The 115,343-nt window shown below is 37.7% G+C and carries 103 protein-coding genes (1 of these 103 running past the window's edge); 41 read left to right on the forward strand and 62 right to left on the reverse strand.

The annotated features are described in order from the left end of the window. The first annotated feature begins 274 nt into the window (after positions 1-274). Positions 275-1,180 carry a sugar phosphate isomerase/epimerase family protein gene (locus tag ACUNWD_RS14795; RefSeq protein ID WP_445588605.1) on the forward strand — a complete coding sequence of 302 codons (906 nt, stop codon included), beginning with the start codon at positions 275-277 and terminating at the stop codon, positions 1,178-1,180. A gap of 332 nt (positions 1,181-1,512) precedes the next feature. On the opposite strand, the gene ACUNWD_RS14800 is transcribed toward ACUNWD_RS14795, so the two are convergent. From ACUNWD_RS14800 to ACUNWD_RS14810, 3 genes are all read right to left on the reverse strand, one after another. Next, positions 1,513-1,731: a Nif11-like leader peptide family natural product precursor gene (locus ACUNWD_RS14800; protein WP_445588606.1), complete on the reverse strand. Its 219-nt coding sequence runs from the start codon at positions 1,729-1,731 to the stop codon at positions 1,513-1,515. Positions 1,732-2,174: 443 nt separating this feature from the next. Beyond that, a complete protein-coding gene (gene nifJ / locus ACUNWD_RS14805) occupies positions 2,175-5,723 on the reverse strand; it encodes a pyruvate:ferredoxin (flavodoxin) oxidoreductase (protein WP_445588607.1) in 3,549 nt (1,182 codons plus the stop codon). A 100-nt stretch (positions 5,724-5,823) separates the two neighbouring features. Continuing rightward, positions 5,824-7,002 carry an AAA family ATPase gene (locus ACUNWD_RS14810; protein WP_445588608.1) on the reverse strand — a complete coding sequence of 393 codons (1,179 nt, stop codon included), beginning with the start codon at positions 7,000-7,002 and terminating at the stop codon, positions 5,824-5,826. A gap of 257 nt (positions 7,003-7,259) precedes the next feature. Here ACUNWD_RS14810 and ACUNWD_RS14815 point away from each other — a divergent pair, with 257 nt between their 5' ends. From ACUNWD_RS14815 to ACUNWD_RS14825, 3 genes are all read left to right on the forward strand, one after another. Then, positions 7,260-9,248 carry a peptidase U32 family protein gene (locus tag ACUNWD_RS14815; RefSeq protein ID WP_445588609.1) on the forward strand — a complete coding sequence of 663 codons (1,989 nt, stop codon included), beginning with the start codon at positions 7,260-7,262 and terminating at the stop codon, positions 9,246-9,248. 107 nt (positions 9,249-9,355) lie between these two features. Beyond that, positions 9,356-10,648 carry an acetylxylan esterase gene (locus ACUNWD_RS14820; RefSeq protein WP_445588610.1) on the forward strand — a complete coding sequence of 431 codons (1,293 nt, stop codon included), beginning with the start codon at positions 9,356-9,358 and terminating at the stop codon, positions 10,646-10,648. Between the two features lie 5 nt (positions 10,649-10,653). Further along, the gene (locus ACUNWD_RS14825; RefSeq protein ID WP_445588611.1) at positions 10,654-11,586 is read left to right on the forward strand and encodes a DUF6807 family protein; all 933 of its coding nucleotides are present in this window, start codon (positions 10,654-10,656) and stop codon (positions 11,584-11,586) included. A 45-nt stretch (positions 11,587-11,631) separates the two neighbouring features. Here ACUNWD_RS14825 and ACUNWD_RS14830 read toward each other — a convergent pair whose 3' ends face one another. Continuing rightward, complete coding sequence (locus ACUNWD_RS14830) at positions 11,632-12,678, reverse strand: Gfo/Idh/MocA family oxidoreductase (protein ID WP_445588612.1); 1,047 nt, start codon at positions 12,676-12,678, stop codon at positions 11,632-11,634. Positions 12,679-12,880: 202 nt separating this feature from the next. Between ACUNWD_RS14830 and ACUNWD_RS14835 the strand changes: the two genes are divergently transcribed. After that, positions 12,881-13,597, forward strand: coding sequence for a cytidylate kinase-like family protein (locus tag ACUNWD_RS14835; protein ID WP_445588613.1), 717 nt, complete (start codon positions 12,881-12,883; stop codon positions 13,595-13,597). Positions 13,598-13,697: 100 nt separating this feature from the next. On the opposite strand, the gene rplI is transcribed toward ACUNWD_RS14835, so the two are convergent. From rplI to ACUNWD_RS14855, 4 genes are all read right to left on the reverse strand, one after another. After that, positions 13,698-14,144: a 50S ribosomal protein L9 gene (gene rplI / locus ACUNWD_RS14840; RefSeq protein ID WP_445588614.1), complete on the reverse strand. Its 447-nt coding sequence runs from the start codon at positions 14,142-14,144 to the stop codon at positions 13,698-13,700. Between the two features lie 16 nt (positions 14,145-14,160). Then, positions 14,161-14,430, reverse strand: a complete 270-nt coding sequence (gene rpsR, locus ACUNWD_RS14845) for a 30S ribosomal protein S18 (protein ID WP_445588615.1) — start codon at positions 14,428-14,430, stop codon at positions 14,161-14,163. Positions 14,431-14,433: 3 nt separating this feature from the next. Beyond that, positions 14,434-14,787, reverse strand: a complete 354-nt coding sequence (gene rpsF / locus ACUNWD_RS14850; RefSeq protein ID WP_445588616.1) for a 30S ribosomal protein S6 — start codon at positions 14,785-14,787, stop codon at positions 14,434-14,436. Positions 14,788-14,923: 136 nt separating this feature from the next. Next, positions 14,924-17,005: a PAS domain-containing sensor histidine kinase gene (locus ACUNWD_RS14855; protein ID WP_445588617.1), complete on the reverse strand. Its 2,082-nt coding sequence runs from the start codon at positions 17,003-17,005 to the stop codon at positions 14,924-14,926. 351 nt (positions 17,006-17,356) lie between these two features. On the opposite strand from ACUNWD_RS14855, the gene ACUNWD_RS14860 reads away from it, so the two are divergent. Together ACUNWD_RS14860 and ACUNWD_RS14865 are read left to right on the forward strand one after the other, a co-directional pair. Next, on the forward strand, positions 17,357-17,947 hold the full coding sequence (locus ACUNWD_RS14860) for a beta-phosphoglucomutase family hydrolase (RefSeq protein ID WP_445588618.1): 591 nt from the start codon (positions 17,357-17,359) through the stop codon (positions 17,945-17,947). Position 17,948: 1 nt separating this feature from the next. Beyond that, the gene (locus ACUNWD_RS14865) at positions 17,949-18,875 is read left to right on the forward strand and encodes an AEC family transporter (RefSeq protein WP_445588619.1); all 927 of its coding nucleotides are present in this window, start codon (positions 17,949-17,951) and stop codon (positions 18,873-18,875) included. Here the strand turns inward: ACUNWD_RS14865 and ACUNWD_RS14870 are convergent. Together ACUNWD_RS14870 and tsaD are read right to left on the reverse strand one after the other, a co-directional pair. Then, positions 18,852-19,829 carry a CobW family GTP-binding protein gene (locus tag ACUNWD_RS14870; protein ID WP_445588620.1) on the reverse strand — a complete coding sequence of 326 codons (978 nt, stop codon included), beginning with the start codon at positions 19,827-19,829 and terminating at the stop codon, positions 18,852-18,854. The two genes, ACUNWD_RS14865 and ACUNWD_RS14870, sit on opposite strands and share 24 nt — an antisense overlap. Before the next feature lie 64 nt (positions 19,830-19,893). Beyond that, complete coding sequence (gene tsaD, locus ACUNWD_RS14875; RefSeq protein WP_445588621.1) at positions 19,894-20,931, reverse strand: tRNA (adenosine(37)-N6)-threonylcarbamoyltransferase complex transferase subunit TsaD; 1,038 nt, start codon at positions 20,929-20,931, stop codon at positions 19,894-19,896. 202 nt (positions 20,932-21,133) lie between these two features. Here tsaD and ACUNWD_RS14880 point away from each other — a divergent pair, with 202 nt between their 5' ends. From ACUNWD_RS14880 to ACUNWD_RS14920, 9 genes are all read left to right on the forward strand, one after another. Beyond that, positions 21,134-25,411 carry a translocation/assembly module TamB domain-containing protein gene (locus ACUNWD_RS14880; RefSeq protein ID WP_445588622.1) on the forward strand — a complete coding sequence of 1,426 codons (4,278 nt, stop codon included), beginning with the start codon at positions 21,134-21,136 and terminating at the stop codon, positions 25,409-25,411. 112 nt (positions 25,412-25,523) lie between these two features. Next, positions 25,524-26,900: a sodium:proton antiporter NhaD gene (nhaD, locus tag ACUNWD_RS14885; protein WP_445588623.1), complete on the forward strand. Its 1,377-nt coding sequence runs from the start codon at positions 25,524-25,526 to the stop codon at positions 26,898-26,900. A gap of 89 nt (positions 26,901-26,989) precedes the next feature. After that, on the forward strand, positions 26,990-27,697 hold the full coding sequence (locus ACUNWD_RS14890) for a MotA/TolQ/ExbB proton channel family protein (protein WP_445588624.1): 708 nt from the start codon (positions 26,990-26,992) through the stop codon (positions 27,695-27,697). Positions 27,698-27,702: 5 nt separating this feature from the next. Beyond that, positions 27,703-28,107: an ExbD/TolR family protein gene (locus ACUNWD_RS14895; RefSeq protein ID WP_445588625.1), complete on the forward strand. Its 405-nt coding sequence runs from the start codon at positions 27,703-27,705 to the stop codon at positions 28,105-28,107. A 5-nt stretch (positions 28,108-28,112) separates the two neighbouring features. Continuing rightward, positions 28,113-29,105, forward strand: coding sequence for a TonB family protein (locus ACUNWD_RS14900; protein WP_445588626.1), 993 nt, complete (start codon positions 28,113-28,115; stop codon positions 29,103-29,105). A gap of 104 nt (positions 29,106-29,209) precedes the next feature. Further along, positions 29,210-30,412 carry an anaerobic sulfatase maturase gene (locus ACUNWD_RS14905; protein ID WP_445588627.1) on the forward strand — a complete coding sequence of 401 codons (1,203 nt, stop codon included), beginning with the start codon at positions 29,210-29,212 and terminating at the stop codon, positions 30,410-30,412. Between the two features lie 3 nt (positions 30,413-30,415). Next, positions 30,416-30,826: a secondary thiamine-phosphate synthase enzyme YjbQ gene (locus ACUNWD_RS14910; RefSeq protein WP_445588628.1), complete on the forward strand. Its 411-nt coding sequence runs from the start codon at positions 30,416-30,418 to the stop codon at positions 30,824-30,826. 156 nt (positions 30,827-30,982) lie between these two features. Next, positions 30,983-32,593, forward strand: coding sequence for a thiamine pyrophosphate-dependent enzyme (locus ACUNWD_RS14915; protein WP_445588629.1), 1,611 nt, complete (start codon positions 30,983-30,985; stop codon positions 32,591-32,593). Between the two features lie 11 nt (positions 32,594-32,604). Next, positions 32,605-33,186 carry an indolepyruvate oxidoreductase subunit beta gene (locus tag ACUNWD_RS14920; RefSeq protein WP_445588630.1) on the forward strand — a complete coding sequence of 194 codons (582 nt, stop codon included), beginning with the start codon at positions 32,605-32,607 and terminating at the stop codon, positions 33,184-33,186. Positions 33,187-34,054: 868 nt separating this feature from the next. On the opposite strand, the gene ACUNWD_RS14925 is transcribed toward ACUNWD_RS14920, so the two are convergent. The 14 genes from ACUNWD_RS14925 to ACUNWD_RS14990 form a co-directional block, all read right to left on the reverse strand. Then, positions 34,055-36,106, reverse strand: a complete 2,052-nt coding sequence (locus ACUNWD_RS14925; protein ID WP_445588631.1) for a glycoside hydrolase domain-containing protein — start codon at positions 36,104-36,106, stop codon at positions 34,055-34,057. A gap of 388 nt (positions 36,107-36,494) precedes the next feature. Further along, the gene (locus ACUNWD_RS14930; RefSeq protein ID WP_445588632.1) at positions 36,495-36,983 is read right to left on the reverse strand and encodes a hypothetical protein; all 489 of its coding nucleotides are present in this window, start codon (positions 36,981-36,983) and stop codon (positions 36,495-36,497) included. A gap of 36 nt (positions 36,984-37,019) precedes the next feature. Continuing rightward, positions 37,020-37,250: a 2TM domain-containing protein gene (locus ACUNWD_RS14935; protein WP_445588633.1), complete on the reverse strand. Its 231-nt coding sequence runs from the start codon at positions 37,248-37,250 to the stop codon at positions 37,020-37,022. Between the two features lie 23 nt (positions 37,251-37,273). Next, positions 37,274-37,990 (reverse strand): 4Fe-4S binding protein, encoded by a 717-nt coding sequence (locus ACUNWD_RS14940; RefSeq protein ID WP_445588634.1) that lies wholly within the window; start codon positions 37,988-37,990, stop codon positions 37,274-37,276. 11 nt (positions 37,991-38,001) lie between these two features. After that, positions 38,002-38,208 carry a hypothetical protein gene (locus ACUNWD_RS14945; RefSeq protein WP_445588635.1) on the reverse strand — a complete coding sequence of 69 codons (207 nt, stop codon included), beginning with the start codon at positions 38,206-38,208 and terminating at the stop codon, positions 38,002-38,004. Between the two features lie 18 nt (positions 38,209-38,226). Next, the gene (locus tag ACUNWD_RS14950; protein WP_445588636.1) at positions 38,227-39,084 is read right to left on the reverse strand and encodes an SDR family NAD(P)-dependent oxidoreductase; all 858 of its coding nucleotides are present in this window, start codon (positions 39,082-39,084) and stop codon (positions 38,227-38,229) included. Between the two features lie 95 nt (positions 39,085-39,179). Continuing rightward, positions 39,180-40,067: a nitroreductase family protein gene (locus ACUNWD_RS14955; RefSeq protein WP_445588637.1), complete on the reverse strand. Its 888-nt coding sequence runs from the start codon at positions 40,065-40,067 to the stop codon at positions 39,180-39,182. Positions 40,068-40,089: 22 nt separating this feature from the next. Next, positions 40,090-40,887: an MBL fold metallo-hydrolase gene (locus ACUNWD_RS14960; RefSeq protein ID WP_445588638.1), complete on the reverse strand. Its 798-nt coding sequence runs from the start codon at positions 40,885-40,887 to the stop codon at positions 40,090-40,092. Between the two features lie 137 nt (positions 40,888-41,024). Further along, positions 41,025-41,882 (reverse strand): SDR family oxidoreductase, encoded by an 858-nt coding sequence (locus tag ACUNWD_RS14965; protein WP_445588639.1) that lies wholly within the window; start codon positions 41,880-41,882, stop codon positions 41,025-41,027. Between the two features lie 12 nt (positions 41,883-41,894). Next, positions 41,895-42,602, reverse strand: coding sequence for an L-2-amino-thiazoline-4-carboxylic acid hydrolase (locus ACUNWD_RS14970; protein ID WP_445588640.1), 708 nt, complete (start codon positions 42,600-42,602; stop codon positions 41,895-41,897). Positions 42,603-42,718: 116 nt separating this feature from the next. Beyond that, positions 42,719-45,370, reverse strand: a complete 2,652-nt coding sequence (locus tag ACUNWD_RS14975) for a LuxR C-terminal-related transcriptional regulator (protein ID WP_445588641.1) — start codon at positions 45,368-45,370, stop codon at positions 42,719-42,721. Between the two features lie 161 nt (positions 45,371-45,531). After that, entirely contained in the window at positions 45,532-46,167 is a 636-nt protein-coding gene (locus ACUNWD_RS14980; protein WP_445588642.1) for a hypothetical protein, read from the reverse strand. A gap of 270 nt (positions 46,168-46,437) precedes the next feature. Then, positions 46,438-46,644, reverse strand: coding sequence for a hypothetical protein (locus ACUNWD_RS14985; protein WP_445588643.1), 207 nt, complete (start codon positions 46,642-46,644; stop codon positions 46,438-46,440). 161 nt (positions 46,645-46,805) lie between these two features. Beyond that, a complete protein-coding gene (locus tag ACUNWD_RS14990) occupies positions 46,806-47,879 on the reverse strand; it encodes a CNNM domain-containing protein (RefSeq protein ID WP_445588644.1) in 1,074 nt (357 codons plus the stop codon). 125 nt (positions 47,880-48,004) lie between these two features. Between ACUNWD_RS14990 and kdsA the strand changes: the two genes are divergently transcribed. After that, positions 48,005-48,811: a 3-deoxy-8-phosphooctulonate synthase gene (gene kdsA / locus ACUNWD_RS14995; RefSeq protein WP_445588645.1), complete on the forward strand. Its 807-nt coding sequence runs from the start codon at positions 48,005-48,007 to the stop codon at positions 48,809-48,811. A 21-nt stretch (positions 48,812-48,832) separates the two neighbouring features. After that, a complete protein-coding gene (locus ACUNWD_RS15000) occupies positions 48,833-49,246 on the forward strand; it encodes a Dabb family protein (RefSeq protein ID WP_445588646.1) in 414 nt (137 codons plus the stop codon). A 153-nt stretch (positions 49,247-49,399) separates the two neighbouring features. On the opposite strand, the gene ACUNWD_RS15005 is transcribed toward ACUNWD_RS15000, so the two are convergent. Next, complete coding sequence (locus ACUNWD_RS15005; RefSeq protein WP_445588647.1) at positions 49,400-50,632, reverse strand: nucleoside recognition domain-containing protein; 1,233 nt, start codon at positions 50,630-50,632, stop codon at positions 49,400-49,402. A gap of 3 nt (positions 50,633-50,635) precedes the next feature. Further along, positions 50,636-51,682 (reverse strand): DUF6807 domain-containing protein, encoded by a 1,047-nt coding sequence (locus ACUNWD_RS15010; RefSeq protein ID WP_445588648.1) that lies wholly within the window; start codon positions 51,680-51,682, stop codon positions 50,636-50,638. Between the two features lie 272 nt (positions 51,683-51,954). Here ACUNWD_RS15010 and ACUNWD_RS15015 point away from each other — a divergent pair, with 272 nt between their 5' ends. From ACUNWD_RS15015 to ACUNWD_RS15030, 4 genes are all read left to right on the forward strand, one after another. Next, the gene (locus tag ACUNWD_RS15015) at positions 51,955-52,416 is read left to right on the forward strand and encodes a hypothetical protein (RefSeq protein ID WP_445588649.1); all 462 of its coding nucleotides are present in this window, start codon (positions 51,955-51,957) and stop codon (positions 52,414-52,416) included. Positions 52,417-52,568: 152 nt separating this feature from the next. Next, positions 52,569-53,720, forward strand: a complete 1,152-nt coding sequence (locus ACUNWD_RS15020) for a COG1470 family protein (protein ID WP_445588650.1) — start codon at positions 52,569-52,571, stop codon at positions 53,718-53,720. 3 nt (positions 53,721-53,723) lie between these two features. Then, positions 53,724-54,689, forward strand: a complete 966-nt coding sequence (locus tag ACUNWD_RS15025) for an ABC transporter ATP-binding protein (RefSeq protein WP_445588651.1) — start codon at positions 53,724-53,726, stop codon at positions 54,687-54,689. Beyond that, complete coding sequence (locus ACUNWD_RS15030) at positions 54,689-55,660, forward strand: ABC transporter permease (protein WP_445588652.1); 972 nt, start codon at positions 54,689-54,691, stop codon at positions 55,658-55,660. The genes ACUNWD_RS15025 and ACUNWD_RS15030 overlap by 1 nt, the downstream gene beginning before the upstream one ends. A gap of 78 nt (positions 55,661-55,738) precedes the next feature. On the opposite strand, the gene ACUNWD_RS15035 is transcribed toward ACUNWD_RS15030, so the two are convergent. From ACUNWD_RS15035 to ACUNWD_RS15055, 5 genes are read right to left on the reverse strand one after another with little or no spacing between them, the layout of a single operon-like run. Further along, a complete protein-coding gene (locus tag ACUNWD_RS15035) occupies positions 55,739-57,019 on the reverse strand; it encodes a DUF4861 domain-containing protein (protein ID WP_445588653.1) in 1,281 nt (426 codons plus the stop codon). A gap of 1 nt (position 57,020) precedes the next feature. Next, positions 57,021-57,821, reverse strand: coding sequence for a gluconate 5-dehydrogenase (locus ACUNWD_RS15040; RefSeq protein WP_445588654.1), 801 nt, complete (start codon positions 57,819-57,821; stop codon positions 57,021-57,023). Between the two features lie 26 nt (positions 57,822-57,847). Next, positions 57,848-59,089 (reverse strand): DUF2264 domain-containing protein, encoded by a 1,242-nt coding sequence (locus tag ACUNWD_RS15045; RefSeq protein WP_445588655.1) that lies wholly within the window; start codon positions 59,087-59,089, stop codon positions 57,848-57,850. A gap of 16 nt (positions 59,090-59,105) precedes the next feature. Beyond that, positions 59,106-59,948, reverse strand: a complete 843-nt coding sequence (gene kduI, locus ACUNWD_RS15050) for a 5-dehydro-4-deoxy-D-glucuronate isomerase (protein WP_445588656.1) — start codon at positions 59,946-59,948, stop codon at positions 59,106-59,108. A gap of 1 nt (position 59,949) precedes the next feature. After that, complete coding sequence (locus ACUNWD_RS15055; protein ID WP_445588657.1) at positions 59,950-61,104, reverse strand: glycoside hydrolase family 88 protein; 1,155 nt, start codon at positions 61,102-61,104, stop codon at positions 59,950-59,952. A gap of 141 nt (positions 61,105-61,245) precedes the next feature. Between ACUNWD_RS15055 and ACUNWD_RS15060 the strand changes: the two genes are divergently transcribed. Beyond that, positions 61,246-62,271, forward strand: coding sequence for a LacI family DNA-binding transcriptional regulator (locus tag ACUNWD_RS15060; RefSeq protein ID WP_445588658.1), 1,026 nt, complete (start codon positions 61,246-61,248; stop codon positions 62,269-62,271). Here the strand turns inward: ACUNWD_RS15060 and ACUNWD_RS15065 are convergent. Next, positions 62,268-62,720, reverse strand: a complete 453-nt coding sequence (locus ACUNWD_RS15065; protein ID WP_445588659.1) for a YybH family protein — start codon at positions 62,718-62,720, stop codon at positions 62,268-62,270. The two genes, ACUNWD_RS15060 and ACUNWD_RS15065, sit on opposite strands and share 4 nt — an antisense overlap. A 321-nt stretch (positions 62,721-63,041) precedes the next feature. Here ACUNWD_RS15065 and ACUNWD_RS15070 point away from each other — a divergent pair, with 321 nt between their 5' ends. The 12 genes from ACUNWD_RS15070 to rsgA all read left to right on the forward strand — a co-directional run bounded on the left by ACUNWD_RS15070 (position 63,042) and on the right by rsgA (position 76,547). Next, positions 63,042-63,272 carry a DUF2061 domain-containing protein gene (locus ACUNWD_RS15070; RefSeq protein WP_445588660.1) on the forward strand — a complete coding sequence of 77 codons (231 nt, stop codon included), beginning with the start codon at positions 63,042-63,044 and terminating at the stop codon, positions 63,270-63,272. A 4-nt stretch (positions 63,273-63,276) separates the two neighbouring features. Then, on the forward strand, positions 63,277-63,729 hold the full coding sequence (locus tag ACUNWD_RS15075) for a precorrin-2 dehydrogenase/sirohydrochlorin ferrochelatase family protein (protein WP_445588661.1): 453 nt from the start codon (positions 63,277-63,279) through the stop codon (positions 63,727-63,729). 8 nt (positions 63,730-63,737) lie between these two features. Then, entirely contained in the window at positions 63,738-65,525 is a 1,788-nt protein-coding gene (locus tag ACUNWD_RS15080) for an assimilatory sulfite reductase (NADPH) flavoprotein subunit (RefSeq protein WP_445588662.1), read from the forward strand. A gap of 212 nt (positions 65,526-65,737) precedes the next feature. Further along, the gene (locus tag ACUNWD_RS15085; protein ID WP_445588663.1) at positions 65,738-67,435 is read left to right on the forward strand and encodes an NADPH-dependent assimilatory sulfite reductase hemoprotein subunit; all 1,698 of its coding nucleotides are present in this window, start codon (positions 65,738-65,740) and stop codon (positions 67,433-67,435) included. A 4-nt stretch (positions 67,436-67,439) separates the two neighbouring features. Beyond that, positions 67,440-68,183, forward strand: a complete 744-nt coding sequence (locus ACUNWD_RS15090) for a uroporphyrinogen-III synthase (RefSeq protein ID WP_445588664.1) — start codon at positions 67,440-67,442, stop codon at positions 68,181-68,183. A gap of 85 nt (positions 68,184-68,268) precedes the next feature. Next, positions 68,269-69,093 carry an NAD(P)H-binding protein gene (locus tag ACUNWD_RS15095; protein ID WP_445588665.1) on the forward strand — a complete coding sequence of 275 codons (825 nt, stop codon included), beginning with the start codon at positions 68,269-68,271 and terminating at the stop codon, positions 69,091-69,093. Positions 69,094-69,165: 72 nt separating this feature from the next. Continuing rightward, complete coding sequence (cobA, locus tag ACUNWD_RS15100; RefSeq protein ID WP_445588666.1) at positions 69,166-69,996, forward strand: uroporphyrinogen-III C-methyltransferase; 831 nt, start codon at positions 69,166-69,168, stop codon at positions 69,994-69,996. Between the two features lie 148 nt (positions 69,997-70,144). After that, positions 70,145-70,669, forward strand: coding sequence for a CHRD domain-containing protein (locus tag ACUNWD_RS15105; protein WP_445588667.1), 525 nt, complete (start codon positions 70,145-70,147; stop codon positions 70,667-70,669). 167 nt (positions 70,670-70,836) lie between these two features. Continuing rightward, on the forward strand, positions 70,837-73,608 hold the full coding sequence (locus ACUNWD_RS15110; RefSeq protein ID WP_445588668.1) for a phosphoenolpyruvate carboxylase: 2,772 nt from the start codon (positions 70,837-70,839) through the stop codon (positions 73,606-73,608). Between the two features lie 14 nt (positions 73,609-73,622). Further along, positions 73,623-74,315, forward strand: coding sequence for a hypothetical protein (locus ACUNWD_RS15115; protein WP_445588669.1), 693 nt, complete (start codon positions 73,623-73,625; stop codon positions 74,313-74,315). A 341-nt stretch (positions 74,316-74,656) separates the two neighbouring features. Then, positions 74,657-75,430, forward strand: a complete 774-nt coding sequence (locus tag ACUNWD_RS15120; RefSeq protein ID WP_445588670.1) for a class I SAM-dependent methyltransferase — start codon at positions 74,657-74,659, stop codon at positions 75,428-75,430. A gap of 61 nt (positions 75,431-75,491) precedes the next feature. After that, positions 75,492-76,547: a ribosome small subunit-dependent GTPase A gene (rsgA, locus tag ACUNWD_RS15125; RefSeq protein ID WP_445588671.1), complete on the forward strand. Its 1,056-nt coding sequence runs from the start codon at positions 75,492-75,494 to the stop codon at positions 76,545-76,547. Positions 76,548-76,725: 178 nt separating this feature from the next. Here rsgA and ACUNWD_RS15130 read toward each other — a convergent pair whose 3' ends face one another. The 15 genes from ACUNWD_RS15130 to ACUNWD_RS15200 all read right to left on the reverse strand — a co-directional run bounded on the left by ACUNWD_RS15130 (position 76,726) and on the right by ACUNWD_RS15200 (position 95,517). Next, positions 76,726-77,667, reverse strand: a complete 942-nt coding sequence (locus tag ACUNWD_RS15130; RefSeq protein WP_445588672.1) for a hypothetical protein — start codon at positions 77,665-77,667, stop codon at positions 76,726-76,728. 1 nt (position 77,668) lies between these two features. Beyond that, entirely contained in the window at positions 77,669-79,363 is a 1,695-nt protein-coding gene (locus tag ACUNWD_RS15135) for an AAA family ATPase (protein WP_445588673.1), read from the reverse strand. Between the two features lie 673 nt (positions 79,364-80,036). Next, positions 80,037-81,599, reverse strand: coding sequence for a M81 family metallopeptidase (locus ACUNWD_RS15140; protein WP_445588674.1), 1,563 nt, complete (start codon positions 81,597-81,599; stop codon positions 80,037-80,039). A gap of 23 nt (positions 81,600-81,622) precedes the next feature. Beyond that, on the reverse strand, positions 81,623-82,651 hold the full coding sequence (hemE, locus tag ACUNWD_RS15145; protein ID WP_445588675.1) for a uroporphyrinogen decarboxylase: 1,029 nt from the start codon (positions 82,649-82,651) through the stop codon (positions 81,623-81,625). Between the two features lie 102 nt (positions 82,652-82,753). Next, positions 82,754-84,043, reverse strand: a complete 1,290-nt coding sequence (hemL, locus tag ACUNWD_RS15150; RefSeq protein ID WP_445588676.1) for a glutamate-1-semialdehyde 2,1-aminomutase — start codon at positions 84,041-84,043, stop codon at positions 82,754-82,756. A gap of 68 nt (positions 84,044-84,111) precedes the next feature. Then, positions 84,112-85,104 (reverse strand): porphobilinogen synthase, encoded by a 993-nt coding sequence (gene hemB, locus ACUNWD_RS15155; protein WP_445588677.1) that lies wholly within the window; start codon positions 85,102-85,104, stop codon positions 84,112-84,114. A 9-nt stretch (positions 85,105-85,113) separates the two neighbouring features. Next, on the reverse strand, positions 85,114-85,860 hold the full coding sequence (locus ACUNWD_RS15160) for a uroporphyrinogen-III synthase (protein ID WP_445588678.1): 747 nt from the start codon (positions 85,858-85,860) through the stop codon (positions 85,114-85,116). A 5-nt stretch (positions 85,861-85,865) separates the two neighbouring features. Continuing rightward, entirely contained in the window at positions 85,866-86,795 is a 930-nt protein-coding gene (gene hemC / locus ACUNWD_RS15165; protein WP_445588679.1) for a hydroxymethylbilane synthase, read from the reverse strand. After that, complete coding sequence (hemA, locus tag ACUNWD_RS15170; RefSeq protein WP_445588680.1) at positions 86,788-88,038, reverse strand: glutamyl-tRNA reductase; 1,251 nt, start codon at positions 88,036-88,038, stop codon at positions 86,788-86,790. Before hemA ends, hemC begins: the two co-directional genes overlap by 8 nt. A gap of 45 nt (positions 88,039-88,083) precedes the next feature. Then, complete coding sequence (locus ACUNWD_RS15175) at positions 88,084-88,449, reverse strand: hypothetical protein (RefSeq protein ID WP_445588681.1); 366 nt, start codon at positions 88,447-88,449, stop codon at positions 88,084-88,086. Between the two features lie 214 nt (positions 88,450-88,663). Then, on the reverse strand, positions 88,664-89,869 hold the full coding sequence (locus tag ACUNWD_RS15180) for an outer membrane protein assembly factor BamB family protein (protein ID WP_445588682.1): 1,206 nt from the start codon (positions 89,867-89,869) through the stop codon (positions 88,664-88,666). A 107-nt stretch (positions 89,870-89,976) separates the two neighbouring features. Then, a complete protein-coding gene (locus ACUNWD_RS15185; RefSeq protein WP_445588683.1) occupies positions 89,977-91,473 on the reverse strand; it encodes an IMP dehydrogenase in 1,497 nt (498 codons plus the stop codon). A gap of 124 nt (positions 91,474-91,597) precedes the next feature. Then, complete coding sequence (locus tag ACUNWD_RS15190; RefSeq protein ID WP_445588684.1) at positions 91,598-93,652, reverse strand: PAS domain-containing sensor histidine kinase; 2,055 nt, start codon at positions 93,650-93,652, stop codon at positions 91,598-91,600. 164 nt (positions 93,653-93,816) lie between these two features. After that, positions 93,817-94,566: a shikimate dehydrogenase family protein gene (locus tag ACUNWD_RS15195; RefSeq protein WP_445588685.1), complete on the reverse strand. Its 750-nt coding sequence runs from the start codon at positions 94,564-94,566 to the stop codon at positions 93,817-93,819. Positions 94,567-94,581: 15 nt separating this feature from the next. Further along, positions 94,582-95,517, reverse strand: a complete 936-nt coding sequence (locus ACUNWD_RS15200; protein ID WP_445588686.1) for a DUF368 domain-containing protein — start codon at positions 95,515-95,517, stop codon at positions 94,582-94,584. Between the two features lie 86 nt (positions 95,518-95,603). On the opposite strand from ACUNWD_RS15200, the gene ACUNWD_RS15205 reads away from it, so the two are divergent. Beyond that, a complete protein-coding gene (locus ACUNWD_RS15205; protein ID WP_445588687.1) occupies positions 95,604-96,179 on the forward strand; it encodes a hypothetical protein in 576 nt (191 codons plus the stop codon). Between the two features lie 6 nt (positions 96,180-96,185). Here ACUNWD_RS15205 and ACUNWD_RS15210 read toward each other — a convergent pair whose 3' ends face one another. The 8 genes from ACUNWD_RS15210 to ACUNWD_RS15245 form a co-directional block, all read right to left on the reverse strand. Further along, positions 96,186-97,592 carry a thioredoxin-like domain-containing protein gene (locus ACUNWD_RS15210; RefSeq protein ID WP_445588688.1) on the reverse strand — a complete coding sequence of 469 codons (1,407 nt, stop codon included), beginning with the start codon at positions 97,590-97,592 and terminating at the stop codon, positions 96,186-96,188. Further along, positions 97,564-98,676: a glycosyltransferase gene (locus ACUNWD_RS15215; RefSeq protein ID WP_445588689.1), complete on the reverse strand. Its 1,113-nt coding sequence runs from the start codon at positions 98,674-98,676 to the stop codon at positions 97,564-97,566. Before ACUNWD_RS15215 ends, ACUNWD_RS15210 begins: the two co-directional genes overlap by 29 nt. Positions 98,677-98,794: 118 nt before the next feature. Beyond that, a complete protein-coding gene (locus tag ACUNWD_RS15220; RefSeq protein ID WP_445588690.1) occupies positions 98,795-99,532 on the reverse strand; it encodes a 3-keto-disaccharide hydrolase in 738 nt (245 codons plus the stop codon). 173 nt (positions 99,533-99,705) lie between these two features. Continuing rightward, positions 99,706-100,740, reverse strand: coding sequence for a hypothetical protein (locus tag ACUNWD_RS15225; RefSeq protein ID WP_445588691.1), 1,035 nt, complete (start codon positions 100,738-100,740; stop codon positions 99,706-99,708). After that, the gene (locus ACUNWD_RS15230) at positions 100,724-101,278 is read right to left on the reverse strand and encodes a hypothetical protein (RefSeq protein ID WP_445588692.1); all 555 of its coding nucleotides are present in this window, start codon (positions 101,276-101,278) and stop codon (positions 100,724-100,726) included. The genes ACUNWD_RS15225 and ACUNWD_RS15230 overlap by 17 nt, the downstream gene beginning before the upstream one ends. A 12-nt stretch (positions 101,279-101,290) precedes the next feature. Continuing rightward, positions 101,291-101,845 (reverse strand): RNA polymerase sigma factor, encoded by a 555-nt coding sequence (locus tag ACUNWD_RS15235; protein WP_445588693.1) that lies wholly within the window; start codon positions 101,843-101,845, stop codon positions 101,291-101,293. A 57-nt stretch (positions 101,846-101,902) separates the two neighbouring features. Continuing rightward, entirely contained in the window at positions 101,903-102,589 is a 687-nt protein-coding gene (locus tag ACUNWD_RS15240) for a tRNA/rRNA methyltransferase (RefSeq protein ID WP_445588694.1), read from the reverse strand. Positions 102,590-102,655: 66 nt separating this feature from the next. After that, the gene (locus ACUNWD_RS15245; RefSeq protein WP_445588695.1) at positions 102,656-103,345 is read right to left on the reverse strand and encodes a hypothetical protein; all 690 of its coding nucleotides are present in this window, start codon (positions 103,343-103,345) and stop codon (positions 102,656-102,658) included. Positions 103,346-103,416: 71 nt separating this feature from the next. On the opposite strand from ACUNWD_RS15245, the gene ACUNWD_RS15250 reads away from it, so the two are divergent. Beyond that, the gene (locus ACUNWD_RS15250) at positions 103,417-104,268 is read left to right on the forward strand and encodes a cation diffusion facilitator family transporter (RefSeq protein WP_445588696.1); all 852 of its coding nucleotides are present in this window, start codon (positions 103,417-103,419) and stop codon (positions 104,266-104,268) included. Between the two features lie 222 nt (positions 104,269-104,490). Further along, positions 104,491-106,131: a SulP family inorganic anion transporter gene (locus tag ACUNWD_RS15255; RefSeq protein WP_445588697.1), complete on the forward strand. Its 1,641-nt coding sequence runs from the start codon at positions 104,491-104,493 to the stop codon at positions 106,129-106,131. 7 nt (positions 106,132-106,138) lie between these two features. Here ACUNWD_RS15255 and ACUNWD_RS15260 read toward each other — a convergent pair whose 3' ends face one another. Beyond that, the gene (locus ACUNWD_RS15260; RefSeq protein ID WP_445588698.1) at positions 106,139-108,184 is read right to left on the reverse strand and encodes an HD family phosphohydrolase; all 2,046 of its coding nucleotides are present in this window, start codon (positions 108,182-108,184) and stop codon (positions 106,139-106,141) included. Positions 108,185-108,271: 87 nt separating this feature from the next. Here ACUNWD_RS15260 and ACUNWD_RS15265 point away from each other — a divergent pair, with 87 nt between their 5' ends. Further along, the gene (locus tag ACUNWD_RS15265) at positions 108,272-109,066 is read left to right on the forward strand and encodes a C40 family peptidase (protein WP_445588699.1); all 795 of its coding nucleotides are present in this window, start codon (positions 108,272-108,274) and stop codon (positions 109,064-109,066) included. Between the two features lie 9 nt (positions 109,067-109,075). Next, positions 109,076-109,504 carry an NUDIX domain-containing protein gene (locus ACUNWD_RS15270; protein ID WP_445588700.1) on the forward strand — a complete coding sequence of 143 codons (429 nt, stop codon included), beginning with the start codon at positions 109,076-109,078 and terminating at the stop codon, positions 109,502-109,504. Between the two features lie 60 nt (positions 109,505-109,564). On the opposite strand, the gene rplS is transcribed toward ACUNWD_RS15270, so the two are convergent. Both rplS and ACUNWD_RS15280 read right to left on the reverse strand, forming a co-directional pair. Next, positions 109,565-109,912 (reverse strand): 50S ribosomal protein L19, encoded by a 348-nt coding sequence (gene rplS / locus ACUNWD_RS15275; RefSeq protein ID WP_445588701.1) that lies wholly within the window; start codon positions 109,910-109,912, stop codon positions 109,565-109,567. A 110-nt stretch (positions 109,913-110,022) separates the two neighbouring features. Next, a complete protein-coding gene (locus ACUNWD_RS15280; RefSeq protein ID WP_445588702.1) occupies positions 110,023-111,705 on the reverse strand; it encodes a dipeptidase in 1,683 nt (560 codons plus the stop codon). 228 nt (positions 111,706-111,933) lie between these two features. Between ACUNWD_RS15280 and ACUNWD_RS15285 the strand changes: the two genes are divergently transcribed. Further along, a complete protein-coding gene (locus ACUNWD_RS15285) occupies positions 111,934-112,671 on the forward strand; it encodes a flavin reductase (protein ID WP_445588703.1) in 738 nt (245 codons plus the stop codon). Positions 112,672-112,720: 49 nt separating this feature from the next. Here the strand turns inward: ACUNWD_RS15285 and creD are convergent, their stop codons facing one another. The 4 genes from creD to ACUNWD_RS15305 all read right to left on the reverse strand — a co-directional run. Next, complete coding sequence (gene creD, locus ACUNWD_RS15290) at positions 112,721-114,046, reverse strand: cell envelope integrity protein CreD (RefSeq protein WP_445588704.1); 1,326 nt, start codon at positions 114,044-114,046, stop codon at positions 112,721-112,723. Between the two features lie 65 nt (positions 114,047-114,111). Further along, a complete protein-coding gene (locus tag ACUNWD_RS15295) occupies positions 114,112-114,408 on the reverse strand; it encodes a winged helix-turn-helix domain-containing protein (protein ID WP_445588705.1) in 297 nt (98 codons plus the stop codon). After that, positions 114,405-115,034 (reverse strand): hypothetical protein, encoded by a 630-nt coding sequence (locus ACUNWD_RS15300; protein ID WP_445588706.1) that lies wholly within the window; start codon positions 115,032-115,034, stop codon positions 114,405-114,407. Before ACUNWD_RS15300 ends, ACUNWD_RS15295 begins: the two co-directional genes overlap by 4 nt. A gap of 118 nt (positions 115,035-115,152) precedes the next feature. Beyond that, a protein-coding gene (locus ACUNWD_RS15305) for an acetylxylan esterase (protein WP_445588707.1) crosses the window boundary here: on the reverse strand, positions 115,153-115,343 show its end. Its footprint extends 982 nt past the window's final position; the window shows 191 of its 1,173 coding nt (coding positions 983-1,173); its start codon lies off the right edge, out of view — the gene reads right to left on this strand; the stop codon is at positions 115,153-115,155.

Here is a 115,343-nt window from a genome sequence, read left to right on the forward strand (position 1 = left end):
TTTTATGGTTATTAAATTAAGAAAACCATCTCTTAATTTTTATACCCATCTGTCCAAATTAGGCTGAAGACTTACAGGATATTCAAGGGCAGTGTTAAAGTTCTAAATGCTTTACTTCGTATCGGGTGTTTAATATCTTACATTTTAAATCAAAAAATGTATTTTTAAAAAGTCAGGAGTCCTCTTTTCTTTTCAAAAATTCAGAGTATTCTGTATTTTTAGACAATCAAAAATGGAAAAATCATCTAAATAATAACTAAAACTAATAAACAAAATGAAGAGTAGAAGAGATTTTTTGCGGGTATCTGCAGCTGGTTCTTTAGGTTTGCTGGCATGTGGTAACCTCGCTTCTTGCGTTACTAAAGCAGTTGATAAAAAAAGCTACGGAGTAGGAATTCAACTTTACACCATACGTGATGCAATGAGCGCGGATACCCCGGGATCATTGAAAAAAGTATCTGATTTGGGATATAAATACCTGGAGCTTGCTGGTTTTGCTGATGGTAAGTTTTACGGATATGCTCCTGCCGAGTTTAAAAAGCTAGTTGCTGATTTGGGAATGAAAGTGGTTAGTAGCCATACCCAGGTTGAAGCAGCTGGTATTTCGCTTGACAATGCCAAAGCAATGGCCGATGCACATGCGGAACTGGGGGTGGAATACTGTGTTCAGCCATGGGTAAACGATGAAGATCGTAATATTGAGACGTATAAAAAAATGATTGGTGAGTGGAATAAAGTTGGCGAAATTATGAAAGGGGTTGGCATTCAGTTTGCATACCACAACCACAACTTCGAATTTGCCAACCTGGATGGTATCGTTCCTTATTATGACCTTTATATGCCTGAAATGGATCCGGAATTGATTACCATGGAAATTGACCTTTATTGGGTGACAAAAGCAGGTCAGGATCCTGTTGAAATGTTTAAAAAATATCCGGGACGTTTCCAGTTGTTCCACCTGAAAGATATGTCGCAAAAAAGTGAGCCTTATTTTGAAGTTGAGAAAAGTGATATTTGCAGCGTAGGAGAGGGAGTGATTGATTTCAAACGTATTTTGGATGCGAAAGATATTGCAGGAATGAAATATCGTTTTGTTGAAGATGACAATCAGGGAAATGGAAAGCCATTCGAAGGAATTGGTAAAAGTATTGATAACCTGACTGCCGATATTTTGGTGTAAGGATCAATATTTCACTATATTGAAGAGGGCATAAGCTTCATTTGGAGTTTGTGCCTTTTTTTTTCTAAGCTTTCAATAAATTTCATTCCGATCGAGTTGCGAGATCGCTGGGTTGGATGGAATATTATAAACTGATCTATCATTTTACGGACAGAATTATGAGTTTAAAAACTGAGTCTATTAAGAGCAAGAATGAAGACTCGCGCCAATAATGTAGATAGCCAGAAGCATTCCTTCTGGCTATGTTCTTTTGCAAATGACTGCGGCAACAATAGTTTACGAGATAGAGTTTATTTTAAGCTGCGGCTTAAAATTTGCTTTACGCAAAGCGACTATACCCAAATTCCTTTTTTAGGAGGATTTCCGTAAGATTCAAATGAATCACCATTTTCGCGTAAAGCCTCTTTCAGGTCTTCTACTGTAAATTCGAAACCATCTTCTTTTGCTAATTCCACGAATTTCTCTTCTGAAAAGGTGTTGTCATACTTAACACGAAATTGTCTGTCGTCAGCACCTTTATCCAATAAATCGAAAACAGCTTGTTTTGACATCTTTCTTAAATTTAAAAGTTAGTGATAGTGCAAATATAGAAGAAAGATGAATTGACATTTAGTATTGTATGTTGAAAATGAAATGTCAAAATGTAAATTTAACACACAAATAAATGGATGGATGTCATTTTAATCGTTCTTTAATGATAATAATGTCAATGGTGAATGCTGGCAAAGGATGCATTTTTAACAAACTTGTAGAAATCGATATCTTTCTGGCTGATTGTCAAGTGCAATTCGTCGTTTTATATTGATAGCGACAAACCACATTCCAAGCTAGTTGGGATGTGAGTACTCATATTTACTCCTGTATTGTTAAGGTGCAGCTTTTAGGGCTAATTATCCACTATTCAGAAAACTGTATCAAAAAAAACCACCAACCGTCGAAAGACGGACAGTGGTTTTGATGATATAAAAAATTGGTTTTTTAGAGAATATCCAATTTATTCAGCTGGATTAAAATCCATCGCAGCATAACGCTTGTAAGAAGCGTGGCGCCATTTTGCATTCTCTTCAGCAGCAGCGAACAGTACAGATGCTTCTTCAGGGAACGATTTTTTCAATGCAGTGTAGCGTACTTCACCGTTAAGGAAGTCTTGGAATTTACTCCAGTCAGGATCTTTTGAATCCAATGTGAATGGGTTTTTACTTTCAGCTTCCAATGCTGGATTGTAACGATACAATGACCAGTAACCTGCTTCAACAGCTTTTTTCTCTTCAGCCTGAGATGCACCCATGCTTGCGCGCAATCCGTGGTTGATACAAGGAGAATAAGCAATGATCAAAGATGGTCCATCAAACTCTTCAGCTTCACGCAATGCTTTCAGGTATTGCCCTTGGTTAGCACCCATTGCAACTTGAGCAACGTAAACATATCCGTAAGACATAGCCATTACACCAAGGTCTTTTTTGCGGATTTTCTTACCAGAAGCAGCAAATTTAGCAACAGCACCAACTGGTGTAGCTTTTGAAGCCTGACCACCTGTATTTGAGTATACCTCAGTGTCCATTACCAAAACGTTTACATTTTCACCAGAAGCCAATACGTGATCCAAACCACCATAACCGATGTCATATGCCCATCCGTCACCACCAAAAATCCACACTGATTTTTTAACCAGGTATTTTTTCAATCCTAGGATGTCTTTTGCGTAAGCTCCATCTTTTCCGTCAAGAACTTCAAGAACTTTTGCTGAGGCTGCTTTAGAAGCTTCTGCATCGTTTTTACCATCGATCCATGCCTGGAATGCTTCTTTTTCATCAGCGCTAATTCCATTTGACATTTCAGCTTGCATGATTGATTCGATACGGTCGCGTTGTGCATTAACACCTTCAGCCATACCGAAACCATATTCAGCGTTGTCTTCGAAAAGTGAATTCGCCCATGCTGGACCATGTCCACTTTCTTTGTGCTTACAATATGGAGTTGCTGGAGCAGAACCACCATAGATTGAAGAACAACCTGTTGCGTTGGCTACCATCATGCGCTCACCGTACAATTGAGTAATCAGTTTCACATAAGGAGTTTCACCACAACCGGCACAAGCTCCTGAGAACTCGAATAATGGTTGAGCAAACTGTGAGTTTTTAACTGATTTATATTTGTCAACTACTTTTTCTTTATAAGAAACGTTTTTGTCCATGTAGTTCCAACGCTCTACTTCAGCTTCTTGGGTTCCAAGAGGCTTCATCTCAAGAGCTTTAGTTTTTGATGGACAAACATCGGCACAGTTACCACAACCAGTACAGTCAAGTGTAGAAACCTGGATGCGGAAGTTTAAGCCTGGGAATTGTTTCGTTGGAGTAGCAACACGTACTTCAGTTCCTTCAGGAGCACCAGCCATCTCTGTTTCATCTAACAGGAATGGACGAATAGCAGCGTGAGGACAAACGTAAGCACACTGGTTACACTGAATACAGTTGTCAGCTTGCCATTCCGGAACATTTACAGCGATACCACGCTTTTCAAAAGCAGAAGTACCTTGTTCGAAAGTACCATCTTCGTAACCTACAAATTTAGAAACAGGCAGGCTGTTACCTTTTTGTGCGTTGATGATATCAACAAATTCGCTGATGTATTCAGGACGATCAGTTGCAGCAACTTCTTCTTCCAGTTTAATTGTTTTCCATTCAGAAGGAACATCAACTTTTACTACGTTTTTACCACCGGCTTCAACTGCAGCAAAGTTCATGTTTACAATTTTCTCACCTTTAGCACCGTAAGATTTTACAATCGCTTTCTTCATTGCTTCAACAGCCTGATCGTAAGGAATTACACCAGTGATTTTGAAGAATGCTGATTGCATGATGGTATTGGTACGAGTTCCAAGACCAAGCTCTTCACCTAATTTTGTACCGTTGATGATGTAGAAATTGATTTCTTTTTCAGCCAATTCCTTTTTCATTGCATCTGGAAGGCGTTTTTTAGTTTCTTCTTCATCCCAAATTGAGTTCAATAGGAATGATCCACCTTTTTTGATTCCTTTCAATACGTCATACAAGTTGATGTATGCTGGAACGTGGCATGCAACAAAGTCAGGAGTTGTAATCAGGTAAGTAGAACGGATTTCGCTGTCACCAAAACGAAGGTGAGAACAAGTAAAACCTCCTGATTTTTTTGAATCATATTCAAAATATCCCTGGCAATATTTATCAGTAGTATCACCAATAATTTTGATGGAATTTTTATTTGCACCAACAGTACCGTCAGAACCTAAGCCGTAGAATTTAGCTTCGTAAGTTCCTTCAGGAGAAACTTTGATTTCTTCTTTTAAAGGAAGTGATTTGAAAGTCACATCATCTTCGATACCCAGTGTGAACCCATTTTTAGGCTCAGCCATTTCAAGGTTTTCATATACTGAAATAATTTGAGATGGAGTAGTGTCTTTTGAACCTAACCCGAAACGACCACCAACAATAACAGGGGCATTTTCTTTTTCGTAGAACAAGTCTTTTACGTCAAGATACAATGGCTCGCCATTTGCTCCAGGCTCTTTGCTGCGGTCAAGAACAGAAATTCTTTTAACAGACTTAGGCAATACATTCATGAAATATTTTGCACTGAATGGACGATACAAGTGAACTGACAACAAACCAACTTTTTTACCTTGAGCAGCTAAATAGTCGATAGTTTCTTTGATAGTTTCAGTTACTGATCCCATTGCGATGATGATGTTTTCAGCATCTTCAGCACCATAATATGTAAATGGGTGATATTCACGACCAGTCAATTTTGAAATTTCTTTCATGTAATCTTCAACGATATCAGGAACTGCATCGATGAATTTGTTAGCAGCTTCTTTTGCCTGAAAGAAAATATCAGGGTTTTGAGCAGTACCACGAGTTACTGGGCTTTCTGGGTTCAGTGCGCGGTCGCGGAAAGCTTGCAATGCTTCCTGATCAATAAGTGGTATGAATGCTTCCTGATCAAGAACTTCAATTTTTTGAACTTCGTGAGAAGTACGGAATCCATCGAAGAATGATAGGAAAGGAACGCGTGATTTAATGGTTGCAAGGTGAGAAACACCAGCAAGGTCCATTTCTTCCTGAACAGAACCTGCAGCCAACATAGCGAACCCTGTTTGACGAGTGGCATATACGTCAGAGTGATCACCAAAGATTGAAAGTGCGTGACCTGCAAGAGCACGTGCACTTACGTGGAATACAGTTGGTAAAAGCTCACCTGCAATTTTATACATGTTAGGAATCATCAACAAGAGACCTTGAGATGCTGTATAAGTTGACGTTAATGCACCTGATTGCAACGAACCGTGTACTGCACCTGCAGCACCAGCTTCACTTTGCATTTCAGCTAAACGTACTGGACGACCAAAAATGTTTTTCTTTCCTTTTGCGGCCCATTCATCCACATATTCTGCCATTGTTGAAGATGGCGTAATTGGATAAATACAGGCGACTTCACTAAACATGTAACTCATATACGCTGCTGCGTAATTACCGTCACATGTAACGAATTTTTTTTCTTTTGCCATTTTTATTCAAGTTAAATTTTAAAATTTATTTTATTATCTCTCAAATTCTAATTTTCTAATTTCCAGAAACTTCCAGCTCCAGACTACCGTCTTCCAGCTTTTAATACAAAAATCCAAACAGCCATAACGGAATTTTATTTCCTTCGCCTTCTTCAATCATATCGGCTGCTGCGTAAGTATCTTCGTTATCTGGTTCTGTATATTTTCCTCCCACAGTAAAGTGGTATTGTTCGTTTACTTTAAAATCTGCAATCTCTGAGCTTTTAATTTGATGTTGATAACCTACCTGGTTATAAAAAAAAGTACTTCTCAAATTGCGGTTATTTACGTTGTCCGGCTCAATTGCATACAAAATATTCGTGTTGTGTGCATAAACCAGATCCGGCTTTTTCTGTTGATCTTCATCACCATTTGAAAATAGCAGGTTGATTAAGCGGGCATTTTTCAGATAACGCAAATAGTTCATCACTGTTGCTCTGGATGTTTTCACATCGGTGCTAATCTTACTTACATTCGGAGTAAAAGGCACCTGACTATTCACAACTTGTAACAGCTTTCTAAGCTTTGGTAAATATTTCAGTTCAATTTGATTCAAATAAGTCACATCAATTTCCAATGCAAGGTTGATGTGCTTCAAAAGACTTTCGTTGTAGAACGGTTTATTATTTAAAAAGTAGGGGTAAAATCCGGATTGCAAGTATTCAGCAAAATAAGCTAGAGGTTTGACTTGGTCAGTAATCTCACGCGCAATTTGCTGATGATTCTCCAAAATCTCGGTTAACTTATATCTTCTGAATTCGAATTTTCCATGAAAGTTTAAATATTCTCTGAAAGAAAGCCCTTCCAGGTGATACACTTTCACGATTCCTTTTAACGAATCATTTCCTTCCAAAACCCTTAGTACGGGGGACGCTGAGAAAATAATCTTTAACTCTGGAAAATCTACATAGCATTCTTTAAGTTCTGATGACCAATGAGGATACTTGTGAATTTGGTCAAGTAGTAAGACTTTTCCTCCCTTTTTGTAAAACTCATCAGCAAAATTGTAGATCTTTCTTTTGGTGAAATAGAAGTTATTTAGGTTAACATACAGACAAGATTTGTCGTCTGCATAATTCGTTTTTACATAGTCAAGTAGAAAAGTCGTTTTTCCAACACCGCGGAATCCTTTTATACAAATCAGCCGTTGAGACCAATCTATCTCATGGAATAATTCACGGGCAATCGTTTCACGCGAATGCTCCAGTAATGTTTGATGTATTTGAATTAAATTATCCAAAGCTGAACGATTTTCTGCAAACAAAGGTAAGCAGGAAAATTATTTTTTTGCAATCTCTGGATAGCAATTTTAATTTGAAAGTGTAATTTATATTTGTTAAAAATAAGGATTGATAGCGAGTGTTTTAAGATGAAAATGTCTGTATTTACTTGTAATCCTTAGTTGACAGAGCATCTGGAAAAGGGCATCGTATTTTCTTTGATGTTTTTCGCCCGATCTCCCATCAGATTACTACTTTTGCAGCATTGAAATACGCTATGGGAAAGAAGAAACCAGAAATATTATTACCTGCCGGAAACACTGAATCATTCTTTGCAGCATTAAAGGGTGGAGCAGATGCCATTTATTTAGGCTTGCGTTCATTTAATGCCAGAGGCCGTGCAAGCAACTTCACTGAAAGTCAGTTATTAGCTGCAATAAAAGAAGTTAAAAAGAAGAATGCGAAGATTTACGTGACCTTAAATACGGTTATTAAAAATAACGAGCTTGAAGCTTTGCTTGACGTGTTGGCTTTTTTGGAAAAGGCACAAGTTGATGCAATTATCATTCAGGATTGGGGCGTTTACTGGTTGGCTAAAAATCAATTTCCCGGGCTTGTAGTTCATGCAAGTACACAAATGGGCAACCATAACTCTCTGGGAGTGAGCTTGTCTGAGCGACTTGGGATTTCCCGGGTGATTTTGGCAAGGGAACTCACGATGAAAGAGTTGGAGGGAATCGCAGGAAAAGCAAAGGTAGAACTGGAACTTTTTGTGCATGGAGCCTTGTGCTATTCTTTCAGCGGGTTGTGTTTCTTTAGTAGTTATATCGGTGGTCGCGGTGCGAACCGTGGTTTATGTGCGCAACCTTGTCGGCGGATTTATAAGGATGATCAGGACTGTAAGTTTCTGTTTAACCTGAAAGATAATCAGCAGCTTTCTAATGTTGATAGGCTAAAGGAGTTGGGCATTAGTTCCCTCAAAATTGAAGGACGCATGAAATCTGCTGACTATGTGTATCAGGTTGCAAAAGCTTATCGATTGGCAGTGGATCAGCCTAACAGGCAAAAGGAAGCTGAAGAAATGTTACGCCTGGATTTTGGGCGGGCAAAAATTTCCTACTTTCTTGGTAAAGATGTGAAAGAAGGGATTGCTGAAAATTCAAATACTGGGATTTCTATTGGTTTTGTAAAAGATGTGAAGAAAGGCCTGATTTCATTAAATTCGAACACAGAAATGCAAGACGGAGATCGAATACGAATCCGAAATGTAAAAAATGATAGTACCGTCAATCTTAAATTGAGAGATTTTCAAGTTGAGGGTGATTCAATAACCTTTCAGTTTGAAGGGAAAGAAAAGATAAATGTTGGCGATGAAATATTTTGGGTTGGTAGAAGAGGGGAGCATTTCCCTTCTAAATTTGATCAACTGCCAAAAATGAATGTAAAGCCTTTACCTTTCGGTCAGAAAAAGGCTATTCGTCAGAAGTTGATTATTAAGTCACGTCCTTCAAAACCAAGATTATTTGTACGAGTTGATGATCCCGACTGGCTGAGAAAACTTCGATTGGATGATGTCGATGGGCTGGTGCTTTCATTTACGCGTAAAGATTTGGAGAAATTTGATTTTAATGCCAGGTTTATTCAGCAAAATAAGCAAAAGATATATGTTGAACTTCCCAAATTTATTTCGGAAGAGCATATTGATGAATACCGAAAAATAATCCAGCGAATTGAACGAACAGGATATACGCGGTTCTTTGTAAGTCATCTTTCGCAAAAATTATTGCTGGGAAAAGATAGCCAGGTGAGCAGTAATGAGCACGTTTATGTATATAATGATGCCGCCGCTAAATTGTTACAACAACAGCAAATGAGGAACTTTTGCTATCCGATGGAGAATGATTTTGAGAATTTGAAAAGCATGCAAAATAAGCAAGGAATTGTTCTTTTACATGGATATCCGGAATTGTTTTATTCCCGTATGCCTGTTTCTGTGTCAGACGAGGAAAACCAATTTAAGGATGATCATGGAAAGACGTACCAAAAGACAAATAAAGACGGTATTACCATTGTTGTTCCTGATGCTCCGGTGAACTTGTTTCAATATAAAAAGCAAATTATGGCTTTGGGATTCAGCAATTTCATGATCGACCTGAGTCATGAGAAAACATCTAAAAACATTTTAAAGCGACTGTTAACCAAGTATCGATTTGGTGAGCAATATCAACCTTCAAGTACATTTAATTTCAAGAAGGGGCTTTTTTAAATTAGTTGCGAAAATTTTGGTTAGGAAAACAATGGCAAAGCTTGGATATGGTTTCGCATAATTGAGGCTTTTTGCTAATTTTACTTCACCTAACTAAATTTTTCACCATGAAAAAAAGTCTTCATTTCTACTTTTCAATTTTTACATTTCTTTTTATTCAACTTACATTAATTGCACAGCCTGCGAGAAAAGCAGTAAATATTAGAATTAGCCCGAATCATCAGGATTGGACATACCAGTTGGGAGAACCGGTAGTCTTTGAGGTTGATGTTTACCAGTTTGATACACCTATTCAGGAAGGTGAAATAAGCTATTCCTTTGGATTGGAAAATATGTTGCCCTCAGAAAAGGGGACTAAAAAAATTCATGGTGGCGGCGCAAAAATAAAAGCTCCGGGCCTAACTCAACCAGGATTTTTACGGTGCCACGTTGAAATTACAGTTGATGGCAAAACTTATAAGGAATATGCAACTGCTGGATTTTTACCGGAATACATAAAACCAACAACGACTCTGCCGGGAGATTTTTTAAACTTTTGGGAAGATGGAAAGGAAAAATTGGCCGAGATTCCCGTAAATCCTATCTTAACATTAATGCCCGATCGCTGTACCTCAAAGGCAAATGTTTATCATGTGTCTATCGATAATATTAATGGTAAAATATACGGCATTTTATGTACTCCTAAGAAATCTGGAAAGTATCCGGCGATTTTGCATGTTCCGGGAGCGGGTATTCGCCCATATTATGGTGATGTAAGTAACGCAGAAAAGGGGATTATAACTTTTCAAATAGGAATTCATGGCATCCAGGTTAATTTGAATCGTGTTGTTTATGAAAATCTTGGTGCGGGAGCTTTGAGTGGTTACTCGAAGTTCAATTTAGATGATAAAGATAATTGTTATTACAAACGAGTATATTTAGGATGCGTGCGTTCTGTTGATTTTATTTTTGGATTGGATGAATTTGATGGTGAAAATATCGCAGTAACCGGAGGTAGCCAGGGGGGAGCACTTTCCATTGTGACAGCCGGTTTAGATCACCGTATTAAATATTTGGCTGCAGACTATCCGGCTTTGTGTGATCTAACTGGTTATTTGCATGGTCGTACAGGAGGTTGGCCCCATTTGTTTAAAGATGGATTTACCAATAAACCGGAAAAGGTTGAGACTTCCAAGTACTTTGATGTCGTTAATTTTGCTCGATTCGTTGAAGCTACTGGTCATTATTCATGGGGATTTGATGACAATGTTTGTCCACCGACTTCGATGTATGCAGCCTACAATCTGATAAAGGCACCGAAGGAACTATTTATTTATCAGGACACGCAACACTGGACGTATCCGGAGCAGCGAAATCAAAAAAATGATTGGTTGCTCGAAAAATTACTACCTAACAATTAATAAAAATGAATCAAATCAAAAAATATACTTTTCTAGTTTCCATTCTATTGTCATTTGTAATTCGGTCGGCCGGACAGGTTGGAATGAAAAAGGACGATGGAGGATTTTGGTTTGTTGAGAAAGGAAGGAAAATCGCTTTTTATCGAAAGGAAAATGCGACGCCAAACCAAGCTCCGGCAAGGAACAATTATTTACATCCAGTATATTTGCCTGACGGAGCTAAAATCACGGAAGATGCTCCGGCGGACCACATCCATCATCGTGGAATTTTTTGGACTTGGCACCAGATTGTTATTGATGGAAAACCAATAGGAGATCCTTGGATGTTGGAAGATTTTGAACAGGAAGTCCAAAATGTGGAATTCAGAAGACTTCCAAATGGTAATGGAGAGTTTACTACCAGTGTGTATTGGAGTTCTCCTCAGTATCAAAGTGGAGAAACTCCTTATATGGAGGAACAAACAACGATGACTTTCTTTCCTCTGCAAAATCGTAAACAGGTAATTCTTTTTGAAATTAAATTGAAAGCATTGGCTGATAATTTGAAATTGGGTGGCTCTGACGATGAGAAAGGTTATGGCGGTTTTTCTGTCCGAATGAAACTACCAGATGACTTGGAATTTACCAGTAAGAATGGGGTGGTAGAGCCACAGACAAATGCAGTTGATGAAGGCCAGTATATTAACATGAATGGAGCAATAGGGAAGAACGGAAATAAGGGGGGCGTTTTTGTTTATGCCGATCCGAAAAATCAAGACGATACTCAAAAATGGATTCTGCGTAGAAAAGAAAGCATGCAAAATGCCGTGTTTCCTGGAAGAGAGCCTATTCAAATTTCATCTCAAAAACCAATCGTGCTTAAATATGCGCTGGTACTTTACAATGGTAGTATAAAGGAGGATAAAGTTGCCAGAAAAATCGCAAAGCTGTTTGAGTAATAGGATATTTAAAATGGAATGGGGCCGGCAATCAAGCCCCGTTTTTTATAATATGATGGTGCGTTTTTCCTGATCGCTTTTCAAGCATGCTTCAAGGATTATTAATCCATCACGACTTTCTTCCGGTTTTACCTGCAACTCTTCGTTGTTAACTAAAACATCATAAATGTTTTCATAATAAAGGTTGTAGTTTCCTGCTTTAGTTTCTATTGATCCCTTATAATGCAAGTTTCCAATCTCCGTATTGATTGTTCCCCATTTGCTTTCAGCTTCTGTTCCCCAACCGGATTCATTGGGTAAATGCCCCGCATTTAAAGCTTCTTCCTGCGGATCAATTCCCCATTTATGAAAGGAACCTAAGGTTCCGTGAATACTGTACCTTGGTCCAGGTTCGCGAACCAAGTACGACGATTTTAGAATGGCAGCAAAGCCTTTGTATTGCATTCTGATATCGTAATAATCTTTGACTTGTCCCTGATCTCGCAATGTGTCTAAATGGGCTGTTACTGATTGTGGCATTCCAAAAAGAACCAACCCCTGATCAATCATATGTGAACCTAGATTATACAAAACTCCATGCTTCTCACCTTTTTCTTCTTTCCAGGTGTTTGGCTTTATGAAGTTTCTGTAACGATCAAAATGAGATTCAAATTCGACTAGCTTGCCAAGCATCTTGTTTTCCACAATCTTTTGAACTGTCAGAAAATCGCCATCCCACCTTCTGTTTTGGTACACCGAAAGCATCAGTTTATTCTTTTTGGCGAGTTGAATAAGTTCGTTTGCCTGCTCAACAGTTTGTGTAAGAGGTTTTTCAATAACTACATGCTTTCCTTTTTCCAAAGCAAGCTTGCTCATTTCATAATGCAATTTATCCGGAGTATTGATAATAATGAGCTGTATGTCCGGATCGTTTAAAATTTCCTGGTATGTTCTAACAATTTTAGCGTCTGGAAATAATTGTTTTGAAAGGTTTTTACTTCTTTCAAGAATATATTTTACGTGAAAACTAGGATTTACTGCTAGAGATGGTCCATGGAAAACTCGACCAGACATTCCAAAAGAAGTGATTGCTGTCTGAATTATTGCTTTCATAATTAGTTTTTTACGAAGATAAAAAGATTTACATGTTCTGTAAGATTGTTTTAAAACATCAGTAAAATTAGGTATTGTAGAACATTTTTATCGATTTCGTTTCATTTGAGGTTGTAGATTTGTTTATGACTGATTTATGAATTATATGAATTTTTGTTCATTAAGAGAATTTGGTTAGAGTTTAACATCAAAAATTAGAACTGTGAAAAATTTATTGAAGAGCTACATTGAAGAAGCAGAAAAATCGAGAAAACGAAGTAAGTATCCAGGACCGGTTGTTATGATATCACGTGAATGTGGTTGTTCGGCCAAGAGGATTGCTACCAAGTTGTCGAAGATCCTTTCTGGATATAGTTATAACTCTGACACAAAAACGGATGTTGAGTGGAAATGGGTTAGTAAAGAAATCATCGAAGAAACAGCTCATGAGCTAGAGTTGAATCCGGAGCGTATTAAAAATGTATTCTTATCTGAAGTAAAGTCAAGTTTACATGATGTATCTACTGCATTTTCAACTGACAAGGTGTATGATGCAGATGATCAGGAGATAATAGATACCGTTAAGGAGGTGATCTATCGAATTGCAGAAGAAGGTTACTATATTATTGTAGGTCGTGCTTCTGGTGCAATAGCGAAAGATATTCCGCTTAAACTAAGTGTAAAACTGCAGGCACCTTTGGAGTGGCGTATCAATCGGATCATGCAAATAAGTGATATGTCGAAGGCTGATGCGCAGGAATACGTTTTGGAGATTGACAGGCAGCGCGATTTATTTGTTGAGCATGTTGCAGGGCGAAAACTAAATAATAATGATTACGATTTAATATTTAATTATTCAACGATGCAGGATGATTACATTGTTGATGCAATCGTTAATATCATGCGGAATAAGAAGATGATAACGCTGGAAGAAGATTAATAAATAACAGGACTTAAAAAGAAAAAGCCAGCAGTCATTTGACTGTTGGCTTTTATGTTTGAAAAAAACGTTTGATTCTTTGTGTGTAAAATCTGTGTGATTATTCTGTAACAACTTCAAATTCAAAATCAATCACCACTTCTTTGTGAAGTTTGATTTTTGCAGTGTATTTACCAACTTCTTTGATGCTGTCTTCTTTGATGCTGATTTGTTTGCGCTCAAGCTCAAATCCTTTTTTGTTAATTGCTTCAGCTAAAATGATTGTATTAACTGAACCAAAGATTTTTCCTGATGTACTGGTTTTTGCACCAATAACCACTTGCTTGTTTTGTAGCTTTTCAGCAATCTTAAGAGCTTCTTCTTTCAACTTCGCTTCTTTGTGAGCGCGTTGTTTGATATTTTCAGCCAAAACCTTTTTTGCAGACTCATTTGCAATTACAGCCATTTTTTGAGGGATAAGGTAGTTACGACCAAAACCATCTTTAACTGTAATAATATCGTCTTTGCTCCCCAGGTTTTGAATATCTTGTAATAAAATAATTTCCATTTTTCTTTCCTTTAAATTATTTCAACATATCTGTTAAGTAGGGCAGCAAAGCCAAATGACGGGCTCTTTTTACTGCTTTAGCCACTTTGCGTTGGTATTTCAAAGAAGTACCAGTGATACGACGTGGAAGAATACGACCTTGTTCGTTCAAGAATTTTTTCAAAAACTCAGGATCTTTGTAATCCACGTATTTAATCTTATTCTTTTTAAAGCGGCAATACTTTTTCTTTTTGATCTCAACTGACGGGGGAGTCAGGTACCTGATTTCACCTTGATTGTTAGCCATAGCTTATTTCTCCTTTTCAGTTTTAGCTTTAATATTATTCTTTCTCTTCTCACTGTACTCAGCGGCATATTTATCCATTTTGAAAGTTAAAAAACGGATAATACGTTCGTCGCGACGGTACTGGGTTTCTAAAGTTTGAATCAATTCAGGATCTGCCTTAAATTCAATCAAATGATAGAAACCAGTGCTTTTTTTCTGAATGGGATAAGCTAATTTGCGTAATCCCCAGTCTTCTTCATGGATGACTTCTCCGCCATTACTGACGATGATGTCCCTGAATTTACTTACCGCTTCCTTTATCTGACCTTCAGATAAAACGGGAGTTGAAATGAAAACGGTTTCATACTGGTTTTTCATAAAACATCTAATTTATTAAACATTAAAAATTTAAACCTAAAAATAGGTGGCGCAAAATTAGAAATTATTTACAATTATTCAAACACTTATTGCTTGATTCTCTTTCAGAAATCGAAAGCTTATTCAATAGAGCAATTTAGGAATGAGTAAGTGGTAACTTAAATTGGAAAGTTGAGCCTACTTTATTCTCAGATTCAATCCAGATTTCGCCCTCTAATAATTCTACTAAAGATTTGCATAGTGAAAGGCCAAGACCGGAACCTTCGTGACCACGAGCTAAGCTGGTATTTCCCTGGTAAAAACGATTAAACAAATGAGGGATCGTTTCTTTAGAGACGCCTGTTCCTGTATCTTTTACATGAAATGTAATGTAATTGGTATTAACATGAAAGCCGACTTCGATGTAACCCTTTTTTGTGAATTTAATTGCGTTATTAAGTAAGTTCGACAAGATTTGAATAACCTTGGATTGATCGGAATACACCGTTATTTCAGCATCTGGATAAGTCCTTTTTATCTTCAATTTCTTTTTGTCAGCATTGGCCTGGAAAAGATCGATCACTTCTTCAACAACTATTGAAGGTGAAAAGGGTTCAATTTCAACAGACATATTTCCCGACTCTATTTTGCTAATGTCTAGTATGTTGTTTATTAATTCGAGTAAACGGTTTCCACTTTTATTAATGATATCGGCATACCTTTTTACTGTTTTGGCTGGAATATTTTCATCACTCAGTAAATTAGCAAAACCTAACACACCGTTTAATGGTGTCCTGATTTCATGGCTCATATTCGCCATGAACGCAGATTTGAGACGATCACTTTCTTCCGCTTGCTCTTTGGCTTTTACCAATTCAATCTCCATTAATTTTCGTCTGGTAATGTCTCTGGTAACTGATAAAATGTGAGGTTTACTATTTAGTTGTATGATTGTTGCTGACATCAGAGCTGTTTTAAGGCTCCCATCTTTCATCTTAAAAGCAGCCTCCAGATTTTCAATTTTTCCATCTTTTTCAAGTGCTTTTACTAAGGTTTTCCTATCTTTTGGATCATTCCATATGTTTATTGCCGATGATTTCTTTCCAATAACTTCCTCTTTGGTGTATCCGGTCAGATCCATGAATCCTTGATTGACATCGACATAATAACCTTGCATGGTGTTAATATTGATAGAATCGGGACTTGTATAGAAAGCAGCTCTAAATTTTTCTTCACTTTCAATGATCGCCTTTTGCACCTTTAGAAGTTCGTATTCTGTTCTAAGTTGATCAGTAATGTCGAAAATAATCGAGTAAAGAAGCGTTTTATTCTCCAGTTTAATTGTTGTTGCATGCACATCCACATCGCGAATTTCACCAGATGCCAATTTGTGTTTGAATTGAAAGTGATTTCGTTTATTTGCTTTTACTTTCAGCATTTGATCATTCACGTCATCTTCACTCAATGTGTTTATATCCTGAATACGTTTGCTTTGCAATTGCTCTATAGTGTATCCGTAGAAACTAATTGCAGACTTATTTGCATCCAATATTTTTCCGGTTTCGCTATCAATTAGCAGCATCACTGAAACGTTCTCATCGAATAATGCTTTATACTTAATTTGGCTATCAGAGAGTGCTTTGTTTGTTTCGAATTCTTTTGTGATATCTTTAAAGGTGCAGTATGTTTGTCTGAAATCTCCTACAGGTGAGTAGCCAATACAACCTTCATAAAGTACATGAATAAAACTTCCATCTTTTTTCTTCATTCTAAAATGAACATCCTTAATATAACCTTGCTTCTTAAATCGGGGGAAGTTTAGTTTAAAGTGTTCTATGTAATCAGGATGCAAGAAATCGCCAAACCATTTTCCAATCACATCTTCTCTTTCATATCCAAGTAGATTTAACCATTGGGGATTAATATCAATAAAGCAACCATCGATATCCAGAGACTGATAGGCGAGAGGAGCATTTTCATAGAGTGCTTTGTATTTTTCAATACTGTCAGATAATTTTTCGCTGATTTCACGATTTCTCTTTGCGTAACTTTTTAGCAGAAAGAATAGAAGTAGAGTAGTAATTACTACATAGAAGACACCTTTAATTGACTGTATATATACTTCTGTATCATCATTTTGAGCAAGATTGGTGAGTATTTTATCCGAAAAGATTATCCAGCCGGCTCCAACAACCAGGTATATAAAACTAATTTTATATTCAAACTTAATCGGCTTCATAATAGCAAATTAAATTCTTTTTTCGCAAAACGGTGATAATGCATGCAGATTATTATTTCCATCAAACTATATACAGTATACAAGTTACATAAAGCTTTAGATACAAAAAAGTTCAAATGTTGTTCATTCTACAATATCTCAAATTCAATTTTATGCAATAGAACATGAGAATTGAAGAAGAAATTTTCACGAATGTAAAAATTGCAAATACATCCGATGTAATCAGATTGTCGATGTTAAAATAGTTGATTTTTAATTTTTGATTAACAATGGTTTGGCATTTTCACAATTGTAGTGAATATGAAGCAATAACTAAAAAAAATAATAATTTCGCAGTTCAATTTATAGAGAATGAAACTGGATAAACACCCACAGGCAGAAGCGTTAATTTTTGATTTAGATGGAACATTGTCGGACTCGTTACCGGTTCATATAGCCACCTGGCACAAGGTGTGTGAACATTACCAATGTAAATTTGATGAGTCTATTGTTCCTGAGCTGACAGGAATGCCAACCGTGAAATTTGCAGAACGAATTATAGCTGACAATAATTTAAAAGGTGCTGATCCTGAAGAGATGGCACGAATGAAACAGCAAACTTTTTGGAAAAGTGTTGATTTGCTGAAGCCTCATAATAAAGTTGTTGATCTTGTTTATCGATATCATGGTAAAATTCCAATGGCCGTCGGGACTGGCGCCAGTAGACGGAGTGCTGAGTTGCAACTCGAAACACTTGGGCTAACCAGGTATTTTGATGCAATAGTAACTGCTGATGATGTGACAGAACATAAACCCTTTCCACAAACATTTTTGAGATGTGCGGAATTAGTTAAAGTTACTCCAAATAAATGTCATGTTCTGGAAGATGGTGAAATGGGAATGCAGGCTGCTAGAGCTGCCGGAATGCACTTAACGGATGTAAGACCTTTCACAGAAAATTGATATGCAAAGTTACTGGCTATCCTTTTCAACCATAGCTCCTTTATTTCTGGTGATTCTGGGAGGAATCATATTTAGTCGCACCAAAGTTTTTCGAAAAGAATGGATAGCCGTTTTAAACGATTATGCCCTTTGGATCGGTTTCCCAGCATTGATATTGGTCGCCTTAATAAAACTTGACGTCCATTTGAGCTCATTCTCTCAACTGCTTATTTGGAATTCGGCCTATATTGTTTTTTGCATTTTGCTTGCTTTCCCTTTTAGCTGGTTGTTCAAATTGAATAATGAAAACTTGAGAACCTTAGTTCTTGCTTTCTCATTTGGGAATGTAGCTTACCTTGGAATTCCAGTATTGCTAAATTTCTACGGACAGTCAGTTTTAGCTGAATCTACCATGTTGTCAGCAGTCTACTTATTCTGGTTGTTTACATTAGCCATTGTATTGGTCGAAGTTTTGGGTAGCCGACAAGTGAAGTTTACTGGGGTAGTTTACAGTCTATTGAAAAATCCACTATTGTTGGCAGTTTTTGCTGGTGTTGCAATATCTCTTTCCGGAGTTAAAGTTCCGGAAATGGTTTTTAAAAGTTTAGATTTGTTTTCTTCTTCAGTTACTGCCGTGGTATTATTTTCGTTGGGATTGTTTTTAGGATCACATCCATTGGGCGATTTTAAAGAATGGCTTCCGGTTTTTGGTTTCTCGGTACTTATTTTATTGGTAATTCCTTATGGATATTTTCTAACGATTAAATTTACTGCCCCGACATTTGATCTTCGTTCGAGTGTATTGGATGCTGCCATGCCCATGGGGTTAACACCTTACGTATTAGCCGTGAAATATAAATTGAATGCTTCTTTTGCTTCTCGAGTGGTGGTCTTGAGTACTTTGTTGGCTGTATTTACAATTCCCCTATGGAGCATCGTCCTCGCTTAAATAGCTGTTCAATTCATATACAATTCTTTCAAAATCGATTTCTCTTCCTATAAATACGAGCCGGTTGGTTTTATCATTCGTTGGATCGATAAACGATCCTTCTGAATAAGAGACAGCGCCTCCGACTGATTGAACAATAGTTTTGTGCGAGAGACCATCCGCGTGCAAAATTCCTTTTACCCTGTAAATTTGAAGTTGGTTAATGGCTGCAAAATAATTAAACCAATATTGAAACCTCTTTAGGTTAATGGTGCCTGAAAATTCGTGGGTAAACGTGCTGTATTTCTTTGAATTAACTAGTCGGAATTGGAATGGTGTGGATAATTTTCTTTCCAATTCTGAATTTACCTGATCAGAAAATGTTTCCAGTTTAAAAGTTTCCAGTTTCCCAAAATCGCAAGTGCTAATGTTGGCTGTACTATTAAAAGAATTGAGGACCTTTTTAATGGATGGAAGCTCAGTGGATGAAATTTCTGAACATTTATTAATTATCAATTCATCACTGAGAATTACCTGCATTTGTTGCTCACCTGCATTCAACTGCTGTTCGTAATTGGCAGCATCAACCACACAAATGCTGCCGGCAAGTGTGAATCGTTTTTTTAATTCTTCGTCAGCATAAAATGGTTTGATTACATTGGATAGATCTGCAATTCCTGTTGTTTCAATGAGCAGGTAATCAATTTCTCCAGCTTTTTCAGCAAGTTCCAATAATGCAAGTGAAAATTCATTAGAGATGGAACAACAAATACAGCCATTGCTTAAATCAAAGATATTTTCACTGCGCATACCAATAATCAAATCCTGATCAATGGACTTTTCACCAAACTCATTTTCAACCAAAGCTAACTTAAGGTGCTGATGCGCCCGGATAATTTCATTAATGAAAGTAGTTTTTCCAGCGCCCAAAAAGCCGGTAATAATTATAACAGGTATTTTGGTTTTAACTTCCAAGTTCTGAATATTAGTATGCAAGTTAGGGAATTCAATCTGATGATTGTTCCGTTGATAACACTTTCTATTCGTTGATGTTCATTCGTGCAAAGGGAATGGCATCTTGACCGATAAATTCACCTTTTTGATATTTGTAATAGCCTGTTATTGCAATCATAGCGGCATTGTCCATTGTGAATGCAAACTTTGGAATGTACATGTTCCAACGGCGTTTGTTTGCTTCCTGGCGAAGGGCATTTTGCAATCCTGAATTGGCAGATACTCCTCCAGCCACCGTAATTTCTTTAATCCCCGTTTGTTTGGCTGCCTTAATAAGCTTTGCCATTAAAATATCAATGATCGTTTTTTGCAACGAAGCACACAAATCGGGCTGGTTTTCTTCGATGAAATTTTCATTTTCTTTTAATTGATCCCGAAGAAAATATAGGAAGCTGGTTTTGAGTCCGCTAAAGCTGTAGTCCAAATCTTTAATTCTTGGTTTGGAAAACTCAAAAGCATTTGGATTTCCTTCTTTTGCAAGCTTGTCAATAAGCGGCCCTCCCGGATAGGGCATTCCCAATACTTTTGCACACTTGTCAAATGCTTCACCGGCAGCATCGTCAATGGTTTGTCCAATTACTTCCATTTCCAGATGATCTTTCACCAAAATGATCTGAGAATTACCACCTGATACGAGCAAACACAAATGTGGAAATTTTGGAGCATTAAATTCAACACCGTCTTCTTTAATGAAATGCGCTAAAACATGTCCTTGAAGGTGATTGATGTCAATCATCGGAATACCCGATGATAGAGCAAAACCCTTCGCAAACGAGGTTCCTACAAGTAGCGATCCTAATAAACCAGGACCTCTGGTAAATGCTACAGCTGATATTTCTTCCCGTTTTATCCCCGCTTGCTTAATCGCTTGATCCACTACCGGAACAATATTTTGCTGGTGAGCACGCGATGCAAGCTCGGGAACAACTCCACCGTAAGCTTCGTGAACTTTTTGGCTGGCAATTATATTTGAAAGTAGGTAGCCATTTTTTATTACTGCTGCTGATGTATCATCACATGATGATTCAATACCTAGAATGATTATATCTGATGAATGTTCCATTTAAACTGATGGTACGTTTTTTGAGTTATTTTAACACATAGAACTAACGAATTCCGCCGAATTTAGTTTAATTTGTTTTTTTATTTAAAAGCGCAAAATTATTAAAAAATCTGTCAAAATAGCACTTTGGGTTTCCGGGACAATAATTACTGTCCTGTTAATTTTATACCTGGCATTTCAGTCAAGTGTGGTGCAAACTTTTATGGTTAGGCAATTAACCAACCGAATTTCAAAGAGGGTTGATACGCGCATTAGTATTAAGAGTGTTGATATCGGATTTTTCAACAAGGTTATTTTAAATGAGGTATTGGTTGAAGATCAGCATCAGGATACATTGGTGTATGTTGACCGTTTGGTCGCATCGATTGACAGCCTTCAGTTTAGAAAAAGGAAAGTAGTTCTTTCAGCATTGGAGTTGAAGGATACGAAACTATTTTTATCACTCGATGAAAAACATCTGCCTAATTATAAATTTCTATTGGATTCGTTGAGGACGCCGAAAAAAAACGAAAATGTTTGGGGCTTTTTCTGTCACGATTTCATTTTTAGCAATACCCAACTGGCTTATTCATATTATAAAATGAAGGAAGCACGGGTGATTGATTTGCGGGATATTCAGCTGGATGTTACTAATCTGGTCATGAACCGGGATTCAATAGCATTCAATGTTAACAAACTTAGTTTGGATGATAAAAAGTCTTTTAGCTTAAATGAATTGAGTACTCGATTTACTTCTTATAAGCATCTTATAAAGCTGCAAGATTTAAAGTTATTGACTCCGCGCTCGAAAATTGTGAGTGCTGATTTTTTATTGGATCAAACACCAATGCTGGATGGGAAAGATTTTTCATTCTCGGAATTGGATTTGAATGTCAAAGAATCATCGATACACTTTACTGACCTGGCTCAATTTGTTCCGTCTTTAAAAGGAATGGACTTGGAGATGAGTTTGTCGGGACACGTTTATGGTACCATTGCCGATTTGAAAGCTAAACAATTGGCTTTTGGGTTTGGGAAAAATACAAAGATGGTATGTGATTTTTATGTAAATGGATTGCCCAATATTGAGAAGTCATATATCATGCTGGATCTGAAAAATTCATCGACAGATTTTACAGACCTGATGAATGTTAGATTGCCGGAGTCGATGGGCGGTAATTTTTTGGATTTTCCGGATTTTCTGAAAGAAGCAGGGATAATTCAGTATAAAGGAAGTTTTACTGGGTTCACCTCCGATTTTGTTGCTTATGGAACCGTAAATTCAAACTTCGGAAGATTGACAACCGACCTTTCTTTTGTTCCTTCAAACGATGATTTATTAAGTGTTGAAGGTCACTTAAAAACGGTGAATTTTAAATTAGGGGAATTTGCCCGTCTTAAAAAGGTGGGGCCAATTACTTTCAACGGACAAATTGATGGAGATTATTCCAGTAAGGATAAAAAGTTTGCAGCTACAATCGATGGAGTCGTCGATAGTCTGGACTATAATAATTATAAATTCAAAAATCTGGTTCTCGATGGGAATATTCAGGATCAAAAGTTTGAAGGAGATTTAAAGATTGATGATCCAAACTTGATGGCTGTTTTTAATGGTAAACTGGATTTTAATCCGGAGATTCCGGTTTTTGATTTCGAGTTACTGTTGAAAAAGGCAGATCTGGTTGCACTACATTTAGATGAAACTCATGAGCAATCAAAACTTGCTGTTGATTTAAAAGCAAAATTTAGTGGGAATAGTATCGATAATTTAAACGGTAGCATATGGTTTGACGAAGGAAGTTATGAGAATGAGAATAATCAATTTAATTTGAACAGTTTAAGCCTGGAGACTTCGCGGGATAGTCTGTCTCATTTGCAGATACTTTCTGATTTCGTTGACTTGAAAATTGATGGAGATTATTCGTTTCGAACGATTCATCAAAGTTTAAAAAATATGATACACAAATACCTGCCTTCTTCCGGAATAAAGTTTCAGGAAATTGCAGGGCAAAATGCGTTTGACTTTTCTCTTTCTATAAAAGACGTTGAACCAATTACTAATACTTTTTCACCGGAGTTATATGTTTCGCCTGCGACTGCTGAAGGACGTTTTGATGAGAAAGGAGCTGGATTAGAGGTGAAAGCCACTTTCCCCAGAGTTGAGTACCGTAACTTAACTTTTAATGACTACAACTTAACAATTCGTTCTGGTGAAAATATTGAAGTGATTAGCAGGCTTGGTGAGCTGGAAATGGGAGGAACCCAAAAAATATACAATCTGAGTCTTTTAGCCGAGGCATTTGATAATGAGTTAAAATCAAGATTGATCTGGAATAATTATCATCAGGTTACTTATAGTGGCGAACTCGAAACCATCACCAAATTTCAACATCAAAAAGGGCAAAGGCCTCATGTTGAGCTAAGTGTATTACCAAGTAAGATTTATGTCGCAGATACTCTGTGGCTGGTGCATCCTGCAAAGGTCACAATTGATACTACAACAATCCATGTTGCTGATTTTCAGATCTCGCACGATGATCAAACATTTGTATTGGAAGGTGCCATTTCTAAAGATAAATCAGATCGTTTGAATGTGGCTATAAATAATTTTGACTTGGGAGTCGTTAACCAGATATCAGATAAGGATATCAGATTAAAAGGGACGATGAATGGTACTACGAGTGTGTTTGATATATATGAAAAGGCCTTGTTTTTATCTGATCTGAAAATTGATGGATTTACGTTTAGGGATCAGGAAGTAGGAGATATTAGTGTTGTTAGTAAATGGGATCGGGTGTCGGAAGCAATACAAAGCGAACTCGTCGTGAATGATCACGATCGCAAATCACTAAACGCCTTTGGAACCTATAAACCGAAAACAGACAGCGTCGAATTTTATGTTAATCTGAATAATCTATCCACGGCGGTTTTACAGCCGGTTCTTGAGAAAACTTTCAAGAATATTCATGGTAATGCCACTGGAAATGCCAGAATTTATGGTACTCCTGGCAAGATATTGATCGATGGGGACGTATATGGATTAAATGCGGGGCTTACCATTAAAAATTTGCAAGTAGCTTATTATTTTAGTGATACTGTTCGGTTTGCTGCAGATTCAATCATTTTTGATAAAATCAAAATCTATGATTATGCTGGTAATTCGGGTTTGTTTGATGGTTCAATCAGGCATGATAATTTTAAGAATATGGACTATGATATGACTTTGTCCAGTTCAAAAATATTGGCTTTAAATACGACAATAAGGGATAATGAAAGGTTTTATGGAACAGCATATGCAAATGGATTAATGAGTATTACCGGTCATGGTCGGGATATCAATTTGGATGTAATTGCCAGCCCACGAAATGGAACTGCACTTAATATCTCTCTTGATTATGAGGAGGATGTGCCTGTATATGACTTTATTCGTTTTGTTAGCGATGAAAAAACAACTGACAATCCAATAGTTAGAAAAAACGATTATAATGATTCCAGGCTTTCAATGAGTTTTGATTTGGACATTACACCGGAAGCAAAAATGCAACTTATTTATAATTCACAAATCGGTGATGTGATTAAAGCCCAGGGAAATGGAAGTATGCAGGTTAATATTGATCCTGATTTCAATATATCTATGTATGGAAATTATCGAGTTGACCGGGGGGATTATTTGTTTACGCTTCAAAATGTAATCAATAAGAAATTTGAAATTGAGCAGGGTGGTACCATGACATGGAATGGAGATCCTTACGAAGCAATTATTGACATTAATGCGATCTACCGTTTAAAGGCATCTCTCTATGAGTTATTTGCCAATACCTATGAAAACATTGATTATACACAACGGATTCCTGTTTTGTGTAAAATTGCGCTAACGGAAGATCTGATGAATCCAAATATTGATTTTGATATTGAATTTCCATCGGCTGAGGATCGGATAAAAGACGAAGTTCGCCAGTTTTTTAATACGGATGAGGATATGAACAAGCAAATTTTGTCCTTATTAGTTTTGGGACGGTTTTACACGCCTGAGTATTTACGAGGAACTTATGAGGCGACCAATACAAACCTGGTGGGGACAACCGCTAGCGAATTGTTCTCAAATCAATTAAGTAACTGGTTGTCTCAAATAAGTAATGATTTTGATATTGGGGTCAATTATCGTCCGGGAAACCAAATTACCAACGATGAAATTGAATTGGCGTTGAGTACGCAGATTTTTAATGATCGGGTTACTTTGAATGGTAATATTGGTAATAATGGGACACAAGCAGCAACTGCTAATAACAATAATATCATTGGTGATTTTGACTTAAATGTAAAACTGACCAACAACGGGAAACTACAGTTTAAGGCGTACAATCATTCCAATAATAATATTATTTACGAAACTTCGCCTTATACACAGGGAGTTGGCTTTTCCTACCGTGAAAACTATGATAATTTTGGCGAACTTTGGCAAAAATTCAAGCGATTGTTTCATAAAAGAAATGAACAGTAGGTTTATAAAATATTCAGCAACATGTGATTTTTATAATGAAAAGTTTTCCTTTAGACTGAATATACCTATATCTTTGCCCCTCAAATTATTCGCTAATTAAAATCAATATTCTATGTTTATATTAATGGTTGTAGTGTTTGTGCTGGGATATACAGCTATTGCACTGGAACATCCACTAAAAGTGGATAAGGCAGCGTCGGCGCTGATAATAGGCACTATGTGTTGGGTGGTCTATATTTTGGGCGCAGAACAAATTCTCGATTTAGGGTTTAGTCCGGCATGGAAAACATTTACAAACCTACATGGAGTGCATGGAGTCGAAGCCATTCATGAGTTTATTGTTGAGCATGAAATTATTCATCATCTAGGTGAAATTGCTGAAATCCTTTTCTTCCTGTTGGGAGCTATGACCATTGTTGAAGTAGTAGATCAACATGAAGGTTTTAAGGTAATTACTGACAAAATCAGAACAACGAATAAAGTTAAACTTTTATGGATTCTGAGTTTTCTAACGTTTTTCATGTCAGCTTTGCTTGATAACCTGACAACTACTATTGTATTGGTTGCTTTGCTACGTAAGTTGATTGATGATAAGCAGACTCGTTGGTTCTTTGCCAGTATGGTTGTACTAGCGGCAAACGCCGGTGGTGCGTGGTCCCCAATTGGGGATGTCACAACCATTATGCTATGGATAGGTTCTCAGGTTACTGCACTTCGTATTGTTGAAGGGGTGATTCTTCCTAGTTTGGTTTGTATGATTGTACCGCTGGGAATATTGAGTTTTACAATGAAAGGTGATGTCAAGCGTCCGGAACTAGGGCAAGAGGAAAACGGACTTACAAGTAAGAAAGAACAGATTTTGTTATTAGTTCTGGGAGTATCAGGCTTGTTATTTGTGCCTGTTTTCAAAACATTGACACACCTTCCTCCTTATATGGGAATGTTGTTGTCATTAGGAACCATCTGGATTGTATCTGAAATAATTCATAAAGACAAACCCGACGAGATAAAGCATAAGCTTCGTGTGACTGCTGTGTTGAGAAAGGTTGATGTTCCTACTGTGTTATTTTTCCTCGGTATTCTTTCTGCTGTAGCTGCATTGCAGTCAGCTGGACAATTAAATCTATTATCACAATTCCTGGATGAAAAACTGGGTAATATTTACCTGATTGATTTGGCTATTGGTGTACTTTCATCAATTGTTGATAACGTTCCTTTAGTTGCAGGTGCAATGGGTATGTATCCAATTGCAGAAGTGGGAGCTACGGGTTACCTTTCCAGCTTTGTTCAGGACGGCGTTTTCTGGGAATTTTTAGCTTACACTGCAGGTACTGGTGGTAGTATTTTAATTATTGGATCTGCTGCCGGTGTTGCTGCGATGGGCCTGGAAAAAATTGATTTCATCTGGTATTTGAAAAAAATATCTTGGTTGGCAATTATCGGATACCTTTCTGGTGCTGCTGTTTATTATTTTATGTTTGGACTTTAGAAAATACTAATAAATAATAGTTATTTTAGCGGGGTATAATAAATTCTTATTATACCCCGTTTCTTTACTGTTCCTATAAAAATTGATCTATGTTAGACTACATTTTATTACAAGTAGCCACACAGGCTGGCGAAGGAGCCGAAGCACTGGCAGACAGCGTACAACAGGAAGCTATTGTTACTAAATTTTTTGATTTGGCGCTCAAAGGCGGCTGGATCATGATTCCAATTATTTTGTTATCGTTGATTGCAGTGTTTATATTTTTTGATCGCTTCTTTGCTGTTAAAAAGGCTGGAAAAGTTGACAAATCATTACTTGAAAGAGTAAAAGATTATATTCTTGAGGGAAAAGTTGATGCTGCTTTGGCGTTAACGCGTTCACAAGATAATCCAACTGCCCGAATGATTGAAAAAGGGATTACACGAATTGGAAGACCAATGTCGGATGTAAATGCTGCCATCGAAATTGTAGGTAACCTTGAGATTTCCAAATTAGAGAAAGGATTGCCAGTTTTAGCAAGCGTTGCCGGTGGTGCTCCGATGATTGGATTCCTTGGTACTGTAATGGGGATGATTCAAGCATTCTACGATATGGCAAATGCTGGAAATAATATTGATGTAACACTTTTGTCATCCGGTATCTATCAGGCAATGGTTACTACAGTGGCTGGTCTGATTGTTGGTATCATTGCTTACTTCGCCTATAATATTTTGGTGTCAAATGTAGAGAAGGTAATCTTTAAGATGGAAGCAGCTACTTCAGAATTTTTGGACTTATTAAATGAACCTGCAAAATAGAAAATATGGCGCTTAAGAGAAGAAATAAGGTTGATGCCAGTTTCAGTATGTCGTCTATGACTGACATCGTCTTTTTGTTGCTGATATTTTTTATGGTGACATCAACCCTGATTGCTCCAAATGCCTTGAAATTGCTTTTACCACAAAGTAATAATCAAACGGCAGCTAAACCAATGACCACTATTTCTATCACTAAAGATCTGAAGTACTACGTAAATATAGATGGGACTCCAAGCAGAGTTGCTTTTCATGAAATAGAACCTGCTCTGCAAAAAGCGATCGGCGCTAATGAAGATGCATTTGTTTCATTGTCTGCTGATAAATCGGTTCCAATTGAACAGGTCGTGAAAGTAATGAACATTGCCAAGCGCAATAAATATAAAATGATTTTGGCTACTGCGCCCGAATAATATTAATGACTTATTTCCAGAAACATAACAGAGGCTTTTGGGGGACAATTGTCTTCCATGTGATAATATTGGTTTTATTGCTGATATTTGGCTTTATTACACCACTTCCGTTACCCGAGGAAGAGGGTATTCTGGTGAATTATGGTAATTCAAGTCAGGGACTTGGACCACGAGAACCCGCACCCAAAAAGCAAACACCGCCTGCTGTTGTGAAGGAAGAAAAAAAGCAACCACAACCAACAACTCCACCACCGCCAAAACCAAAGCCTACTCCAAAACAAGAGCCCAAAGAAGAGGTGATGACTCAGGATTTTGAAGAAACGGTTGCCATTGAGTCTGCTAAAAAGAAACAGGAAGAAGAGAAAAAGCGAAAAGAGGAAATAGAGCGCCAGCGTAAGATTGAGGAACAACTTAAACAAGAGCAACTTGAAAAGGAAAGACTAGCTGAGATTGAACGCCAGCGTTTGGCTGAAATTGAGAGACAGCGAAAAGCAGAAGAAGAGCGTAAGCGACTGGAAGAGGAAGCCCGATTAAAAAGGGAAGCTGAACAGCAAAAAATATCTGAAATTAATTCACGTGCAGCTAATGCATTTGGCGCTGGTGGGGCTGGAGATGAAAGTTCAACCAGTACCAGTCAGGGAGTTACTTATGAGGGTGGAAATCAAGGAAATCCCAATGGAACAGCCAATTCCAATAATTATGGTGATGGTGGCGGTGCTGGAAACGGCGTTTCTTTTAGTCTGTCAGGAAGATCAGCCCAATCATTACCAAAACCTTATTACCCGGGAAACGAAGAAGGGGTTGTCGTTGTAAAAGTTACAGTTGATAAGTACGGTAAAGTAACTAATGCTGAGCCGGGAGCCCGAGGTTCATCAACTTATAATTCGCAATTATTGGCAGCTGCAAAACAGGCAGCTTTGAAAGCCCGTTTCAATTTGGATGAAAAAGCACCTGCATTTCAGCAAGGCACTATTACTTATCGTTTCGTACTGGATTAGTGTTTCAATTTATATTGAGTTTCTCACCCCAATTTGGTCATGCAAAAAGACCGTTCCATTCTTTTTAGTAAATTTGTCATTCATTGATTTGATAGGAGAACGAGATGGCAAATAAATTCAAACCCCTCAATTCTGTTTTAATAAAACCTTCGGGACCAGATTGCAATCTGAATTGTACCTACTGCTTTTATTTGGAGAAGTCTGAGTTGTTTAGTAATTCACCGACACATCTAATGAGTCCGGAGATTCAGGAGGAAGTAATTCGACAGGTGATGCAGCAATCAGGTGACAATGTTTCTTTGGCTTGGCAGGGTGGGGAGCCAACCTTATTGGGACTTGATTTTTATAAGCATGCTATTGAGCTGGAAATGAAATACGGGCATGGTCAATCAGTGGGAAATGGCCTGCAAACTAATGGCCTGCTGTTGAATAGAGACTGGGCTAAATTCCTGAAAAAATACGATTGGCTGGTTGGTTTGTCGTTGGACGGTCCTGCATTTATTCATGACCATTATCGCTTCGATCGTGGTGGAAAAGGAACTCACCAACGAGTTGAGGACAATGCAAAAATGCTCTTGGACGAAGGAGTTTCTGTAAATGCAATGAGCGTGGTGAACAGCCATTCCGTTAAATATCCGGAAGAATTATATAATTATTTCAAGGAGCTCGGTTTGACTTTTATGCAGTTTATTCCGATTGTTGAAACCGATAAAGATGATCCCACTAAAGCAGCCGATTTTTCGGTTGCTGCTGAGGATTATGGGAATTTCCTGAATAAGCTTTTTGATTTGTGGCTGGCGGATTTTAAAGACGGCCAACCCACCACTTCAATTCGACATTTTGAATCGGTGTTTTATAGCTATGTTGGTTTTGATGCTCCCGAATGTACCATGATGAAAGAGTGCGGCCCTTATGTGGTTGTAGAGCATAACGGCAATATCTATAGCTGTGATTTTTTCGTTGAACCCAAATGGAAGCTCGGTAATGTGATGCACGATCGCATTATCAATATGTTGAACTCAAAAAAGCAAACTATTTTTGGTTTGGCAAAAGGCCAACTGCCCCGTGAATGCAGACAATGCACCTGGCTATCGAAATGTTATGGTGGTTGCACCAAAGACCGTATAAAAGATCCAGCCGATCATCGCAAACCTCGTTTTTGTACATCGTATAAAATGTTTTTTAAACATGCAGATCCTGTATTGTCAGATATGGCAGTGCAATGGCAGCAAAATCAACACGATATGCAACAATCGCAACAAGCAGGAGGTACGTATAATGCATTTGATGATTTTTTGAAAAAGTAGAGGATGGTCAAGCAAATTGAAATATCACTTCCCAATTTTTCACGGGGATTTCATTTAATAACACATTTAGTAACTCGTGAGCTTGGTGATTTGCCAGAGCAGGGATTGTTACACATTTTGGTAAAGCATACATCTGCCGGAATCACTTTAAATGAAAATGCGGATCCATCAGTGCGTGTCGATTTTGAAACTTTTATAAATAAGCTTGTTCCTGAGAATGATCCGGATTTCATTCATATTTACGAAGGAAGTGACGACATGCCCTCACATATAAAATCTTCATTATTCGGGGCAGAATTAACCATTCCCATTTCTCGTGGGAGATTGAATATGGGAACCTGGCAAGGGATTTATTTGTGTGAGTTCCGAAATTATGGCGGTCCTAGAAAGCTAGTTCTTACCATTTTAAGCTGATTAATGTAGCTCAATTTTATTTTCAACTTATTTACCAAGTATTTTAATTTCGGATAGTTTTTTATAAAATTATCTAAACCTGACAATTAATGTTGTTTCTGACAGGGATACTGCTAATTTTGAAATCCCAAAAATAAAAACCAATAAATCAATCATATGCAAAAGCACTTACTGTTAGGCGTTGAGGCAATCGGACAGGGAGCTATAGATGGCGGTATGTCTGGAGTTTATGCTTACCCTGGAACTCCTTCAACAGAAATAACCGAATATATTCAGGATAATCCACTCGCGGTTGAAAAGAATATTCACAGAAGATGGTCAGCGAATGAAAAAACAGCTTATGAAACCGCATTGGGGATGAGTTATGCTGGCAAACGTTCCATGGCTTGCATGAAACATGTGGGGCTGAATGTGGCTGCTGATGCGTTTATAAACTCTGCTATCACAGGCGTTGGTGGCGGTCTAGTTTTAACCGTTGCTGACGATCCATCCATGCATTCGTCACAAAATGAGCAGGATTCACGCTATTATGGAGATTTTGCAATGATTCCGGTAATGGAACCTTCCAATCAGCAGGAAGCCTATGATATGGCTCGCGAAGGCTTTGAACTCTCCGAGAAAACAGGCTTGCCGGTCATGGTCAGAATTACCACACGTCTGGCACATTCTCGTGCAGGAATCGTTCGTAAGAGCGTGTTGGCTGAAAATGAAAAGAGCATGCCGGAAGATCCGAATCAGTTTATATTATTACCGGCAAATGCCCGAAAACGTTACAATGGATTGTTGGAGAAACAAAAAAGTTTGACTGAACTTGCTGAGAATTCAGTATATAATAAATACATTGATGGAGATGAAAAAAGTTTAGGAATTATTTGTTGCGGAATCAGTTACAACTATTTGCAAGAGAATTATAGCAATGAAACTTGTCCGTATCCTGTATTAAAGATCTCACAGTATCCACTTCCTGAAAAATTACTGAAAAAGATGGAGCAGGAGTGCGATGAGATTTTGGTGTTGGAAGAAGGCTATCCTTTGGTTGAAGAAAAGCTGAAAGGGTTTTTTGCAAATGGAACTAAAATAAAAGGTCGTTTGGATGGCTCATTGCCAAGAGTTGGAGAGCTGAATCCGGATCATATTGCTATAGCACTGGCTAAAGAGATATACCAGGGAATTGGCGTTCCCGAATTGGTCACCAATCGACCACCGGCACTTTGCCAGGGATGTGGGCACCAGTATTCTTATGTAGCAATGAATGAAGCATTGGCAGAACACGGTAGGGGACATGTTTTTTCAGATATCGGTTGTTATACCTTAGGTGCTTTACCGCCATATGAAGCGATTAGTTCATGTGTTGATATGGGGGCTTCGATTACCATGGCAAAAGGTGCTGCTGATGCAGGCTTGTTTCCATCTGTTGCGGTAATTGGTGATTCAACTTTTACACACTCTGGGATTACTGGATTGCTGGACGCGGTGAATGAAAACTCGAATATCACAGTTGTTATCGCTGATAATGAATCCGTATCGATGACGGGAGGACAGGATTCTTCGGCTTTCGGAAAAATTGAAAGCATTTGCAAAGGTGTTGGCGTTGATCCGGCGCACATACGCGTGGTCGTACCGTTAAGCAAAAATCATGAGGAGATGGTGAAAATATTTCGTGAGGAGATTGCTCATGAAGGTGTTTCTGTTGTTATTCCAAGAAGGGAATGTATTCAACGGGTTAGTCGCCGAAAAAGAAAAGTCAATCGTCATGAAAAACATTAAAAATTAAGCAGATGAAATCAGATATTATATTAGCTGGTGTTGGCGGGCAAGGAATATTATCCATTGCTGCAGCGATTGGAAATGCCGCACTTGCCGAAAATTTATTTTTAAAACAAGCAGAAACTCACGGAATGAGTCAGCGTGGGGGAGCAGTAATCTCACATTTACGTTTGTCTGATAAAGAGATCGCTTCGGACCTGATTCCTATTGGAAAGGCTGATCTAATTTTATCAGTGGAGCCAATGGAGTCCCTTCGTTATTTGCCATTTCTCTCTGCAACGGGTTACCTGGTCACCAATATTACACCATTTGTGAATATTCCAAACTATCCGGACTACGACGCAATTATGGAGCAAATTAAGGCTTTGCCACGCTTTGTTGCAATTGATGCAGATGAGTTGGCAAAAGAAGCTGGGAATACTCGAGCTTCAAACATGGTGATGCTAGGTGCTGCTTCTCCGTTTATTGATATTGAGATAGAAAAATTGGAAGCTGGTATTCGACAGATTTTTGAGCAAAAAGGGGAGGAAATTGTTGAAATGAACCTAAAAGCCCTGCGATTGGGAAGAAAATTTTCTGAGAAAAATAGATAGACAATCTAAACTACATAATGTAAAAATGTCGCGCTTAAGTGCGTCTCTAACCCTCGTTCCAAACGAGGGTTTTGCTTTTACAGAGTTTGTAATGCAAATAGCTATAGGGAATTAAATTGGTCTTATTAGCATTGTAAGTCGCTACCTAATGTTCAACTCGAATTTCTAAAACTCTTTTTTTCCTGAATAGTCGTAAGTTGGAAATGTAACTATGGATGACGGGAGTATGTAGTTGTTTTATTTTTCTACTTTACACCAAGTTTTGGCATCTTCAAGGTTTTCAAAAATTTAAATTGACCATCCTGTATTTTTCATTAGTTCCACATATTTCGGACATAGATCATTCATCATCATCAATATTTGCCTGTTTAAATTCTTGAAAGTCCCGGATAGGTGTGACCCACAAATTCATCGGACATAATTCCAACTAAATCAGGATTTAAAATAATACCGACTATTATATATTCTGATATTTTGGGCAATTATATCTTTTCTGCCAGTTCACCCAATAAATAGCCGATAAATACTAAAATACCGATACTTAAAATTACATTCATAATTTTCTCCCGATTCGCTTTTGTTTTACTGGGTCACTGTTAATGTGGTGACAAACCTTACAAAATATTGCAGGTTCCCAGACCGATATAAGTTTTATTAATGTATACTAATTTAGCTTTTTTCTAGCAAGCGTCAGCATTTAATTCTGGCTTTCTGGGATAAGGGGGATGTGGCTAAAAGGTAGCTTTATGTGGTCATGTCGGCTTTCGAAGCAATTTCCCATCAGTTTACATTGATTATTTCACGAGCCACCAATCATCTAAAATAGCAGAAATCCGAATGTAATATGCCACTTGTTGTTATCCATTCATCATTTAATTTGTCCTAATTTTTGATTTGGCTTATCAGATAATTCAATGGTTAATTTACCTCCATTAATTATATCATCCTGATTTAAATACAGTCTATTCATTTGAGTGCCATTTAACTCTAAACTATTTATATAGAAATTTTCATCATCTAAATTTTTAGTTATTATCTCGAAAGTCTTTCCATTTCGAACATGTATCACAACCTTGTCAAATATTGGAGATGTTAATTGAAAAACAGGTTTACCTACTTCAACCGGATACATACCTAATGAGCTTAATACATACCAGCCTGACATAGTGCCTTCGTCATCATCCATTTCAGGGAAATAGCCTGCTGGAACCGATTTATATATGCGACCATAGTATGGTTTATCCCATTTGTTGTGTGTTCCATAATACTGAAACATATCCTTAGTTAAAATTTTATTTACCCACTTTTGAGTCAACCAAGGTCTTGTTCCAAAATTAAACATGAAGGGAACATGAATATCTGGCTGGTTGCCGTGGTTATATAAATGGTTCTCAAAAAAATATTCCAACTGATTGGTATATTCTTCTTTTGTGCCAAATAAATTTATCAACCCTTCAATATCAAATTGCACATGCCAGCGGTATTGCCATATGGTACCTTCGTATAATCCTTTTGCATGCATAATATCTGATGTTTCGTCTATCGTTGAAAAAAACTTTCCCCATGTTGTTTTATAATCCATGGCTTTGTCACGAAACAATAATTGATCTTCTTGTTTATTAAGTAATCTTGCAAATTCTGACAATGCCCAGTAATCATAAGACTTTTCGAGTTTTGTATCCGGGGTATCATCATGAATATTATTAATCTCTGCACACATGCAGTTATACGCCAATTCTGCATTAAAATCGTTTATTCCCCTTTGATAAAAATCAAGCAATGTGATAATGGTATGTTCAGTTCTTACCGTTGGCACTGGCTCTAAGTAACCACTCCAAAAAGGTTTTCCATACTTGTATAAATCAACAAGCGAGTTACAGATATCCATTGAAATTTCGGGGAGAATTAAAGAATATAAACTGAATTTATTCCTGAAATTATCCCACATAGACCACGAATCATAATGAGCATAATTTTGCGTAGTATATAACTGTCCATTAGTTGCTTTAAATTCTCGATTTCTATTTTCTGACTTTACAGGGTTGAGTAACGTGTGATAGAGATGGGTATAGAATATTGTTTCGTATTCCTTCTTTCCTTCAACTTCAATAAGAGATAACACACTAGTCCATTTTTTCTGTGCTTGTTTAAGAACTTCATCATAGTTTAACTTACTGGCAGTAAATAACCATTCATCTTTAGCATCATCCTGGCTGATAGTAGAAGCTGTTACCGATAAATTAACAACTTCATTTTTCCTTGTTTTAAAATAAAAGACAATATTCTCTAAAGAATCCATTACCTGAATTGGTTCTTTATTGCATCTCACATAAAAGTGTGTTTCGTATCGGCCTACATCACAGACATTCATTGCTGATATGCTAACTGCAAATTCTTGCTTGCCGATCATCGTCTTGGAGGCATTGATGAATTTTGCATACGTACTACTCAGGTTAAAGCTAATAAAAGCACTATCTGATGCCGGGAAAGTATATTTATGAAATGCGGTATTGTTGGTTGCAGTTAGTTCCACCTTTACATTGTTTTTCAATATGGTGGAATAATAACCTGGTGAAGCTTGTTCCTTCGATTTATCAAAACAATATGATTTTTCTAATCGTGCACCAATCCCCGGAACTATGCAAAGGTTCCCGCCTGCACCATTGCAGCCTGTACCACCGATTCTGTTATGCGAAAAGCCTTTCAATTTGGTAGCACTATAATTATAACCACTGTGATTTCCGGGATCGGTATCTGGTCCTACTTTAATGAGGCCCCACGGTACTGTTGCAGAAGGGTCAAGTTGTCCATGGTCACCTTCGGTACAAATAAATAGGTTAACTTTTTCAAGTATATTTTGTGAGTAGACTCCATTAAAAAATATACAAAGTATAATAATCCACAGTTCTTTTTTTCTCATAACCATAGTAGTTTTAATCCATTTGATATTTTTCAACTCGTGTTCTTTAAAAATACTCGTCAATTCGCCAACGTGGTAAAGCCGTCAGGGATTGAATTATCAAGGACAGTGCCTAACGGTTGTGGTATGAAAAATAGCGCACTTAAAAGCGTTGAGTTAAGAGACCGTTGCTGCCGTTGATTGGATGTTATGTTACTCAAATATACCACTTTCCGCGCTATGTTTTATGATCGAATGTTAGGCACTGGCGGTTTATCGGTCACAATCTTTTTACCCAGCATATTTTATGTTTGGTCGCAGTCGTTATTTAATAAATCCCAAATTTGAATATCAACCCTATATTCAATCCTGAAAAATCTTAAGATCAAGCATTTTTTAAAAATTACCATCACACGACTTTGTGTTTGTCGATATACATGATTAATAATTGGTTGTCATGCTCCCAGGAACAGATAGTTTCTTGGATTGCTCTTTTATTCATCATTTTATAAACAAAAGATTTCAAATATTCTTCAAGGTGCTTGTGAGTTTTCCATTGATACACTCCCTGCCAAAAGCCATTTGTTTTGTTTACTGCGTACATTTTGGTTTGAAAGCCCGGAAAGCCGGCGATTAGCAACATGGGGATTATTGATGCAACACGGTTTGCATTGTGCGATAATCGGGCAAACTTGAAACTGACGATAAATGTAACCGCTTGTTCGATCTCTTTAGTGGTAAAAACAGTGATGTGCCTGAAAATTTTGAATTCCTGACCATCCTCCATTTTCACTGTATCGTTTAGGTAATGTTTTGAGAACTTTAGTTTCCCGGCCAATAATCTTCCAATTGAGATGAACAGACATACGGGAGGACTTTTTCGGAATTTCGTTGCCATAATCCTTTTTTTTTACGTGCTACTGATTTCAATCATCTACTCTTTCAGACTTGAAATTCTTAAGAATTGTATATTAATTCTATGAAGAACAATACCAATCCCCCAACCCAAAAGTGGCCATTTAAACCATAAATATCCGGGAGTTAGCGTTAGGTTAATAACTGCAAGAATTGCATTTATTACGATGTAGTTTATCAGATGAATTTTAAATTCAACTTTTGCTTTTGTCCTTGATTGAGCTGTTTGCTGCAAGTTTTGAGTTTTCATGATGATTATTTTTTAAATGTTAATTATTTAAACTTGAGTTTTATACATTCTTTGTTACAAACATCAACGCAGTTTCCACAGAGAATACATTCGGCGTTTTCCATGTTATTGGTTTTTATCATGTTTTCAACATCAAGCCCCATCAAACAATTTTTTGTGCAGCGTTTACAACTAATACAGGGACTATCTCTTTTGACTAGTTTTAGAGAGGGTGTTTTTAAAAGCTTTCGAATTTCTGTACCAAGAATCATAAAAGGGGCAATCCAACAAATGTGTCTGCAAAAAGACCTTTTGCCAACCAGAAACTGAGCCAGAAGCAACACCAATAGTACTGCTAAATATGCTATGGCTGTGTAGATACTGCCAAGTGAAAAACCATGGTTGGTTCTGAACAACGGATTTATTTCCTGATAACCACCCTGACGTATTGCTATAAAAAGGATTGTACTAATCCAGGGAACCCAAATGAACCACTTAATTATTCTTCCTTTTATTGCAAACTTATTTTTTAGAGGTGATAAAATTTCTTGTGCACCTCCCAAGGCGCATGCCCAAGAGCAAAATGCTCTGCCAAAAAACAATGACCCGATAAATAGCAGGATGAACAGGAAAAAGCTTCCGCATATAATTCCTTTTGCACTGGCATCTACAATTACATAGGGTGAAAAATAAACAAATGTGGCAGGGAACAGGAAAAATGAGATCGTTGATATCCGTTTTCTAAGTATTTGTCTTTTCATGATTTCTAAGCTTATTTAATTTCTTTATAAGGATTTACGGATATAAGTTTTAGGTTTAAATCGCGAATTTGATTCAATAATCCATGTAATGCCGACTGGTCTGGCAATTCTCCTGTCAATATGGTCGACTCCTCACGGTAGTTGATTTCCATTTCCCCGAACCATTCTGCCCATTCTTTATCAATACGGCCTTTTATTTCAATTTTAAAGTGTTCCATGTCTATCCGGTTTATCATCTATTTATAAATGGCTTTGTACATCATATTATCTCTCATTGACCGAGGAAAACGGGCAAATATTTTCATTTTCTTCGCACCAGGACCTGCTAAATATTGAGCTTTTGGTTTTGGATTGTTTAAAGATTCTGCAATTACTTTTGCAACTTCAACAGCTTCGATACTTGGAAGATTTTTTACTTCCCTGTCGAAATACTCCATTTGAGTTGAGTAGAGTTTTGCTGTTTCGGGCTGAGCCTGATCAATCATTTTTTCTCTTTCATCAATTATCTTTCCCAATACATTTGTATTTATCTTGCCGGGCACAACAACCGAAACCTTTACTCCAAAAGGCCTTAGTTCAACCCGGAGTGAATCGGAAATAGCCTGAACAGCAAACTTGGAAGCGGCATAAACGCTTTTATCGGGAATGGCAAGTAGCCCATGTCCGGAACTTATATTTATAATTCGCCCTTTTTTATTTCTAATAAGGGGTAAGAAAGTTTTTGTTACCAGGATTAAACCACAGATATTAACATCCAATAACATTTTTATATTTGAGTAGGGAATCAATTCCAGTGGCCCATTAAGGGATACTCCTGCGTTATTAACCAAGCTAAAGGTATATCCTTCGGTTTCTGTTTTTATTTGCTGATAAGCTTTGTTCACAACTTCTTCATCATACACATCCATTATTACTGGAGTTAGGTTTGATGATGCAGCTTTAATGAGTTTTTGTTTATCAACTTCTTTGCGCACACTTGCATATACTTTATATCCTGCTTTGTCAAGATAAAGTGCAGTTGCATATCCAATTCCTGTTGAAGCACCGGTTATTAAAACTGCTTGTTTTTTGTTTGTTTTAGTTTCTGTTTTCATCAGTTTATAATTTTTTAATGAATTATTTCTGAATCAAAATTACCATCCACCCGTCAACAAAAAATCATCCCTGAGGATGATTTGGAAGGATGATTTTAGTCCACTTTGTGAACCTTATGTTTGTTCCGTTTAACTGTTCTTTTATAGTGGTATTTTGGATGGCCAACTATAACTGACATAATGGCTTCGTTATTAGCAGGGATTTGAAAAATCTGCTTTAAGTTTTTATTTTTATTAATGGCAGGTATTACACACTCAATCATGGTTGCCCCCAGTCCAATTGCATGTGCAGCCAGCATCATATAGGTTGCGTAAATAACTCCGTTATTAGAATGGGCTTCTGCATTTTTAGGTGCATGTATTGTTATTATTGTTGGTGCCCCTCTTGTGATTCCATCACCGTTCTCCAGCTTATAATTTCCAGCCTTGGAGATGGGATATATGTGATTTTTTACAGTTTGATAATCTTCCTTCCCTGCCATCAATTTCAGAAATTCTGACACAATCGGATTTTCAATCATTTTTTCGATTCCGTTTAAAAAGTCAGAAATTAAAGGCAAAGCTGATTCAATTGTTTCACGATTATTAATTATGCTTATCTCCATTTTTTCAGGTGCTGCCCCGAACGGGGCATAAGAAACAGAATTTACTATTTCGTCTATCAATTCTTCACTTACGGGTTGGTTTTTAAAATTTCGTACAGATCTGCGGCTTGACAAGATTTCAACAAAATTTTCGTAATTGTTTTTACGACTAGGTAGTTCACAGAAATCATCGTAGGAAAGACCTTTAACATGTACTGCTTTTGCAGGACAGACAGCCATGCATTGTCCACATTGCAGGCACAGATGTTCTCTTTCTTGCATAAATTCAATACTACCATTTTTCCCAATTATCTTATTAGGACAGACTTCAGTGCATAATCCACAGTTTTTGCAACTTGTTTGGTTTATTGAATTGTTAATCGTAATATGTGTTTCCATGCATTTATTTTAAAAATATGTACTAAATAATATTTACAGATTGCCCTTTTTTCAGAATCTTACAATCTATTCCCAATTTCTCAATTTCCCTTTTAAATAGTGCTTCATCTACAGAAGCATAGTGCTTGGTGAAAAGCAGGGGTAAGTCGTAGTGCATCGGAATAACCTGTTTTGGTTGAATAATTTTAATAGCTTCCAGGGCTTCATGCTCATCCATGGTATTATCTGCCTGTCCACCACCAATGGGTATCATTAAAACATCAGGATTCTTTATTTTTTTCCATTCCTCTGCTTCAAGTAATGAATCTCCCAGATTAACAATGGTTTTTCCTTTATATGTAATTTTAAATCCAAGTGAACCCCAACCAACACGTACGTTTTTCTTTGGGGCTTCTGTTTTTTTGAAAGGGCCTATTTTAACAGTTAAAGGGCCATGCGTAGTTTTTACTCCTTTTATCTTCATTCCTTCCAGCTCAATGGTTTCATCAACGAAAAGAGGGTGATAGTTTGAAACAGGTGTGTCGAATGCCATTCCTTTGCTTCTCGGCCCAAGCATTAAGGATTTTCCATCCACCTCCCTTACCATTGTTTGATTAAAAATTATCGGTGCGCCAGAAACTTTTGCAACCCGGTCGGCATGCCAATAATGGTCAGGATCACCGTGTGTCACAAATATGTGTGTGATATCTTTCCATTCTTCTTTTGGAATTAAGGGAGCAAAACTGAACCAGTAAGCAAACAGTGCCCCAGGATCAATGGCAATCTTCTTATCACCCCATTCGATGAGAAATGCGTTGTATGAATAGTATGAAATCTTCACTTTGTTGTATGTTTTAAATTATTATAGAATTGTATCTGAGATTAAAGGAAATTAGAATCCATAGGTAGAGACCATAAAATGTCCATTTGAATATTTGAAAAAGCACTGTTGAAATCAAGCTTAATAACTTCATTGGTTTATTTATTTTTATGTTCTTCGAAATAAGCTCCGAGAGTATGTGTACCATATTTCGGAGCTACCATATCCATTGAAAGTACGGTAAAGAAAAATTCCATTGGACCATATTTTTTGGACGATGAAAAGCTTCTTGCAAGCCAGAGCATCGATTTGCGCATCCATTCCGGCATATAACTTACTTTAACTTTTTTATTAAGGGTACTGAAAGCTATTTCAACCATTTCATTATGTGTTAAAACTTCAGGGCCACCAACTTCAATTGTCTTTTCATTAGTATTGATTGCATTAACACAAACTTCTGCAAGGTCTGCACCATGAATGGGGTTCATCCTATAATTTCCATCACCAAACAGTTCTGCTTTTCCTTTTTTTGTCATTTTCAGAAACTCGGCCATGTCGGAGAAAAAGCCATTTGGGCGGATAACGCAATAATCCAATCCACTTTTTTTAAGTTCTTGAACAAATAATTCTTTTGCATGGCACATCTTAAGATTGGTGAGCTTATCCGCATTAAATGCTGAAACATAAATGAATTTCTTAACCCCTGCTTTCTTTGCTTCATTCAGAAGGTTCAGATTCCCCAGGTAATCTACATCCATGTACGTGAGGCCATCTTTCTGTTTGGTAATGCCAACTGTACTGATTACTGTATCGACATCGTTCATTAAACCAGTAAGTGAATTTGGTTCGGTTACCTCTGCAATTATGCTTTCTGCATATTTGGAGTTTAAAGAAATTTTATGTGGATTTCTGACAACTATTTTGGCATTGTATTTTTGCCTGCACAATTCATGAGCAATGTATTTGCCCAAATAACCGGTTGCTCCGGCGAGTAATATTTTTTTATTGATTTTCATGGTATGTATTGTTTATTTGTTTTCAAATTCCTTAACCGGAGCAGTTCCTTTTCTGTAAAATTTAAAGTGACAACAATCACCTCCTTTTGCAAGTGTGCAATGTCTTCTAAATTCACTATTTGTTGCCTCCTCAATCAAAGGATATCCCGCTAAATCATGTTCACATCCCAAGACATTCAGTTCAGGGCAATCTATTGCTCCAAATAAATCAATGTTAAGACATGTAGTCACTTTGAATTCAAGTAAATCTTCAGTTTCATGGAATCCATCATGTTTCCAGGTTCCTAACCGGTTGGTTGTAGTAAACAATGCCTTGTTCATTTTTTTATAATTATCAAAAACGTCTCCTTCGCAATTTACCAGGTCATTTACCTGATATATTGCAGGTATTGAAATTGGGCCCATATTTCTTATCAGGTTAATCATAAACTCCTGGGCATTTTCTCTACCTCTTCTATCTGCTATAGCAGAAAAAAGAGAACCCATTATGGTTAATTGGGTTACCCAAATTTCATCTACACTTCTTGCCTTTTTAATAACATCAGGATATTCTCTGGTTATTCTTTTGGAGTGTTTTTTCATACTTAATACCAGACCGGGAATTCCAAAGATCCCGAACTCTTTTCTTAATAGTTTGAATACTATTTTCATTTGTTTTTTTTCAGCTTCTTTAGGCATTTCTAAAGCCTTGCCGTACATTTCTAATTTTTCTACTTTCATTTCAATTTAATTTTTGATTAAAATTTCTTAGTCAAAGTACGGGAGGAGTGGGCAAAAAAAAATCATCCCTGAGGATGATTTGGAAGGATGAATTTGCGAAATAGTGGACTTTTGTTTTAGTGTAACAGCCCTTTTTCTTTCGCTATTGAGACAGCTTCAGTTCTGTTTTTTGCCTCAAGTTTTAGCAGGATATTTCTAACATGAGTTTTAACTGTATTAATTGAAACATAATTAGCCTCAGCAATTTCCTGGTTTGTCAGGTTTTCAGCAATAAGTTTTAATGTGTCCAGCTCACGCATGCTCAATGATTGGTCTGAAGTAAAGGCAGGCACCTTTTTCCCTTTCTCAAAAACGCGCAACAGTCTGTTTATATACTCTACATCTAATTTATTGAACTGGGGATCTGCTTTGGTGCTTGCCAATTGTTTGATCTGTTTTAGCAAGGTTTCTATTTCCGAACCTTCAATCATATACATTCGAATCAAGCCTGCACTTTGAGTTCGAAGAATTGCTTGCAGCAGATAATTGATAGCTTCATCCTCCTGATGAATCAGGGAATGAGCTTTCGCCTGAAGAATCTCAACCTCGGAAAGTAATCCATAGCCCTTCTCAGCCTTTAGCTCTTCTGCAACTTGCTTTAGCATATTTATAGCATCAAGGATTTTCCCTTCTACAATTTGATACCGTGCCCTGCTAATAGTATACAGAATGTATTCGAAGGCATGGTTTTTATCTGCTACAATATCTTTTTCAAACAGGTGTTTAAGTTTATCTTGTTTATTCGTCATAAGGTACAATTTGCACTTTAACGAATCCGCCAGTTCACTTAGGTATTTCGCAACCTGTTTGTAAGGTATGGCATCCAGTTCTTCCACAATGTTAATTGCCTTGTTATAATCTCCTGCCAAATAATAAGCTTCTGCGAGCAGATAGGTACAACTTGTAATAAAAAGTTGGTTCGTTGATTTTTTTGACAAATCGTAGCCACGAACGCTTTTTTGAAGCCCTTCTTCAATTTGATTGATATGTATCAGAAAATTACCAACCTTACAGTACAAGATTGAAGATAAGAGATCCGTACTAAAACTATTATTTGGGCCAGTTGCATTCAATTTGTCCAGCAAATCCTTACTTTCCGTATAAGCCCCGGAAAAATCTCCCAAAGTCCATAATACAAAAGAAGATCTGATCCGGTTTACCATTTCAAAATAGATAAGTTGGGGCGTTGTAGCTCTCGTTGCTGCCTGATCAAAAGACTGATAACTTTTGGTTAACTCAAATCTAAGACGATGAATTTCTCCCAGAGACAGATAAGCAAGTATATTCCAATAATCAACATCTTCCTTAATATGCCTGAGTTCTAATTCAGAATAGGTATATACAGATTCAATATCGCCGGTTAGTACTTTCAGATTATTGATACAGACATGGACCATTGCTAATTCGGCCTTGTTGGTGGTGTGGTTTTGTAGCAGATATATCAAACGTGCTGCCTGCTCGATGTATCCCGACTGAAACAGAATCCAAAAATAGTTTAAACAAAGATTTACATTTTTAATTAGCTCCTCGTGCGTAAACATTCCTCCAAATCGGAGTATCGTTTGATATTGTGAAGTTTTCCACAGTTGATCAATAACATCGGCAAAATGATTTAATGCCTTGTTTTTATTTCCGGCAGCAAGTGCATGCTCCAGGGCAAAAACGAGTTGATCATTATTTTCAAACCATAAGCTGGCACTGGCATGAAGTTCGGGGATTCTATCCTTTAATTGTACTTTAAGCCGATGCTGAAGCAAACTGGCAAACAGATGATGGTAACGGAACCAGTTCCTTTCATTGTCTAAGGGAATAATGAACATGTTATTTTTTTCAAAAAGTTCAATTATTTCTTGTCCATTAGTAATGTTAAGCACATGATTGCAAAGAGATGCATTAAACTGGTTCAATATAGAGGTACATAAAAGAAACTCCCTTAGCTCTGGGGATTGTTGTTGAAGAACTTCCTCAATCAGATAATCCACTATATGCCGATCATCACCTTTGAGTTTTTTAACATATTCACTAACATCCTCTTTGCCTTGCAAGGATAAAGCAGTTAGTTGAAGCCCTGCAATCCATCCTTCTGTTTTTGATTCCAGATTTTGGGCATCTTCAATAGTCAAATTGATATCTAAACTCTTTTTAAAAAAATCATAGATGTTGTTTGCATTAAAACATAAATCGGATAAGCGTATATCTGAAACCAACTGCTGACTTCTTAAGCGTGCCAATGGGATTGAAGGATCTGAACGGGTAATAAGTACTATATGAATATTGTCGGGTAAATTTTGAAGCAGAAAAGAAATAAGTTGGTTGATTTGCTGGTTTTCAATTAAATGATAGTCGTCGAATACGATGTAGAAATGCTCCTGTATCTCGTACAGATCGTTGATAATATGCGAGGCAATGGTTTCAAAAGTAGGATTGCCATTGGATTCCAGCAGTTTTAAAGCTTCTGTTCCAATGTTGTTATAAACCGACTGAATACCTGTAACCGTATATAGTAAGAAATTAGTTATATCATTGTCTGATTTGTCAAGGTAATACCACAAGTATTGCAAACAATTATGGTCAATCCATTGACTTATCGCAGTGCTTTTACCGTAGCCTGCAGGTGCTGAAATTAACGTTAATTTCTTTTCTTTACCATTATCCAGCTTATCAATTAGTTCCTTTCTAACGATTAATTTAGAAGTCGGGTTTGGTTTATTTAGCTTTGTTTTTAACATCTATGCAATTTAGTAAAAATCAACTAATTCGGTTCAATAGTTTGCGTAGTTGGTATCCATACTCTGAAAGGGGAAAAAGCAATTGTATGGAAGTGTAGTGGCAGCGTTGGGAGGGATTGAAACACATTTTATTGTGAAATGTCATTGTTACCACACGTTTTTTATTTTACTTTTAATATTATCATACCATAATGATATTCGCCAACTCCCAAGCTCGCAGTAAAATTTCTAAATAATCTTGAACAATTCATTTCTCCATTTACCGCATTCAATATTTGCCGTACAGCAATTATATTGATATTGGTTGAATCTTGATAGTTATTATTCTCTGGCTCCCAATAAAAATAAGTCCGATTTACATTTGTCGTTTTTATCTCGAACGTGACAGAGTTTCCATCGCAGCCAAACACGTAACCATCAATATCTCTAGAATCTGGAAGTGTTTCAATATTCTGGTTTTTGAATTTCTCAAAGAGACTTTTTGTCGTGTTTTCTGGGATTTTTAATTTTTGACTAATGATTTTATTTTTCTTGCCGTTTCGAACAACTTTAGTCACGTAATTAACTAGAGTTCCATTAACCAGCGAATTTTCTGTTGTTACAAGTTCAATTACCTGAAAGTCGTCAAACCAGATTCTATATACTTTTTCATTCTTAAATTCCTGAGGAGAATAAAGTTCTAATATATCTTTCATGGCATATGCAAAATTCTCGTTCTGACTAATAGTCGTAGGTTGCGCATTAATCCAAATTGGCAACAGAAATAAGGGAACGATATGTAGTATTTTATTCTTCATTCAAAATGTGTGGTAACGTATTATTTAATGAAGTATTTTCAGGGAGAGCTTGTGTCATGATTTTGTGTGTTTGGGTTTATATTAAAACTACCACAAGTTAACAAAATCATACAGGAAACAGAAAAGTTTATTTAAACAAAAGATTGTTATTCATTAGCAACGCGTACAAACGTACAAGTATAGAAACTCGACAATTGGAGTCGTGTACGTTCGTATAAAGCTCGTTCATGTGAAAAATTGGGCAATGTATGTTTGTATAATCATTGCCTGTCAAAAAGACGAGCAATGTACGTTTGTACAAATGGTGTCCATGCTAAAAGTGGAGGCTTGTACGTTTGTACAAAGCCTGCCTTGATGAAAATTGGTGCAATGTATGTTTGTGAAAATTTCCCTTGTGAAATAGCCACCTTTTGCTAATTGCTTTGCTACTTCAAAACCAATTCCTTTATTTGCTCCTGTAATCAATACTGTTTCCATTTTTTAAATATTTAATTGTTTACAGCACAAATGTCTTAAGTATTTCATTTTCTGGTGTAACCAAATCTGACTTCGTTGTAGCCAAAAGTGAATGGTGGCTTTTATTTATGAATTTTGCCCTGTAGAACTTGAGATGACAAAAAAACTACAAATCATTCACCCTACTTTTTCTTTTTGGAGTTGCGTAAATCAAGGAACCGATTTTTTAGGGTCTGGGATCGGATTCGCCACTTTTCACGGGCATGAAGCTGCATGTCAATCTTGTCATCGCGCTCATCAATGATTTCTCTTCCCAGGATGGTTTCAATAATATCTTCCATGGTCACAATTCCCTCGGTCGATCCATATTCGTTTAAAACCAGCGCAATGTGTTCGTTTTTCTCGATTAACAGATTGAATAATTGGGAAACGGTAAAGCTTTCGTAGCAGGTAATAATTTCTCTCTTAATTTCTTTCAGTTCAATCTTTCCCTGGTTGTCCAGTAACTTTTCCATCAGCTGGTACTTGAGAATATAGCCGGTTATTTCATCAATACTCTCTTGATAGACGGGGATTCGAGAATAGGCAAAAAACTCTTTTCGACTAAAGAAGTCCACCAGTTTCATGGTTTCGGGTGCTGTTGCTAAAACGGTTCTGGGAGTCATGATCTCCTTCACTTTTAATGATTGAGTGAGCAATGTATTATTAATGATTTTTCGTTCATTTTCATTAAATACTCCTTCTTCTGCTCCCAAATCAGTTAGTACTGCAATTTCTTCCCTGCTTAAAATTTGCGGATTCTTTTCCCGCGAAAATAACCGGGTAAGCAATCCCGAAACGACAACCAGTGGATACATCAGAACAATGATTACATCCAGAATATACGCCGTTGGCTTTGATAATTCACGCCAGAAAGTGGCTCCAATGGTTTTCGGAATAATTTCAGAAATGAACAGGATAAGTAAGGTTAGAATAGCTGAAATAATCCCAAACCACTGGTTTCCAAAAATAGCGACTGCCTGCGCTCCAACCCCTGCCGCTCCAATGGTATGAGCAATGGTATTCAGCGATAAAATGGCAGACAATGGCTGGTCGATATTGTTTTTAAGCTTTCGTAATTTAAGGGCTGAGTTCGATCCAGTTTTGATATGACTATGTATGTAGGGGAGCGGTATCGAAAGAATGACAGCTTCGAGTATCGAACACAAAAATGAAACACCAAGAGCGAGAAACAAATATAAAATTAGCATTGACATCGGTTCTTCCTTTTTTATTTACTAATACTTAATTTGATGGAATATAGTTCAAAAGGTATAACAAAAACAGGATTCAAATCTAAAAATAGTAGGCTAATTTGTATCTTCGCAAAAAAACATAGCAAATGATTCCAAAATTAAAATATAGCGGTCAGAACTTTTTGTTATTGGCTGGACCATGTGTCATAGAGGGCGAAGAAATCGTTTTTGAAATCGCTGAAACTATTAAAGCTATTTGTGATGAGTTACAAATTCCTTTTGTTTTTAAGGGCTCGTATCGAAAGGCAAATCGCTCCAGGCTTGACTCGTTCACTGGAATTGGTGATGAGAAAGCGCTTGGCATTTTAAAAGCTGTAGGGGAGAAGTTTGACATTCCAACGGTTACCGATATTCACTCGGCTGAAGAAGCAGCTTTGGCTGCTCAATATGTTGATGTGTTGCAGATTCCTGCTTTTTTGTGTCGACAAACTGATTTATTGGTTGCTGCGGCAAAAACCGGAAAGGTAATCAATATTAAAAAAGGTCAGTTCCTGTCGGCAGGCTCCATGAAGTTTGCGGTGGACAAAGTTCGCGAGAGTGGAAATGACCAAGTGATGCTGACTGAACGCGGAACTACGTTCGGCTATCAGGACCTGGTGGTTGATTATCGTGGAATTCCTGAAATGAAGGAAAACGACTGTCCTGTGATTCTGGATATCACTCATTCTTTGCAGCAGCCCAACCAAACATCGGGTGTTACAGGCGGCAAACCTGAATTAATCGAAACCATTGCCCGTGCTGGTATCGCTGTTGGTATTGATGGTATTTTCATCGAAACTCATCCAGATCCTGCCAATGCAAAATCTGATGGTGCAAACATGTTGAAGCTTGATTATTTGAAAAATCTGCTGACCAAGCTGGTTAAGCTAAAACAAGTAGTGGATGTTCTATAACTACAATGAAAAGTATACAGGATGAAAAACAGACGAAACTTTTTTAAAAAACTAGTTGCAGGTGCCGGATTCGTAAGCCTGTCATTTATGTCGAAAAAAGTAGATGCAACAAATCTTAAAATAGATATGGAACATGGTTTTATCCATCACGTATTTTTTTGGTTGAAGAATCCGGAAAATGAAGCCGATTGCAAGCGGTTCGAGGAAGGTGTCAATATATTGATCACAGTTCCGCAAATTAAAATAAGTCATGTTGGTAAAGCCGTTGAATCTCCCCGTGATGTGGTGGATGATTCATTTACTTATTCATATATGGCAGTGTTCGATAGTAAAGCCGACCAGGATGACTACCAAGTTCATCCAACCCACCTTAAATTTGTTGAAGAATATGGCGATTTATGGGAAAAGGTGATTGTTTACGACGCGATGAACTAGGAAGCTTTTAGTTGATAGCCATTAGCTTTTAGTTTCTAGATTTCAAATACTGGATATTTTCAGCTTCGTATTATTGGTTAAGAGATTGAAACAGGACGTATAAATTCAGTTTTTTATAATTGATCATTGTACTTGATAATTATCCATTGACTATTAGTGAAAGAACAAATAGCCCATTAGAATTGCTGCAATAATACCGGTGAAGTCAGCAATAAGCCCACAGGCGAGGGCATGTCTTGTTTTTTTAATTCCCACAGCACCAAAGTAAACAGCCAGAATATAAAAAGTCGTATCTGTGGCTCCCTGTACCGTACTGGCAACTTTTCCAACAAATGAGTCTGCTCCATAGGTTGACATTGCATCTACCATCATTCCTCTGGCACCGCTACCACTAAGGGGTTTCATTAATGCGGTGGGAAGAGCAGCAATAAAGTCTGTATTAATACCAACTTGTTGAAAACACCAGGCAACTCCCTGAATAAACCAATCCATTGCACCCGACGCTCTGAAAACACCAATGGCAACTAATATTGCGATCAAATAGGGAATAATTTTTATTGCAACTTTAAACCCATCTTTGGCTCCTTCAATAAACGCTTCGTAGATATTTATGCGCTTTCGCATTCCCAAAAGAATAAACAGGATTATTACAGTAAAAAGAATCAAGTTACTTGAGACATTGGATACTGTCGTAATTTCATCCTGACTTAGCGACGAAAAATACCAGATTAATCCGGCAATAAATGCAGTTAGTCCGCCGAGATAGGAGAGTATTGTTTTGTCGAGTAAGTTTATTTTTTGATAATAGGAAACAGCAAGTAACCCCGCTAGCGTTGAAAAGTAGGTTGCCAGCATAATAGGAATAAATATATCGCTTGGATTAACAGCTCCCAGCTGGGCACGATAAACCATGATACTAATTGGTAAAACAGTTAAGCCTGATGTATTTAAAACCAAAAACATGATTTGTGCATTGGACGCAACCTTTTTATTTGGATTCGTTTCCTGCATTTCTTTCATGGCTTTTAGTCCCATGGGTGTTGCTGCATTATCCAGGTTAAGCATATTTGCCGCAATATTCATCATTATGGAAGCATGTGCAGGATGTTCTTTGCCTAATTCCGGAAAGAGTTTGCGAAAAAATGGTCCAATAAATTTAGAAAATACATGTACGACTCCACCTTCTTCTCCAATTTTCATGATTCCCATCCATAGCGTAAGTACACCAGTTAATCCCAGGGAAATTTCGAAACCTGTTTTGGCCATATCAAAAGTAGAACCAACAATCGCTGGAAAAATTTCAGTGTCACCAAAAATGATTAGCTTGATTAGACCTACAACAAAGGCAATTAGGAAGAAAAAAATCCAGATATAATTTAACGCCATGTTTTAGTTTAAAGTTTGTTTTTCAAAATCTAAAGTCAATTTGTCGATTTCATCATTGCTTGCATATTCTCCAGAGATAACCACAAATCGATAGTTAAAGGTAATTGATTCTCCTTTTAGCATCGAAAAATTCAATTCATTTTTTCCTTCGTTGAATATTCTCTGGCCAAATGGATTAGCTGCAAATAGTCCATATGGGCGTGCATTCCAATAAGTTGGGTAGCCTAAATTGTCAGGATGATCAATAATGGCCAAGGTGATTTTTTCATTATTCACCTTACCGAAAAGTTTCATCCACCGGGCACGTGTGCCCCAGACATCCGTTCCAGAAATACCTTCGCTACTCAGGTAATTGCCATTTGCAGGTTGATTTTTGCCAACTTTCATTTTTATGATTCCACCATTTATGTTGGTCAGTTCCTGAATTCCCTGTTCCGGAAGTTCCAACTCCCTGCAAACACGAATTGCGAATAACCCGTCGTTGTCATCATTAAAAACCACGGTATCCAATAGGTTGGTTAACTTTGTCGTACGATCAATTATTCGGTAATTGTCATCTACTTTAAAAGTGTAAGTAGTTTCTTCATCTAGCATTGGTATCCCGTTTTCTGAAATCCACTGAGAGTTTACAATCAGCTTTGCAGAACTTTTTTCTGAGTAAATATTCTTTATTTCTCTATGTTTTATTCGACCTAATTGTTCTCTGTATTGTGAGGGAATTGAATTGGAATTATTCCAGAAATCAACTCCATTTACATTTCCATAATTTAGCCAGGTGCCGGTATGTGTTGGATGATCCACTCTTTCACCTGATTTTGAATCCCATGGGAACGAACGTGTTAGATGATTTCCTTGCTCTGAGATAACAGGCCAAAGAATCGGTTTAATAATACTTGGAGCATATAGATAGGAGGTAAATAAGTTGTTGTCAATCATGACATCAATTTTCGATTCCTCTGGCTTTTCAATATAATTAATTGTCTGTCCGTTCGAAACACCATATGCCAGAACTAGTAAAATGATGTAACAGAGTTTTACGATATCCTCCATCCCAGTTATTATTCCTTTTTTTTGTGAATCTACAAAAAATGGATGATTAAACTTTATTTCGTTTGAGAACAAAGTAAGGGGTAACGAGCATTTTCTGGGTTTTTTATCTTCTTAAAAAGGCGGAAACACAAATCTACTAGGTAGATGGTTAAAAATTGTCAAATCTCTTAAATAGTGTTAAAAGTGCGTTTGCGAATATTCATACATTGCAGGATTTTTTAATTTCGTTCTTTCGAAAAACTAATTATTAGAACAAAAATAAGTTGAATTCGATGCTTAATAGGAAGAACTTTAAAAAACTGCCAATTAACGTGATTTTGACTTCTGATGGCAAGTTTTATTTCGAAGGTATTTCTCTCCTTCGGGGACTGCACAGACAAATGGCAGGGTATTGTTTAAGAATTTCAAGTGTTTTCGTTTTATTTGTTGGAATAGTTTCCCTACTTGGTTTGGGAAGCAGATCCAGTCAATTTTTAGAACAAAATCACTTGAACCTGTTGTCTGTTGAGACTGCTCATAGCTTACCGATGATAGAACCATTGGCTATTACTGCAGACTTGGATGAAACCAGTGATGTTAGTATGGATGTTGAAGCTGAGAACGTGCCGGGTTCTTATTTGTCAGCTGAAAAAAATAAGCAAAGGTATAGTGGTAGTTTCAATTTTTCAATTCACCAATCCATATTTGCGTTATTATACGATTTGCCTCCACCTTATGCCGTTTTGCAATCGTAGATCCATTACATTTTTTCATTTTCAATTTTGTTGATCAGAAAATCTGTGCAATAAAATAGTGTACAGGTACTAGAATTTATTGAATAGTTTACATAGGAAATTATTTGTGAAACAATAATTATCGAAGTATAACCATAAAATGAAGGATTCTTATGAAACGTATGAAATTTCACATTAGGTTTATGTTGGCAGTATTGTGTATTGCCTCGCTTTTTCAATCAGTTAATGCCCAGAATAAAGATGGTTTGGAGCTTTACACCCCCTACACGAAGATATCCGTGTCACCAGGAAAATCGGTGAGTTATTCTGTTGATTTAATTAATAACGGAAGCCAAACTAGCAATGAGTTTATTTCGGTTAGCAACATTCCCCGCTCGTGGAATTATACACTCACTGCTGGTGGTTATGATGTTGATAAACTTGCCGTGCTGTCCGGTCAAAAGAAAACCCTGACATTAAAAGTTGATGTACCTTATCAGGTTCGAAAAGGAAATTATACTTTCTACATTAAGGCAGGCGATGTCGTTAAGCTTCCGGTAACAATTAATGTTTCAACCGGAGGATCTAACGAGTCTGAACTTACCTGTGACCAGAAAAATATGGAAGGAACTTCCAAATCGAGTTTCAATTTTAAAGCTGTATTGAAAAACCGAACCATGAGCAAGCAACAATATGCTCTGATGGCAGAGGCGCCACGAGGCTGGAGTGTTGCAATAAAACCAGCCTATCAGCAGGCAACGTCAACAGAGGTTGAAGCAAATGGCACAAAAGATATTACCTATGAGATAAAAGCTCCGGCTTCAGTAAAAGCAGGTACCTATAAAATTCCTGTGAAAGCGGTTTCCGGCTCAACTTCGGCAGGGACTGAATTGGAAGTGGTTATTACCGGTACCTACGAAATCGATTTAAATACTCCCACCGGATTGTTGAGTGCAAAAATTACTGCTGGAGGTGAGAAAAAAGTGGAGTTGAATGTTTTCAATAGCGGTTCTGCAATTCTAAAAAATGTTACGCTTTCAGCTGGTAAACCCAAAAATTGGGAAGTTACTTTCGATCCAAAGAAGATAGAAGACCTGGAGCCGGGAAAGACCGAAACGGTTTACGCAACTATCAAAGCTGATAAAAAGGCTATTCCTGGTGACTATGTATCTAATATAACCGCAAAAACGCCTGAAGCAAGTTCTTCTGTTTCTTTCCGCATCATGGTTAAAACACCAATATTGATGGGATGGTTGGGGATTCTGATTATTATTGGTGCTATTGGAGGAGTTGCGTTTTTGTTCAAAAAGTATGGAAGGAGGTAAGCCATGGCTGATCCAATTATTCAACTTACAAAACTGACAAAAAAATATGGCGATTTTACAGCTGTTGATGGCTTAAACCTGACTGTTCAGAAAGGCGAGATTTTTGGTTTGCTTGGTCCAAACGGCGCAGGAAAGTCAACTACTATCCTAATGATGTTGGGTTTGAGCGAACCAACTACGGGAAATGTTGAAGTCTGTGGTATCAATTCAACAACCCATCCCATCAAAGTGAAGAAGAAGGTGGGGTATTTGCCCGAGGACGTTGGCTTTTACGATGACAGGACTGGTCTTGAAAACCTGGTATTTACAGCTCGTTTAAACGGAATAGCCATTGAGGATGCTTTGGAAAAGGCGGAAGGTTTACTCGAACGTGTTGGGCTTACTAATCAGAAAGACAAAAAGACTGGCAAGTACTCAAAAGGTATGCGTCAACGGTTGGGATTGGCAGATGTTTTGATAAAAAGTCCAGAAGTGATCATTCTGGATGAACCAACTTCTGGAATAGACCCTAAGGGAATTCAGGAGTTTCTAAGTTTGATTGCGGAACTTCGTGATGAGCATGGGGTGAGTATTCTTTTTTCATCCAACAATCTTCACCAGGTGCAACAGGTCTGCGATCGTGTCGGAATTTTTGTCGAAGGGAAGCTACTTGCCGAAGGAAATATCGATTCGTTATCCGAACAGCTTTTTACTAAAGGGCGGTATTTGATTGAACTGGGAATTGCCGAAAACAGGAGAGAGCCGGATAATCCGGTTACAGTAGAAAATTTGGAGAGAATATTTGAACCTGTTTCGGGTATTGAATCTGTATCAAAAGAGAATGAGCTTTTTCGTATTGAATGTGAAACGGATATTTCATCATCCATTGCCAGGAAGATCATGGAAAACGGGTTGGAATTGCATTATCTGAATAAAAAAGAATACGGCCTTGACGCTATTTATAACCGATATTTTGAAGGAGGTTTGTAATGGAAAGTACAGTAGATATTAAAACGTTAAACCCATTTTGGGTCATTGTAAATAAAGAAATAGCCGATACGGTAAGAAGCTGGCGTTTTGTCCTGATGGTTGGGCTAATTTTACTAACCTGTATGGGCTCACTTTACACAGCACTCACCAATTTTTCAGAGGTTGTTCATAGCAATACGGGAGATGATAGTTTCTTTTTCCTGAAACTGTTTACTATTTCGGATGGAACATTGCCTTCGTTTATTGTTTTTATCAGCTTTTTGGGGCCCTTGCTTGGCATCAGCCTTGGCTTTGATAGTATTAACTCTGAACAAAACAAAGGCACACTTAGCCGTTTATTAGCGCAACCCATTTATCGCGATTATGTGCTAAATGCAAAATTCGTTGCTGCGCTGATTGTATTAAGTGTTTTGTTTTTTGCCTTGAGTTTTATGGTGCTGGGCTTTGGCCTTATTTTTATTGGTATACCGCCAACTGCCGAAGAATTTTTGCGAATTATGGCTTTTGCAGTAATCAGCATCATCTATGTTGCTTTTTGGTTGAACTTATCTGTTTTGTTTTCTGTAAAGTTTCGCCAGGCTGCTACATCAGCTTTAGCCGGAATCTCGATTTGGCTGTTTTTCACCATTTTTTTTAACATGACTGTTAGTCTAATCGCTAAAGGGATTGCTCCGTCACCTTATTCACACGAATCAACCATTATTGGTTTTGAACGACTGGTTCAGAATATTATGCGACTGAATCCCAGTCAACTTTTTTCGGATACCACTTCTACTTTGTTGGTGCCGTCGGTGAGGAGTTTGGGACCGTTGACGATGGAACAAATGAGTGGTGCTATTCCAAGCCCATTGTCATTGGATCAAAGTCTGATGTTGGTTTGGCCACAGGCAACAGCATTGATTGCTGCCACCATTGTGTTTTTTGCAATTGCTTACCACACGTTTATGAGAAGGGAGATACGATCAAGATAGGCGCTTTAAAAAAGAAAGGCTGTCATCAAACTGACAGCCTTTCTTCATAATATATTGCTTTCTATAAATCAAAGCTTCTTAATTGATATTGATAACCACCGGATTACTAATTTTATCAGCTTCATTTGCCATGTATTCTTTAAAATTGTCAATCTCATTCCATTTTGAATTTTCCAATCCCCAAACTGCAAAAAAGAAATGCTGAGCTGGAACATCATTCTTCACTCTTTGTGCAACGTAGTAGGTTTGAGAAATCACCTGACTAAAATTCTTTTCAGGAACGGTTTGATAACCTAGCGAATAGAAGTCGATATTAGTTGTTTGGCCAATTTTAGTAGTTTCAGCAGCAGGAAGCATTACAGCCATTCCAAGTTCATCATTATTTAGCGATTGTTTGTCAAGCGTTGCAATTGCCTGATAGTCATCATTTGCATTAAACTGGTAGGGTTTGTTTTTTAGCATGCTGGTCACGATTCCGGTTACCAATTGTTTTTCACCCTCAAATCCAGAAACAGTTACATCCGACTCAAACCAATACTTTCCCGGATAAATGCTGATCCGTTCAACAGCATTCAGCTTTTTGCCTGTAACATTCCATCCTTCATATTTCAGATCAAAAACCGAGCGAACAGGGCCTTCAATAATTTTCTGGTATTCAAAAATATCAGTCGAACCTAAACGATAAAGCGAATCATTTTCAAGCATAGCCAGTCCTCCTGCACCAAGGGAACTTCCACAGTGTAATACATCCATTCCCCAATCTGCCAGTTCATGATAGCTACCCATTTCTGGAGTGTGCACTTTATCGGCAATCATTACAGGTTGTAGTTTGCCGAAAAGGTCTTTGGCGCTTCTGCAGTCAAAATAGATGCGGAATCCAAATTTGTCATTTTCCCAGGTTACTCCTTCGCCTTGTGGGATGGTTGGAAAACCAGCCAGCCCAACTGGGGCGACAGCGTGATCAACTTCCTTCCATTTTTCATCACCAGCAGGCATTCCCAATCGAAGGTTCGTCCGTTTTTTAAAGGCAGGATAAACATCGATAGATATAAGTTCCAGGGTCAACCCAACAGTTTCATTTGCTTTTAAATCAACCGTAAATGCCAACTCATCCCAATTGCCATCACCATCCATATCATCAGCTTGTGAAGGGACTAGTTTATCAGCATTTTTCAATACTGGAGCCAAACCCTCGGCGATCGTGCCAGTCATGCTTTCCACTTGTGCACGATCCAGAACAATTGTTTCATCCACCCGATCAATGCCCAACGGATTTTCCAGAACCAATACAGGATCTTTTTGACAGGATTGCGCTGCAAAAAGAGTTACTGTGATGAATAAGAAATACAACTTTTTCATATTACTCTGGTATATCGTTTTCACCTTTCACATAGCCAAAATTGGCTAATATTCCACCATCAACATAAAGCACATGTCCATTTACGAAGTTGCTTGCTTGTGATGCCAAAAAGAGTGCAGCATTACCAACATCTTCAGGTTCTCCCCAACGTCCGGCAGGAGTTCTCATCATCACCAAATCATTAAATGGATGCCCACCTTCACGGATAGGAGCTGTTTGTGACGTAGCAATATAACCTGGACCGATACCATTAATTTGTAAATTGTATTTTGCCCATTCGCAGCACATGTTGGCTGTCAAAAGTTTCAACCCACCTTTTGCAGATGCATACGCAGAAACGGAATTTCTTCCGTAGACACTCATCATTGAGCACATGTTGATAATTTTCCCACTTCTTTTTTCTATCATCTTTGGGGCGACTCTTTTTGCAACAATCAGAGGAGCTACCAAATCAACATCGATCACTTGTTTGTAGTCAGCAACTGCCATATCCAGAATTGGGATACGCTTGATAATTCCTGCATTATTGACAAGAATATCAATGGCACCAACTTCTTTTTCAATAGCTGAGATCCCTTTGTCAACATCCTCTTCGTTGGTTACATCAAAAACGACGGTAAACACATTAATGCCAAATTTTGCATATTCTTTTTTGCAGGAATCAAGTTTGTCTTGTGACAAATCATTCACACAAATTTTGGCACCTGCATTCCCCAAAACTTTACCAATTGCCATTCCGATACCGTGTGTTCCTCCTGTGATTAGGGCAACTTTCCCTTTTAAATCAAATAAATCATTCATTTATATCAGTTGTTTATTTTTTTATTTTAATCTTTAATAGCATGATCGGCTGGGAAATTTTCCCCAGACCATATTTTTTGCGATGTCCATTTGGTAGCTGGATCAATCCAGAATGGATCGTTCGGTGGTAGTCCAAGTGCTAATAATCCAACACTGCATAAATAAAGGCTTCCAGTTGAGATATATCCTTCAGCAATGTCTGGCTGATGTCCGTAAAAACCAATTTGTAGCCATCCATTTTTATCAAAAACTCCTTCTGCTTCGTACATATTTTTGATTACTGCAGACAAAGCGCATCTGACTTGAGCTGGTTGTAAACTCTCCGGTAAATAATGTTGCAATGCCATTTGCGATAAATGTTGAAAAGCTCCAAAGCGATAGGGGAGTGATCTTCCAATTGCGGGAAATGTTCCTTCCGGAGAAATCAGTTTTTCTTGTATCTCTGCATAGCGTTTAGCTCTTTTCAATACAATTTGATAGGTTTCTTTGTACCTGTCGCTATGTCTGTTTGCTTCCTTCAGAACATCAAGCAGCATTGGTTGAATCACATAGCTATTGTAATAATCCCAATGAAACTGTGGTCCATCGCCATATATACCGTCTCCGACATACCACTCCATGTGTTTCTTTACTGCAAGGTCAACACGCATGCCATCCCATTCTTCACCTGCAAATAGCAGAAATGCCTCAACCATTGCGCTAAAAAGCAACCAATTATTGTAAGGGGGAACAATTACCCGGCTACTTTTCATGGCTTCAACCAAATTTGATTTCGCTACAGAATCTAACTGGTGCCACAAAGTATCCGGAGCGCGAAGAATTGCATGCGCCAAAAATGCGGCATCAACTAACGGTTGTCCGCCTTCAGTGAAATTCATAAAATCTGGTGATTTTGGATCCACTGCAATTTTCATGCTTCGTTGCGCCAATCTGATGAAATGTTCACGTTGCTTTCCCTCTTCGGATGAATCTGGCCCTAACTCTAACCATGGTGCCATTCCTGCCATTAAGCGGCCAAAGGCTTCCAAATAGGTTACTTTTTTACGATCGGCCAGACGCCCCTCTTTACACTCGACAGGCATTTTTTGCTTAAGCTCTCCTTTGCTTAAAGCTTCCAATAGCGGTGATGCAATTTCTGTTAGCACTTTCACCCAGTATTTTCGGTTGGGTAAATCTGTTTCTGAGAAAAGATCATTCGCTTTCAAGCTTTTCGCAAAAGGCATTATCCCCAGCAATGAAAAATATTTAAAGAGGCTGCGTCTTTCCATGATTTATAGAATTGAATTATCTTAATTCATTCGGTTGTATAACATCCATGTCGGTATAATCAAGGTTTTCACCAGCCATTCCCCAAATGAAAATATAGTTGCTGGTACCTGCAGCTGAGTGAATAGACCAGGTTGGCGAGATTACTGCCTGTTCATTCTGCATCCAAATATGGCGGGTTTCCTTGGGCTGCCCCATGAAATGACAAACAGCTTGTCCTTCTGGAACATCAAAATAGAAGTAAACTTCGTTTCTGCGGCTGTGTGTATGCGCTGGCATGGTGTTCCAAACGCTTCCTTCCTTCAACTCGGTCATTCCCATTTGTAATTGACAGGTTTCAACAACTGTATTGATCAGTAACTGATTAATGTCTCTTTCATTGGATGATTTTAGTGACCCTAAATGCAAGACGTTTGCATCTTTTAGTGTTACCTGTTTGGTTGGATATTCTTTATGGGCAGGAGCCGAATTGATATAGAAATGTGCAGGAGCTTCTGTGCTTTCAGATTTGAAAACTACCTGTTTGCTTCCTTTTCCAATATACAAGGCATCTTTAAATGCTAAAATATATTCTTTACCATCTACTTCAACAGTTCCGGTTCTTCCAACATTGATAATACCAACCTCGCGTCGTTCACAAAAATAATTTGCTTTTAGCGCATCAACAGCATCGAGGGACAAAGCTTTGGTTGCGGGAACTGCTCCTCCAACAATATATCGATCGATATGAGAATACACCAGGTTGATCGAGTCATCTTCCATCACTTTTTCAACCAGAAACTCTTTTCGTATTTTTTCAGTATCATACTTTTTAAAGTCTTCAGGATGATACGCATAACGTTCTTCAAATTTAATACTCATACTATCTGTTTTTTAATTGTTTTTGTCTGTTTAATGCTTCAAGATAATAATAATCAGCGTAATTAAGTGGTACGTTAATTTCTGAGTTTCCTGGTTTGTGGCCAACAGAATGCATCAATAGGAAGCCACCATTACTACCAATCTTTGCCAGATACTTTTCAGACGACAAGCTGTTGACAATTTCATCAGCAATTGAAAAGTATTTTTCGCTATTGTCAACGTAAGCTCCTAATTCGTAGAACGCAGAGGCAATTAATGCGCCTGCTGATGCATCTCTTTCTTCATCAGGGATATTAGGTGCATTATAGTCCCAATATGGAATTTTATCAGCTGGTAAATTCGGAATAATAAAATCAGCTATTTTTTTTGCAGTTTCCAGGTACTTTGGATCTTTTGCAAACCGATAGCACAGGGTGTAGCCGTATAATCCCCATGATTGACCGCGTGCCCAGGCTGATTCATCCGCATATCCCTGGTGTGTTTGTTTAACTTCAGGATTGCCGGTAATCGTATCGTAGCTTACCACATGGTAGGAACTCATATCTTCACGAAAGTGATTTTTTAAAGTTGTATTGGCATGGGTGATGGCGAGCTCTTTGTATTTGGAATCACCGGTGATTTCTGATGCCCGAAATAACATTTCGAGATTCATCATATTATCAATAATTACCGGGAATTGCCATTTCCCATGATCCCATGATTTGATACAACCAACAGTTGAGTCAAACCGGCTAATTAAACTTTCTGATGCCTGAATAATAATATCTTTATATGCATCAATTTGAGTATGACGATACGCATTCCCGTAGCTGCAATATACCATGAATCCGAGATCATGTGTTGTTCTTAAATTTTGAATACCATCCAATTTCTCCGTATTGTCAATTGCAACATTTTTCCATCTTTCATCACCCGTCAAGTCATACATGTACCAGTAAGAGCCAGCTGGAAATCCACTACACCAATCTCCTTTGTTTATCATCTTATAGCCATTTTCTTCATTCCAGGATCGGGGCACTTTTACAGGATCATGTGTGCTTTCAATTAATACGTTTAGCTGAGCAGATAGATTATCTATCAATTTAGAATAATCCATTTTATAGTGATTGCAGGAAATTACCGACAGGATCAAACTTAAATAGAAAAAGTATTTCATAAATGTAAATTAAGGGTTTTGTAATTTATTGATTGGTGCAAATTTATAGTAAAGAAATTAAAAATGCAATCGATTGCACATTGTTTTGAAGTCTAATGTCTTTTTGAAAAATAATTGTCATATTTGTGTATCCAAAGAAAAATGAAGAAGACATCAATAACCATCCACGATCTAGCTAAGGAGTTGAATATTTCAGCGTCGACAGTATCTCGGGCACTGAAAGATAATCCGCGTATTAGCAAAGCCACAAAGGAAAAAATTAAGGCTCTTGCGTTGAAACATGGGTACCAGCCTAACACAATTGCTTCAAACCTGCGAACCCAGAAAACCAATACAATAGGTATTGTGGTTCCGCTAATCAATCGACATTTTTTCTCTACGTTTATCAGTGGGGTGGAAGATGTTGCATTTGAAGCAGGTTATAATGTGATTATTTCTCAATCAAAAGATTTGTTGGATAAGGAAAGCAGAGTGATACATTCGCTGTTTTCAAGTCGGGTAGATGGATTAATTGCTTCATTAAGTATGCAGACTAATCAGTTTGATCATTTTAATTTGTTTGCCAATAAGAATATTCCCATGGTATTTTTTGACCGTGTGGCACCAGATTTTCCAGCTCATAAGATTCTAGTCGATGATTTTAATTGTGGCGTTTTGGCTACGAGACATCTGATTGATCAGGGCTGTAAGCGAATTGCCCATTTGGCAGGACCAACTTCCTTAAATACCTATCGCGACAGGATGAATGGCTACCTGGAGGCATTAAAGAATAATAACCTACCGATTGTTGATGAACTAATAATTTACAATCAGCTGACTCGCGTTGATGGGCTAACAGCGATTAAACAACTGTTGGCTTTGGAGAATCCACCAGATGCTGTCTTTTGTGGTAACGATACATCAGCATTAAGTATGATTATGTATTTGAAGGAGAAAGGAATTCGTGTGCCTGAGGACATCTGTATTGTCGGTTTCAGTAACGAACCATTTTCTGAAGTGGTCACTCCCTCAATATCCACAATTAAGCAACCGGCTTACGAAATGGGAGTAAAGGCAGCAGAATTGACTATTGGTGAAATTGAACGTAAGAAACCAAGCCATATCTATCAGGAAATAAAAATGCCTATTGAGTTAATTATACGCGAGTCATCATTACGTAAGCATTAATCCCATACAAATTTCCATTCACCGTTTTCCTGTTTTTTCCAGACGGTATGAAAAATACCTGTTGTTTTCGTTTCCTGTCCGATCGAATCAAGCTGAGCTAACGTGTAATTTCCGTAGGTGTATGCTAAATCTCCAGAGCTGGAAACATCAATGAAATCTGGTGACCACTCCAGTTTTATAGAATCCCATATTGGATTCTCAAAGTATTTAGACAATGATTCCTTTCCTTTTAAAAGTTGGTTTCCTCTGCTTAAAACGACATCATCTGACGCGTAAAAATTGAAAGCAGCACCAATGCTTTCTTCATTGGCCATTTTAGAAAAATTCAGCTCCGTTATTCTTACTTCTTCCCTGTATGATTCCAACATATCATTTGCAGTATTTTGGGAACAGTGCGTAAACAGGGAAACGAAAGCAATTAATAGGAAGATTATTTTCAATTTTTTCACAAGCATAACTTTCATATTATTAGCAGGTTGATAATTCTTATTTAGATTTAATAAAAAATAAACATGACTTTTGCTTTGTTTTTAAAAACTTGTTCCTATTTTTGAGCCAAGATTAAAGCAAAGATATCTGAAAAATGAATAAAAATACTTCTGTAAATAAAATGATGAATGTTGCACCTACCATGATGATGATGTGTATGTGTAGCTATTGTTTTGTACAGAAGGATAAAAGTTGATGAGATAATATTAAACTTATTATAAAAGAGAAGCCCTTCTGTACATGCAGAAGGGCTTTTTTTATGGTTTAAAATCGAAAATACGATGAGAGAAAAAGCATACCGAAGCGTTGTAAAAACCATTTCGTGGAGGACCGTTGGAACGATAGATACTATCATGATCGCATGGCTTGTAATCGGTAAGCTTGAGTTTGCTGTTACGATTGGAGGAGTTGAATTATTTACCAAAATGGTACTGTATTACTTCCACGAAAGAACCTGGAACAAGATCAAGTTTGGAAAGATTGAAGAATCAGATATCGAATATCAAATTTAATAGGATGAAGAACTTTTTACCCATAGCAATAAACATAGCGGATCAGAAAATCCTGATCATCGGTGGTGGGCATTCAGCCTGGAGCAAAATCAAAATCCTTCAACGGTTCGATGCCAATATTGAGGTGATTGCGCGGGAGGTTTCCGAAGAAATTAAGCAAAGCGGTATTCCATATAAGGAAAAGGACTATGAAAAAGCTGATTTGAGGGGCTACCTGATGTTTTACTCCTGCACCAATAACCCGGAACTTGATCAGCAAATTGCTGAAGATGGGAAAGAAGCTGGTGTGCTGGTGAATATCCATGATCAACCCGACTTGTGCCAATTTGTGTCACCGGCAATTTATCAGGATGGAGATATCAGGGTTGCAGTTAGTTCGAATGCAAAAGACGTATTTGCCTCCATTCGCATTAGAAATGAGATCAAAGAATATTTAGAAAATAAAATCCATAATTAGAAAAAGATATGAGTTTGAAGTTACACCCACTTAACGAAACACAGCTGCAAGCGCTAGAGCAATTAAGCTTTGGATTGGAAGCGGAGCAGTTGATTTGGCTGAATGGATACTTTCAGGGATTAGCTGGTGCCAGATTGAATGGCACTTCTGAAAGTAAGAATGAAGTTGCCGAAACGTTGGTTCAGAAATTACCATTAACGGTTTTGTATGGCACGCATACAGGGCGTTGCGAGGGACTTGCCAAAAAATTGTGTACTGCAGTCGTAGCTAAAGGTATTGATTGCAAGGTTCATCCAATGGACGATTATAAAGCCAAGCAGTTGAAAGAAGAGAAAAACTTGTTGGTAATTGTGAGCACTCATGGTGAAGGTGAACCTCCGGAAATGGCTGAAGATTTTCATGAATTTATTACCGGAAAACGCGCCCCCAAATTAGAAGGTTTGAATTATTCAGTCTTGGCATTAGGAGATAAGAGTTACAAACTGTTTTGCAAAACGGGTATCGATGTTGATGAAGCATTGAATAAAGCAGGAGCAAATGAAATTTTTCCAATTGTAAAATGTGATGTTGATTTTGAGGAGGATGCTGAACAATGGATTAACGGAGTAACAGCAGAATTGGAAAAGTTAGCGCCAAAGACATCTGTAAATGTTGCTGAAGTTGTTAAAACAGAAAGTGCAGAAACAGTCTACACTAGAAAAAATCCATTTAAAGCAACTGTTCTGGATAAGACGAGAATTACTGGTCGGGATTCAGATAAAGAAGTTTATCATTTGGAGTTGTCGCTGGAAGGTTCCGGAATTAAGTATGAGCCGGGCGATGCATTGGGGGTTATCGCTCAGAATCCACCTCAATTGGTTGAAGATATCGTAAAATCACTTGGTGTGATTGACAGTGAAGTTGTTGAAACGCGTATTGGTAAGCTGCCTTTTAATGAAGCTTTGGAGCATCATTACGAAATAACTTTGTTAACCCGTGATGTGATTCAAAAATATGCGGATAAAACCGGAATAGAAGATGTACTGAATATCCTTGATAATGAAGAGAAACTGGACCAATATCTTTATGGCCATGATCTACTCGATCTGCTTCATGAATTTCCTTTTAAGATAACAGCGACAGAATTCCTTGAAATACTAAGACCACTTCCTCCAAGATTGTACAGTATTTCATCCAGTCAGGAAGCTGTTGAAGATGAGGTGCATATTACCGTTTCTCGGGTGCGTTATGAAAATAAAGGCAGAGAGCGCTATGGTGCTTGTTCCACGTTTTTGGCAGATCGGGTGGAGCTTGATGAAGAGTTGCTGATTTACATCGATAAAAATCCAAATTTCAGATTACCACAGAATGGAAACCCAATCATTATGGTTGGAGCTGGAACCGGAATCGCACCTTACCGCGCTTTCATTCAGCAACGCGAAGCAAATAACTTAAAAGGTAACAGCTGGTTGATTTTCGGAGAGCGTCGTTTTTCATCAGATTTCCTGTATCAGCTTGAATGGCAGAAATACCTCAAGAAGGGTTTCCTCGAGAAAATCGATTTAGCGTTTTCCAGAGATCAGAAAGAGAAAGTTTATGTGCAGCATCGTTTACAGGAGCAGCAGGAAGAGATTTTTAAATGGTTGGAAAACGGAGCTAATTTCTACTTGTGCGGTGATATGAAGTACATGGCTAAAGATGTGATGTCTACCTTGTTGGAGATCATTCAGGTTCAAGGAGGAATGACACCCGATAAAGCAAAAAAATATTTCAAAAAACTCAAAAAGGAAAAGCGCTTTCAAGCGGATGTTTATTGAGCTTTTAGCTATGAGCTACAAGCTTAAGAATGCCCTGAGGGGGCATGAAAACAATAGCCAGGGGCAAAGCACCTGAGATAGAAATTAGAAGGGACAAGGTGCACTAGGATTGGTTTTGAAAATCGTTAATCAATTCCTGCACCGCAAAGAAATTAGTATTGAAAAGAGTTTAAAAATCGAGAATTAAGTATCCAAAATCAAACATCAAAAGAATGAGCGAATCAATAGATTGGAGTGTACTCTCAGAAGTCGAAAAAATAAAATATGACAGTAATTATTTACGTGGTACGTTGGAAGAAAGTCTGGCCGATCCGGTAACGGGAGCAATTGCTGATGCTGATACTCAACTGTCTAAATTTCATGGTATTTATCAGCAGTTTGACCGCGATGTTGAAAAAGAGCGTAAGCGTCAGAAGTTGGAACCTGCCTTTTCTTTTTTAATTCGGGTTCGCCTTCCCGGGGGCGTTGCAAGTTCACAGCAATGGTTGCAAATGGATAAGTTGGCTGATGAACATGCCAATGGAACCTTAAAATTAACGACTCGTCAGGCCTTTCAGCTGCATGGTGTAATTAAGAGCAAGCTGAAACCAACCATTCAGGGAATAAACGATGCATTGATGGATACCATTGCCGCATGTGGTGATGTCAACAGGAATGTGATGTCACATGCAAATCCAGCAGAGTCGGAATTGCATGCAGAGGTTTATCAATTAGCCAAAGATATTTCGGCACATTTAACTCCGCAAACAACTGCTTATCACGAAATTTGGCTGGAGAAGAAATTATTGGCGGATTCGAAAAAGGATGTAGAACCCATCTATGGCGATCGCTATTTGCCACGTAAGTTTAAAATGTCTGTGGTTATTCCTCCGTATAATGATACCGATGTATTTTCACAGGATTTGGGTTTCATTGCTATTGAGGAAAAGGGGAAACTAATTGGTTACAACATATCTGTGGGCGGTGGGTTCGGATCCACTTTTGGTATTCCGGAAACGTATCCACGGCTGGGTGATGTTATTGGTTTTTGTAAACCTGATCAGGCAGTTGAGGTGGCTGAGAAAGTGGTTTTGGTGCAGAAGGACAATGGCGACCGTGCTAACCGCAAGCATGCCAGGTTGAAATATACCATCGATGACAATGGTCTGGATTGGTTTAAAGCTGAATTAAACAGGTACCTGGGATATGAACTGGAGCCTGCGAAACCATATCAGTTTACACGAAATGGTGATCGGTTTGGGTGGAAAAAAGGAACTGATGGAAAATGGAGTCTGAACCTGTTTGTTGAGGGTGGTCGTGTTAAAGACACCGAGCAGCTGCAGCTTAAAACTGCTTTGCGGGAAGTGGCTGAACAAGTTCCGGATGCACAATTTATCCTGACAGGTAATCAAAACCTGATTATTGCCAATACTGCAGAGAAAAGCAAGGTGGCAGCTATCCTTAAAAAATATACGGTTTGGCCGATACAATTATCAGGCTTGCGACAAAATTCAATTGCCTGTGTGGCATTGAATACCTGTGGTTTGGCTTTTGCCGAAGCTGAGCGATACCTTCCTGAACTGATAACGAAACTGGAGGATATTTTAGACGAATACAACTTACGAAAAGAAGAAATAGTAATACGCATGACAGGTTGTCCCAACGGCTGTGGCCGTCCATACCTGGCCGAGATCGCTTTTATTGGCAAATCATTGGGGCACTATAATCTTTACCTGGGAGGGAATTTCAACGGTACCCGTTTGAATTCCCTTTACCGGGAAACGCTTTCTGAAGAACAAATTTTGGATGAACTTCGTCCGATCATTGCTGACTTTGCTGAAAATCGTTTGGAAAAGGAAAGCTTTGGTGATTTTGTGATCAGGAAAGGATACGTCAAAGAGATTAAAGAGGGAAAAGATTTTAAACATTAGAAAGATGGAATTACCAGCAGTTTTTATAGGAGGTAGGATTAGTTCGCTGACCAGAAAATGGCTCGAAAGCGAACAGATAAGATTTACAGAGCATCCGTTAATTCGGATTTCCTATCGGAAGCCGGATCTGGATTTTTTTGAATCAATTAGAAATGAATCCAAAAAATGGGTGGTGACAAGTTCATATGCCGCCCATTGGTTAGTACGTTTTTGTAAGCAAGTGGGAGCAAACAACAACGATGTGGTTTATTGCCTGTCCGAAAAGCAGGAGCAGATTTTATCTAAATGTGGAAGAAGGGTTCAGCGTCCTGAGTCTCCTAAGGCTCGGCCTTTGGCGGAATTAATTATTCAGCAGAATGACGATAGTAAGGTGGTTTACCTGAGTGGTAATAAGTCGTTGAATGAGTTGCCTGAGTTGCTAAATGCTAACTCAATAGACTGGTTGTCTGTAGAAGTGTATCAGAATACTAAGGCCGAGATTCTTTTGAATGAGGTTTTTGATGGTTATTTATTTTTTAGTCCTGCAGACATAAAAAGGTATAAGGCTTCGGGAAATTTTCCGTCACCAAATGCTCCGGTCCTGGCGAATGGCAATCATACAGCACAGGCTGCGTGGGCAGAGTTTCCAAATTTAGTATTGGAGTCAAAAGAGGAGGAAGAATTGTCTTTCATCAAATATGCAATTAGACGGATCACTGAAAAGTTGAATGAGCCGGAATTGGATTATCGTAAAATTCATGATTTTTAATTGAGTCAAAAAGAATCGACTAAACTTAGGTGTTTTATGTGTTGTTTAAGTTGGCAGGGACTTTAATTAGTAGCTTAGAGAAAATATGAAGAAGATATCAATATTAGGATGTGGTTGGCTTGGTTTCCCATTGGCAGAACAGTTGTTGGAGAGCGGATTTGAGGTGAAAGGTTCGGTGACGACCCGTTCCAAATTGAAAAAGATGAAAGCTGCAGGAATTGAACCGTATCGTTTGGTTATTGAGCCAGGGAGGGTGCTGTTAAGTGACGAGTCATTTTTTGATACAGACTTGGTTATTGTTTCTATTCCTCCTCGTCGGGTTGATTTTATAGAAACCATTTTTCCGGCACAAATAAAGCAATTGGTATCGTTTTTGGAAAAGCATCAAGTTCCCCGGGTATTATTTATTTCGTCCACTTCAGTTTATAATGAGTTGGATGGATTTGTTACAGAGGATGATGTTTTACTTCCAGAGAAAGCATCTGGAAAAGCGCTTGTTTTATCCGAGTACCTGTTGAGTCAGAATAAAAATTTTCAAACTACCATACTTCGGTTTGGAGGCCTGATTGGTGCAGACCGCAATCCAGCTCGCTTTTTAAGCAGAAAGAAAACAGCTTTGTCTGGTGATAAACCTGTAAATCTTATTCATTTGGATGATTGTTTGCAGATTATTCAGAAAATTATTGATGATGAAGTCTGGGGGGAAGTGTTCAATGCGTGTTGTCCGGTTCATCCTACGCGACAGGAGTTTTATGAAAAGGCTTCCTTGATTTCGGGAATTGCTGCTCCTCTCTTTACGGAAGAAAAATCGCCTTTCAAAATTGTGGATAGCAGTAAACTGATTCACAAACTCAATTACAAATTCAAATTTAGGAGCCCGATGGACTATTTGGGAGTGGCAAGTAGTTAGCTATTAGCGGTTAGCTTTGAGCTAATAGTCGTGAGTAGATTTCTGTGATTAGTCTCAGCAATCAGTTTGTACATGATTAATCAAGTACCCAGTATCAAATATCCTTTATCCAGTTTTATGAATATATCAGCAAAAAATAGCATAAACTCAAAATTGAAAATGCGCATACCGCATCTGATTTCTATTGTTGGGGCTGGACCCGGTGATCCGGATTTGTTGACGGTGAAAGCCCTTCGTTGTATTCAGCAGGCTGATGTTATTTTGTATGATGCTTTGCATGGAGAGGAAATTTTGGAACTGGCCGGTGAACATACAGAAAAAATTTATGCGGGGAAACATTATCAGGATGGGCAGCATCAAACCGAGCGACAGGATAACATTCATACACAGCTTAAAAAGTTTGCTAATGAGGGCAAGCAGGTGGTTCGCCTGAAAGCTGGTGATCCGTTTATTTTTGGACGCGGTGCTGAGGAATTGGCTTTTTGTATGGAAGAAGGTTTAAATGTGGAGGTTATACCTGGAATTACTTCGGGGTTGGCAGCAGCAACCTGCTTTCATATTCCGGTTACCTTACGCAGTGTTAACAGCATGGCCCTATTTTACACCGGACACAAACGAAATGGTGGTTTTGAGGATATTGAAGTCGTTGCATCAGTTTTAAAAACGAAGGCTCCGGTGATGGTGTATATGGGTTTAAAGAACCTGGTTTTCCTTTCAAAAGAATTAATTGGTCGAGATGTGCCCGCGGACATTCCAATTCAAATTGTCAGTCGGGTAGGGCATCCCGATCAGCAATTATTTACCACCTCATTAATAGAAATAGAACGTTTTCTTCAAACGGTTGACCCACCGATGCCGTCCGTCATTATTATGGGAACTCACACCCATGTGATTCAGGCTTGATCCGGATTGGGAGGTACAAGAAAATCATTTCCTATTTGAATTTATTGGTTGATAAACAAGATGTTGTATAATATAAGACAAAAATGTCTTAAATATGAAACATTTCTGTGGATAGAATGTATTATCCATATATCAACATTAATAAACTATGAAGAAAATCTATTTAATTATGATCGTAATGAGCCTGATTGGTTTTTCCGCGTGTGATCGGGAAGAATTTCAGGTAGATGTTCAGGACGAAGTTAGCCTGAAAAGTGCAAAAATGCCCGTCATGACCTTTAAGGCACATCTTACATCTGACCAGGAAGTTCCACCTGTTGAATCGATGGCGACCGGTCAAGCCATATTTATGCTGAGCAAAGACGGTATGACTTTACATTACAAGTTAATTGTTGCAAATATTGAAGGCGTTACGGCTTCACATATACACGTGGGTCCTGCTGGCAGCAGCGGAGGGCCGGTTGCATGGCTCTATATGCCTCAACAAGTTGGTGGAAGTATGAATGGTATCCTGGCAATGGGTGAAATAATGGCCGATGATTTAATCGGTTCACTGGCAGGACAAGACTTATCTGCTTTGGTTGACGCCATGAAGGCTGGAAACACGTATGTGAATGTTCACACTACGATGTACGGTGGCGGAGAGATTCGCGGACAAATTAGTGCAAACTAACCGATTGAATACAACTTTTCTGTTATGGGCTTTTCATGTTGGGTGAAAGGCTCTTTCTTTTTCTATGATTGACATTTATTAATTTATTCTCCTATTTATCGAACAGGATGGACGTTGATCTGTTTATTGTTGTTGGCTGAATTTACAGCAAAAAACAATTTGTGAACATGAATTCTGTTTTTACGCAAGTAAAAAATGCATTGGGAAAACCCTACGATGATTTGAATTATCTTTTGGATGGCTTTGCTGAAGTTTTATCCGAAAGTGGCAAGCATGAGCTGGTAACCTACATTCCATGGATTAATTCGCATCGAACTCCTCCTGAATCAATTCTTTTAAGTAACGACTATATTCACATGCAATCCATGTGTTTTCAGTTGCTGAACCTGGTTGAAGTGAATGGTGCTGTTCAAAGCAGGCGGGCAAAGGAAGAGATGGATATGAGCCAGGTCAACGGACTTTGGGCAACGAATTTTAAGATGCTCAAGGAGAAAGGCTTTTCTGAAAAGCAAATTTTGGAAGTGCTTCCTGAAGTGATGATTGAGCCTGTATTAACAGCGCATCCAACAGAAGCCAAACGTTCAGTCGTGCTGCAGGAGTATCGTAGTCTGTACCTTTTATTGGTGAAACGAGAGAATCAAATGTATACCCGCATCGAAAAGGGTGAAATTCGAAATGAGATCAAGCAAATATTACATCGATTGTGGAATATAGGTGAAATCTACATTGAAAAACCACGGATTGAGTCTGAGTTGGATAATATTCTGCATTATTTTACCGATGTGTTGCCTGAGGTAATTATTTTATTGGATAAACGATTGAAACAGGCATGGAACGAATCGGGCTTCGATACTAAATTGTTGAATGATTCTGATTTCTACCCTGGTTTGTCATTTGGTAACTGGGTAGGAGGGGATCGTGATGGGCATCCATTGGTAAGTCCCGAAATTACCCGGATGACTTTGATGAAATTGCGGACGCATGCTTTCATGATTGTTAAAAAAGAGCTGTTGTCATTAGCTCAAAAGCTGAGTATTTATTTAGATATCCAACAGGTAACACCGAAGTTTCGCGATCGTATTCAACAGTTGGTTGATGAATCGGATCGTTCGGGTGAATCAATTCTTCAGGAGCAAAGCTCTGAGATTTTTAAAGCCTACGTTCTATTGCTTCTCAATAAGATACCAATAGAACATAGCCAGGAATATAATTTGCAGCTTGAAGATAGGGAAAACAGTTATCAGAATTCAGACCAGCTTATTAATGATTTAAACTTGCTTCACCAGGAATTGGAAAACTATGGAATTCCTGAAGTTGCTCAGGTTGCAGTTGGTCGTTGCAAACGTTTATTAAACGTGTTTGGGTTTCATTTGGCTCAGCTGGATATTCGTCAAAACAGCGAGTATCATGAGAAAGCCTTGCAGCAGCTGGTGAAATCTTCGATGGGCAAACAGTATAATTTGGATCTGACATCTTCACTAAAAAGCAAGCGTGAATTTCTGGATAAGGAATTGAAAATTAATCGTCCGTTTTTGGTCAATCATTCTGAAACTGGTAATGAAGCCAGAAATGTAGTTGAAAGTTTACAGGTGGTTAGTGACCACATTCATAAATATACCACTCGATCACTTGGAAAGCTGATCATTAGCATGACTCGCAATGCGGAAGATTTGCTAACAGTTTACCTGTTTATGCGGGAAGCTGGCATGACTTTGAAATACGAAGATCAACTGGCGGCAAAACTTCCGGTGGTTCCACTTTTTGAAACCATTGAAGACTTGCAGTCAAGTCCGAAAATACTCGATGATTACCTAAGTCACCCTGTTGTGATGAATAGTCTGAGATATCAACGCGTACGGGATCAGCAAAAAGAGCTGCTTCAGGATGTGATGATTGGTTATAGTGATAGCAATAAAGATGGTGGCATTTTAGCGAGTTCCTGGTTTTTGCATGAGGCGCAAAAACAACTCACAGATATAGGGAAGAAGCACGGAGTAAATATTCGCTTTTTTCATGGTACAGGAGGCAGTATCAGTCGTGGAGCGGGCCCTTCGCATTGGTTTATCAAAACCATACCGCATGGAGCAATCAATGGGAAATTGCGGGTCACAGAGCAAGGGGAAACCATCGAGCGAAAATATGCTCATAAGGTGAATGCTGCCTATAATCTGGAATTGATGTTGGCAAGTGTGACTGCGCAGACAGTCTTGCACAAATACCAGCCAGAGGAAAACGAAGAGGTTACCGGACTTTTTAACCAGTTGGGAATTCGGGGCAGGGAATATTACCGGGATTTAATTAATGATCCGGATTTTATTCACTTTTTTGCAGAGGCAACACCGATTGATGTGATTGAATCCAGTAAGATTGGATCACGTCCGGCCCGACGTACCGGAAAGCGAACAATGGAAGATTTGCGTGCTATTCCCTGGGTGTTTAGTTGGGCACAATCGCGTTTCAATATTACCAGCTGGTATGGCGTTGGATCAACATTGAAAGAAATGCAAATTCAGAATCATGCAGATTATGAGAAACTTTTAAAGCTGGTGAAATATGATCCGTTTGTTCGATATGTGATGACGAACCTCGATTCAAGTCTGGCTGCAACCGATGAAACTATTATGGAAAAATACGCTGCTCTGTTAGAAGATGAAACGATCAGGGAGCGAATCATGAATAAAATTAGAAAAGAATTAAGTTTAACCCGGGAGATGCTGGCAACATTGCTTCGCCGTCCAATTCAGGAAAGAAGAAAAAATCATCATTTTTCTACTATATTGCGAGCAGAAGCATTGGAAAATCTGCATGAAGCACAAATTCAGTTGTTAAAAAAATGGAGAATGAGCAGAAAGCAGCAATTGACTAATGAAGGTGAATACCTGTTTGCTTTGCTTCAGTGTGTGAATGCTATTGCAAACGCGCTCGGTTCAACCGGATAAAAAAACGATTATAAATGGAGACGATTTTAAAGAAAATAAAAACACATTTTCCAAAATCAGCACCTTATGATGAGGTGTTGGAGCATTATTACCAGCGAATGTTGAATGAGTATGGTCTTGAAAAAGAAAAGTCAATTGCAGCTGTGTCGCTTTGCCCGGACGAGTTGAATAATGTGGTGATTGAAAGGGTTCGCGATTATTTTGGTCATGTGTTTATGCTTGGTGGACTGGCCGGCTACCCATTTACCGGAGAGACCGGTTTCAATGCTTTTGGTGATCATATTCCGGATGATGGAACCGCTTTTATTTTCTTTGGTCCTCACATTGGTATTGGAGAAAATAAATTGGGTTATGTGCATCGTGTGGGACAAAAGCGTGAAACACTTTCCTGTGGTGCAGCATTCGGCGCATATCAAGCCTTGCTGGCGGGAAAAACCAAGCCTTTTGATGAATTGCCTCACGATTACCAGCAAGCGCGTATTCAGCAAATGGTGGCTCCAAAAATTGACCAAATGCCGAAAGAGGATTTTGAAATTGCCTTGTTGGATTTGTTGTTCGATGAAAGCCATGATTTTATCGTTCGTCATTCCAACCGCATTAAGGAACAATTTAAATCAGAGAAAATCATTTTAATGGGTGCTTTTGTACTCAACACCCCCTTAAGCATGCCTGACTATTTACAGGTGAAGTATTTTGAAAAGCTATAATTTCTATTTCCATAGTTATTTAAGCCTGTTCGCTTAATGACCAAAAATGTCTACCTTTGGTCTATCTAAAATTAATTGATGTTTAAGATTAAGAAGGATTTGGTAAAGTAAATAACCTATGGCCGGATGGTCAAGGTTATCCCCTCGTTAACTCAGGTATATTCTTACCGGAGTTATTTTCACGTATTTACATTTACAAACAATTGAAGCCTTGCAAAGGGTGTTCTGATGCGTTGGTTTCAATGGATCAAATTAAAAGTTGGGATGCTTTGGTGCAAATGCAAAGCTGTAAACAGCTGATTTAATATTTGATCCGCTTCAATATTATTAATAAAAACATCATGAGTAACGAAAATAAATCCATTCACGAGTTTGATTTCGATTTAATCTGCGAATATTTTTCAACGGTAGAACGCCAAGGTCCCGGAAGCCCGGAGGTAACTCTAAAGGCATTGAGTTTTATCGACAATTTGAATAGCGACTCACGTATAGCAGATATTGGCTGTGGAACAGGCGGTCAGACAATGGTCTTGGCAAAGCATGCACCTGGGCAGATTACAGGTATTGATTTGTTTCTGCTGTTTATCGACCTGTTTAATCTGGATGCAAAGCGATTCAACCTTCAAGATCGAGTGAAAGGAATTGTCGGATCGATGGATCAACTACCGTTTGGGAATGAAGAATTAGATTTGATTTGGTCGGAAGGGGCTATTTATAACATCGGATTTGAACGTGGGCTAAATGAGTGGCGGAAATTTTTGAAGACTGGCGGTTATATTGCTGTATCGGAGGTGTCATGGTTTACAGATGAACGGCCAGCCGAGATCGAAGCATTTTGGCAGGATGCCTATCAGGGGATTGACACCATCCCGAATAAAGTGATGCAAATGCAAAATGCCGGATATATTCCTGTAGCTACTTTTATATTGCCCGAAAATTGTTGGACAGAACATTTTTATGCACCGCAAGTAGTGGCGCAGGAAAACTTCCTGGAGAAGCATGCAGGCAATATACAAGCCGAAGAGTTTATTGCGAACCAACGCTATGAAACAAATCTGTACCATAAGTACAAAGAATTCTACGGTTATGTATTCTATATAGGAAAGAAGATTTAATAAAAAAGGAAGGATTGTGCTTTTGAAGCCAATCTTTCCGCTAAAATTTAGATTAAAGCAAATGAATATTTTAAAATCATATGGTTGGAACGAATCGTTGTTACAACAAAAACAAACATCTGTTTATCGCGATTTTTTGCCTGGGCGAGTGACTGTCTCTCATAAAACGTGCTACGAGGTCATTTCGGAAGAAGGGCTTTATACTTGTGAACTTACCGGAAATATGCTCTATGGAAGAGAACATGCTGACTATCCATGCACGGGAGATTGGGTGCTTTTTCAGCCAATGGATGCCGATAAAGGGATTATTCACTATTTGATCCCCCGACAAAAGACACTTTACCGCTTAAAGAGTGGGGCCGTGTCGGAAAAGCAGGCGATTGCCTCTCACGTTGACAAAGCATTTATTGTGCAAAGTTTGGATGCTAATTTCAATGTGCGTCGGATTGAACGCCATCTATTGCAGCTTGCCGATGAAAAAATACAGCCATTGCTGGTGCTTACAAAAACAGACCTGGGGTTTAATAAAGACGAAGTAGAAAATGCCTTGAAACACCTGACTGGTAAAATTCCGGTTTTCTATACCAGCATTCAATTACCGGATAGTATTGAACTGCTTCGCAAACAGATAGCACCCGGTGAAACAGTTGTGTTTACCGGCTCTTCGGGAGTAGGGAAGAGCACTTTAATTAATGTGTTGTGCCAAAAGGAAATTCTGGCAACAGCTGCTATTAGCAACTCAACCGGGAAGGGGAGACATACCACCACCCGTAGGGAAATGATTTTACTCGAAGGGGCAGGTATCCTGATTGACACTCCGGGAGTTAAAGTTTTTGGAGTTACCAATGATGATGCAGATTCACTGTCAGAAGTGTTAGATATTAGCAGCTTTGAAGGCCAATGCCGTTTTAAGGATTGTCAACATATCAATGAAAAAGGTTGTGCCGTGATTCAAGCGGTAGAAAGCGGAGAGATTGATCAAGGTGTGTATGAGAATTACCTAAAGCTTCGTAAGGAAGCCTGGCATTTTACCACTTCCGTTCATGAAAAGCGAAAGCACGAGAAATCATTTTCCAAAATGGTGAAAGAAGTAAAGAAAAGTCCGTATAAAAAGTAGTGAAAATAAAGCCCCGGATTGCCCGGGGCTTTATATTGTATACGTTGACGTATATGCAAAGTTGGCGATTGTGGGCTTCAAAGCTGTCAACCCGTTAAAAAATTGAAGCGGACTACAACCTTTGAAATTAAAGCTATTACGCCTATTTTGTATATACATCTTTGTTGGCAACTGGCTTTTATCTTGTACTTGCTGATTCTTTGAAAGTGGAATCAACTATTACTAACTCAGGAAGATTTTCGCCACGTCCTTTTCTGTAAATCAAGACTCTTTCCAATTGCGCAATCTTTTTATCATATAAATCATCATATTTAACTATTAGGTATATGCTTTTGTAGGAATTCTCTGCTCGATTATATATTTCTAATTGCGACCATAAGCCTTTCTCTAGTTTTTTATTATCCGCAATTTTCATTTCAACATTAATGTTAGCTTTGAATCCTTGTGATAGATTGAAATCTACTGGTCCATTCCCCGAATCTACTTCAGGACTTAGTTTCAAGTCATTAGCTGAACAATAGGAATAAGCTACTCCAAAGAATAATAATTGAGCTGTTTTTTCAGGAACTCTTTCCCCTGCCTTATTCACTAATAGTTTAAACATACCTTTATTCTCAATAAGGTCTTTGAACTCTTGACAAATATCTTTAACAACAGAAAAAACGTTTTCCTCTGTAATCTTTAGTTTACTGTTGGTTGTATTTAAAGGAAAATCTATTCCTCCATAATTCAGGTGAACAGCAGCTAAATTTTTATCTAAGACTTTAATTCCAGCTTTATTTATTATTTCTGAATAACTATTATAATGAGACCTGCAATCCGAAATTAACAACTTATCTAAGGAGTTTCTACAAATATTTAATTGCAATGGCTCATCATTTTTATCAATCTCGGTTTTTGCAATATTTAGTTCTCTTCTCATAGTTAAGAATCGATACCAGTCTAATAACTCTTTATCGTTTTTTACCGTTTTATTATATTCATCAATTATTACTTCATTTGTATCAACACAAATTCTTTTTGAATTATTAGGGAGAAAAACCCAAAGAACATCGTATAGTAAGTTTTTATTAATACTAGCCTGTTCTATAAATTTTGGACAAATTGTATAGTCAGCCATATTATTGATACTTTAAGAATTCGGTTGTATCGTCATAATCAGTTGAATAAAATTCTAATGGCCAATCAAATGCTCCTGATTCAGAAATTTCTATCCTTTCAATAGTTGAACTAGTAGATTTTTTTTGTCTTCCTCTCACAAAATAAATAGCAACCTCCTCATGACTAATCTTTCCTTCTGCAATTCTACGCCTTAATCTTTTCAGTATTGATTCACTATGTGTTTCTATAAGTAACACTTTGCCTTCTCTACTTTTTGTTGATTTTACGACATCAATAAAAAGGTCTGCTAATTCAGCTTGCATTCTCGGATGTAAGTGTATTTCGGGTTGTTCAATTATGGTCAAAGAATTGTCTTTAGATAAAAAGCCTTGTACTATTATTGGAAGTACTTGAGAAATGCCAAATCCAACATCTGTAATATCTAAATTTAGGCCATTTTGATTAACTTTTAACCTGTGAATTACTTCTTTTACATCTTCGATACTAATTGTCAATCCAAATTCCTTAAACCACTTATTAACTTGGAGAATAACATCTTTTTCCTTTTTAAGAACTTCAGTTAAATTATCTCCATCAATGGAGTCTAAGGAACTTGAAACATTAGATTCATCTAGGAAATAATATCTTTTAGGAAATGCTCGTAAAGGACTGATATAATTAATTCTACTTGAGTCAAATGCTCGATTAAGCATTATGGAAAAAGTATTTAAAATCCTCAATAAGGTGGAACAAAATTGTTCATTCTCAATAAATGTACTTCGAAACCTTCTTATTTCAATATTTGCTTCTTCCTTACTTACTAAACTCAAAGAATCAAAAACAACTTTTTTCCCAAACTTAATACGGTATTTATTAAGCAATTTTGCTTCTAATACATCACTATTGATAATATGTTTATTGTGTCCCTTATTTTTCTGAATTTCATATTCTATCAATGTTTTATCCTCTGTTTGAACAGAAAACCGTGAAACAAAAAGGTTTTTATTTTTAGCTGAATAATTTATGTCATATTCAACTTGAACATTTCTTAAATTAAATGAAGTAATCGCTACGACTAATAAATACGAGTCATAATATTCATTGATTTCTGTTTCAAGTAAGTTTTTTAAGTCCTTTTGACTCGCTGATATTCTTTTGTTGAATAAATTGTTTGGAGCCAAATCCTCTTCCAAAAGAGGAGATTCTGAAAAATCAATTTTTGAAAGTTTTCTTTTTATTCTTTTAATTTCAGATATTACTTTTACGAAATCGTCAAAAGTTGCGTCTTCTAAATCAGAACGAGATATACTCTTTCTAAATTCCTTTACTGATTTTTCAGAAAACTGCTCAAAGCGTCTATATTTATAATACAAATCGAAAATTTCACTTTCTATGTTTCTTTTTAATCGTCTTATTTCATGCAGATGCATAAAATATCTTTTGGGGTCAAGACCAAATGAAAGTGTAATAGGGTTTTTAGTAATTCTATTTTTGAAAATATTCTCTATTTCACCTAAACTTGTGTATTTCCCGTTTAGCTTTAATGCAGATTCATATCCTTTTTCATTATTTAAAGTTTGCTCCATCATTAGTATTAATTGAAGAATACTACTTTTCCCAGAGCTGTTTGCGCCAAGTAATATCGTTATTGGTTTTAAATCCAATTCGCCATTATCATAGGCCTTATAATTTTTAAATCCTAGTTTATGTAACATTATATTATCATTTAATTTTTTTGTTGTCTGGCGTTTTTAAGCTTGTTGCCAACTAATTTATATATCAGCCATAGGTATTTAATATTTCCATTTTTAGTGTAGTATGTATACCTTTTGTAACTAATATTTTAATTGCATCGATTAGGGGCATCTGTAGATTTTGAAATTAAGTTCACAAGTTAGTAATTAAAACTTAATCATTTATTATGTAGTATAGTTTTATGTGAATGTGAAATCCGCTAAGTCGATAAACGGCTAAGCGGATAAAGAACAATCCGGTGATTAATTAAGTATAAATCTGTCAAACTATATCAGAAAACGTCACCATTCACTTAAAAACCTACTTCGTGAGCAGAGAAACATCGTCCCTTAAGGCGCAAATCGGTTTTACTTTCAGATCAACCTGTATTATTTACTCTCCGACTCATTTTATTTAGGCAAAAACGTGCTCCGCTCGCATTACGACGACGTTTTTATGAGAAAAAAACTGGTTTTAGTGCTCGTAAAACCGGTTTTCATCAGAATAAAATGGGTTTTTGAGTAAAATAAACGAGTTATTGTGCTCCCAAACCTGCAGTTAATGCAAGTCAAACCGGAAATCGTCTGGTACAACTTCGTTTTTGTTGGTTAAAAACGGGTTCTCCTTAGGGATAATTTTTAAATCAAGCTTATCTTAAATTTCATTCGACAGCGACACGAGTCGGGCACTTAGGTCTGGTGTTTCCATTTCTTTATCAAGCGGGAACATGGGGCGTTGGATACGTTTGTATGGTAGGCGTTCCAAATCCTGATCGACGCCTCCCGGGGTGAGTGCCATTATCCAGCCTTTGCGCATGTTGTAAAGTTCGGGAACCAGATAGCCAATTTTCACCATCACAATATCGGTTTGGTGTGGGTTTAATCCCAGGTCGGTAAAATCTTTCTCGTAGTGGTATGGCTTCCTTTTCTTGGTGACAATGATTAGAACGCTTCCCGATTTCACCACAACTTCGGTTTCGGCATCACGGTCGCCTTGTACTATGTTCTCAATGGTGCCACTTATTTTTACAGGAGGGGCGTAGCGGTTATCAACCCGTGCTCCGGCCTCTGCTTCTATTTTTCCACCTATGCCAATTTCAATGGCTTTGGCTACAAACTCAGGCCCGGGCAATGACGCATAAATAAGCGAAGGCCCATTAGCTTCCTTAAACTCGGGGCGCTCCAGAATTTTATGCAGCGTCCAGGTTACATCGCCAGCACCTCCGGCAGTGGGGTTGTCACCGGTATCACTAATAATAAAAGGATGTTCTTTACTAGCAATTGCCATATCCAAACAAGCTTGAAGAGATGCAACCGGAGCAACAAATTCAAATTCATTGCGAACGTCCCAAAAACTTTGTGCCAGTTCCTCTGCCGACTGGGTAACTTTTTCCTTGTCATCACCCACAACCATTACCACTGCCTGGTTGCGAGGTTCGTCTGCCCACGCATAGCCAACCCAAATGGCGGCATCAACAATCCCTTCCTGATCAGCAATAGGAGCTACTTTGGCATATAAACTTTTTCCCGGCTCAATACGGGTGCTGGTTTTTTCGCCAGGCAATAAAATCGGAACCGGAATCCATGCTTTGTAGGTAGGTTTGCCCTTGCCGCTTTCCAATCGTTCGAGCAGGTTGTCCACCGCCCGTTTTTTGGAAATCATATAATCTTCGTGTGGCGCCATTCGGTAGCAGGTCATTAGGTCGGTATTCTCAGCCAATCTCCGAGATACATTTCCGTGTAAATCCATACAGGTGGAGATGAGGATTTCCTTGCCCACAACTTCCCGAATACGGATTATCAAATCTCCTTCCGGATCGTCTAGTCCAACCACACTCATTGCTCCATGAATGTCAAAAAACAAACCATCGTAAGGAAGATTTTCCCTCAGCATGCTTAGGGTTTTGCTGACCATTGATTCGTATGCCTCACGCGTCACAATACCGCCGGGAATGGCTTTCCCTTTGAATGTAGGAAACCAGTTTGCTCGTTTGCGGTTGATGGAGTCTGTAGCAAAAAACGGGTAATACGAAAAGATGTCGTTACCAGTTTGGCCATGAAACGCTTCTTCATTCGTTTGTGCCGGAGAAAAAGTGCTTGACTCAATGGCTATTCCTGCAATGGCAATTCGTGGTAATTCTGTATTCTTTTTACCGGTTTGATTACAGGCAAAACAGACGATTAGTAGTGACAGGCTTAGGATAAATGGCTTCATCATAGGTTTCATTAAGTATTGGTGGTTTATTCAGACCAGTTCGTGCTTTTGATCCAGTCCACTACAAATTTAGCATTTTCATATGGAATGTCGGGTAGGAATCCGTGTCCCAGGTTGAAAATCCACTTGCTGTTTTTATGAAAGAAAGGTTTGTACTTTTCCAGCTCAAGTGCAATTTCCTCTTTGGAGGCATACAGGTGACGTGGGTCGAGGTTGCCCTGCAAACCAACTTCCGGATGCACAATTTCGCGAGCGTCTTCAATCGGCATTTGCCAATCAATGCTTACAAAATCGGCAATCTCCGGAGTTACATATTTTAATCCGGTGCCAATTCCTTTGGGGAAGAAAATAAAGGGTGTTCCCGTTTCCCGAACTGCCTGGCTGATTTTTTTAACGACAGGCATAAACAGTTCATTATACAATTCAACAGGAATAAGATTGGCATGTGTTTCGAACAGTTGGAATGCACTAATCCCGTGCTTGATTTGCTCTAATGCATAGATTACTGATAAGTCTGCAATCGCATCAATAATACGCTTTGCTTCTTTTTTATGTTGAAACAAAAATTTGATTGCATCGGGAAAATTAGGATTAGAGCTGATTCCCTGCAGCATGTAACACATGGTGGTTAACGGGGCGCCGCAAAAGCCAATCAATGGGATATTGGCAGGCCGTTGTTTGATAATTTCGTCAATAGCAGCGTAGATGTATTCCAGTTTCGATGGATCCGGATTCAGATGATCTGCAGGATTGCTTAAGCCTTTCAGAGGTTTGTTGAATACCGGCCCATGATCGGTGAAATCCAGCTCCATACCCATTGCATTGGGGATCACCAGAATGTCGGAAAACAGGATGGCAGCATCCACACCCAAATCGTGAATCGGCATGATGGTTACTTCTGCAGCCAATTTGGCATCGTCCATCAACTCGCGAAAAGTGTATTTTTCTTTCAGCTTATTGTAATTGGGCAATACGCGTCCGGCCTGCCGCATAAACCAAACTGGTGGTCGCTCTGTCTTTTTTCCTTGAAGAGTATCTAAGAATATGGAGTCCATTAGTATAAATGTTCAATTAATAATTTTCAATTCTCAATTATATGGATTCAATGATCAGTAAATTTAATTCATTGATCATTGAACATTAATCATTTCATCCGGCTAAAGGCTTGCCAGCGCTTCTTCGTTTGCTGCAATGATGGTTTCAATATCTTCATCAGTATGTGCATCCGAAACAAACAGACATTCAAACTGGGACGGTGCTAAATAGATACCACTTTCCAATGATTTCTTGAAATAGTTTGCATAGCGTCCGGTGTCCGAGCTCATTGCATCCTCAAAGCTTTTAATCACTTCATTTTCGGTGAAGAACAAAGTCATCATGGAGCCAATCCGATTGATCACCCCGGGAATTCCGGTTTTATCAAGATTACTTTTCAGTCCGGCTTCCAACATGGCAGCTTTACGTTCCAGTTCTGCATAAATAGCAGGATTATCTTTTAAGGTACTCAGCATTACTTTTCCGGCAGCCATCGCCAAAGGATTACCGGAAAGCGTTCCTGCCTGGTAAACAGGACCGTTTGGAGCCAGCTTATCCATGATTTCTTTGCGACCACCATAAGCGCCGACAGGTAAACCACCACCAATGATTTTTCCAAGCGTAGTTAGGTCCGGTTTAACTCCAAACACTTGCTGGGCGCCTCCAGCCGATAAACGGAATCCGGTAATTACTTCATCAAAAATGAGCAGTGCACCGTATTGTTGAGTAATTTTTTTCAATCCTTTCAAAAAGCCTTCCTCAGGCAATACCACACCCATATTTCCCGCAACAGGTTCTAAAATGATCGCAGCAATATCTTCACCATGCTCTTTGAAAAGTGCTTCAACAGATTCAAGGTTGTTGTAGTCAGCTGTTAAGGTATCTTTTGCAGTCGCTTTTGTTACACCGGGACTGTCAGGTAAACTTAGGGTGATGGCACCAGAACCAGCTTTAATCAAGAAGCTGTCAGCATGGCCATGATAGCAGCCAGCGAATTTAACCACCAAATCACGTCCGGTATAGCCACGTGCTAAACGTAACGCACTCATGGTAGCTTCAGTTCCGGAATTCACCATTCTTACTTTATCTACAGAGGGAACCATGCTGGTTATTAACTCGGCCATCTCATTTTCGATGAGGGTAGGAGCCCCATAACTTGTTCCCAGACAGGCAGCTTCTTGCACCGCTTTAACGATTTCATCATTGGCATGTCCTAAAATCAGCGGTCCCCATGACGACACAAAGTCGAGGTATTCATTTCCATCAATATCCCAAACCTTGGCTCCCTTTGCTTTTGCAATAAAAACCGGATCGGCGTCAACGCTCTTAAAGGCACGAACAGGCGAATTTACGCCGCCTGGAATCAACTGTTTTGCTTTGTCAAATGCTTTTATGCTATTGTTGTATTTCATAGTTCAGATTTCAATTTCTAAATTCTTTAAAAACTTAAGTTCAGGCTTTGAGCTCCCAACCTCCAGCTTTATACTCTATTCCCTTTTTCCAGTTCACTCAAAACAAACTCTTTGGCGTGGTAGGTGATAATTATGTCGGCTCCTGCACGTTTCAATGAGGTCAGGATTTCTTTGATCAGTCGCTGTTCATCGATCCAGCCATTCGCTGCTGCTGCTTTGACCATGGAGAATTCGCCACTCACATTATAGGCAACCACCGGCACATTATAGGTAGATTTTACCCGGTTGATGATATCCATATAACTTAAGGCTGGCTTTACCATCACCATGTCGGCACCTTCCTCCAAATCGGCTTCCACTTCACGCAAAGCTTCATCTCCATTTGCAGGATCCATCTGGTAAGTACTGCGATCACCAAACTTTGGAGCACTTTCGGCTGCATCTCGAAATGGTCCGTAAAAACCAGAGGCATATTTTGCCGAATACGCCATAATTGGAGTGTTATAAAATCCATTTTCATCCAAAGCAGCACGAATCGCAGCAACACGCCCATCCATCATATCGCTGGGAGCAATAATGTCGGCACCGGCTTTTGCCAATGTGACGGATTGAGCAGCCAATGTTTTCAGGGTACTGTCGTTTTCAACATCTCCATCCACAATGGTTCCGCAATGTCCGTGCGAAGTATATTCGCAGTTGCAAACATCAGCGACTATCATCACTTCAGGAATTTCTGCTTTGATAGCACGAATAGCTTGTGGTACAATAGCATCATGCTGACAAGCAATTTCTCCTGTTTCATCTTTTTCTGAAGGAATACCAAAAAGCAGGATTTTATCCACTCCGGTGCGTTCAACTAAATCTTTTACTTCCTTCACCAGTAAATCGATGGAAAGTTGATAGTTGCCTGGCATGGATTTGATGGGATTGCTTATATTTTCACCTGAAATGACAAAATAAGGCATGATCAGATCGTCGCGGTTCACCTCGGTTTCGCGAACCATGTTGCGTATAGTGGCTGTTTTTCGTAGTCTTCTTAAGCGCGTGATTGGAAAACTCATATCGATGTTTTATTGGTTATTTTTTGTGTTGAAATATTCTATTATAGCCTCTGCTATTGATTCATAGCTTGGTGTTTCCGAAGTCAGGCAGGCCTCAAAACCATATCCCTTAATGGCTGAGTCTGTTATTTTTCCTATGCATACGAAACGTAGATTTTGAGGGCTTGAATTTAGCAATTGAATAGTTGATTGAACTGCTGATGGACTGGTGACCACAATTAAATCATATTGATCTTCTTTTATTCGGCTTAGTATTGTTTCATCCACCGTTTTCTTTAAAGAAGTTTGGTAGACATTGATCCGATCAGTGACAAATTTCTTGCTAAAAGCATTTTGAAGCGTATCTGGAGCCAGACTTCCAAGTACTAATAAGATTTTCTCATTTTGCTCAACTTGATGTTGAAATTCGATGGCAAAATCAGCTGCCGATTTCCCTGAGCCGATAAATGTTGGCTGTAGGTTATATTCTACTAGCTTTTCTGCCGTTTTCGCACCCAATGCAGCTAGCTTTTTATTCTCGACAGATACTTGTGTAACAAATGGTTTAATGGCATTTTTACTGGTGAAGACAAACCAATCGTATCCACTGGCATTTTCAAGTTGAAAGGAGAGGGGTGAAATTTCAATAGCAGGCATAGACAAAACCGTAGCTCCCTTGCTTGAAAGAATTTCTTTTAATTCATCATTCGTTCTTTCAGGATAGGTGGTGATAATCACTTTGTCTTTTAATATGTTACCTGCCTTTTTTGATTGCATGGATTTTAGATCGAACGGATTTCATCCAAAATTTCTTTGCCTCCATCTTCCAGGATGGACTGCGCCAATTCAATTGCTGCCTCTGAAGCTTCTTGCAAAGGAGCACTAATTTCTTTTTTTATTATCCGGCTGCCATCAATACTGGCTACCATTCCAGTCATTTTATATTGATCTTTATTTACTTGAGAAAAACAGGCTACAGGAACCTGACAACCGCCCTCTAAATGCCTTAACAAGGCCCTTTCAGCCATTGTGACAATTTGGGTTTCCTCGTCTGTAATTTTATCCAGTATTTCTTGAATGGTCTCATCATCTTGTCGAATCTCAATGGCAATTGCTCCCTGGCTAACTGCCGGCATGAGTATTTCTGGATCAAGTAATTCAGTGATCACTTCTGTATAGCCAAGTCTCATGATTCCTGCACCGGCCATTACCAACGCATCACAATGTCCATCGTTCATTTTTTTGATGCGGGTATCCACGTTTCCGCGGATGTCAACGATCGTTAATGACGGATTGTAAGCAAGTAACTGGGATTTTCGTCGCAGGCTGGAAGTGGCAATTTTGTCGTTCGCCGTGAATTCAGATAGTTTACGTCCATCTTTCGAAATAAAAACATCGCGAACTTCAGCTCGGGGCAGCATGCCTCCAATGATTAAACCTTCGGGTAGTTCGGTTGGCAAATCTTTTAAACTGTGTACTGCTAAGTCCACAGATTCATCCAATAAAACTTGTTCTATTTCTTTGGTGAAAAGACCTTTGTCTCCAATTTTTGAAAGGGAAACATCGAGAATTTTATCGCCTTTTGTTTTTATTATTTCAATTTTAACCTGAATGTGTGGGTGTGCCTTTTCCAGTTCGGCTTTAACCGTTTCGGATTGCCAAAGAGCCAGTCTGCTACCTCTGGTTCCGATAGTTACAATTTGTTTACTCATTTGCTGGAGAAAAAAGATCGTTGATTACTTTGATATACTCAGTTTTTCGGCCATTATCGCTGACGGTCTTCAAATTTTTAATCATTGAATTTACAATTTTTTCAGCGATATGCTTACCGTATTTTTCCATATTTTGATATTCTTCTTCGTTATGGAATTTTTTAAATACAGCAAGTTCTGTGTGATTGATCTCATTGACTTCTGAGATCATATTTTTGATTACCGGAGATAAATTTTGAGTGCTCAACCAATCGGAGAATTCAGTATGTTTTTTTAAGATAATCTTTTCAGCAGTTTCCAAATAGCTTTTCTTTTTCTCCATATTCTTGTTGACCACTTCTTCCAGATCATCTACATTGAATAAGCGGACCTGATCCAATTCTTCAACTTGGGGATCAATGTTTCTGGGAACACCGAGGTCAATAAAAATACTTTGTTTGTCAGAATTTTTGATGGTGAGATTATTTAGGGTGATGAGAGGCTCTTTGCAACGAATGGAACTCACGATAATATCTGCTTGTTCAATACCTTCCTGTAGCTTTGAAAAATCAAGTGTTTGTCCTCCATACCTTGCAGCCAGCTCATCAGCTTTTGATTTTGTGCGATTTGTGACAACAATGTTTTGGCAGCCTTTTTTGTACATGTTTTTAATAACCAACTCGCCAGTTTCACCAGCTCCAACTAAGAGTATGTTTTTGTCTGGAAGATGATCAAAAATGTCGTTGCATTTTTCAACGGCAGCATAACTCACCGAAAATCCACCATTACTGATTCCTGTTTTAGTTCGAACGTGTTTCCCTGTTTCCAGTGCTTTATGAAAGAGTCTTTTTAATATTTTACCGGCAGAACCAATTTCTTCAGCGTGATTAATTGCTTCTTTGATTTGAGAGACAATTTGATATTCTCCTAAAACCATTGAATCAAGTCCGGAAACAACCCGGAATAAATGATTAATCGCCTGCTTACTCTCCATCTGATAAAAATGGGCTTCAATATTTTCTTTTTCATATACAGAAGATTTCAAATATTGAAATAGAATATGAAAGGCACCGGAATAACAACAATCCTCCGCTGCAAAATACAACTCGGTGCGATTGCAAGTCGAGATGACAACCAGCTCGGTAATGTGCTGACTTTTCAATATTGTTTTAGATAAATCGGTATATTCTTCTTTGGTAAAGGAGAATTTCTCGCGAATATTTACAGGAGCCGATTTATGACTCAAGCCTACTACTCCAATCATGTCAATGGTAAAAAGTGAATAAATTAAATGATTTCTAACTTATGATTAAGAAATCAATGAAGGAGGGGACAAGCCTGAATAGGAGTTGTTAAATTGGAACCCATAATGATGCATTACATTGCAGAGCAACTTCATGGGCGGAGACTTGGTCTCCATAATTATAAAAGTATTTTGTCGAAGTGATTTAATGTTGTCCTGAGTTGGCTGGATTTCATTGGTCTCAAAAAAGTAGTAGCCATTCTCAGACGTTAAATCCTGTTGTGTGTTAAATCCTGGATCTTCAATTGTTTTTTCTTCCAGCACAGCCAATTTCTCATCCTGACCTTTGTGTGTACCAATAGTCAGGAAAAGCAGTACTCCCAAAAAGAGTAGGTATGGCATAAATGAACCGGCTAATCCTAGAAAAAACATAGTCTAATAATTTACCTAACAAATGTACGATTGTCTGCGAAAAATGAAAGAGATCAATATTGATATTAATCAACTCAAATCATGTTAGACAATTATTTTTTTGCATTATCCAATTAAATTGAATTCCAAGGTTTAAATTTTATAACGTTTACGATGAAAAGAACAACAAAGCAAAATGGCATAGGTTCTTCAAACCCTCAATTTTTTCAGGCTTTTATTCTTTTATTTTATATCGCCAAATTGAATCATTGAAGCGGATAAATAGGTCGCCTTGATAAATAACAGGATGAGCAAAAGCATATTTTGCTGGATATGCAGGGCATTCAAATTTGCTGAGTACCTCAAATCCATCGCCATTGGGCTTTGCCAGAGCGATTTCTCCCATTTCTGTGAAAATGTAAAACTTATCATCAGCCATAATGAATGAGCCTGGTTTCAATTCACGCGATGTAAATACAACTTCACCGGTTTTCCAGTTGAGAGCCGCCCAGTGTTTTTTGTTATCTGCCGTTCCGTAAATTAAATCTCCGATACGCATCATTCCACTCATTTTGCAGTCAAACTCTGAATTGTGGAAGATGGTATCCATTCCTGCATGGTCGTTTAGTTCATACAATGTAGTACCATATCCATATCCTGCGGAATAGAGTATCTTGCCGTCGATGTAAATAGGCTCCATCGAATGATTGTTTCGGGAATTTGTAATGTCGTGTTTGTATTTTATAGAACCATTTGCAGGATCGAAAATAACCAGGTAGTTGCTGAGGTTCACCATTGCGAGAGTCTGGTTGTTGTGTTTTATTAATTGGGGTGAGCAATAGGCATTAAAACCGCCTTCCATTGACATTTCCCAAACAACTGATCCATTCATTTTATCAAGAGCAACCATGGATACGTCCGGCCCTCCAGGAGTATAAATGACCAGATTTTTATAGACTAACGGAGATTCGGTGTATCCCCATTTAATTAAATCACCATCATACTTTTTAAAAAGGTTGATGTGCCAAATAATATTACCAGTTTTCGTGTCTAAACAAATTGCATCTCCTTCGCCACCTGAATAATAAAGCCGGTTTTGTTCAATGGTTGGTGTGGCACGTGAGCCGGGAAAACGAAAAGTGAACTCGTTACCATAAGACGTTTTCCAGATTAGTTTTCCATCATGAGAAAAATGATGAACATAGCCGGTGGAGTCATGCATTCCTCCAACAAATATTCCATCCTCTGTGATTGAAGGAGAGCCGTAACCTTCTCCAATTCCTGTGTAGGTGGTTTTTATTGATAACCCGCCTTCCGGCCACTTTTCCATCAAGTCTGTGTCAGGATATCGTCCATCCTGATTTGTTCCACGCCATCTTGATGATTGGGCCGATACTAGTTGTGTCAGAAATATGAGTAGTAGAAAGAAAAGAGTTTTCATTGGCTTAGCACGTTTGGTTATTTTTTTCAGGACCTAAATATACTAAGCTTTTTCAAACTTCATGTAGAATTTTTACTTACTACATGAAGTTTGAAATCAAAAACTGATTACATATTTGCATCTTTTAAGATAACGTCATGTGCTCCGCCTTCAACAATGCTAGTAGCCGAAACCAAGGTTATTTTAGCTTCATCTTTCAATTGCTGAATTGAAGTGGCACCACAGCTGCACATGGTTGATTTCATTTTACCAATGGTGATGTCCAGATTATCTTTTAATTTTCCGGCATATGGTACATAACTATCAACGCCTTCTTCAAATTTAAGATTCTCGCTTCCACCCATATCGTAACGTTGCCAGTTCCGTGCGCGATTTGATCCTTCTCCCCAGTATTCTTTCACATAACGATTGTTTACCATTAATTTACGAGTGGGACTTTCGTCAAAACGTGCAAAGTAGCGTCCCATCATTAAGAAATCAGCACCCATTGCAAGAGCAAGCACCATGTGATAATCCTGCACAATCCCACCATCAGAACAAATAGGGATGTAGGTTCCGGTTTTTTCATAATATTCATCACGGGCAGCGGCAACTTCAATAATTGAGGTTGCTTGTCCACGACCAATACCTTTTTGCTCTCGGGTAATACAAATTGAACCGCCACCAATTCCAACTTTTATAAAATCGGCGCCAGCTTCAGCCAGGTATAAAAATCCTGCTTTATCAACTACATTACCACCACCAACTTTTACTTCGCCATTGTATTCTTTTTTAATCCACTCAATGGTGTTGCGTTGCCATTCTGAGTAACCATCCGAAGAGTCAACACAAAGCAAATCAGCACCGGCATTTACCAATGCCGGAACTCTTTCCTCGTAATCACGGCTATTGATTCCCGCTCCAACCATTAATTTTTTATTGGAATCGGAGAATTCATTTGGATGTTCTTTATGACTCTCGTAGTCCTTGCGGAAAACAAAATATTGGAGGTTTTGATTTTTATCAATAATAGGCAAGCTGTTTAACTTGTTATCCCAAACAATGTCATTGGCCTCATTTAAGGTAATTCCTAACTCACCAGTAATTAGTTTGCTGAATGGGGTCATGAATTCACTGATTTTTTTATCTAGCGGATCACGGCTTGGTCGGTAGTCACGGCCGGTAACAATTCCCAATAATTTGCCATTTGGACTGCCATCTTCAGTAATTCCCAGTGTTGCATGCCCTGTTTTAGCTTTTAATTTAATGACATCAGTCAAAGTATGATCAGGAGTCAAATTAGAATCACTAACAACAAATCCGGCTTTAAATTTTTTAACCTTTCTAACCATTTTTGCTTGGGTTTCAATTGGCTGAGACCCAAAGATGAATGATAATCCACCGTTTCTCGCCAAAGCAATGGCCATGTTGTGGTCAGACACTGATTGCATGATTGCAGATACAAACGGAATATTCAATTCCATTGAAGGCTTTTCACCTTTCTTGAAACTTACTAATGGAGCTTTTAATGATACATTCTGTGGAAAACAGTTTTTGTCGGTAAGGCCAGGGATTAGTAGGTATTCGCTAAATGTTCTTGAAACTTCGTTTGAGAATTTTGCCATGATATGCCAGCTTTAAATTAAAAAATTGCGCAAAACTACAATTAATTTACAAAGAACTGGCAAATTTAGTTTTAAAAAATTGAAGTAATATTTAATGAATTGTTATTAGGTACTGAAATTTGCATTAAGCAAGCACAAGAGGGATATAAAATCGGAATTCACTTCCGACATTTTCTTTCGATTGAACCTGCATGTGTCCACCAAGCATTTCGGTGAGGTTTTTGGAAATGCATAATCCTAATCCGGTTCCTTCTTTACCATGAAATCTGGCAAAACGAGTGAAGAGGTTTTTCATATGTTTTTTACTAATTCCTGGCCCTGTGTCTTTTACAAAAAAGTGTAATTGGTTTTGTTTTGTTTCAAAGCCAAACTCAACGGTGCCCGAGTCTGTGAATTTCAATGCATTGCTTAGTAAATTATCCATGATTTGTTTTAACCGAAGAGCATCTGTTCTGATATTTTGGTTAAATGATTCATTTTTAATGTATTTTAACTGGATACTTTTTTTTTCTTTCTGTCGAATGTAACTGTTGTATGTGTCATAAAGATCTTCCATGATACGATTGGGATTCAACGAGTCATTGTTAATTCTTAATTGGTTGGCATCAATCTTTGAGATATCTATGATGTCGTTAACAATTCCTAAAAGTTGATTTCCGCTGTTCTCTATGATGTTAAGATATTTGCTGGCCTCTTCGTTGTAAATATTTAGTTCATTCAGTAGTTCTGTGAACCCCAGGAGACTGTTAAGCGGAGTGCGAATTTCATGACTTGTATTTGCTAAAAACGCTGACTTCAATATATTGGCTTCTTCAGCAACCATTTTAGCTTCTTCAAGTTCATGTTTCATGTTTACTCTTTCGCTAATATCAAAATACTGCTCAACCCTTCCGCCTTTATATAGTCCGCTTTCAATTGGTTGACTCCAATGTTCCAACCATCTTTCTTTTCGATTAGATCCTTTTACAATTTTGCATTCATAGTATTCATAGTAGGAATTTTTTTGATAGGCATTGAGTAGTTTTTCTTCATACTCTTTCGAATTTTCAAATAAGTGTTTAATCTTTTGACTGATTAGTTTTCTCTTATCGTGGCCAATTATTTGTTTTTTCTTTAGTCCGTAAAATTTTTCTATTGCTTTGTTTATCCAAACAACTTTAAAATTTTTATCTAAAATTACAATTCCGGTTTTTGAAGAATCAAGGATGTCGTTTGTAATTGAACGGTGTTTTTCTTCACTTTTGATTAATGATTTTTCGACTTTTCTTATTTCTGTAATGTTACGAGTATATACTAAAACACTTTTTACACTATTCTTTTTATCAAATTCAGGATTTAAAATAGAATGAAAATATCGTTTGCCGGTTGGGCTCTCAAAATTAAATTCAATGCTTTTTTTAAGTCCTGAATTAATAACTTCCGTTAATATCTGATTCCAGCTTTTCACATTCTCTTCCGGCATCCCAAGTTCTTCATTAGTCTTTCCCAGAAAATTTTTCGCAGGAATACCGGTTGCTGTTTCAATATTATTACTAACATATAGATGCTTTAAATCCAAATCAAATCTTGCAATGATATCCGGAGTATTATTTAAAACAGCCAGCAGTTTGGATTCACTATCTTTCAGTTTTTGCTCCAATTCATAGTGCTTGGTAACATCAACTCCCCAAATTGATATTCCAAGGATTTCAAAGTTTTCATTTCTGAGGGGGGAAAAGTTATAATTATAGATTTCTGATTTCTGTTTGCTGAATCTAGATTTGATTTCTATTTGAAAAGTTTCTCCCTTAAATGCCCTGTCATATAGTTTTTTCCATTGATCGTTCACGGAGTTTTCTAAATCTTTGGGAAAGATGCTGTCTCCTTTTTTTAAAACTTTTCCTACCTTTTGAGAAAGGCTATTTATGAATGCTGTATTTGCTGAAATGAGTTTGTATTTATTATCAATAGCCCAAAACCAGCCTGTCAGATTTTCTACATTCTTGTCTAAATTTTCAAATGTGTTTTTGGGTTGGGGCTTATTTTCAAATAGCAGTTTCTTGTATGTTTTTAATTTAGCCCAAAGAAGCTGATCATTCTTTTTTTTAGTTGGATTTGTATTGGCAAGAGTTTGCTCAATATCTTTCTCTAACTCACTTAGCTGCTTTTGTAAGTCGATTAGTTTTGTCCCTTTTTTCATCCTAAATCCTCAGAAATCCTGCATCGAGTCAACCTTCTGTAAATCGCACTACCAATTTAAGGAAAATACAATAAGATTCTTTTATGTTTTGTGACATGATACTAAAAGGTCAAAATTGGCACTCTTAGAGAGTTGTTAGGTCTATGGGAAAAAGAATCAAAGAATTAACTATTCCAAATCTCCCATGCTTTAATTGCTTGTAGATGAAGCATTTCCAGTCCGTTTTTGACCTTGGCTCCTTGCTCTTTCCCTTTCTTCATGAAGAGAGTTTCTTCCGGATTGTATACCAGGTCAAATAACACATGGTTTCCAGTTATACTATGATAGGGGATATCCGGGCAAGTACCAACTTTTGGGAAAGTACCTAGTGGGGTAGCATTTATAACTATCAGATAATCCTGTAATAATTTATCAGTTATTTCCTGATATCTGATTTCATTTTCAAAAAGTTCTTCTTCGATAGACGCCGAAAGGTATGTGATACCAAGTTTCTTCAATATGTGTTTAATGGCCTTTGAAGCACCTCCTGTACCAAGGATCAATGCCTTTTTGTGTTTTTCATTGAGCATTGGTTTCAAAGAGTTTTCAAAACCGTAAATATCCGTATTAAAGCCCTTAAGTTTCAATTGATCTCCAGTCCGAATAACTTTAACCGTATTGATTGCACCAACTGTAGCAGCTTCTTCATCAATCTCATCCAGAAATGGCATTATTTGTTGTTTGTAGGGAATTGTACAATTCAATCCTGCAATATTTTTGTTCTTCTCAAAAATTGAAGGAAATTCATCTATGGTATCCAACTCAAAGTTCACATATTCATGATTTTGCAAGCTCTCTTTTTCAAATTTTTCTGTGAAAAATCCCTTTGAGAAAGAATATCCAAGTCTGTAGCCTATTAGTCCGAATGTTTTCATCGATTTTATATCTTTTTATATCTTAATTTTTTTTGAAACTCCTTCAAGGATAAAGATGAGTCCAAATCCAAAAATGGCAAGCAATATTGCAAAAACTATTTCAGACGGAAGTCCGGTTATTGCTTCATATTTCCATGGTAAAACGTTTTGCTCTACCAAAGGTTTGATTTCTCCATGACGATCTGTAAATGTTTCAAGAACTTCTTTCCATGGCCATACTTTATTCAACGAGCCAATCATAAATCCTGATAGCAGGGCAATGGTTAAGTCGTAATAACGTTTTAGCAACCACGAAAGTATATTGGAGAAAATTACAATCCCTATGGCTGCTCCGGCCAAAAATACGCCAATTACAGGTAAATTAAATGCTGATATTGCGCCAAGTATAAATTTATACATTCCCAACAAAACCAAAATGAAACTTCCTGAAATGCCAGGCAAAATCATTGCGCAAATAGCAATAGAACCCGATAAAAACACAAAACCATAACCGGTATGCGCTTCAGCTGGTGTAATAATGGTAATTGCATAGGCAATTGATGCACCAACCAGCAAAGAAATAAATGTGCCAATTTTCCATTTTTTGATATCCCGTGCAACATAAATTGCCGAAGCAATAATTAGCCCGAAGAAGAAAGACCAAATTAGAATAGGCTGGTGATCCAGCAAGTACTTTAATCCTTTGGCGAGTGAAAGGACGCTGATGCCAATCCCAAAAACCAGAGCCAGTAGAAAGTTACCATTAACTGCTTGCCAGAATGCTTTCAATTTGCCGGAAAATAAAAGCTTTAATGATGACAAGTTGATCGATTTGATTGAATCTATCAGTTCCTGGTATATACCTGTAATGAAAGCAATGGTTCCACCTGAAACTCCAGGAACAACATCGGCTGCTCCCATTCCCATTCCTTTTAGTCCAATAAGCAAGTAATCTTTGATTGTTCTGTTCATGAGCTGTTTTTTGAGATCACACAAAAATAGGGAGCTTTTAAGAAAAAGAAAGCTTTGATTGTTATTTTTAATAAAACATCCTTATTATGATTTCGATTTTAATGATATTATCGTTGTTTTTACACCAAAATGAATCTATTATGTGTGATAATGTTGATCAAGATATAATTACACTTTTGATTGAACCGGATGGAAATTTTCCTAATAATTCAGCTTTACCTGTTCTATTATATAAGCAGGCTTTTGATTTTTCGTTGAAGCAGGGCCCTGAAATCATAGAAAGCATCTTTCATGAAAACAACTGGGGAAATTCATGGCGTAACGGGATATATTCTTTTCATCACTACCATGCAAAGGCACATGAAGCACTGGGTGTTTATCACGGATGGGCAAAAGTTCAGTTGGGTGGTCCAAAAGGAGAAATTGTGCGCATTGAAAAGGGGGATCTGGTATTGTTACCGGCAGGTGTTTCTCACAAAAAAATAGATTCGGGAGACGGCTTTGCTGTTGTTGGCGCATATCCTCCCGGGCAAACGCCGGATATGAATTATGGAAAGGATGGAGAACGGCCAAAAACAGATAACTTAATTAAAAACGTACCAGTACCAACTACTGATCCGTTAATGGGGAAGGATGGGGGATTACGCGAAATTTGGCAATAAACAGCGCTAGTGATTAAACGATACCGAAAGACTTTCAAGTATTCGTTTAGCATTATCAACACTCATATTTTTAGCGACAATTATCTTGTCTTTATCCAAAAGATAAATAGTGGGGGTACTACGAACATTGTAAAGCAAATTAAATTGACTTGTATGCTGCGGATCCCAAACATTAATCCAATCATTGATTTCATTATCAGAGATAAAATCCTGCCATTCCTCTAAATTATCCTGTGTGTAAACAGCGTAAATGGCAAGTTGAGATGGATTGGCTTTCAAGAAAATATCTTCGTACAATTTCGGAATCTCCGTTTTGCAATGACTGCAATTTGGTTCCCAAAAAACCAACAGTGTGTATGGTGTTGTTAGTTGATGTAAACTATGATATTCTCCAGCAGCATCTTCCAAAACCAGTTCCCGGGCTTTCATGCCCATTAAATTGTTTCTGCGATAAAAAACCTCAAGTTTTATTTTCTCTAATGTTTTTTCACTAACCCAATCGGCTTTTCCACTCAGGTAGTATCTTTCAGCAATATCAACAAACACATTTTCAATTCCCATGATCTCCGACTGAAAGCTATTGTTTACGATAAATGTCACCAGGTTTTGGAATGCAATAGGATTATCTTCAACATAGTTTATTAGCTGGTTTGCCTGTTTGATTATGGTATCAGGTTGCTGCAGTAATACTTTATTAAAATAATTGGTTAAGCGCCCTTTGATGGTTGGAGTATACCACATTCGGGTGTCTTTCAAATCAAAAAAATCCCAAAAATGATTTTGAATGAAATTATATTGGTAGATCCACTTTAGTGAATCGTTCTGAGCATACTTTTGCGGAATGCTATCTGGTCTTGGCGTGTAGCTAGACTTCAGAAATTTTGCATAGAAAGTATCTGGAGCGTTATTTGAGGCATTTAGCCAATAGTTTTTCAATTCATTGTCGAGCTTCTCGAGAATTTGGTTGTATTTTTTTAAAGAATCGCTCGATGACTGATACTTCTTTTTTGCTTTTAAATAAAACTGTTGCTCGTCCTTCTTTTTATCTAAATATTGATGATAATTATTAAAATCTACTGACTCTTTGGATCCTAAAATTTGTATGCTGTTTTCGCTTTCATTGATTTTTATTTTTTGCACTTCACCCAATAGAAAATCAAAATGCTTTTTCTCGCTGAAGTATAATTGGTAGATACCTTGTTGCAGTTTAGTATCACTTTCAAAAAGTGCATGTCCGGATTGGTCAATAATTGCACTGTCTTTTACCAAAATATTCCCGTTATAGTAAAATGCTAGGAATACTTTTTGATTGGTAGACGTTGGGAATTTTAATTGAATAGAGGTCTCTTGAGCCTTTCCAGCTAATGAAAAGAGGAGAAGAAAACTAAATAAGGTCAATAATCTTTTTGGCATTTCTTTGATTTGAAAATTGATTTTCAAGAATATGTTTTCTTCGTACAATATCTTCGATGGTAAATTCTTCTTCGAATTTTTCTAAAATCATCCGTATCATATCTTCAGCATTGTTTGCAATATTGCACAAGCTTTCCAAGCCGGTATGTTCAACCATCGGCGAATTGCTAATGCAATGTCTGCCTGAGAATAACGAGGCTAATAATTTTAGCTTAAAACCCGTAGGTTGGAAAGTTGGAATTAAATTTAGTTGTGCCTCTCTGATCAGTTCTGTCATCACTTCATCATTTGGATCTGCAATTACAGAAATATGCGGCGAAACCATTGCTTTTTTCACCAACCATTCAGGAGGATTTTTACCTGCTATTGTAAAGGGGATTGTTATTTCAGTAAAAATCTTATCAATTAGATATTTGACTGCTTTTTGGTTTTCTGAGACACTTAAATTACCATGGAATAAAACATATTCACCTTTACCAGTTTTACTGTCTACTTTGTCGAAAGGATGAAAGGCTGGAATGTGAGTTGTTTTCTTGTATTTACCATTAAAATATCTGGTATCTTCTGATGATATTGAAATGATATTATCGGCTAATTTAAGGCGTTTCTCAAAGCACTGAAGCTTCATGGCTTCTTGCTCAAAATAGAACTTCTTGAAAGAATTCTTTTCAGATTTGGCCAGGTATCTATAATAATGGTGTTCAATATTGTGGGTTCTCACAATTTTTTGATAAGCAGCGATCAACGGGTTGTCAATGAAAAAGCAAGAATGAAGACCTTCAAAGAGTATTGGAGCAATTTCATCCTGCAAGTTTTGTAAAAGCATTTTATTTTTTCGCGTAACAACGATATATGGCTTCTTCGATAAAAGATAAAAAATACCTTTTTTGCGCGGATAATAATGCACCTTATAACAGAATTCCTCCAGCTCCGAACTCTTTTCCCTTCCATATTCAAAGCAATGTAAAATAACATCGATTTCTTCGCGGGCGAGTGCTTTTATTTTGTAATACACATCAATTATCCCCCCATAGTTTGGTGGATAAGGAATATTAAAACTAATGATGTGAAGCTTTTTTCGCATACTGATGTATAAAAGTAAAAAAAAACCGCAAGTACGAATACTTACGGTTTTATATTGTACAAAATATGTTTTACCAGAACATCAGCTCAATTTAATGATGTCACTAACAAATCATAAATTATAGTTCTCTGATTTTAAGGTTGCGGAACCATACAGGATATCCATGATCCTGAAGACCAATGTAACCTTCTTTTGAAATTCCTTCAGTGAATCCAGGGAAGTTTTTGAATTTGCTGTTTTGTACCAGCTTATCCCATTCTGGTGTCCATAAAGTGTATGAAAGAACTTTTGTTCCGTTCATTGTATGAGTTACTTTACCATCCTTAACTTTGATAACTACTGTGTTCCATTCACCAGCTGGATTAACTGTTTTTGGATCAGCGGCAATCATATCATACAAAGATCCGGCAAGGTGACTGGCAACTTTATTGTCGCTTGCTTTTTCATTATCTAAAACCTGAACTTCGGGAGCAGCATAATAAACTGGTTTTCCAGGAACTTCGCGAACATTGAAGAAAATACCGGAGTTTGCCATTTCACTGGCTTTCCAATCGATAGACAGTTCGAAGTTTTTAAATTTTTTGTCAGCAAAAATGATATCGCCTCCAGCTCCATGTCCTGGTTGTTTGCCTTCTCCAATTAAAACTTTCATAGCATCATCTTCGATTGTCCAGTTTGCTGGCATTTCAGTACCATTGCATTGTCTCCAACCGTCAAATTTTTTACCATTAAAAAGAAGTTCCCAACCTTCTTTCTTTTCCTCTTTAGTAAGTTTATTAGGTTTTTGCGCAAAAGATGTAGCTGAAATCAAAATTGCAGCTACCAGCGATAGTGATAAAATAATAGTTCTTTTCATGATTTTAATTTTATGTATGCCTGCATAAGGCGATATGAATAATTGGTTTAGAATATTGCATGCCAAAGCTATTAAAAATTTGCTTTCAATGTTCGGTGTATTTCCAATTTTCTCAAACAAAAAAAGGAGATTGCATGGTAACAACCTCCTTTTTGCTGTGATATTTTGAAATATCAATCTGTAAGCTTAACGCCACCGTATCGACTTTGTATTTTTACTTTCGCCGTAGCTGAAGTACTGCCAACTGTTCCATTCAAGTTCAGTCTGAAGTTATCTTTGATTCTGTTGCCCGAAAACTCCACTTCTGGAAGCTTAACATCGCAATAGCTGCATTCTGCATCAATATTGAATACCGGATTGCTGAATCCAATTGAAATTCCTCCGTAACTGTTGGTAATGTCAATTAAATCAAACTCTGCACCAGCCTCATCTATTCGAACAGAACCATATTCTGTGTCTAAAACAAAACTCTTTTTGAGTTCTTCGATGTCATAGTTGGTGTATTTTGAGTTTGCTTTCAATTCACCCAATTCTTCAACATTGATACCATCATATTTTGATTCGAGGTTTAAATATCCAAGTTCTTCTGCATTGATGACTGAGTACTTTGATTCTGCAATGATTTTTTTGGCCTCACCTAAGAACAGCTTTGAATATTTGATTTCACAATCAAGGTTGTTAACAGACTCAATATCTGCCTTGCCGTAACCAATCTCCAGATCAATTGAACTGCCATCAGGGCACTCCAGAGGACCAGTATTGATATTGCCGTAGTTGACAGAGAATCTACCTTTTGCATTCAGACTGCTCACCGCAACGTTGCCGAATTTGTTCTCTACGGTAAGATCACGATCGTCTGGAATATTTATTCTGTAATCGATCGAAAAGCTCTGCTTGCTTTTGAAATTATCTTTAATATCGGTCTCTAATACCAATGTCGATCCTTGTTTGTTGATTTGGATTTCAATTTGGTTCAGTAAGTATTCTGCCTTGCTTTCAGTTGCACTCTCAACGGTGATAATTACATCAACAGTAATGGAGTCACCACCGTAATCACTAATCCTAATCTCCCCAAATTTGTTTGTCACATCTAAAGCCTGAATACTCGACTTAACAAACCCCTGGTGCACTTCCCTTGTGAAATCGCCTGCTTTTGTCGATAAAGCAATGGCAATCAGTACCACTAATAGTTTAAATTTTAATTTCATCGTTGGTCAATTTTTGTTGTTTTACTTGTTCTAACTTTTCAATAATCAGGTTGATAATGCTGAGTTTTGCCTGGTAATACTCAAGCATTGCATTGACAACCCTTTCGTCATCCGGATTTGCTTCAAGCTCGGTTTGCAGGTTTTTGTACATGGAATCAAATTCCGTCATTTCCTGTTTCATCATCGCTTGTTCCTCTTCACCTATATATCCATCTTTCACGAGTTTATTCCATTCTTTCAGGCTACTTTCTATGGATGAAGTATAATAGAATTCAACCTCTTTATATTCAGGTCCAACATTTGCAAGGCTGATGTTCTCTTCTTTATCAGGAGCCATATATATTCTGACTTGATTGGCAACTAGTACAACAAGAAGTATCGAGGCCGCAATTTGTAGATAATTTTTCCACTCCAGACTTTTTTTCTTTCTAAAACTCTGGTCCAGTTTACTTTCAAAGCGGTCAAAATGTCCCTGTAAAGGTTCTTCCTCGAAAGCCTCCCTGTTTTCCTTTATTAATTTCTCCAAAATATCAGACATAATTTTACACCTTTAATTAATTGAAAATACTTCATCTTTTAATAAATAATCCTTCAGTTTTAATTTAGCCCTGAGGAGTTGAGATCTGGATGAAGAGTTGCTAATTCCAAGGATCTCTGAAATTTCATCGTGGTCATATCCTTCAAGAAGATAAAGGCTTAGCACAACCCGATATCCTTCCGGAAGTTGGCTTATTGCTTTTTTAATCTTCTCAACATCTATTTCCCGCGTTTCCATTAACGGATTGTCCTCATCAACGATCTTTTCATTGATTTCTTCAAAGTATACTTTCCGTTTTTTTAAATAATCCAATGAACGATTTACCACAATCTTTTTTAACCAGGCACCAAAGCTAACTTTTCCTTCATAGGTGTTTATTTTTTTGAAAGCATTTAAAAAAGATTCCTGCATGATATCCTCAGCTTCCACTTCATTTCCGACTATGCGGAGGCTTGTATTGTACATCGACTTATAGTAGAGTTTGTACAATTGGAATTGAGCCTCACGTTCGCCACTTTTGCAGCGGTCAATCACGTCTTGGTGAATATTTTTGTAAACTGCTTCCAATCAATTGTGGTTTTCTGTTTGAAAGACGATAGCTTTTCTAACTATGTTGCATCCGTTTCAGGAATTCTTCTCGATATATTTATTGCAAATCGAATGTAGCAGATGAATATCACTCTCCTGAAGCTGGTTTAACCGTTCAATAATTCTTGGTAAGATGGCTGATTCTTCTTTAAAATTAAGGTCAACTAATATATTTTGAACTTTATCCTTTAAGTTTCGAAAACTTTCCTGACCTGTTTCTTTTCTTGTGTTTTCTTCGCCGGAAGCTTTCAGTACAGAAAGCTCATATGCATATAACATTGCTGATTGCGCCAGATTTAAAGAAGGGTAAGTGGTTTGAAGTGGCACAGTACTTAGTAGATCGCATTTGGCAAGTTCTTCATTCCTTAGGCCTGTATCCTCCCTGCCAAATATAATGGCAATTTTATCAATTGTTTCTCCTTTGTCGGTTAGTAATCCTGGCAAATTGCTGAGCGAAAGATAATCTTCTTTTACATTCCGCTGTTTCGCCGTTGTTCCAACCCGAAAATCACAATCAACAATTGCGTCATCAAACGAACGATAAACAGTTGCATTCTCCAGAATGTCATTTGAGGCATGTGCCAACCATCTGGCAGGAGCTGAAAGGTGGTCACAAGGATTGACTAATCTTAACTTTTTAAAACCCATTGTTTTGATAGCGCGGGCAGCAGCACTCACATTTTCGGGTGTCGAAGGTTCAACTAATATGAATGTAATTTCCATTAGTTGCAAATATAATCCGGGTGGATTTAAAAATAGGGTATTTGGAAATATATTTTAATCTGTCTGCTATAGACTATTATAATACTCAATGATATTTTTAAGATCGTCCTCTTTTTTCACCTTTAGCTTATTCTTTTTGATATAAGATTTGATATTATTTTGATTGCTTGATATGGCCTCCAATAGATTTTTTTCATTGGACACTTCACTAATTTGATTTCCCTTTATGATGTAGTAGTAACTGGGTTTAAAGCTAAACTCGGCGGGTTTAGCATCTTTGTATGCTTGTGGTGGTAGAGGATCTTTTAATTCGATGTTGTATTTTTTTGCTAATGTAAGTTTGCCGCTCACAAGTACTTCATAAAATCCTTTTTCATTTTTATTTGTTTTTGCTAAAGTGTGATAGATAAAAGCCTGATCATTAATAATGTATTCCCTAAATTGATCTGGATTATCGATTTCCAGAATAGTTCCATTAGGATGTTCAAATTCAATTATTTCATTGTATACATTATAGCGCATTGGTACTCCTTTGTATAAAGAACTATCATTTATAATGATCAATCCTTCGATAAAGTCTTCCTGTAAATAGGGAGAACCTTTAATATCTTCGTATGCAAGTTTGTTGCGCTCGAAATGATTTTCACCACCGATATCATTAAATAATTTACTAATATCCATCACAATTTGTGCGCTGGATGAATTTGCAATAAATAATGATATTAGAAGAATTAAGACTGGGGTAAATGTTTTCATAGTTCTTATTATTGTAAATTTGAAAGTATTAAATATATGAACTTTCATTTTAAAAAACTTGTTTTTTTATTATGTCGCACATACATAAACATCATAAGCTGGGGATTACATTTATTCTGAATGTGTTAATAACAGTAGCACAGGTCATTGGAGGGCTGATTTCAGGAAGTTTAGCATTGATTTCCGATGCCTTGCATAATCTTAGTGACAGCATGGCTGTGTTGCTGGCATATGTCGCAGACCGGATTGCTGATCGAAAAAAAACAACACAGAGTACTTTTGGTTTTAGACGAGCGGAAATACTTGCTGCATTTATTAATGGATTGGTATTGGTTGCCGTTTCTTTCTATTTGATTGTTGAGGCTGTTGGACGATTTATTGATCCTACTGAAGTTGATTTTAGATGGATGTTCGGATTAGGTTTGGTGGGATTGATTGCAAATACACTTTCTGTATTTATACTGCATAGTGAAAAAGACAGCAACTTAAATATAAAAGCTGCCTATCTTCATTTATTGGGTGATGCACTCACATCAATGGCCGTAATTGTTGGTGCTGTTTTTATTTGGTATTTTCAATGGTATTGGATTGATCCGTTAATTACCCTTTTTATCAGTTTTTACTTAATCTTTCAAACATATCAGCTTTTAAAAGAATCCACTGGCATACTAATGCAGTTTGGCCCACCCAATGTTGATCCGGTTGTTGTTGGTGAGCGATTGTTAAAAGTGGAGGGCGTCCGAAGAGTGTATCATATTCATATTTGGAGGCTTACCGATAAAACAATTCATTTTGAAGGTCATGTTGTATTAACGAAAGATTTGAAAATATCAGAGACCAAAGAAATACATGATCAGATGATACAAATATTGAAAGATGAATTTCTTTTCCAGCATCTTACTTTTCAATTTGAATATGTGTAAATTCTTAAGAATAGAATTTTTCTTGAGATTGATTGAATCAATGATTAAAAATCGATTAATTTTGCAGCCTGCCTAAAGACGATGAAGTTTGTGTGTTATCGTCGATGATGTGCGGGATTCATTTTACCTGAAAAAGACCCTCCGGTCTAACGTGATGATATTGGTTTAACCAATCCGGTCCGCCTTAATCAGGAACATAAGTAGGATAAAAATAGTATTTTAATGGAAAGACTTTTTTTGCCTAAGTTTTACACACTCGTAAAACAAGGGATTAGCAAGAAAGAGCTTACTTCTGATATATTTTCAGGTGTAGTTGTTGGTGTTGTTGCGTTGCCTTTGGCAATTGCTTTTGCTGTTGCTTCCGGAGTTTCACCAGAAAAAGGTTTGATTACGGCTGTTGTTGCAGGTTTTATTATCTCACTTTTAGGAGGAAGTAGGGTTCAGATTGCAGGCCCCACGGGGGCGTTTATTGTAATTGTTTACGGAATTGTTGAGCAGTATGGAATTAATGGTTTGATTATTTCAACGATAATGGCCGGCGTATTCTTAATTGCTTTCGGATTATTGAGATTAGGTGCACTCTTGCGCTATTTTCCTCATCCATTGATCGTTGGTTTTACCAGTGGAATTGCCCTGGTTATATTTTCTTCGCAGGTTAAAGATGTGCTCGGTCTGAATATTGAAAAAATACCTGCAGCTTTTCTGGATAAATGGTCATTCATTTTTCAGCATGTATCAGAGTTAAATATCACTTCTGTATTCATTGCAATTGGTTCGATACTAGTAACTGTTTATTCAAAATTACTTTCAAAGAAAATTCCCGGATCGTTTATCGCAATAATTGTAATGACTATTGTTGTTCAGATTTTTGGGTTTCAAGTGGTGACGATCGAAACATTTTTTGGTGAAATACATTCAAATTTTAGTTTTGATTTACCTGAATTTCAGTGGTCAGATTTAGGGGGATACGTTGGTCCTGCTTTAACTATTGCTTTGTTGGGGGGCATCGAATCGCTCTTGTCAGCTGTGGTGTCAGATGGGATGATAAGTGGAAACCACCGATCAAATACTGAATTAATTGCGCAGGGAATTGCTAACGTTTTTACTCCATTGCTTGGCGGAATTCCTGCTACCGGAGCAATTGCGCGCACAGCTACAAATGTGAAAAATGGCGGTCGGACTCCGATTGCAGGAATGGTTCATGCAGTAACGTTGTTACTGATTATGCTGTTTTTTGGACAATGGGCAAAACTAATTCCAATGTCTTGTCTTGCAGGGATTCTGGTTGTGGTTGCTTATAATATGAGCGAATGGAGGTCGTTTTATTCAATTTTGAAAGGCTCGTGGTTTGATGCAATTATTTTACTAACTACATTCTTTTTAACGGTATTGGTTGATTTGACAATTGCAATCCAGATTGGAGTTGTTCTTTCATCTGTTCTTTTTATGAAGAGGATGACAGACGTTGGCAAAAATGGATTATCAACAGTTGATAGTGATGTGTTAGCTGATTACTCTGATTTGCCGAAAGAATTGGCAATATATGAGATTAGCGGACCTTTCTTCTTTGCCTCGGCAAAACAGTATAGCGAAGTGATAAAAAGTATTGGTATCAATAATAAAATGCTGATTATTCGGATGCGACATGTTCCTTTTATTGATGCAACTGGTATTCACAATTTTAAAGAATCAATTCGGATTCTAAGAAAATCGAATACAACAGTGATACTTTCTGGTGTTAATAGCGATGTTAAAAATGAACTTGACAAATCGCAGATAAGCTCACTAATAGGCGATGAATATATATTTAGCTCCTTTGAAGAAGCTGTAGATAAAGCTTTGCTAATGATTGAAAAGTCTTAACAAATACTTACTCAGGGTATTCAATCCGAATGTGGTAGATGTTCATTAGCTTTTCCAAAATCGTTTCTTTGTAAACTTTAATGTCTCTAAGTGTCAGGTCTGCATTTTCCATCTGGCCGGATTCCAGCTTTTGTGCAACCATGTTTTCAATGAGCGCTTTTAAATTGTCATAGGTCTTTTCTTTCAAGGCTCTGGCAGCAGCTTCAATACCATCTGTAAGCATAACAACGGCAGTTTCTTTGCTTTTTGGTGGAGGCCCCGGATAAGTGAATTCTTTGATGTCGACCTCTTTACCCGGATTCTCATTCTTGTGCATGGTATAAAAATACTTAGCTTGCGTAGTTCCGTGGTGGCTGGTAATGAATTCGATTAACATCTCGGGGAGCTTATGTTTGTGTGCAAGCTTTTCACCGTATGTAACATGGTCGATAATTATTTTTGCACTGCTTTTATGATCCAGTTGCTGATGAGGGTTCATGCCTGCTGCTTGGTTTTCAATAAAATAGGCAGGTTGGTTTGTTTTGCCAATATCATGATAAAGCGCTCCGGCACGAACTAAGAATGGATTACCGCCAATTCGAATAATTACTTCTTCTGCCAAATTCGCAACTTGTAGCGAGTGTTGAAATGTTCCGGGCGCATCTTGAGATAGTTTTCGCAATAGTGGTTGATTGGTGTCAGCCAGCTCCATCAAAGTAACATCGGAAACAAAGCCAAACAACTTTTCAAAAATGTAGATAAGAGGGTAGGCAAGCAATACCAATAAAGCATTTACTCCAAACCATTGAAGCTCTCTCCATTGGATGGTTTCAATATTACCTTCCTGTACCATCGAAAGCGAAAGGAAAATCACGGTGTAACTTACAAACACCCATAGTGCTGTTAGTACTAAGTGTGATCGTTTATGAAGTTTATCAAGGCTAAATACGGCAATGATGCCGGTTACCAGATTTAAGAAGATGTATTCGTAATTATTAGGTGCAAAATATCCGATCAGGATAGATGTAACAAGCAAAGCAAAAATAGCAGTTCTTGAGTCGAAGAAAATGCGCAACAGGATTGGTAAGATAGCAATTGGCACCACGTACAGGTTGATGAAATCCTGATCATTGATAAATCGCGATACAAATACCATCAATATGATTAAGAGAAAAATGAAACTCAGGCGACGTTTTTGATTGAAAATCTCTGGCCGGAAATATGCCAGGTAAAAAGCCATGATTAACATGCATGCTGCAATTAGTATTGCTTTCCCCAGAATAATTAAATACCTGTCAATGTCCTGTCCGCGTTTTGTCTCGTAAGATTTTTTTAATGATTCCAATACCAGGAATCTATCCGGAGTAATTATATCGCCTTTAAAAATTACGCGTTCTCCAGCCTGCACCATACCCAGCGAGACAGAGACTGATGCTAATAATTTCTCTAATTCCTGGTCGTTTCTTTCCTGATCATAAGAAACATTGGTCTGGATGAAACTAATAAGGTTTATAGAACTGGTGAAGTCATTGAATTTATCACCAAATATAACTCTGGCCGAGTCATTCATTGATTTGTAGGCACTTTTTAACGAATACAATCGTTCCGTTGGAATACGAGTGACAATCTTATTTCGAATTAAGTTAACAGCATCTCTTCCTGCTAATTCCGTGGATGTTTCTATGGATTGAGCATAAATACCATCTTTATAAATGTCTGATAAGTATTGAGTTAGGACATTAATTTTTGGAATGGAATCCTTAAAGACGGAAAGTTCAATACTAAGCTCATTTACAAAGTTTTGTCCGGTTATGGTGTCCATCACCAAATACGGAACAAATTCTTTCTGTAAAGAGTCTTTCTCCGTTTTTATTTCTTCATCAGTTTTTAAAATGGCAAAGTTGAATGGAGCTACGAGGGTTTCATGACGCCAGGGAGCATTTTTCTGAAATTCATACTTGAATCGGCTTTCTCCAGGAATTGACCAATAGAGAAGTACGATTGATGCCAGAAATACAAATGCGATGAAAAAAAAGTGATAATACCTTGCGATTCGAGTTAATAACTTTTTCATAAATACCTTTTTAAAGACATCATTTATGCTGGATATCTAAAACTGATGTTTTTATCTTTGAAGAATATAAAATTAATAATTTCTTTGATGATTTACGGGATTTCCGGCTTAAGTATTATTCCTCTAAGGAAAGATCCTTCAGAAAGAAGTGAAATGACCAGCCAGATTTTATTTGGAGAACATTTTTTGGTGCATGAACAATTTATGGGTTGGAGTCGTGTCAAACTGGAATATGACGGTTACGAAGGCTGGGTTGATCATAAAATGATAACTCCTTTATCTGAAAGAGCTTTCCAGAAGATTACCAATGCCCCAGCAGCAGTTTCTACCGATATCTTTAATATTATTCGGGTGAACGAAGAACAGACCATGATGGTGGTTGCTGGAAGTACGTTGCCATGTTGGAGACCCTATAAAAAGGAATTTTCAATTAATAAAGAAGTTTACCCAATGACGGGTAAATATATGTATATCCAGCCAGATGATGTGCGGGATTTTATGATTCAGCAAGCCTTACTTTATTTTAACGCTCCTTATTTATGGGGTGGGAGATCTCCTTTTGGAGTGGATTGCTCTGGCTTAACGCAGATTATTTATAAGCAAGCCGGTGTTTTTCTACCGCGAGATGCCAGCGAGCAAGTTCACCATGGGGTGGCATTTTCTTTTGTGGAAGAAGCATTGCCTGGCGATTTGGCCTTTTTTGATGATGAAGAAGGTAATATTATTCATGTTGGAATTATTTGGGAAAAAGGAAAAATCATTCATGCTTCCGGAAAGGTTCGGATTGATAATGTTGATCAATTTGGAATTTTTAATGTGGATACTAAACGGTATACTCATAAAATGCGTGTGATGAAACGAATATTACAGAGCAACCAATAACGAAAGTCTATGTATACGTATAAATATCCACGCCCTTCACTGACTGTTGATGCACTGGTATTAAAGAAAGAAACTGCAGAAATTTTATTGATCGAAAGAGGGAAGGAGCCTTTTAAAGGAAGCTGGGCATTACCCGGAGGCTTTGTGGATCCGGATGAATTGTTGGAAGATGCTTGTTTGAGGGAGTTGGAGGAAGAGACCGGACTGAAATTGAAAAGCCTTTCTCAGTTTAAAACTTATGATGCCATTGATCGCGATCCTCGCGAACGGGTTATTTCCATTGTATTTTGTGGTTTTGCCGAGAAAGATGCAATCGTAAAAGGTGCAGATGATGCTGCACAAGCTGCATGGTTTAAGATTGATCAATTGCCAACGCTTGCATTTGATCATGCAACTGTAATTGCTGAGTTCTTTTCAGTAATCGGACAATCCAAATAAATTGATAAAGCATAAAAAAAGCCCCCATTTTTGGGAGCTTTGTATCTTGAGATAAAAATCTTAGAATCTTTTTTCTTTGATACGGGCTTTCTTACCGGTACGTTCGCGTAAGTAGAAAATACGTGCACGACGAACACTACCTTTTTTGTTAATGTCAACGCCTTCAATAAAAGGAGAACTCATTGGAAAAATTCTTTCAACACCAATGTTTCCTGACATTTTACGAACGGTGAACATTTTATTTACACCAGTACCTTTTACCTGAATCACTACACCACGATAATCCTGGATACGTTCTTTGTTTCCTTCACGGATTTTATAGTGAACAGTGATGGTATCTCCGGCGCTAAACGCTGGTAGGTTGTTTTCAACCTCAAAGGCGTTTTCTACAACTTTAATTAAATCCATCTTCTTTAAGTTTTAGGGCAATGTTACACATTTCAGCGTGTAAGAGATTGCAAAATTTTGCGCAAAAATAGCAATTATTATTGTCCTGCAAAAATATTTGCCGTTTCTTTTTAATGTCCCGCGCTTCCTTGTACCTTGAAATGTTCTCCGGTACTGTTTACAATGGCTCTGTACCACCACTCAGGGTAGCCTGGTTGATCCGGATCTGCAGGAAGGCCATACTCGTTTCTTTCGAAAACTCCGTCGTTCTCTTTTTTGATGTTTCCATCAATATATTTAACCAGCAAATACTCGAAAAGCTTTTCCCAGTTTGCAGTCATGTTATTAGCTTCGTTCACAGAATATTGAGTGAGGAAGTTACGGGCAATCAAGTCACCTTCATCGTCATACAACATTTTGGCGGCCCTGTCAATTGCAGGCGTATAAGAGATAAATTGGCCCTCAATTTTTGATTGAAGTTCACGTATGTGTCCAATCATATCGTCGTAGCGTAAATATGCAAGATTCGAAACTTTATTAAATGTCCAGAAAGCAGAAGTTGGCGAATAAGTAAGCAAGTCGCCATTTCCAACTTTAAAACATTCCGGAATTTCGTTGATGCCACAATACATAGGCACATAGCAAGTACTGTAAGTATCATCGACACCAAACCAGAGGATTCCACCAATTGGATCAGGTAACCACGAACGGCTTTGCGTTACGAACGAGAAGCCCGTTTGCTGTGTAGAGATGGCGCGTTCGTTACAATATTCAACCGAATCAACTTGCCAGGTCAGTCCTCTCCAGCGATAAGGCAATTTATATGGTCCTGCACCCAAATCCTTTGTCATATCCAAATCTGAATTTTCAAAATGGTCGCGCATCATTTCCATCACGTCTTTTACAGTGACTTTTTTGTCGGGCTTAATCCATAACGGCATACGATTCGTAGCAAAATTATTTTCACCACCATGCTCAATTACTCCTTTGGCATATTCGGTGTACTGATCCATATTTGATGCTACCTTATTGAATCCGGCCCAAACCCGAGCTTCACAAAAACGAGCACCACCAAAATCAACCGGAGCATATACGTCAGAGAAACTAAAATCTTTATTCATACCGTCATACCACCCTTTTTCACGCGCAAATGAAATAACATCTTTGGAATAAATGCAATTCTGTGAATCATTTAATGGGAAAGTAGTAATTCTTGCCTGATTTGCGTGTCCGCTAATAAATCCATCAGGAATTCGCTGAGCCACCCAAACAGCCCCTTTTTCGCCTTCACCTTTTCCAATCATTTCCAAAATCCAAACTTCATTTGGATCAGCAATAGAAAATGATTCACCAGAACTGGCATAGCCATATCCTTCAACAAGGCTAGTCATAATTTCAATAGCTTCTCTAGCTGTTTTCGCACGTTGAAGAGCAATGTAAATTAAGCTGCCATAATCCATAACTGCGCCTTCCTGACTTTGCAATTCTTTATGGCCACCATAGGTTGTTTCGCCAATTGCCAACTGAAATTCATTCATATTACCAATTACACTATAGGTGTGAGACACCTCGGGGATTTTGCCCATAAATTTGCCTGTGTCCCATTCATAAACATCGCGCAAGGCACCTTCAGGGTGATCCATTGCCGGCTGATAATACAACTCTCCGTACAGCGTGTGTGAATCTGCTGCATAAGTGATCATGGTCGAACCATCAACGGATGCTCCTTTTGTAATTAAAAAGTTTGTGCAAGTAAATGCTTGACTGGAGATTAATAAGGCAAGCAGTGTTATTAAAAACAGTTTTTTATACATTATCTAAGGTTTTATATTTTATATCCTAATTTACATTCGCAATATCTGTGACAAAAATAAACAATCAATTACGAATTTTTAAAGAAGTCTATAATTGCAGGAAATAAAAATGAGAAAGCTCAGCTTGCTTAACGGACAATTAGTTTATTTTAAAATTAAAGGAAACAAAATAGGCTTTTTAATGATTTCTGCCCAATTTTATAGTTGATAATATTAAATCAATTGCAAATGAAGTTTAAAGCTTTTCATAAAATGTCATATGGGATGTACCTGGTGGCATCAGAATATAATGGTAAGAAGGCAGGTTATATTGCCAATACAGTTTTTCAGGTGACTTCAGAGCCTCCTCAAATAGCAATTTCCTGCCATAAGGACAATGAAAGCCTGGAGGTAATTCAGCAAGCCGAGGCCTTCTCTGTTTCGGTATTGAAGCAGGATGTTAATATGAAATTGATTGGCGATTTTGGATTTATGTCTGCCAGTGATTTGGATAAATTTGCTGAAGTGAATGTTCAGCAGGCAAAAACCGGATCTCCAATTGTTTTAGATGGTGCTGTTGCCTGGTTTGATTGCGAAGTTCGGGAAATGGTGGATTTGGGAACACATTGGCTAATTGTTGGTGAAGTTGTGGAGAGTGATGTGCTAAGTGGTGATGATCCTTTGACCTATAAATATTACCGTGAGAAATATAAAATGCTATCGCCTAAGAATTCTCCAACCTATATTGAACAAGACAAACTTGAAAATGAACAAGATCCTCCCCAACGTGAAGTAACTGAAAAAGAAGTGCAAACAGAGGGCAGTTCCGATGATCATTTTGTATGCCAGATATGCGGGTTTACGTATGATCCTGAAGAAGGTGATCCGTCCATGGGAGTTCCAGCAGGAACGCCTTTTGAAGAATTACCGGAAGATTATAAATGTCCCATTTGTAATGCTGGTAAAGATTATTTCAAGAAAGCTTAAGGATGATATTTGGTTTGTATAAATACCATCCTTAAACACTTTTTTGATTTTATTCTTCAATATACCAGTCAATTTTTCTGGTAAAAAACATTGTTAAAGCAAGTATGCAGAATAATCCGATGCTTCCAACCAGAAGGGCATAATTTTCCATTTGTAGTAGAATGAAAATAAATAGAAACGAAAATCCCAGAATGGAGGAAAGTAAAAAGCTATTAGCCCAGGTTTTTAAAAAACTTCTGGAGTAAGCCAGAACTAGTCCGATGACAGAGATTGAGGCAATTAGGTATGCTAAATTAAAGCCTAATTGTTCGGAGATCGATAGTAGTAACAGATAGAAAATGATCAATGCAAAGCCCACCAGGATATATTGGAAGGGGTGAATTCGTTGCTTGGTGATTATTTCATTCAGAAAAAACGAAAGGAACATTAACAGGATGACCAGGATACAATACTTTGCACTTCGCAAACTTTTATGGTAGTGATCTGCAATGGTTACTAATTCAACGCCGAAATCATCATTGTTGATCTTATAATTTTCATCTTTCCATTCTTGTGGAAAATTTCGGTTGTAGTCCAATACTTTCCAATAGGCCGAAAAACCTTGCTCGGTGATGTCACGATTTGCAGGTAAGAAATTACCTTGAAAGCCGGGATCATTCCAGCTTGATTTTAAATTCACTTCGGTTATTTTTCCCAGTGGTGCAAATTTTAAGGCATCAGAACCTTTTAACTGGAGGTTGATTGAAAAGCTGGTTGGAAAATCGTCTGTGCCCTTTAAAGGAAGATTGAGGGAAACACCCTTGTCTCCAATTTGCTTGTTGTCCATTCCCGGTGAGAATGTTAACGTTTTATCTCCCCATTTTAGAATAACGTTTGCATTAATCCCCCGAAGATCGTTAATGGCAATTGCTATTTCTGCTTTATCCCACAATACATCTGATGGGTTAATTCTAAGTTTATCAAATTGAAGTTTCGTAAAATTTCCTGAAAGAAGAATTTCTGATTCATAAACGACAGACTTGTAGATATTCCTGTGAAGTTCTTTAGGCATGATGTCACCTTTAATCATCAATTTTTCGGGTAGAAAATGACAATCGTGAATGTCTTCTCTTATCAGATTCTGTTTGTCGTCGTATACTTTCTCGATATACGGAATGGTTAGCACCGGTCCACGGATAGTTTGCCCAAAAGACCATTTTTGCATTACTTCATTTTTTGCTTCATCAGCTGTTTTCTGGCGATCGTCAATCAGACCAATAATCATAAACTTTGGGATCAACAGGAGTATTGCAACTGCAGCAATGGTTGCCACTTTTAGTGTGATTTGCCAGTTAATTGTCACATTACTTTTTCCTAAGACTTCATTTGTTTTCATGATTCTGTTGTTTTATTGTTTTTATAAAAAGAACTTTGAAATGCAAAGTTCAAATACAAAAAAAATTATCGGTTTTTTAATATTTCTTCAAGCGCATTCAAATGTTTCTCAAAAGCCAGTTTTCCTATTTCTGTAATGGAATAAACTGTATTTGGTTTTCTATTAATGAAACTTTTTCGAACCAATATATATTCCTCTTTCTCTAAATATTTTAAATGACTTGCAAGGTTTCCATCAGTAACCTGTAGAGTTTCCTTTAAATCATTAAATGATGACTTGTCATTGACCAACAGAATAGACATGGTACCTAGTCTGATTTTGTTCTCAAATGCTTTATCCAATTGTTGAAATATATTTTTCACGCTGTTATTGAGTTCTTTTCGTATCTGACGAACATCACAATTCCATAGATAATATGAATAAGTCCAAATCCCAGTGCCCAGAAGAATAATCCGTAACCGGGAAGCAGGGCTGCTAAAATACCTAGAAATATTTGTAGCAATCCCATATAAAATATCTCTTGACGAGTAAATTTTGCTGCATTTACCAATGCCAATCCATAAAATACAAGGCACGAGGGAGATATGATGCTGTAGATTTCTCTGAAAATGAAAATTAGAATAAGGATGCCTCCGGTAATAAGTGGAACAGCAAGATGCATGCTCATCAGTCTTGATCCCAGATTCCAGAACTTTTTGCCGGACTTTTTGACTTTGCCATAAGTGAGCCAGAGTACTGTAATTAACGAGATCACGAGGACGGCACTACCAAGAAGAATCAAGTTTGTTATTTGTTCTCCGGGAAAAATTTTGCGAAGGGACAAAGATGGAGGAAGGTAGATCATTTGGTAAGCAACGAATGCACCAATTAGCGCGTACAATCCAACTAATATACCAGAAAGACCACTTAATGAAAGAAACCGACTGGATTGTTCCATTAATTGCCTGATTTCTTTTATTTCTTTCAAATAAATTTCTTCGTTTTTCATTGTAAAGTACTTTGAAATACAAAGTAATGCTATTTAAATGAAAAATCAAATAGGGATTGAATTGTTTTTAGACTGGCACAGCCAATTTACGATTAGTTGGAAAAGGGAAATGAACCATTTAATGAATATCCAGATAGTCCATTACAGCATTATCGCCAACCAAAGCATCTTTGGGTAATTGATAGTTAATATTGAAAACACGTAATTCATCTTCCGGGAGAACTTTTACAAAATCTTCCTGGATACTTCCGTCAAATGGAACCTTGGATGTATCCAATTGTAAATGGTAAGCCAGGAAAATATAGACCG

The sequence above is a fragment of the Sunxiuqinia sp. A32 genome (genome assembly GCF_052690465.1).

What these genes read in the sequence shown, in the direction of transcription:
- ACUNWD_RS14865 (WP_445588619.1), top strand. Translation starts at nt 17,949, where the DNA reads ATGCAAAGTTACTGGCTATCCTTTTCAACCATAGCTCCTTTATTTCTG.
- ACUNWD_RS14890 (WP_445588624.1), top strand. Translation starts at nt 26,990, where the DNA reads ATGTTAGACTACATTTTATTACAAGTAGCCACACAGGCTGGCGAAGGA.
- ACUNWD_RS15270 (WP_445588700.1), top strand. Translation starts at nt 109,076, where the DNA reads ATGTATACGTATAAATATCCACGCCCTTCACTGACTGTTGATGCACTG.
- ACUNWD_RS15025 (WP_445588651.1), top strand. Translation starts at nt 53,724, where the DNA reads ATGGCTGATCCAATTATTCAACTTACAAAACTGACAAAAAAATATGGC.
- ACUNWD_RS15300 (WP_445588706.1), bottom strand. Translation starts at nt 115,034, where the DNA reads ATGAAAAACGAAGAAATTTATTTGAAAGAAATAAAAGAAATCAGGCAA.
- kduI (WP_445588656.1), bottom strand. Translation starts at nt 59,948, where the DNA reads ATGAGTATTAAATTTGAAGAACGTTATGCGTATCATCCTGAAGACTTT.
- ACUNWD_RS14910 (WP_445588628.1), top strand. Translation starts at nt 30,416, where the DNA reads ATGGTCAAGCAAATTGAAATATCACTTCCCAATTTTTCACGGGGATTT.
- ACUNWD_RS15000 (WP_445588646.1), top strand. Translation starts at nt 48,833, where the DNA reads ATGAAAAACAGACGAAACTTTTTTAAAAAACTAGTTGCAGGTGCCGGA.
- ACUNWD_RS15080 (WP_445588662.1), top strand. Translation starts at nt 63,738, where the DNA reads ATGAGTTTGAAGTTACACCCACTTAACGAAACACAGCTGCAAGCGCTA.
- ACUNWD_RS15140 (WP_445588674.1), bottom strand. Translation starts at nt 81,599, where the DNA reads ATGATGAAGCCATTTATCCTAAGCCTGTCACTACTAATCGTCTGTTTT.
- ACUNWD_RS15210 (WP_445588688.1), bottom strand. Translation starts at nt 97,592, where the DNA reads ATGCCAAAAAGATTATTGACCTTATTTAGTTTTCTTCTCCTCTTTTCA.
- ACUNWD_RS14915 (WP_445588629.1), top strand. Translation starts at nt 30,983, where the DNA reads ATGCAAAAGCACTTACTGTTAGGCGTTGAGGCAATCGGACAGGGAGCT.
- rsgA (WP_445588671.1), top strand. Translation starts at nt 75,492, where the DNA reads ATGAATATTTTAAAATCATATGGTTGGAACGAATCGTTGTTACAACAA.
- ACUNWD_RS15045 (WP_445588655.1), bottom strand. Translation starts at nt 59,089, where the DNA reads ATGGAAAGACGCAGCCTCTTTAAATATTTTTCATTGCTGGGGATAATG.
- ACUNWD_RS15085 (WP_445588663.1), top strand. Translation starts at nt 65,738, where the DNA reads ATGAGCGAATCAATAGATTGGAGTGTACTCTCAGAAGTCGAAAAAATA.
- ACUNWD_RS15105 (WP_445588667.1), top strand. Translation starts at nt 70,145, where the DNA reads ATGAAGAAAATCTATTTAATTATGATCGTAATGAGCCTGATTGGTTTT.
- ACUNWD_RS14970 (WP_445588640.1), bottom strand. Translation starts at nt 42,602, where the DNA reads ATGAAAGTAGAAAAATTAGAAATGTACGGCAAGGCTTTAGAAATGCCT.
- ACUNWD_RS15215 (WP_445588689.1), bottom strand. Translation starts at nt 98,676, where the DNA reads ATGCGAAAAAAGCTTCACATCATTAGTTTTAATATTCCTTATCCACCA.
- ACUNWD_RS14815 (WP_445588609.1), top strand. Translation starts at nt 7,260, where the DNA reads ATGGGAAAGAAGAAACCAGAAATATTATTACCTGCCGGAAACACTGAA.
- ACUNWD_RS15070 (WP_445588660.1), top strand. Translation starts at nt 63,042, where the DNA reads ATGAGAGAAAAAGCATACCGAAGCGTTGTAAAAACCATTTCGTGGAGG.
- rpsR (WP_445588615.1), bottom strand. Translation starts at nt 14,430, where the DNA reads ATGGCTAACAATCAAGGTGAAATCAGGTACCTGACTCCCCCGTCAGTT.
- ACUNWD_RS15250 (WP_445588696.1), top strand. Translation starts at nt 103,417, where the DNA reads ATGTCGCACATACATAAACATCATAAGCTGGGGATTACATTTATTCTG.
- tsaD (WP_445588621.1), bottom strand. Translation starts at nt 20,931, where the DNA reads ATGGAACATTCATCAGATATAATCATTCTAGGTATTGAATCATCATGT.
- ACUNWD_RS15260 (WP_445588698.1), bottom strand. Translation starts at nt 108,184, where the DNA reads ATGAAAAAGTTATTAACTCGAATCGCAAGGTATTATCACTTTTTTTTC.
- ACUNWD_RS14905 (WP_445588627.1), top strand. Translation starts at nt 29,210, where the DNA reads ATGGCAAATAAATTCAAACCCCTCAATTCTGTTTTAATAAAACCTTCG.
- ACUNWD_RS15060 (WP_445588658.1), top strand. Translation starts at nt 61,246, where the DNA reads ATGAAGAAGACATCAATAACCATCCACGATCTAGCTAAGGAGTTGAAT.
- ACUNWD_RS14985 (WP_445588643.1), bottom strand. Translation starts at nt 46,644, where the DNA reads ATGGAAACAGTATTGATTACAGGAGCAAATAAAGGAATTGGTTTTGAA.
- ACUNWD_RS14800 (WP_445588606.1), bottom strand. Translation starts at nt 1,731, where the DNA reads ATGTCAAAACAAGCTGTTTTCGATTTATTGGATAAAGGTGCTGACGAC.
- ACUNWD_RS14965 (WP_445588639.1), bottom strand. Translation starts at nt 41,882, where the DNA reads ATGAAAATCAATAAAAAAATATTACTCGCCGGAGCAACCGGTTATTTG.
- ACUNWD_RS14830 (WP_445588612.1), bottom strand. Translation starts at nt 12,678, where the DNA reads ATGAAAGCAATAATTCAGACAGCAATCACTTCTTTTGGAATGTCTGGT.
- ACUNWD_RS15115 (WP_445588669.1), top strand. Translation starts at nt 73,623, where the DNA reads ATGGAGACGATTTTAAAGAAAATAAAAACACATTTTCCAAAATCAGCA.
- creD (WP_445588704.1), bottom strand. Translation starts at nt 114,046, where the DNA reads ATGAAAACAAATGAAGTCTTAGGAAAAAGTAATGTGACAATTAACTGG.
- ACUNWD_RS15030 (WP_445588652.1), top strand. Translation starts at nt 54,689, where the DNA reads ATGGAAAGTACAGTAGATATTAAAACGTTAAACCCATTTTGGGTCATT.
- ACUNWD_RS14920 (WP_445588630.1), top strand. Translation starts at nt 32,605, where the DNA reads ATGAAATCAGATATTATATTAGCTGGTGTTGGCGGGCAAGGAATATTA.
- ACUNWD_RS15195 (WP_445588685.1), bottom strand. Translation starts at nt 94,566, where the DNA reads ATGAAAACATTCGGACTAATAGGCTACAGACTTGGATATTCTTTCTCA.
- ACUNWD_RS14935 (WP_445588633.1), bottom strand. Translation starts at nt 37,250, where the DNA reads ATGAAAACTCAAAACTTGCAGCAAACAGCTCAATCAAGGACAAAAGCA.
- ACUNWD_RS15020 (WP_445588650.1), top strand. Translation starts at nt 52,569, where the DNA reads ATGAAACGTATGAAATTTCACATTAGGTTTATGTTGGCAGTATTGTGT.
- ACUNWD_RS14925 (WP_445588631.1), bottom strand. Translation starts at nt 36,106, where the DNA reads ATGAGAAAAAAAGAACTGTGGATTATTATACTTTGTATATTTTTTAAT.
- ACUNWD_RS15130 (WP_445588672.1), bottom strand. Translation starts at nt 77,667, where the DNA reads ATGGCTGACTATACAATTTGTCCAAAATTTATAGAACAGGCTAGTATT.
- ACUNWD_RS15280 (WP_445588702.1), bottom strand. Translation starts at nt 111,705, where the DNA reads ATGTATAAAAAACTGTTTTTAATAACACTGCTTGCCTTATTAATCTCC.
- ACUNWD_RS14950 (WP_445588636.1), bottom strand. Translation starts at nt 39,084, where the DNA reads ATGAAAACAGAAACTAAAACAAACAAAAAACAAGCAGTTTTAATAACC.
- ACUNWD_RS14795 (WP_445588605.1), top strand. Translation starts at nt 275, where the DNA reads ATGAAGAGTAGAAGAGATTTTTTGCGGGTATCTGCAGCTGGTTCTTTA.
- ACUNWD_RS14980 (WP_445588642.1), bottom strand. Translation starts at nt 46,167, where the DNA reads ATGAAGAATAAAATACTACATATCGTTCCCTTATTTCTGTTGCCAATT.
- ACUNWD_RS15040 (WP_445588654.1), bottom strand. Translation starts at nt 57,821, where the DNA reads ATGAATGATTTATTTGATTTAAAAGGGAAAGTTGCCCTAATCACAGGA.
- hemB (WP_445588677.1), bottom strand. Translation starts at nt 85,104, where the DNA reads ATGAGTTTTCCAATCACGCGCTTAAGAAGACTACGAAAAACAGCCACT.
- ACUNWD_RS15220 (WP_445588690.1), bottom strand. Translation starts at nt 99,532, where the DNA reads ATGAAAAGAACTATTATTTTATCACTATCGCTGGTAGCTGCAATTTTG.
- ACUNWD_RS14940 (WP_445588634.1), bottom strand. Translation starts at nt 37,990, where the DNA reads ATGAAAAGACAAATACTTAGAAAACGGATATCAACGATCTCATTTTTC.
- ACUNWD_RS14990 (WP_445588644.1), bottom strand. Translation starts at nt 47,879, where the DNA reads ATGTCAATGCTAATTTTATATTTGTTTCTCGCTCTTGGTGTTTCATTT.
- ACUNWD_RS14825 (WP_445588611.1), top strand. Translation starts at nt 10,654, where the DNA reads ATGAATCAAATCAAAAAATATACTTTTCTAGTTTCCATTCTATTGTCA.
- nifJ (WP_445588607.1), bottom strand. Translation starts at nt 5,723, where the DNA reads ATGGCAAAAGAAAAAAAATTCGTTACATGTGACGGTAATTACGCAGCA.
- ACUNWD_RS15095 (WP_445588665.1), top strand. Translation starts at nt 68,269, where the DNA reads ATGAAGAAGATATCAATATTAGGATGTGGTTGGCTTGGTTTCCCATTG.
- ACUNWD_RS15200 (WP_445588686.1), bottom strand. Translation starts at nt 95,517, where the DNA reads ATGAACAGAACAATCAAAGATTACTTGCTTATTGGACTAAAAGGAATG.
- ACUNWD_RS15055 (WP_445588657.1), bottom strand. Translation starts at nt 61,104, where the DNA reads ATGAAATACTTTTTCTATTTAAGTTTGATCCTGTCGGTAATTTCCTGC.
- ACUNWD_RS15120 (WP_445588670.1), top strand. Translation starts at nt 74,657, where the DNA reads ATGAGTAACGAAAATAAATCCATTCACGAGTTTGATTTCGATTTAATC.
- kdsA (WP_445588645.1), top strand. Translation starts at nt 48,005, where the DNA reads ATGATTCCAAAATTAAAATATAGCGGTCAGAACTTTTTGTTATTGGCT.
- ACUNWD_RS15015 (WP_445588649.1), top strand. Translation starts at nt 51,955, where the DNA reads ATGCTTAATAGGAAGAACTTTAAAAAACTGCCAATTAACGTGATTTTG.
- ACUNWD_RS14955 (WP_445588637.1), bottom strand. Translation starts at nt 40,067, where the DNA reads ATGGAAACACATATTACGATTAACAATTCAATAAACCAAACAAGTTGC.
- ACUNWD_RS15230 (WP_445588692.1), bottom strand. Translation starts at nt 101,278, where the DNA reads ATGTCTGATATTTTGGAGAAATTAATAAAGGAAAACAGGGAGGCTTTC.
- rpsF (WP_445588616.1), bottom strand. Translation starts at nt 14,787, where the DNA reads ATGAAAAACCAGTATGAAACCGTTTTCATTTCAACTCCCGTTTTATCT.
- ACUNWD_RS15255 (WP_445588697.1), top strand. Translation starts at nt 104,491, where the DNA reads ATGGAAAGACTTTTTTTGCCTAAGTTTTACACACTCGTAAAACAAGGG.
- cobA (WP_445588666.1), top strand. Translation starts at nt 69,166, where the DNA reads ATGATTAATCAAGTACCCAGTATCAAATATCCTTTATCCAGTTTTATG.
- ACUNWD_RS15175 (WP_445588681.1), bottom strand. Translation starts at nt 88,449, where the DNA reads ATGTTTTTTCTAGGATTAGCCGGTTCATTTATGCCATACCTACTCTTT.
- ACUNWD_RS15135 (WP_445588673.1), bottom strand. Translation starts at nt 79,363, where the DNA reads ATGTTACATAAACTAGGATTTAAAAATTATAAGGCCTATGATAATGGC.
- ACUNWD_RS14820 (WP_445588610.1), top strand. Translation starts at nt 9,356, where the DNA reads ATGAAAAAAAGTCTTCATTTCTACTTTTCAATTTTTACATTTCTTTTT.
- hemC (WP_445588679.1), bottom strand. Translation starts at nt 86,795, where the DNA reads ATGAGTAAACAAATTGTAACTATCGGAACCAGAGGTAGCAGACTGGCT.
- ACUNWD_RS15285 (WP_445588703.1), top strand. Translation starts at nt 111,934, where the DNA reads ATGAAGTTTAAAGCTTTTCATAAAATGTCATATGGGATGTACCTGGTG.
- ACUNWD_RS14975 (WP_445588641.1), bottom strand. Translation starts at nt 45,370, where the DNA reads ATGTTAAAAACAAAGCTAAATAAACCAAACCCGACTTCTAAATTAATC.
- ACUNWD_RS14900 (WP_445588626.1), top strand. Translation starts at nt 28,113, where the DNA reads ATGACTTATTTCCAGAAACATAACAGAGGCTTTTGGGGGACAATTGTC.
- ACUNWD_RS15160 (WP_445588678.1), bottom strand. Translation starts at nt 85,860, where the DNA reads ATGCAATCAAAAAAGGCAGGTAACATATTAAAAGACAAAGTGATTATC.
- ACUNWD_RS14930 (WP_445588632.1), bottom strand. Translation starts at nt 36,983, where the DNA reads ATGGCAACGAAATTCCGAAAAAGTCCTCCCGTATGTCTGTTCATCTCA.
- ACUNWD_RS15225 (WP_445588691.1), bottom strand. Translation starts at nt 100,740, where the DNA reads ATGAAATTAAAATTTAAACTATTAGTGGTACTGATTGCCATTGCTTTA.
- ACUNWD_RS14880 (WP_445588622.1), top strand. Translation starts at nt 21,134, where the DNA reads ATGGTTAGGCAATTAACCAACCGAATTTCAAAGAGGGTTGATACGCGC.
- ACUNWD_RS15205 (WP_445588687.1), top strand. Translation starts at nt 95,604, where the DNA reads ATGATTTCGATTTTAATGATATTATCGTTGTTTTTACACCAAAATGAA.
- hemA (WP_445588680.1), bottom strand. Translation starts at nt 88,038, where the DNA reads ATGATTGGAGTAGTAGGCTTGAGTCATAAATCGGCTCCTGTAAATATT.
- ACUNWD_RS15075 (WP_445588661.1), top strand. Translation starts at nt 63,277, where the DNA reads ATGAAGAACTTTTTACCCATAGCAATAAACATAGCGGATCAGAAAATC.
- rplI (WP_445588614.1), bottom strand. Translation starts at nt 14,144, where the DNA reads ATGGAAATTATTTTATTACAAGATATTCAAAACCTGGGGAGCAAAGAC.
- ACUNWD_RS14895 (WP_445588625.1), top strand. Translation starts at nt 27,703, where the DNA reads ATGGCGCTTAAGAGAAGAAATAAGGTTGATGCCAGTTTCAGTATGTCG.
- ACUNWD_RS15240 (WP_445588694.1), bottom strand. Translation starts at nt 102,589, where the DNA reads ATGGAAATTACATTCATATTAGTTGAACCTTCGACACCCGAAAATGTG.
- ACUNWD_RS15035 (WP_445588653.1), bottom strand. Translation starts at nt 57,019, where the DNA reads ATGAAAAAGTTGTATTTCTTATTCATCACAGTAACTCTTTTTGCAGCG.
- ACUNWD_RS15180 (WP_445588682.1), bottom strand. Translation starts at nt 89,869, where the DNA reads ATGAAAACTCTTTTCTTTCTACTACTCATATTTCTGACACAACTAGTA.
- ACUNWD_RS15265 (WP_445588699.1), top strand. Translation starts at nt 108,272, where the DNA reads ATGATTTACGGGATTTCCGGCTTAAGTATTATTCCTCTAAGGAAAGAT.
- ACUNWD_RS15190 (WP_445588684.1), bottom strand. Translation starts at nt 93,652, where the DNA reads ATGAAAAAAGGGACAAAACTAATCGACTTACAAAAGCAGCTAAGTGAG.
- ACUNWD_RS14855 (WP_445588617.1), bottom strand. Translation starts at nt 17,005, where the DNA reads ATGAAGCCGATTAAGTTTGAATATAAAATTAGTTTTATATACCTGGTT.
- ACUNWD_RS15010 (WP_445588648.1), bottom strand. Translation starts at nt 51,682, where the DNA reads ATGGAGGATATCGTAAAACTCTGTTACATCATTTTACTAGTTCTGGCA.
- ACUNWD_RS15110 (WP_445588668.1), top strand. Translation starts at nt 70,837, where the DNA reads ATGAATTCTGTTTTTACGCAAGTAAAAAATGCATTGGGAAAACCCTAC.
- nhaD (WP_445588623.1), top strand. Translation starts at nt 25,524, where the DNA reads ATGTTTATATTAATGGTTGTAGTGTTTGTGCTGGGATATACAGCTATT.
- ACUNWD_RS15245 (WP_445588695.1), bottom strand. Translation starts at nt 103,345, where the DNA reads ATGAAAACATTTACCCCAGTCTTAATTCTTCTAATATCATTATTTATT.
- hemL (WP_445588676.1), bottom strand. Translation starts at nt 84,043, where the DNA reads ATGAAATACAACAATAGCATAAAAGCATTTGACAAAGCAAAACAGTTG.
- hemE (WP_445588675.1), bottom strand. Translation starts at nt 82,651, where the DNA reads ATGGACTCCATATTCTTAGATACTCTTCAAGGAAAAAAGACAGAGCGA.
- rplS (WP_445588701.1), bottom strand. Translation starts at nt 109,912, where the DNA reads ATGGATTTAATTAAAGTTGTAGAAAACGCCTTTGAGGTTGAAAACAAC.
- ACUNWD_RS14860 (WP_445588618.1), top strand. Translation starts at nt 17,357, where the DNA reads ATGAAACTGGATAAACACCCACAGGCAGAAGCGTTAATTTTTGATTTA.
- ACUNWD_RS15090 (WP_445588664.1), top strand. Translation starts at nt 67,440, where the DNA reads ATGGAATTACCAGCAGTTTTTATAGGAGGTAGGATTAGTTCGCTGACC.
- ACUNWD_RS15185 (WP_445588683.1), bottom strand. Translation starts at nt 91,473, where the DNA reads ATGGCAAAATTCTCAAACGAAGTTTCAAGAACATTTAGCGAATACCTA.
- ACUNWD_RS14945 (WP_445588635.1), bottom strand. Translation starts at nt 38,208, where the DNA reads ATGGAACACTTTAAAATTGAAATAAAAGGCCGTATTGATAAAGAATGG.
- ACUNWD_RS15005 (WP_445588647.1), bottom strand. Translation starts at nt 50,632, where the DNA reads ATGGCGTTAAATTATATCTGGATTTTTTTCTTCCTAATTGCCTTTGTT.